Annotated in this window: 108 protein-coding genes (2 of these 108 running past the window's edge); 36 read left to right on the forward strand and 72 right to left on the reverse strand. The window is 67.5% G+C overall.

Going from position 1 to position 111,042, the window contains the following annotated elements; all coding sequences use genetic code 11:
- From G0D83_RS15250 to G0D83_RS15265, 4 genes are all read left to right on the forward strand, one after another.
- Nucleotides 1–659, forward strand: the 3' end of a protein-coding gene (locus G0D83_RS15250; RefSeq protein WP_164195482.1) for a nitrite/sulfite reductase. Its footprint begins 1,009 nt before the window's first position; the window shows 659 of its 1,668 coding nt (coding positions 1,010–1,668); the start codon falls outside the window, past its left edge; the stop codon is at nt 657–659.
- Nucleotides 660–663: 4 nt separating this feature from the next.
- On the forward strand, nt 664–1,455 hold the full coding sequence (locus tag G0D83_RS15255; protein WP_164195484.1) for a phosphoadenylyl-sulfate reductase: 792 nt from the start codon (nt 664–666) through the stop codon (nt 1,453–1,455).
- Entirely contained in the window at nt 1,452–1,829 is a 378-nt protein-coding gene (locus G0D83_RS15260; RefSeq protein ID WP_164195486.1) for a DUF934 domain-containing protein, read from the forward strand. Before G0D83_RS15255 ends, G0D83_RS15260 begins: the two co-directional genes overlap by 4 nt.
- A gap of 69 nt (nt 1,830–1,898) precedes the next feature.
- A complete protein-coding gene (locus G0D83_RS15265) occupies nt 1,899–2,762 on the forward strand; it encodes a ferredoxin--NADP reductase (protein ID WP_164195488.1) in 864 nt (287 codons plus the stop codon).
- A gap of 83 nt (nt 2,763–2,845) precedes the next feature.
- On the opposite strand, the gene G0D83_RS15270 is transcribed toward G0D83_RS15265, so the two are convergent.
- Both G0D83_RS15270 and G0D83_RS15275 read right to left on the reverse strand, forming a co-directional pair.
- Complete coding sequence (locus tag G0D83_RS15270) at nt 2,846–3,487, reverse strand: hypothetical protein (RefSeq protein WP_164195490.1); 642 nt, start codon at nt 3,485–3,487, stop codon at nt 2,846–2,848.
- Between the two features lie 132 nt (nt 3,488–3,619).
- Nucleotides 3,620–4,255, reverse strand: coding sequence for a hypothetical protein (locus G0D83_RS15275; protein WP_164195492.1), 636 nt, complete (start codon nt 4,253–4,255; stop codon nt 3,620–3,622).
- Between the two features lie 220 nt (nt 4,256–4,475).
- On the opposite strand from G0D83_RS15275, the gene infC reads away from it, so the two are divergent.
- Entirely contained in the window at nt 4,476–5,021 is a 546-nt protein-coding gene (infC, locus tag G0D83_RS15280) for a translation initiation factor IF-3 (protein WP_108967690.1), read from the forward strand.
- Nucleotides 5,022–5,160: 139 nt separating this feature from the next.
- Here infC and G0D83_RS15285 read toward each other — a convergent pair whose 3' ends face one another.
- From G0D83_RS15285 to G0D83_RS15300, 4 genes are all read right to left on the reverse strand, one after another.
- Nucleotides 5,161–6,153 (reverse strand): molybdopterin-binding protein, encoded by a 993-nt coding sequence (locus tag G0D83_RS15285; RefSeq protein WP_164195494.1) that lies wholly within the window; start codon nt 6,151–6,153, stop codon nt 5,161–5,163.
- Nucleotides 6,150–7,154, reverse strand: coding sequence for an XdhC family protein (locus G0D83_RS15290; protein WP_164195496.1), 1,005 nt, complete (start codon nt 7,152–7,154; stop codon nt 6,150–6,152). Before G0D83_RS15290 ends, G0D83_RS15285 begins: the two co-directional genes overlap by 4 nt.
- A 45-nt stretch (nt 7,155–7,199) precedes the next feature.
- Nucleotides 7,200–8,426, reverse strand: a complete 1,227-nt coding sequence (locus G0D83_RS15295) for a DegT/DnrJ/EryC1/StrS aminotransferase family protein (RefSeq protein ID WP_164195499.1) — start codon at nt 8,424–8,426, stop codon at nt 7,200–7,202.
- Between the two features lie 78 nt (nt 8,427–8,504).
- Nucleotides 8,505–9,167: an HAD-IA family hydrolase gene (locus tag G0D83_RS15300; RefSeq protein WP_164195501.1), complete on the reverse strand. Its 663-nt coding sequence runs from the start codon at nt 9,165–9,167 to the stop codon at nt 8,505–8,507.
- Nucleotides 9,168–9,287: 120 nt separating this feature from the next.
- On the opposite strand from G0D83_RS15300, the gene glmU reads away from it, so the two are divergent.
- Together glmU and glmS are read left to right on the forward strand one after the other, a co-directional pair.
- Nucleotides 9,288–10,646: a bifunctional UDP-N-acetylglucosamine diphosphorylase/glucosamine-1-phosphate N-acetyltransferase GlmU gene (glmU, locus tag G0D83_RS15305; protein WP_164195503.1), complete on the forward strand. Its 1,359-nt coding sequence runs from the start codon at nt 9,288–9,290 to the stop codon at nt 10,644–10,646.
- A gap of 4 nt (nt 10,647–10,650) precedes the next feature.
- Nucleotides 10,651–12,468 (forward strand): glutamine--fructose-6-phosphate transaminase (isomerizing), encoded by a 1,818-nt coding sequence (glmS, locus tag G0D83_RS15310; RefSeq protein ID WP_164195505.1) that lies wholly within the window; start codon nt 10,651–10,653, stop codon nt 12,466–12,468.
- 129 nt (nt 12,469–12,597) lie between these two features.
- Here glmS and G0D83_RS15315 read toward each other — a convergent pair whose 3' ends face one another.
- The 11 genes from G0D83_RS15315 to G0D83_RS15365 all read right to left on the reverse strand — a co-directional run bounded on the left by G0D83_RS15315 (nt 12,598) and on the right by G0D83_RS15365 (nt 21,290).
- On the reverse strand, nt 12,598–13,818 hold the full coding sequence (locus G0D83_RS15315; protein ID WP_164195507.1) for a cysteine desulfurase: 1,221 nt from the start codon (nt 13,816–13,818) through the stop codon (nt 12,598–12,600).
- Nucleotides 13,811–14,428, reverse strand: coding sequence for a YIP1 family protein (locus G0D83_RS15320; RefSeq protein ID WP_235940210.1), 618 nt, complete (start codon nt 14,426–14,428; stop codon nt 13,811–13,813). The genes G0D83_RS15315 and G0D83_RS15320 overlap by 8 nt, the downstream gene beginning before the upstream one ends.
- A complete protein-coding gene (locus G0D83_RS15325; RefSeq protein WP_164195510.1) occupies nt 14,389–14,898 on the reverse strand; it encodes a YIP1 family protein in 510 nt (169 codons plus the stop codon). The genes G0D83_RS15320 and G0D83_RS15325 overlap by 40 nt, the downstream gene beginning before the upstream one ends.
- Nucleotides 14,898–16,178, reverse strand: coding sequence for a SufD family Fe-S cluster assembly protein (locus G0D83_RS15330; RefSeq protein WP_164195512.1), 1,281 nt, complete (start codon nt 16,176–16,178; stop codon nt 14,898–14,900). Before G0D83_RS15330 ends, G0D83_RS15325 begins: the two co-directional genes overlap by 1 nt.
- On the reverse strand, nt 16,178–16,933 hold the full coding sequence (gene sufC / locus G0D83_RS15335; protein ID WP_108966186.1) for a Fe-S cluster assembly ATPase SufC: 756 nt from the start codon (nt 16,931–16,933) through the stop codon (nt 16,178–16,180). Before sufC ends, G0D83_RS15330 begins: the two co-directional genes overlap by 1 nt.
- A 24-nt stretch (nt 16,934–16,957) precedes the next feature.
- Entirely contained in the window at nt 16,958–17,554 is a 597-nt protein-coding gene (locus G0D83_RS15340) for a hypothetical protein (protein ID WP_164195514.1), read from the reverse strand.
- Nucleotides 17,551–17,868 (reverse strand): heavy metal-binding domain-containing protein, encoded by a 318-nt coding sequence (locus G0D83_RS15345; protein WP_108966190.1) that lies wholly within the window; start codon nt 17,866–17,868, stop codon nt 17,551–17,553. The genes G0D83_RS15340 and G0D83_RS15345 overlap by 4 nt, the downstream gene beginning before the upstream one ends.
- 10 nt (nt 17,869–17,878) lie before the next feature.
- Nucleotides 17,879–18,073, reverse strand: a complete 195-nt coding sequence (locus G0D83_RS15350; protein ID WP_164195516.1) for a hypothetical protein — start codon at nt 18,071–18,073, stop codon at nt 17,879–17,881.
- Between the two features lie 24 nt (nt 18,074–18,097).
- The gene (gene sufB, locus G0D83_RS15355; protein ID WP_164195518.1) at nt 18,098–19,618 is read right to left on the reverse strand and encodes a Fe-S cluster assembly protein SufB; all 1,521 of its coding nucleotides are present in this window, start codon (nt 19,616–19,618) and stop codon (nt 18,098–18,100) included.
- Nucleotides 19,619–19,688: 70 nt separating this feature from the next.
- On the reverse strand, nt 19,689–20,732 hold the full coding sequence (locus G0D83_RS15360) for a cysteine desulfurase family protein (RefSeq protein WP_164195520.1): 1,044 nt from the start codon (nt 20,730–20,732) through the stop codon (nt 19,689–19,691).
- A 45-nt stretch (nt 20,733–20,777) separates the two neighbouring features.
- Nucleotides 20,778–21,290 carry an Rrf2 family transcriptional regulator gene (locus G0D83_RS15365; protein WP_164195522.1) on the reverse strand — a complete coding sequence of 171 codons (513 nt, stop codon included), beginning with the start codon at nt 21,288–21,290 and terminating at the stop codon, nt 20,778–20,780.
- A gap of 168 nt (nt 21,291–21,458) precedes the next feature.
- Between G0D83_RS15365 and G0D83_RS15370 the strand changes: the two genes are divergently transcribed.
- The 3 genes from G0D83_RS15370 (at nt 21,459) to G0D83_RS15380 (ending at nt 23,059) form a co-directional block, all read left to right on the forward strand.
- Entirely contained in the window at nt 21,459–22,112 is a 654-nt protein-coding gene (locus G0D83_RS15370) for an alpha/beta hydrolase (RefSeq protein WP_108966200.1), read from the forward strand.
- A gap of 99 nt (nt 22,113–22,211) precedes the next feature.
- Nucleotides 22,212–22,463, forward strand: a complete 252-nt coding sequence (locus G0D83_RS15375) for a hypothetical protein (protein WP_108966202.1) — start codon at nt 22,212–22,214, stop codon at nt 22,461–22,463.
- Entirely contained in the window at nt 22,460–23,059 is a 600-nt protein-coding gene (locus G0D83_RS15380) for an HD family hydrolase (protein WP_164195525.1), read from the forward strand. The genes G0D83_RS15375 and G0D83_RS15380 overlap by 4 nt, the downstream gene beginning before the upstream one ends.
- 109 nt (nt 23,060–23,168) lie before the next feature.
- On the opposite strand, the gene lpdA is transcribed toward G0D83_RS15380, so the two are convergent.
- From lpdA to G0D83_RS15395, 3 genes are all read right to left on the reverse strand, one after another.
- The gene (lpdA, locus tag G0D83_RS15385; RefSeq protein ID WP_164195527.1) at nt 23,169–24,563 is read right to left on the reverse strand and encodes a dihydrolipoyl dehydrogenase; all 1,395 of its coding nucleotides are present in this window, start codon (nt 24,561–24,563) and stop codon (nt 23,169–23,171) included.
- A 234-nt stretch (nt 24,564–24,797) separates the two neighbouring features.
- A complete protein-coding gene (locus G0D83_RS15390) occupies nt 24,798–25,382 on the reverse strand; it encodes a DUF924 family protein (protein WP_164195529.1) in 585 nt (194 codons plus the stop codon).
- 130 nt (nt 25,383–25,512) lie between these two features.
- Nucleotides 25,513–26,814 (reverse strand): MFS transporter, encoded by a 1,302-nt coding sequence (locus G0D83_RS15395; RefSeq protein ID WP_108966210.1) that lies wholly within the window; start codon nt 26,812–26,814, stop codon nt 25,513–25,515.
- A 390-nt stretch (nt 26,815–27,204) separates the two neighbouring features.
- On the opposite strand from G0D83_RS15395, the gene G0D83_RS15400 reads away from it, so the two are divergent.
- Complete coding sequence (locus G0D83_RS15400; RefSeq protein ID WP_164195532.1) at nt 27,205–27,654, forward strand: TadE/TadG family type IV pilus assembly protein; 450 nt, start codon at nt 27,205–27,207, stop codon at nt 27,652–27,654.
- Nucleotides 27,654–28,961, forward strand: a complete 1,308-nt coding sequence (locus G0D83_RS15405; protein ID WP_164195534.1) for a pilus assembly protein TadG-related protein — start codon at nt 27,654–27,656, stop codon at nt 28,959–28,961. The genes G0D83_RS15400 and G0D83_RS15405 overlap by 1 nt, the downstream gene beginning before the upstream one ends.
- Before the next feature lie 9 nt (nt 28,962–28,970).
- Here the strand turns inward: G0D83_RS15405 and queA are convergent, their stop codons facing one another.
- Entirely contained in the window at nt 28,971–30,020 is a 1,050-nt protein-coding gene (gene queA / locus G0D83_RS15410; RefSeq protein ID WP_164195536.1) for a tRNA preQ1(34) S-adenosylmethionine ribosyltransferase-isomerase QueA, read from the reverse strand.
- Between the two features lie 20 nt (nt 30,021–30,040).
- Nucleotides 30,041–33,322: a DUF3971 domain-containing protein gene (locus tag G0D83_RS15415; protein WP_370457249.1), complete on the reverse strand. Its 3,282-nt coding sequence runs from the start codon at nt 33,320–33,322 to the stop codon at nt 30,041–30,043.
- A gap of 87 nt (nt 33,323–33,409) precedes the next feature.
- Between G0D83_RS15415 and G0D83_RS15420 the strand changes: the two genes are divergently transcribed.
- From G0D83_RS15420 to G0D83_RS15430, 3 genes are all read left to right on the forward strand, one after another.
- A complete protein-coding gene (locus G0D83_RS15420; protein WP_108966219.1) occupies nt 33,410–33,862 on the forward strand; it encodes a peroxiredoxin in 453 nt (150 codons plus the stop codon).
- 280 nt (nt 33,863–34,142) lie between these two features.
- Complete coding sequence (locus tag G0D83_RS15425; protein WP_108966221.1) at nt 34,143–35,456, forward strand: M23 family metallopeptidase; 1,314 nt, start codon at nt 34,143–34,145, stop codon at nt 35,454–35,456.
- A complete protein-coding gene (locus G0D83_RS15430) occupies nt 35,446–35,937 on the forward strand; it encodes a polymer-forming cytoskeletal protein (protein WP_095882696.1) in 492 nt (163 codons plus the stop codon). Before G0D83_RS15425 ends, G0D83_RS15430 begins: the two co-directional genes overlap by 11 nt.
- Nucleotides 35,938–36,035: 98 nt before the next feature.
- Here the strand turns inward: G0D83_RS15430 and G0D83_RS15435 are convergent, their stop codons facing one another.
- Entirely contained in the window at nt 36,036–36,620 is a 585-nt protein-coding gene (locus tag G0D83_RS15435; RefSeq protein ID WP_108966227.1) for an HNH endonuclease, read from the reverse strand.
- A gap of 190 nt (nt 36,621–36,810) precedes the next feature.
- On the opposite strand from G0D83_RS15435, the gene G0D83_RS15440 reads away from it, so the two are divergent.
- Entirely contained in the window at nt 36,811–37,242 is a 432-nt protein-coding gene (locus G0D83_RS15440; RefSeq protein WP_108966229.1) for a VOC family protein, read from the forward strand.
- A 112-nt stretch (nt 37,243–37,354) separates the two neighbouring features.
- Here the strand turns inward: G0D83_RS15440 and G0D83_RS15445 are convergent, their stop codons facing one another.
- Together G0D83_RS15445 and G0D83_RS15450 are read right to left on the reverse strand one after the other, a co-directional pair.
- On the reverse strand, nt 37,355–38,020 hold the full coding sequence (locus tag G0D83_RS15445; RefSeq protein ID WP_164195538.1) for an alpha/beta hydrolase: 666 nt from the start codon (nt 38,018–38,020) through the stop codon (nt 37,355–37,357).
- The gene (locus G0D83_RS15450; RefSeq protein WP_203595058.1) at nt 38,017–38,667 is read right to left on the reverse strand and encodes a DNA-3-methyladenine glycosylase; all 651 of its coding nucleotides are present in this window, start codon (nt 38,665–38,667) and stop codon (nt 38,017–38,019) included. Before G0D83_RS15450 ends, G0D83_RS15445 begins: the two co-directional genes overlap by 4 nt.
- Nucleotides 38,668–38,798: 131 nt before the next feature.
- On the opposite strand from G0D83_RS15450, the gene G0D83_RS15455 reads away from it, so the two are divergent.
- Nucleotides 38,799–40,013, forward strand: a complete 1,215-nt coding sequence (locus G0D83_RS15455) for an MFS transporter (RefSeq protein WP_164195540.1) — start codon at nt 38,799–38,801, stop codon at nt 40,011–40,013.
- Nucleotides 40,014–40,061: 48 nt separating this feature from the next.
- Here G0D83_RS15455 and G0D83_RS15460 read toward each other — a convergent pair whose 3' ends face one another.
- The 6 genes from G0D83_RS15460 to prfA all read right to left on the reverse strand — a co-directional run bounded on the left by G0D83_RS15460 (nt 40,062) and on the right by prfA (nt 47,097).
- Nucleotides 40,062–40,838: a squalene/phytoene synthase family protein gene (locus G0D83_RS15460; RefSeq protein WP_164195542.1), complete on the reverse strand. Its 777-nt coding sequence runs from the start codon at nt 40,836–40,838 to the stop codon at nt 40,062–40,064.
- Nucleotides 40,825–42,456 (reverse strand): citramalate synthase, encoded by a 1,632-nt coding sequence (gene cimA, locus G0D83_RS15465; RefSeq protein ID WP_164195544.1) that lies wholly within the window; start codon nt 42,454–42,456, stop codon nt 40,825–40,827. Before cimA ends, G0D83_RS15460 begins: the two co-directional genes overlap by 14 nt.
- Nucleotides 42,453–43,949 carry a cysteine--tRNA ligase gene (gene cysS / locus G0D83_RS15470; RefSeq protein WP_164195546.1) on the reverse strand — a complete coding sequence of 499 codons (1,497 nt, stop codon included), beginning with the start codon at nt 43,947–43,949 and terminating at the stop codon, nt 42,453–42,455. The genes cimA and cysS overlap by 4 nt, the downstream gene beginning before the upstream one ends.
- 303 nt (nt 43,950–44,252) lie before the next feature.
- Nucleotides 44,253–44,978 (reverse strand): DUF4167 domain-containing protein, encoded by a 726-nt coding sequence (locus G0D83_RS15475; protein WP_164195548.1) that lies wholly within the window; start codon nt 44,976–44,978, stop codon nt 44,253–44,255.
- A 227-nt stretch (nt 44,979–45,205) separates the two neighbouring features.
- Nucleotides 45,206–46,054, reverse strand: a complete 849-nt coding sequence (prmC, locus tag G0D83_RS15480; RefSeq protein WP_164195550.1) for a peptide chain release factor N(5)-glutamine methyltransferase — start codon at nt 46,052–46,054, stop codon at nt 45,206–45,208.
- Nucleotides 46,051–47,097, reverse strand: coding sequence for a peptide chain release factor 1 (gene prfA / locus G0D83_RS15485; RefSeq protein WP_164195552.1), 1,047 nt, complete (start codon nt 47,095–47,097; stop codon nt 46,051–46,053). The genes prmC and prfA overlap by 4 nt, the downstream gene beginning before the upstream one ends.
- Before the next feature lie 167 nt (nt 47,098–47,264).
- On the opposite strand from prfA, the gene G0D83_RS15490 reads away from it, so the two are divergent.
- Nucleotides 47,265–47,954: a glutathione S-transferase family protein gene (locus G0D83_RS15490; RefSeq protein ID WP_203595057.1), complete on the forward strand. Its 690-nt coding sequence runs from the start codon at nt 47,265–47,267 to the stop codon at nt 47,952–47,954.
- A gap of 49 nt (nt 47,955–48,003) precedes the next feature.
- On the opposite strand, the gene G0D83_RS15495 is transcribed toward G0D83_RS15490, so the two are convergent.
- From G0D83_RS15495 to G0D83_RS15510, 4 genes are all read right to left on the reverse strand, one after another.
- Nucleotides 48,004–48,411 (reverse strand): DUF1499 domain-containing protein, encoded by a 408-nt coding sequence (locus G0D83_RS15495; protein ID WP_164195555.1) that lies wholly within the window; start codon nt 48,409–48,411, stop codon nt 48,004–48,006.
- 137 nt (nt 48,412–48,548) lie between these two features.
- Nucleotides 48,549–49,508 carry an agmatinase gene (gene speB / locus G0D83_RS15500; protein WP_164195557.1) on the reverse strand — a complete coding sequence of 320 codons (960 nt, stop codon included), beginning with the start codon at nt 49,506–49,508 and terminating at the stop codon, nt 48,549–48,551.
- Between the two features lie 4 nt (nt 49,509–49,512).
- Nucleotides 49,513–50,679: a M20 aminoacylase family protein gene (locus G0D83_RS15505; protein ID WP_164195559.1), complete on the reverse strand. Its 1,167-nt coding sequence runs from the start codon at nt 50,677–50,679 to the stop codon at nt 49,513–49,515.
- Nucleotides 50,680–50,757: 78 nt separating this feature from the next.
- Nucleotides 50,758–51,918: a M20 aminoacylase family protein gene (locus G0D83_RS15510; RefSeq protein WP_164195561.1), complete on the reverse strand. Its 1,161-nt coding sequence runs from the start codon at nt 51,916–51,918 to the stop codon at nt 50,758–50,760.
- 63 nt (nt 51,919–51,981) lie between these two features.
- Here G0D83_RS15510 and mazG point away from each other — a divergent pair, with 63 nt between their 5' ends.
- Together mazG and G0D83_RS15520 are read left to right on the forward strand one after the other, a co-directional pair.
- Entirely contained in the window at nt 51,982–52,854 is an 873-nt protein-coding gene (gene mazG, locus G0D83_RS15515; protein ID WP_164195563.1) for a nucleoside triphosphate pyrophosphohydrolase, read from the forward strand.
- A 91-nt stretch (nt 52,855–52,945) separates the two neighbouring features.
- Complete coding sequence (locus G0D83_RS15520) at nt 52,946–53,947, forward strand: Fe(3+) ABC transporter substrate-binding protein (protein ID WP_203595056.1); 1,002 nt, start codon at nt 52,946–52,948, stop codon at nt 53,945–53,947.
- Between the two features lie 193 nt (nt 53,948–54,140).
- Here the strand turns inward: G0D83_RS15520 and G0D83_RS15525 are convergent, their stop codons facing one another.
- Entirely contained in the window at nt 54,141–55,286 is a 1,146-nt protein-coding gene (locus tag G0D83_RS15525; protein ID WP_164195566.1) for an alpha-D-ribose 1-methylphosphonate 5-triphosphate diphosphatase, read from the reverse strand.
- A 72-nt stretch (nt 55,287–55,358) separates the two neighbouring features.
- On the opposite strand from G0D83_RS15525, the gene G0D83_RS15530 reads away from it, so the two are divergent.
- Nucleotides 55,359–56,042: a DUF1045 domain-containing protein gene (locus G0D83_RS15530; protein ID WP_164195568.1), complete on the forward strand. Its 684-nt coding sequence runs from the start codon at nt 55,359–55,361 to the stop codon at nt 56,040–56,042.
- Here the strand turns inward: G0D83_RS15530 and phnN are convergent.
- The 8 genes from phnN to phnG form a co-directional block, all read right to left on the reverse strand.
- Nucleotides 56,024–56,578 carry a phosphonate metabolism protein/1,5-bisphosphokinase (PRPP-forming) PhnN gene (phnN, locus tag G0D83_RS15535; RefSeq protein ID WP_164195571.1) on the reverse strand — a complete coding sequence of 185 codons (555 nt, stop codon included), beginning with the start codon at nt 56,576–56,578 and terminating at the stop codon, nt 56,024–56,026. The genes G0D83_RS15530 and phnN overlap by 19 nt on opposite strands.
- Complete coding sequence (gene phnL / locus G0D83_RS15540; protein ID WP_164195573.1) at nt 56,575–57,258, reverse strand: phosphonate C-P lyase system protein PhnL; 684 nt, start codon at nt 57,256–57,258, stop codon at nt 56,575–56,577. The genes phnN and phnL overlap by 4 nt, the downstream gene beginning before the upstream one ends.
- A gap of 64 nt (nt 57,259–57,322) precedes the next feature.
- Complete coding sequence (gene phnK / locus G0D83_RS15545) at nt 57,323–58,093, reverse strand: phosphonate C-P lyase system protein PhnK (RefSeq protein ID WP_164195575.1); 771 nt, start codon at nt 58,091–58,093, stop codon at nt 57,323–57,325.
- The gene (locus tag G0D83_RS15550; RefSeq protein WP_164195577.1) at nt 58,090–58,959 is read right to left on the reverse strand and encodes an alpha-D-ribose 1-methylphosphonate 5-phosphate C-P-lyase PhnJ; all 870 of its coding nucleotides are present in this window, start codon (nt 58,957–58,959) and stop codon (nt 58,090–58,092) included. The genes phnK and G0D83_RS15550 overlap by 4 nt, the downstream gene beginning before the upstream one ends.
- Nucleotides 58,956–59,360 carry a hypothetical protein gene (locus tag G0D83_RS15555; RefSeq protein ID WP_108966265.1) on the reverse strand — a complete coding sequence of 135 codons (405 nt, stop codon included), beginning with the start codon at nt 59,358–59,360 and terminating at the stop codon, nt 58,956–58,958. The genes G0D83_RS15550 and G0D83_RS15555 overlap by 4 nt, the downstream gene beginning before the upstream one ends.
- A complete protein-coding gene (locus G0D83_RS15560; protein WP_164195579.1) occupies nt 59,357–60,448 on the reverse strand; it encodes a carbon-phosphorus lyase complex subunit PhnI in 1,092 nt (363 codons plus the stop codon). Before G0D83_RS15560 ends, G0D83_RS15555 begins: the two co-directional genes overlap by 4 nt.
- Nucleotides 60,448–61,029 (reverse strand): phosphonate C-P lyase system protein PhnH, encoded by a 582-nt coding sequence (phnH, locus tag G0D83_RS15565; RefSeq protein ID WP_370457250.1) that lies wholly within the window; start codon nt 61,027–61,029, stop codon nt 60,448–60,450. The genes G0D83_RS15560 and phnH overlap by 1 nt, the downstream gene beginning before the upstream one ends.
- On the reverse strand, nt 61,029–61,478 hold the full coding sequence (gene phnG, locus G0D83_RS15570; protein ID WP_108966269.1) for a phosphonate C-P lyase system protein PhnG: 450 nt from the start codon (nt 61,476–61,478) through the stop codon (nt 61,029–61,031). The genes phnH and phnG overlap by 1 nt, the downstream gene beginning before the upstream one ends.
- 114 nt (nt 61,479–61,592) lie before the next feature.
- Here phnG and phnF point away from each other — a divergent pair, with 114 nt between their 5' ends.
- The 4 genes from phnF (at nt 61,593) to G0D83_RS15590 (ending at nt 67,043) form a co-directional block, all read left to right on the forward strand.
- Complete coding sequence (gene phnF, locus G0D83_RS15575; RefSeq protein ID WP_164195581.1) at nt 61,593–62,321, forward strand: phosphonate metabolism transcriptional regulator PhnF; 729 nt, start codon at nt 61,593–61,595, stop codon at nt 62,319–62,321.
- Nucleotides 62,322–62,397: 76 nt separating this feature from the next.
- Nucleotides 62,398–63,579, forward strand: coding sequence for an alpha-D-ribose 1-methylphosphonate 5-triphosphate diphosphatase (locus G0D83_RS15580; RefSeq protein WP_164195584.1), 1,182 nt, complete (start codon nt 62,398–62,400; stop codon nt 63,577–63,579).
- A 104-nt stretch (nt 63,580–63,683) separates the two neighbouring features.
- Complete coding sequence (locus G0D83_RS15585; RefSeq protein WP_164195586.1) at nt 63,684–64,649, forward strand: substrate-binding domain-containing protein; 966 nt, start codon at nt 63,684–63,686, stop codon at nt 64,647–64,649.
- Nucleotides 64,650–64,769: 120 nt separating this feature from the next.
- Nucleotides 64,770–67,043: a methyl-accepting chemotaxis protein gene (locus tag G0D83_RS15590; RefSeq protein WP_164195588.1), complete on the forward strand. Its 2,274-nt coding sequence runs from the start codon at nt 64,770–64,772 to the stop codon at nt 67,041–67,043.
- A 48-nt stretch (nt 67,044–67,091) separates the two neighbouring features.
- Here the strand turns inward: G0D83_RS15590 and G0D83_RS15595 are convergent, their stop codons facing one another.
- The 5 genes from G0D83_RS15595 to phnC form a co-directional block, all read right to left on the reverse strand.
- On the reverse strand, nt 67,092–67,724 hold the full coding sequence (locus G0D83_RS15595) for a chloramphenicol acetyltransferase (protein ID WP_164195590.1): 633 nt from the start codon (nt 67,722–67,724) through the stop codon (nt 67,092–67,094).
- Nucleotides 67,725–69,035: a phosphonate ABC transporter, permease protein PhnE gene (gene phnE / locus G0D83_RS15600; protein ID WP_164195592.1), complete on the reverse strand. Its 1,311-nt coding sequence runs from the start codon at nt 69,033–69,035 to the stop codon at nt 67,725–67,727.
- 1 nt (nt 69,036) lies between these two features.
- Nucleotides 69,037–69,903: a phosphonate ABC transporter, permease protein PhnE gene (gene phnE, locus G0D83_RS15605; protein WP_164195595.1), complete on the reverse strand. Its 867-nt coding sequence runs from the start codon at nt 69,901–69,903 to the stop codon at nt 69,037–69,039.
- 99 nt (nt 69,904–70,002) lie between these two features.
- On the reverse strand, nt 70,003–70,902 hold the full coding sequence (phnD, locus tag G0D83_RS15610; protein WP_108966282.1) for a phosphonate ABC transporter substrate-binding protein: 900 nt from the start codon (nt 70,900–70,902) through the stop codon (nt 70,003–70,005).
- Between the two features lie 50 nt (nt 70,903–70,952).
- On the reverse strand, nt 70,953–71,771 hold the full coding sequence (phnC, locus tag G0D83_RS15615; RefSeq protein ID WP_164195597.1) for a phosphonate ABC transporter ATP-binding protein: 819 nt from the start codon (nt 71,769–71,771) through the stop codon (nt 70,953–70,955).
- Nucleotides 71,772–72,076: 305 nt separating this feature from the next.
- Here phnC and G0D83_RS15620 point away from each other — a divergent pair, with 305 nt between their 5' ends.
- Together G0D83_RS15620 and G0D83_RS15625 are read left to right on the forward strand one after the other, a co-directional pair.
- A complete protein-coding gene (locus G0D83_RS15620) occupies nt 72,077–73,468 on the forward strand; it encodes a hypothetical protein (protein ID WP_164195599.1) in 1,392 nt (463 codons plus the stop codon).
- 32 nt (nt 73,469–73,500) lie between these two features.
- Nucleotides 73,501–74,559 (forward strand): dipeptidase, encoded by a 1,059-nt coding sequence (locus G0D83_RS15625; protein WP_164195601.1) that lies wholly within the window; start codon nt 73,501–73,503, stop codon nt 74,557–74,559.
- A gap of 130 nt (nt 74,560–74,689) precedes the next feature.
- Here the strand turns inward: G0D83_RS15625 and fabD are convergent, their stop codons facing one another.
- Nucleotides 74,690–75,625 carry an ACP S-malonyltransferase gene (gene fabD / locus G0D83_RS15630; protein WP_164195603.1) on the reverse strand — a complete coding sequence of 312 codons (936 nt, stop codon included), beginning with the start codon at nt 75,623–75,625 and terminating at the stop codon, nt 74,690–74,692.
- 214 nt (nt 75,626–75,839) lie between these two features.
- Here fabD and G0D83_RS15635 point away from each other — a divergent pair, with 214 nt between their 5' ends.
- From G0D83_RS15635 to G0D83_RS15655, 5 genes are all read left to right on the forward strand, one after another.
- A complete protein-coding gene (locus G0D83_RS15635) occupies nt 75,840–77,063 on the forward strand; it encodes an ABC transporter substrate-binding protein (RefSeq protein WP_203595055.1) in 1,224 nt (407 codons plus the stop codon).
- Between the two features lie 162 nt (nt 77,064–77,225).
- Nucleotides 77,226–79,085 carry an ABC transporter permease gene (locus tag G0D83_RS15640; protein ID WP_164195606.1) on the forward strand — a complete coding sequence of 620 codons (1,860 nt, stop codon included), beginning with the start codon at nt 77,226–77,228 and terminating at the stop codon, nt 79,083–79,085.
- Nucleotides 79,082–79,852: an ABC transporter ATP-binding protein gene (locus G0D83_RS15645; RefSeq protein ID WP_108966294.1), complete on the forward strand. Its 771-nt coding sequence runs from the start codon at nt 79,082–79,084 to the stop codon at nt 79,850–79,852. The genes G0D83_RS15640 and G0D83_RS15645 overlap by 4 nt, the downstream gene beginning before the upstream one ends.
- Complete coding sequence (locus G0D83_RS15650; RefSeq protein WP_164195608.1) at nt 79,845–80,546, forward strand: ABC transporter ATP-binding protein; 702 nt, start codon at nt 79,845–79,847, stop codon at nt 80,544–80,546. The genes G0D83_RS15645 and G0D83_RS15650 overlap by 8 nt, the downstream gene beginning before the upstream one ends.
- A gap of 82 nt (nt 80,547–80,628) precedes the next feature.
- Complete coding sequence (locus G0D83_RS15655) at nt 80,629–81,078, forward strand: MarR family winged helix-turn-helix transcriptional regulator (RefSeq protein WP_164195611.1); 450 nt, start codon at nt 80,629–80,631, stop codon at nt 81,076–81,078.
- Between the two features lie 28 nt (nt 81,079–81,106).
- Here the strand turns inward: G0D83_RS15655 and G0D83_RS15660 are convergent, their stop codons facing one another.
- The 14 genes from G0D83_RS15660 to G0D83_RS15725 form a co-directional block, all read right to left on the reverse strand.
- Nucleotides 81,107–84,220, reverse strand: a complete 3,114-nt coding sequence (locus tag G0D83_RS15660) for a multidrug efflux RND transporter permease subunit (protein WP_164195614.1) — start codon at nt 84,218–84,220, stop codon at nt 81,107–81,109.
- A 4-nt stretch (nt 84,221–84,224) separates the two neighbouring features.
- Nucleotides 84,225–85,451 (reverse strand): efflux RND transporter periplasmic adaptor subunit, encoded by a 1,227-nt coding sequence (locus G0D83_RS15665; protein ID WP_164195616.1) that lies wholly within the window; start codon nt 85,449–85,451, stop codon nt 84,225–84,227.
- Between the two features lie 194 nt (nt 85,452–85,645).
- Nucleotides 85,646–86,878, reverse strand: coding sequence for an OpgC family protein (locus tag G0D83_RS15670; protein ID WP_164195618.1), 1,233 nt, complete (start codon nt 86,876–86,878; stop codon nt 85,646–85,648).
- A complete protein-coding gene (gene mdoH, locus G0D83_RS15675; protein WP_164195620.1) occupies nt 86,865–88,655 on the reverse strand; it encodes a glucans biosynthesis glucosyltransferase MdoH in 1,791 nt (596 codons plus the stop codon). Before mdoH ends, G0D83_RS15670 begins: the two co-directional genes overlap by 14 nt.
- A 10-nt stretch (nt 88,656–88,665) precedes the next feature.
- Entirely contained in the window at nt 88,666–88,848 is a 183-nt protein-coding gene (locus G0D83_RS15680; RefSeq protein WP_164195623.1) for a hypothetical protein, read from the reverse strand.
- On the reverse strand, nt 88,845–90,455 hold the full coding sequence (locus G0D83_RS15685) for a glucan biosynthesis protein (RefSeq protein ID WP_370457251.1): 1,611 nt from the start codon (nt 90,453–90,455) through the stop codon (nt 88,845–88,847). Before G0D83_RS15685 ends, G0D83_RS15680 begins: the two co-directional genes overlap by 4 nt.
- A 228-nt stretch (nt 90,456–90,683) precedes the next feature.
- On the reverse strand, nt 90,684–91,340 hold the full coding sequence (locus G0D83_RS15690; protein ID WP_235940208.1) for an aspartate/glutamate racemase family protein: 657 nt from the start codon (nt 91,338–91,340) through the stop codon (nt 90,684–90,686).
- Nucleotides 91,333–91,794: a RidA family protein gene (locus G0D83_RS15695; RefSeq protein ID WP_164195627.1), complete on the reverse strand. Its 462-nt coding sequence runs from the start codon at nt 91,792–91,794 to the stop codon at nt 91,333–91,335. Before G0D83_RS15695 ends, G0D83_RS15690 begins: the two co-directional genes overlap by 8 nt.
- Before the next feature lie 11 nt (nt 91,795–91,805).
- Nucleotides 91,806–92,990: an amidase gene (locus G0D83_RS15700; protein ID WP_164195630.1), complete on the reverse strand. Its 1,185-nt coding sequence runs from the start codon at nt 92,988–92,990 to the stop codon at nt 91,806–91,808.
- Between the two features lie 10 nt (nt 92,991–93,000).
- A complete protein-coding gene (locus G0D83_RS15705; protein WP_164195632.1) occupies nt 93,001–93,978 on the reverse strand; it encodes an ABC transporter ATP-binding protein in 978 nt (325 codons plus the stop codon).
- A gap of 94 nt (nt 93,979–94,072) precedes the next feature.
- Complete coding sequence (locus G0D83_RS15710; protein ID WP_164195634.1) at nt 94,073–95,146, reverse strand: ABC transporter ATP-binding protein; 1,074 nt, start codon at nt 95,144–95,146, stop codon at nt 94,073–94,075.
- Nucleotides 95,133–96,020, reverse strand: coding sequence for an ABC transporter permease (locus G0D83_RS15715; RefSeq protein ID WP_164195636.1), 888 nt, complete (start codon nt 96,018–96,020; stop codon nt 95,133–95,135). The genes G0D83_RS15710 and G0D83_RS15715 overlap by 14 nt, the downstream gene beginning before the upstream one ends.
- A 3-nt stretch (nt 96,021–96,023) precedes the next feature.
- Nucleotides 96,024–96,977, reverse strand: coding sequence for an ABC transporter permease (locus tag G0D83_RS15720; protein WP_164195638.1), 954 nt, complete (start codon nt 96,975–96,977; stop codon nt 96,024–96,026).
- A 70-nt stretch (nt 96,978–97,047) separates the two neighbouring features.
- Nucleotides 97,048–98,646, reverse strand: a complete 1,599-nt coding sequence (locus tag G0D83_RS15725) for an ABC transporter substrate-binding protein (protein ID WP_164195641.1) — start codon at nt 98,644–98,646, stop codon at nt 97,048–97,050.
- Nucleotides 98,647–99,027: 381 nt separating this feature from the next.
- On the opposite strand from G0D83_RS15725, the gene G0D83_RS15730 reads away from it, so the two are divergent.
- The 3 genes from G0D83_RS15730 to G0D83_RS15740 all read left to right on the forward strand — a co-directional run bounded on the left by G0D83_RS15730 (nt 99,028) and on the right by G0D83_RS15740 (nt 103,330).
- Nucleotides 99,028–100,038: a glycosyl hydrolase family 8 gene (locus tag G0D83_RS15730; protein ID WP_235958101.1), complete on the forward strand. Its 1,011-nt coding sequence runs from the start codon at nt 99,028–99,030 to the stop codon at nt 100,036–100,038.
- Nucleotides 100,039–100,179: 141 nt separating this feature from the next.
- On the forward strand, nt 100,180–101,349 hold the full coding sequence (locus G0D83_RS15735; protein WP_164195643.1) for an HlyD family efflux transporter periplasmic adaptor subunit: 1,170 nt from the start codon (nt 100,180–100,182) through the stop codon (nt 101,347–101,349).
- A gap of 1 nt (nt 101,350) precedes the next feature.
- On the forward strand, nt 101,351–103,330 hold the full coding sequence (locus G0D83_RS15740) for a glycosyltransferase (RefSeq protein WP_164195645.1): 1,980 nt from the start codon (nt 101,351–101,353) through the stop codon (nt 103,328–103,330).
- Between the two features lie 19 nt (nt 103,331–103,349).
- Here the strand turns inward: G0D83_RS15740 and G0D83_RS15745 are convergent, their stop codons facing one another.
- The 4 genes from G0D83_RS15745 to G0D83_RS15760 all read right to left on the reverse strand — a co-directional run bounded on the left by G0D83_RS15745 (nt 103,350) and on the right by G0D83_RS15760 (nt 106,714).
- On the reverse strand, nt 103,350–103,919 hold the full coding sequence (locus tag G0D83_RS15745; RefSeq protein WP_164195647.1) for a hypothetical protein: 570 nt from the start codon (nt 103,917–103,919) through the stop codon (nt 103,350–103,352).
- A gap of 200 nt (nt 103,920–104,119) precedes the next feature.
- Entirely contained in the window at nt 104,120–105,313 is a 1,194-nt protein-coding gene (gene pcaF / locus G0D83_RS15750; RefSeq protein ID WP_164195649.1) for a 3-oxoadipyl-CoA thiolase, read from the reverse strand.
- A gap of 1 nt (nt 105,314) precedes the next feature.
- A complete protein-coding gene (locus tag G0D83_RS15755) occupies nt 105,315–105,998 on the reverse strand; it encodes a 3-oxoacid CoA-transferase subunit B (protein ID WP_203595065.1) in 684 nt (227 codons plus the stop codon).
- Between the two features lie 8 nt (nt 105,999–106,006).
- Nucleotides 106,007–106,714 carry a 3-oxoacid CoA-transferase subunit A gene (locus G0D83_RS15760; RefSeq protein WP_164195653.1) on the reverse strand — a complete coding sequence of 236 codons (708 nt, stop codon included), beginning with the start codon at nt 106,712–106,714 and terminating at the stop codon, nt 106,007–106,009.
- A gap of 119 nt (nt 106,715–106,833) precedes the next feature.
- On the opposite strand from G0D83_RS15760, the gene G0D83_RS15765 reads away from it, so the two are divergent.
- Nucleotides 106,834–107,595, forward strand: a complete 762-nt coding sequence (locus G0D83_RS15765; RefSeq protein WP_164195656.1) for an IclR family transcriptional regulator C-terminal domain-containing protein — start codon at nt 106,834–106,836, stop codon at nt 107,593–107,595.
- Nucleotides 107,596–107,697: 102 nt separating this feature from the next.
- On the opposite strand, the gene G0D83_RS15770 is transcribed toward G0D83_RS15765, so the two are convergent.
- From G0D83_RS15770 to hflK, 4 genes are all read right to left on the reverse strand, one after another.
- The gene (locus G0D83_RS15770; RefSeq protein WP_108967717.1) at nt 107,698–109,101 is read right to left on the reverse strand and encodes a DegQ family serine endoprotease; all 1,404 of its coding nucleotides are present in this window, start codon (nt 109,099–109,101) and stop codon (nt 107,698–107,700) included.
- Between the two features lie 281 nt (nt 109,102–109,382).
- A complete protein-coding gene (locus G0D83_RS15775; RefSeq protein ID WP_164195658.1) occupies nt 109,383–109,583 on the reverse strand; it encodes a DUF2065 domain-containing protein in 201 nt (66 codons plus the stop codon).
- Nucleotides 109,580–110,623, reverse strand: a complete 1,044-nt coding sequence (hflC, locus tag G0D83_RS15780; RefSeq protein ID WP_164195660.1) for a protease modulator HflC — start codon at nt 110,621–110,623, stop codon at nt 109,580–109,582. Before hflC ends, G0D83_RS15775 begins: the two co-directional genes overlap by 4 nt.
- Nucleotide 110,624: 1 nt before the next feature.
- Nucleotides 110,625–111,042, reverse strand: partial view of an FtsH protease activity modulator HflK gene (gene hflK / locus G0D83_RS15785; protein WP_164195662.1) — the final stretch only. It continues 728 nt past the right edge of the window; the window shows 418 of its 1,146 coding nt (coding positions 729–1,146); the start codon falls outside the window, past its right edge; the stop codon is at nt 110,625–110,627.

Raw genomic sequence — 111,042 nt, forward strand, 5'->3', positions numbered from 1 at the left:
CGCTCAAGGCGCATGGCCAGACGCCGGGCGATGCCTCGGCCGAGCAGATGCGCGTGCTGGCGGATCTGGCCGAGCGCTTCGGCCACGACGAGCTGCGCATCAGCCACGAGCAGAACGTGATCCTGCCGCATGTGCATAAGTCGGACCTGCCGCAGCTGCACCAGATCCTCAAGGCGCATGGGCTCGCGACTGCCAACATCGGCAAGATCAGCGATATCATCGCCTGCCCCGGCATGGATTACTGCGCGCTGGCCACGGCCCGCTCGATCCCGATCGCCACGCAGATCGCCACCCGGTTCGACGAGCTCAAGACCGAGCACGAGATCGGCGACCTGAAGATCAAGATCTCGGGCTGCATCAACGCCTGCGGCCACCACCACGTGGGCCATATCGGCATCCTCGGGCTGGATCGCGGCGGCGTCGAGACCTATCAGATCACTCTCGGCGGCGATGCCACCGAGACCGCCGCGCTCGGCGAGCGCACCGGTCCGGGTTTCTCCTACGAAGAGATCGTGCCCGCCATCGAGCGGCTGGTGGACGCCTATCTCGAGCAGCGCGAGAGCCCCGAGGAGACCTTCCTGCAGGCCTATCGCCGGCTCGGCATGGCGCCCTTCAAGGAAGCGCTCTACGAGACCGAGAAGAACGCCGAGGCAGCCTGAGGCGATGACCCTCCAACTGCCTCCCAACACGCCCGAAACAGGCGCGAAGGCTCTGCTGCCCGATGAGCTGGCAGAGCTGCGCGCCCGGGTCGACGCGCTCAATGCGCGCTACCGGCACCACGGCGCGACCGCGGTTCTGGAGGGGGCCCTGCGCGATCCCGAGGCAGGGCGCATCGCCATGGTCTCGTCCTTCGGGGCGGAATCGGTGGCGCTGCTGCACCTCGTGGCGGTGGTGGATCGCACCACTCCGGTGCTGTTCATCGACACGCGGCTGCTCTTTGCCGAGACGCTGGAGTACCAGCTCGAGATCTCCGAACGGCTGCGGCTGTCGGACGTGCGGGTGATCCGCACAGACGAGGCGCTGCTGCAGTCCCGCGACCCCTACGGCGCGCTGCGCTTTTCGGACAAGGACGCCTGCTGCGCCCTGCGCAAGACCTTCCCGCTCGAGCAGGCGCTCGGCGGGTTCGACGGCTGGATCACCGGGCGCAAGCGCTACCAGTCGAAGACCCGCGCAGGGCTCGAGTTCTTCGAGCTCGAAGAGGAAACCGGGCGCATCAAGGTGAACCCTATGGCGCATTGGGCGCCCGAGGACATCGGCGCCTACATGGACGAGAACCGCCTGCCCCGGCACCCGCTGGTGGCGCAGGGCTACCCCTCGATCGGCTGCGCGCCCTGCACCAGCAAGGTCGCGCCCGGAGAGGACCCCCGCGCCGGACGCTGGCGCGGCGAAGACAAGGTTGAATGCGGCATCCATTTCATCAATGGCCAGGCCGTGAGAGAAGGACAGAGCCAATGACCGTCATCGTGACCGACGAGGGCTTCGGCCCCGACACCTGGGAAGCTCAGGACGCCCCCGTGCTGGACCTGCCCTCCGACACCGACCCCGCGGCGCTGGAAGTTCCGCACAACACCACGCATGTCCGCATTGCCTTCCCGAGCTTCGCCGATGGGCGCGGCTTCACGCTGGCACGCCTGCTGCGCCTGCGCGGCTTCACCGGCACGCTGCGCGCCGCCGGTCACGTGATCTCGGACCAATACGCCATGGCCCGCCGTTCGGGCTTCGACGAGGTCGAGATCTCGGACGAGCTGGCCGCCCGCCAGCCAGAGGACGAGTGGAAATTCCGCGCGGACTGGCAAAAGCACGACTACCAGTCGCGGGTGCGCGGCTAAGACGCCTTTCCCCTGACCTGCATCACAGATATAGCCAAGGGACCGGCTGATCGGCCGGCAAGAGATACAATGACAGAGTTGAAACCCGTGAACGAAGCCACCGCAGCGAAAGCCGACGCGCCGAAGAAGATGGTGCTTCCCGACGCCCAGAGTGTCACCTTCGTGAAGCACTGGACCGACCGGCTTTTCTCTTTCCGCGTCACCCGCCCTGCTAGCCTGCGCTTCCGTTCGGGCGAATTCGTGATGATCGGCCTGATGGGCGATCCCGATCCGAAGACCGGCAAGCAGAAGCCGCTGCTGCGCGCCTATTCCATCGCCTCGCCTTCCTGGGACGAGGAGCTGGAATTCTACTCGATCAAGGTGCAGGACGGCCCGCTCACCTCAAAACTGCAGCATATCCAAGTGGGCGACGAAGTCATCCTGCGCCCCAAGCCCGTCGGCACGCTGGTGCATGACGCGCTGCTGCCCGGCAAGCGCATCTGGTTCTTTGCCACCGGCACCGGCTTTGCGCCCTTCGCCTCGCTGCTGCGCGAGCCGCAGACCTACGAGGATTACGACGAGGTCATCATCACCCACACCTGCCGCGAGGCGGGCGAGCTGGAATACGGGGCCGCGCTGATCGAGAGCCTGAAGACCGACGAGTTGCTGAACGAGCTGATCGGCGAAGGCTTCTGGAAGAAGATCAAGTACTATCCGACGACCACCCGCGAAGAGAGCCCGAAGATGGGCCGCATCACCGACCTGATGCGCTCGGGCGAGGCCTTTGCCGATCTTGGCGTGGCGCCGCTGAACCCCGAGACCGACCGTGCGATGATCTGCGGCAACCTCGCCTTCAACCTCGAGCTGAAGCAGATGTTCGAGGACTATGGCCTCGAAGAGGGCGCCAACTCGGACCCCAAGCATTACGTGGTGGAGAAGGCTTTCCTCGACTGAGGCGCCCCACCCGGCAACAAGGAAAGCCCCGGCACAACCGGGGCTTTTTGCGTTGCGCGCGCCGCGTAAGACGCGCGTGGCGGTCAGCCGCGGCCCGTTTCCTTGAAGCTCTGCCGCTCAGCCGAAGGGTCGAGCGCGATCAGCAGCAGCGCGGCGGAGAGTGCCAGCAGGCACGCCGCCGTGTAGATCGACATCGCCTCGACGACGGGCAAGGCCCACGGCGAGCCGCGGTGGAAATCATGCACGAAGAGCACTGCCACGATGCCCGATAGCCCCGCCGTGCCCGAGAGCATCGGAACCTCGGCCCGGTTCAGCCGCGGGCTGCACAGCCCGGCAAGCCCGAGCGCCGCGACAAGGATGCCGGCAATCGTGCCCGGCGACATGCGGTCCGTAAACGCGCGGCTTTCGGCCAACACGTCGAAGCCGCCATTCCCGAGCGGGATGACGATGGAATTTGTCAGCGCCACAGCCGCCGCGATGCCCGCGCAGGCCAGCACCGCGCCGCGGGGCGCCGATCGCTGCAGGTGGATGAGGATCCCCGAGAACAGGAGAGCAAAGCTGATCGCCGTGCTCGGCACCATGGCCGCGCGGTACGGCGCACCGCGCACCAGCACCTCGACCCCGAACTGCCAGCCCGCCAGAACAGTCCCCACCACGCACAACGCGATGATCGAAAGGAGCATAGGAACGCCGCGGTGCGGCAGCTCGGTTCTCTGGAAAGCCATACTGGTCTGTCTCGGAGCGGAAGCGGTATTCGGAGGGTTACGGCATAATAAATCGCGTGGATCACGCCGCGCCAGAAGGAAATCCGGCACGGACTAGATATTTCGTGTCAGCCGGGCGACGGGTCCCGGCGGTCAGAGACCGAGCCGCTCGCGCGCCTCTTCAAGCACCGCCGCAAGCTGCTCCGGCGCGTCCTTCACCGTAGCCAGCGCGGATTTGGTCGCCTCCTTGGCAGCAAAGCCGAGGTCGGATTGCTCAATGTAAGCGACGGCCTTGTCGTAATCGAAGCCCTCGACGGTGAAGAGCTCGCGCAGCTGTGCGTCGGTCATCCGGGCCACCTCGGCCCCGGTGTCGGAGGCGCTGTTCATCGCATCCCCCGCCGCGGTGCCGGCCGTGTCCATCGTGCTCTCGGCCGAGGCCATGGCGTCCCTGGTGGTATCTGTCACCGCATCCGCCGCGCCCTGCACGGTGTCCGCAGCCTTGCCCGCCGCATCGGAAATCGCCGCCATCGCGTCATCGGCGGCCTCGCCCGCCTTGTCCATGGCCTCGCGCCCCGCAGCCGCCGCATCGTCGGCCGCCTGCTCGAGCGTCTCGTCGGCTCTTTCGGCCGCGGCCTCCGCCTCGGTGCCCGCGTTGTCCATGGGGTCATCTACGGCGCCGGTCACCGCCTGGTCGCTCTCGACGGGAATGCCATCGTCGCCGCTGCGCATGCCGAAAACCAGGATGCCGATCAGCACAATGGCCCCGACGATCAGAATCGCTTGTCTCATCTCAGATATCTCCAGTCTCGCATGAGTGTCGCGTCGGTGTGAGATAGGCATTCACATTGCCATGATCACCCGCTGGTCGGGGCATCGGCAGCGCATCGCGCACCCGATGAGCGGGTTGAGGCCCGACTTCCCCTCTGTTTCGGCCAATTGCCGCTTGAAACACCCGTCCCGCAGCACTATTTTGCGCGCCTACGAGACACGGCAACAAAGGACGAAAACCATAGCTCGCAGACCTCACAACGCGCCCCCGACGCGCGACACCGGCCCCCGCGTAAACGACCGCATCCGGGCTCCCGAAATCCGCCTGATCGGCGCCGAGGGTGAAAACCTGGGCGTGCAGACCCCTGCGCGCGCGCTGGAGATGGCCGAGGAAGCCGGTCTCGACCTGGTCGAGATCTCGCCCAACGCCAAGCCGCCCGTCTGCAAGATCATGGACTTCGGCAAGTTCAAGTACGAACAGCAGAAGCGTGAGAGCGATGCGCGCAAGAAGCAGAAGACCATCGAGGTCAAGGAAGTGAAATTCCGCCCCGGCACCGACACGCACGACTATGACGTCAAGATGCGCAACGTGCTGAAGTTCCTCGAAGGCGGTGACAAGGTGAAGATCACCCTGCGCTTCCGCGGCCGCGAGATGGCGCACCAGAACCTTGGCCGTGAACTGCTCGAGCGCGTGGCGGAAGACGTCAAGGAAGTGGGCAAGGTCGAGAACATGCCCAAGATGGAAGGCCGCCAGATGGTCATGATGATCGGTCCGGCTGCCAAGTAACGACCGATCCGTGATCCGGAAACGGGTCCGACGAGGGAAACCCGCCGCGCTGCCGCCGGCGGGTTTTGCTTTGTCTTGGGGTTTCGGTCGCGCTGTGCCGGGACGCTCTCTTTTGGATGACCCCGCGGGTGCGGTGCCCTCAGGCCTCGCGCGGGCGCGGACGGGAGGGCGGTTCTTTCAGCAGGCCTCCGACGCCCATGGCGGCGATGTCCCCGGGGGTCACGGTCTGACCGCAGATCAGCCGCTCGAGCACCCAATCCGCTCCGTTGATCGCTGGCGAGCGGGCGCAGCCGGGCAGGCCCACCACCGGGCGCGCGCCGAGGCGGCCGAAGAAGAGCAGGTTGCCGGGATCGACCGGCATGCCGAAATGGCTGACCTCCCCCCCCGCCGCGCGCAGCGCCTCGGGCGCGACGTCGTGCAGGTCGGAGGTCGCCGAGCCGGTCAGGATCAGAAGGATGTCACCCGGCGCTTCGCGAAGCGCCTGTGCCAGAGGATCGGTCCGGTGCGGCACAAGAACCCGCGGGCCGAGCGCGGTGCCGAAGCGCTCGAGCCGCGCGCGGGTGGCGCGGCGGCCCTTGTCGCCGGGATCGCCGCCCACCTCGGTCTCGATCAGCGTGGCGGACTTGGCCACCGGCCCGTGTAGGCGCAGCGCCCCGCCCCGGGCGGCGGCGCAGGCGGCCGCGAGCGCGGCCTCGGGCACGGCGTAGGAGATGATCTTCACCGTCGCCACCATCGCCCGCGGCGCGCAGCGCTGCCACGGGCGCAGGGTCGCGACCGTGATCATCGGGTGCACCGCGTTGACCGCATCGATCCGCGCGGCATCAACCTCGAGCACGCCGGGACCGAGCGCGTGCAGGTTGACCCGCCCCGTTGTTGCCGCACCGATGCGCAGCTGAGCGGCTTCTGGATCGGGCAGCAGCGCCTCGGCGAGCCGCCGCGCCGCCCTGTCCTCGGCCACGTCCCCGGGCTCGAGCCGCGCGACGATCACCTCGGAAAGCCCCGCCTCGCGCATCCTGCCGAGGTCCGCCGCTGTCAGCATGTGGCCCTTCTTCAGCTTCCCGCCAGTCAGCGCGACGGAATGCGCCAGTATCGCGCCCTCGGCCTCGGCCAGCGCCACGGGGCCGAATTTCATGCGCCCTTCCTCAGCACGCGGGTCATCTCGGCAAGGATCGACACGGCGATCTCGGCAGGGCCCGAGGCACCGATATCAAGCCCGATGGGCCCGTGGATGAGCGCGATCTCTGCCTCGGTGAACCCCGCCTCGGAAAGCCGCGTCACGCGCTTTGCATGGGTGCGGGTGGAGCCGAGCGCGCCGATATAGAAGACCTTCGAGCGCAGCGCCGCCTCGATGGCGGGATCGTCGAGCTTTGGGTCGTGGGTCAGCAGCACCAGAGCGGTGCGGGTATCGAGGCCCAGCTTCGTCACCGCCTCGTCGGGCCAGTCGTCGAGGATCGTCTCGCCGGGAAAGCGCGCCTCTGAGCCGAAGGCGCCGCGCGGGTCGATCAGCACCGGGTCGTAGCCGGCGATGCGCGCCATGGGCAGCAGCGCCTGCGCGATATGCACCGCGCCGACGACCAGCAGCCGCAGCGGCGGATTGTGGATGGCGACGAAGGTGCGGCTCTCTTCGACGAACCCCGAACGGTCCATGCGAAAGGCCGTCTCGTGCCCGGCGTAGGCGAGCGTGCGCTGCTGGCTGTCGAGGTCGACCACATAGGCCACGGGGGTGCGGGCGGCGCGGGCCTCGCAAAGCTCGGCGAGCAGCGCCTCGGGCAGCGCCGCGCCGACCGGCTCGACCAGCACGCGGATGGTGCCGCCGCAGGCGAGGCCGACGGCGAAGGCATCATCGTCCGAGACGCCGAATTCCAGCTCGCGGGACTTGCCCTCGTCGAGCGCCTCAAGCGCCTCGACGATCACCGCCCCCTCGACGCAGCCACCGGAGACCGACCCCTCGATCTCTCCGCTGCCGGAGATGGCGAGCTGCGCGCCGGTGCGGCGCGGCGCCGAACCCCAGGTCTGGATCACCGTGGCGAGCGCGGCCTTGCGGCCCTCGCGGTGCCAGGCGAGGGCGGTTTCGGGGATGGCGTCGAAGTCCTGGATGGACGTCGCCTTCGGGTCTGTCGTGTGCTTGGTCATCACAAACGCTCCTTCGCGTCCGGTCTGGGTCTTGATCCGCGCCGCTCAGCCGGCCTGCTGGTAGACCGCCGAGACCTCGGCGCGGATGATGCGGGCGATGAGCGCGCAATCCTCGAGGCTGAAGGTCAGCGGCAGGCGCATGTCGAGGATCCCCGTGAGAATACGATCGGTGGCGGGCATCGGTTCCGAAGGCGCATAACGCCAGCTGTCGTAGCGCGAGGTGAAGGCCACCGGTTCGGCGCCGCCGAACCACTTCAACTCGACCCCGCGCGCGGCGCAGCGGGAGAGCACCTCTTGGATCGCCTCGGGTGCCCAGTCGAGCAGCAGCGCCTGGATCGAGGAGCCGACGAAGCGCTCGGGCTCGGGCCGCTCGATCAGCGTAAGGCCCGGCGTGCCCCGCAGGCCCGCCTCAAGCACGCGGTAGCGGTCGTTCCAGCGCTCGATCTGCGCCGAGAGGTCGGCAAGTTGCGGCCGCAGCAGCGCGGCGCGCAGGTTGTCCATCCGGCCCGAGACGTTGGGGGTGAGGTATTTCACACGTTCGAAGGCCTCTGGCCCCGGTGCCGCAAGATGCCGCTCGTAGAGCATGTAGCTGCCCGACAGCATCACCGCACGGGCGGCCAGGTCCTCATCGTCGGTGACCAGGAAGCCGCCCTCGCCCGAGTTCATGTGCTTGTAGGTCTGTGTCGAGTAGCAGCCAATGGCGCCGTGCCGCCCCGAGGGCGTTCCGTTCCAGGAGGCCCCCATGGTGTGGGCGCAATCCTCGACGACCTGCACGCCCGCAGCGTCGCAGAGCGTCATCAGCCGGTCCATGTCGCAGATGTGCCCGCGCATGTGGCTGAGCATCAGCACCCGCGCCTGCGGCAGCTTGGCGGCGAGATCGTGGAGATCGATCACCAGCCCCTCGGTCACCCCGACGAAGACCGGCACCGCTCCGAGCGCGGCAATCGCCCCCGGCACCGGCGCCAGGGTAAAGGCATTGGTCAGAACCTTGTCGCCGGGCTGAACCCCGAGCGCGCGCAGGGCGCAGCCGAGCGCGTAGCCGCCCGAGGCCACCGCCACGCAGTAGCGCGCGCCGGTGAAAGCGGCGAATTCCTGTTCGAGCAGCGCGACGTCGGAGGTCTCTCCGGCGGCGGTGTTGTAACGGTGCAGCCGGCCATGGCGCATCACCGCCAGCGCGGCCTCGATCCCGGCTTCGGGGATGGGCTCCTGCTGGGTGAAGCTGCCGGTGAAACGTTCGGCAGTGAGGGTCTCGGTCTTCGGGTGCTCGGTCATGGGGCATTGATGCGCCCGCGCTGCCGCGCGGTCAATGCGCAAGGGCACACACCGATCTGCGCGCGCCTGCCGTGCGCCTCAGCCGATGAGCCGCGCCACCGCCCCGGCGAGCTCGTCGAAATGGCCGATCATCGCCTCGGGGTCCAGCGCCGAGACGGCATCGCCGTCGGGGCCGAAGCCGACAAGGATGCAGGGCACGCCCGCCGCCCTTGCCGTGTTGCGGTCGGTTGCCGTGTCGCCGACCAGCAGGCTCTGCGCCACCTGCCCGCCCGCACGTTCCACCGCCGCGACATAGGGCGCGGGGTCGGGCTTGCGCACCGGCAACGTGTCGGCCCCGATCAGCGCATCGAAATGCCCGCGGGCGCCCATGCGCTGCATCAGCGTCTCGGCCAGCCCTTCGGGCTTGTTGGTGCAGATGCTGACCTTGTAACCCGCCTCGCGCAGCCCCTGCACAGCGTCCAGCGCGCCGGGGTAGAAGCGGGTGTAGCGGTCGATGGCCTCGCCGTAGACCGTCAGCAGCTCGGGATACCAGCGGGCGATAAGCTCTTCGGAGAAGGTCCCGGCGCGGTCGAGCCCGGCGGTGAGCATGGCCCGCCCGCCCTTCACCGCGATGCCCGCGTCGAGCGCCGGGTCAAGCCGCACCTCGAGCCCCATGCCCTCGAAGCAGGCATTGGCGGCGGCGATCAGGTCGCCGCTGGTGTCGGCAAGCGTGCCATCGAGATCGAAGACCACCGTACGCATTCCGCTTGTCCCTTTCGCCGCGCCCTGTCACAGGCTGAAATCCAACGTGACCCGGGGCACCTTGCCCCCCTGCCCCAAGCGGATAAAACGGGCGCAGGCAGAAGACAAACAGGAAACCGCATGAGCCTCGCCCTGATCCTCCTTGCCGCAGGCAAGGGCACCCGCATGGAGTCCGATCTCCCCAAGGTCCTCCACCGCCTCGCCCAGGCCCCGCTGCTGTGGCACGCGCTGCGCGCCGGTCAGGCGCTCGAGCCCGCGCGGTCGGTGGTGGTGGCCGGGCACGGCGCCGAGGCGGTCGAGGCCTCGACCGCCGATTTCGCCCCCGAGGCGCAGGTGGTGATCCAGCAAGAGCAGCTCGGCACCGCCCATGCCGTGGCCCAGGCCCGCCCCGCGCTCGAGGGGTTCGAGGGCGACGCGCTGGTGCTCTACGGCGATACGCCCTTTATCACCGAGGCGACGCTGGAGGCGATGCGCGAGGCCCGCGCCAAGCATGACGTCGTGGTGTTGGGCTTCGAGGCCGCGGATCCGGGCCGCTACGGGCGGCTGGTGACCGAGGGCGACGCGCTGCAGCGCATCGTCGAGTTCAAGGACGCCTCCGAAACCGAGCGCGCCATCACCCTGTGCAACTCGGGCGTGGTCTGCGCGGACAGCAAGACCCTCTTCGACCTGATCGACGCCGTGGGCAACGACAATGCGTCGGGGGAATATTACCTCACCGACATCGTCGAGATCGCGCGGTCGCGCGGCCTTTCGGCTGGGGTCGTGCGCTGCGACGAAGCCGAGACTCTGGGCATCAATTCCCGCGCCGAGCTGCGCGCCGCCGAGGCCGCCTTCCAGGCCCGCAAGCGCGCAGAGCTGCTGGACGAGGGCGTGCTGATGAGCGCTCCCGAGACGGTGTTCTTTGCCTGGGACACCTACGTCGGCCGCGACGCAGAGATCGAGCCCAACGTGGTCTTCGGCCCCAGCGTGACGGTCGAGACCGGCGCGCGTATTCGTGCCTTCAGCCATCTCGAGGGGTGCCACGTCAGCCGCGGCGCCATCGTCGGCCCCTATGCCCGCCTGCGCCCCGGCGCCGAGCTGGCCGAAGAGGTGCACGTGGGCAACTTCGTCGAGGTGAAGAACGCCTATCTGGCGGAAGGCGTGAAGGCCAACCACCTCACCTATATCGGCGACGCCGACATCGGCGAGCGCACCAACATCGGTGCGGGCACGATCACCTGCAACTACGACGGTTTCTTCAAGCACCGCACCACCATTGGCAAGAATGCCTTCATCGGCTCGGACACCATGCTGGTCGCGCCGGTGACCGTCGGCGACGGCGCGATGACCGGCTCGGGGTCGGTGGTGACCGAGGACGTCCCCGCCGGCGCACTTGCGCTCGGTCGGACGAAACAGGTGACCAAGCCGGGGTTTGCCACCAGGCTGCGCGACATGCTGAAGGCCAAGAAGGCGGCGCAACAGACCGCCAAAGGAGACTAAGACCATGTGCGGAATCGTCGGCGTCCTGGGCAAGCACGAGGTTGCCCCCATGCTGGTCGAGGCGCTGAAACGCCTCGAGTACCGCGGTTATGACAGCGCGGGTATCGCCACGGTGAACGGCGGCCTGCTCGACCGCCGCCGCGCCGTCGGCAAGCTGGTGAACCTGCAGGACCTGCTGGTGCACGACCCGCTCGCGGGCAAGGCGGGCATCGGCCACACCCGGTGGGCCACCCATGGCGCCCCGACCGAGCGCAACGCGCACCCGCACCGCGCGGGCAAGGTCTCGGTCGTGCACAACGGCATCATCGAGAACTTCCGCGAACTGCGCGCCGAGTTGGCCGATCAGGGCCTCGCCCCCGAGACCGAGACCGACACCGAGACCGTCGCCATGCTGGTCTCGCACTACCTCGCCAGCGGCCTCGGCCCGGTCGAGGCGGCGTCCAAGGCGCTCGGACGGCTGGAGGGGGCCTTTGCCCTGGCCTTCCTCTTCGACGGCGAGGAAGACCTCATCGTCGCCGCCCGCAAGGGCTCGCCGCTGGCCATCGGCCACGGTGACGGCGAGATGTTCGTGGGCAGCGACGCCATCGCGCTCGCCCCGATGACCGATCGCATCACCTACCTCGAAGAGGGTGACTGGGCCGTGGTCACCCGCGCCGGGGCGAAGATCTTCGACGAGTCCGGCGCGCCGGTGCAGCGCGAGGAAAAACGCGTACGGCTCGACCAGACGCAGGTCGACAAGGCCGGCTACAAGCACTTCATGGCCAAGGAGATCGCCCAGCAGCCGACCGTGCTGGCCGAGGCGCTGGGGGCCTACCTGAACGGCGACGAGATCGTCCTGCCCTCCCCGGGCCTCGATTTCGCCGAGGTCGACCGGCTCGTCCTGGTCGCCTGCGGCACGGCCTATTACGCTTGCCTCACTGCCAAATACTGGTTCGAGAAGCTCGCCCGCATTCCGGTGGAGGTCGATATCGCCTCGGAGTTCCGCTACCGCGAGCCCCCCGTCACCAAGGGCACCGTCGCGCTCTTCGCCAGCCAGTCGGGCGAGACCGCCGACACGCTGGCCGCGCTGCGCTACTGCGCCGGACGGGCAGACCGGATCGTCTCGGTGGTCAACGTCGAGACCTCGACCATCGCCCGTGAAAGCGATCTGGCGCTGCCGATCCACGCCGGGGTCGAGGTCGGTGTCGCCTCGACCAAGGCCTTCACCTGCCAGCTCAACGTGCTCCTGCTGCTCGCCATCAAGGCGGCCGAGGCGCGCGGGCACATGGAAGCTGCCGAGAAGTCCGAGCTGCTGGCGCAGCTCCGCGCGCTGCCGGGCCTCTTCAACGCGGCGCTCGACCGCGACGGCGCCATCGCGGACGCCGCGCGGAAGATCTCCGAGGCCCGCGACGTGCTCTTCCTCGGCCGCGGCATGATGTATCCGCTGGCGCTCGAAGGCGCGCTGAAGCTGAAGGAAATCAGCTATATCCACGCCGAGGCCTATGCGAGCGGAGAGCTGAAGCACGGGCCGATCGCGCTGATCGACAAGTCGGTGCCAGTGATCGTCATGGCGCCGCGCGACGGGCTCTTCGACAAAACCGTCTCGAACATGCAGGAGGTCATGGCCCGCGGCGGCAAGGTCTGCCTGATCTCGGACGCGCGCGGCATCGAGGAGGCCGGGGACGGCATCTGGCAGAGCATCACCCTGCCCGAGGTGGACGAGCGCCTCGCGCCGCTCCTCTATGCCCTGCCCGCGCAGCTGCTGGCCTACCACGCCGCCATTGCCAAGGGCACCGATGTGGACCAGCCGCGCAACCTCGCGAAATCCGTGACGGTGGAATAACCCGCCCCGCCCGCTGCGCGGATCGCCACGGGACATTCAGACCAAAAAGAAAGCCCCGGACGTCTGCGCGACGTCCGGGGCTTTCTCTCTTTTCGAATTCGCAAATCCGGCGGCGGAGCCGGGTGCGGCTCAGGCGAAGAGCTCGTGGGCCAGTTCCAAGGCCTCGACCAGCGTGTCGACCTCTGCCTCGGTGTTGTAGAGGCCGAAGGAGGCGCGGCAGGTCGCGGTGACGCCGAGGTGATCCATCAGCGGGCCGGCGCAATGGTGCCCGGCGCGCACCGCGACGCCCTTCTTGTCGAGGATCGTCGAGATGTCATGCGCATGCGCCGCGCCATCGAGCGTAAAGGAGAAGATCGCCGCCTTGCCGGGCGTGGTGCCCTGCAGGTTGAGCCAGTTCAGCCCCTGCAGCTTCGATGCGGCGTAATTGGCGAGCTTCGCCTCGTGGGCGGCGATGTTTCCCATGCCGAGGCCCATCATGTACTCGAGCGCCGCGCCAAGGCCGATCTGCGGCACGATGCCGGGCGTGCCCGCCTCGAACTTCATCGGCGGCTCGGCATAGGTGATGCTGTCCTTGTGGACCTCGCGGATCATGTCGCCGCCGCCCATGAAGGGGCGCATCTCGGCCTGGCGCTCGCGGCGGATCCAGATCGCGCCGGAGCCCGAGGGGCCATAGAGCTTGTGGCCGGTGATGGCGTAGAAATCGCAGCCGAGCTCCTCGACGTTGACGGGCATGTGCACCGCCCCCTGCGAGCCGTCGACCAGCACCGGCACACCCTTCTCGCGCGCACCTGCCGAGATCGCCTTGATATCGACCACCGTGCCCAGCACGTTCGACACCTGCGTCACCGCGATCAGCTTGGTCTTCGGCGTGATCGCGTCCAGCACCGCCTGCGGATCGAGCGCGCCGGTGGCGTCGACGTCGACCCATTTGATCACCACGCCCTGCCGCTCGCGCAGGAAGTGCCAGGGCACGATATTGGCGTGATGCTCCATGACCGACAGGATGATCTCGTCCCCGGCCTCCATGCGGGGCATGGCCCAGCCGTAGGCGACGAGGTTGATGCCCATGGTCGAGCCGTTGGTGAAGACCACCTCTTCCTCGTCCCGCGCGCCGAGGAAGCGCGCGATGGTGCCGCGCACGCCCTCGTATTTCTCGGTGGCGAGGTTCGACAGGTAGTGAAGCCCGCGGTGGACGTTGGAATATTCCTCGGCATAGCCACGGGTCACCGCGTCGATCACCACCTGCGGCTTCTGCGCCGAGGCACCATTGTCGAGATAGACCAGCGGCTTGCCGTTCACATCGCGGGAGAGGATCGGAAAATCCTCGCGGATTTGTTGCACGTCATACATAGCTTGCCATCCCGTTCGGCATTCCCCCCATCAGGGAGGCGATCATCATCAGCGCCGCGAGCAGCGCCAAGGTCGCGAGTATCAGCACCAGCAGCGCCTTTAAAGGGCTGCCGAAACCATGCGCCTCGTCGAGGAAGGCGACCAGGATCCAGAGCCCCACACAGAGCGCCACAAGCACCAGCAGCACCGCCAGCCCGCCCGAGACCGCGCCGATCAGCGCCACCCCGAGCTGCGCCAGCGCCCGCAGCCCCTGCAGCCAGATCAGCAGCACGGCCACGTCCTCGAGCCGCGCAGTGCCGCCGAAGCTGCGCCCGGCCCATGTCAGCGTGACGATCGAGCCCGCCAGCATCACGGCCAGCAAGAGCCCCATCGGCACCGGCATCAGCCCGCCCACCGGGCCCAGCTCGCCGCCGAGCTGCATCAGCCCGACCAGCAGCGCATTCAGCGCCACCACCAGGCCGAAGCCGGTCAGCAGCGCCTCGCGCGACAGATGCAGGCCCAGCAGCATCCGCGCCACCTCGCGCGGGGCGGTGACGGTCTGCCAGGCCAGCGAAAGAAGACCCGCCACGGTCATGCGGCGGGCCGTTCGGCCATCCGGTCCCCGGGCCATACCGCGGCCCTGAGGCCGCCGATCCAGAACCAGAGGAAGACCGCGCACCACAGCAGCCCCACCAGCGAGAGCTGCAGACCCTCGCCGACGAACCCCGCCACCAGCCCGTTGAGCAGCGCCAGCGGGCTCGCCGCCAGCAGCGCCCAGAACAGTGCCAGCCGCGCACCGTAGCCGGTTCCCCGGCCGCGGAAGAGCTTGGCAACAAGATGGCTCAGCGCCGCCAGCACATAGAGCGCAAGCGGCAGGATCACCATGCAGGCCAGCAGCGACGCCCCCATGAGCGGGTTGAGCTCGGTACTTTCAAGATGCGCCTGCCGCGCGAGCGCGGGCATCCGGGCGACGAAGAACATCGCGCAGGCGGCCATGACGAGCATCAGCGCCCGGTCCTCTCGGGGGCCCTGCGACAGCAGGCGGCGCATCACCGCGCCCGGCCCCCGATAGGTGGCGACGATCTCGCGCGAGAGCGACATCAGTCGCGGCGACGGCCCAGCCAGGCCGCGACCAACTCATTGATCTCGGTCTGGATGTCCTCGTCCTCGACCTCCTGCACCGCTTCGGCGATGAAGGCGATGGTCAGCAGGTCCTCGGCGATGCCGCGCGGCACGCCACGGGCGCGCAGGTAGAACAGACCGTCCTCGTCGATTGCGCCCGAGGTCGAGCCGTGCGAACAGGCCACGTCGTCGGCGTAGATCTCGAGCTCCGGCTTGGCGAGGAACTGGCTGTCCTCGTCCAGAAGCAGCGACTGGCTGATCTGATAGCCGTCGGTCTTCTGTGCGCCGGGCTTGACCAGGATCTTGCCCTGGAAGACGCCGGTCGCGCCGTTGCGCAGCACCTTCTTGAAGATCTGGCGGCTTTCGCAGTTCACCGCGTCGTGGGTGATGAACACGGTGTCGTCATGGTGGAAATCGCCATCCCCCATGCAGGCGCCCGCGACATGCACCGCCGCGTCGTCACCGGTCAACTCGATCACCGCCTCGTTGCGGGTCAGCACGCCGTTCACCGTGAGGGTGAAGGTCTTGAAGGTGCTCTCGGTGCCGAGCCGGCCGAAGATATGCGTCGCGGCGCGGCGCTCGTGGTCGCGGCCTTGGACCCGGATGTGGTGGAAGCCAGCGCCATCGGCGACGTCAACTTCCATCACCGCGTTGAAGCGCGCGGCGGCGGGGCCGGATTCCAGCACCGTCACGTCGCCGCCCTCTTCGACCTTCACCACGTGATGCAGGATCGCATCGGAGCTGTCGCTCTCGTGGCGATAAAGCAGGTGCACGGGCTTTGCGACCTTGCCGGTCACGCGGATCAGCAGGCCATCGGTGGCAAACGCGGTGTTGAGCGCGGCAAGCGGGCGCTCGACGGGGGTCTGGCCGCTCAGTTCCAGCGTGCCATAGAGATCCTTGGCCCAGTGGATATCCGAAGCCTCGGCGAGACGCTCGATGCTCAGCCCTTCGAGCGCCAGATCATCGGAGTCCTCGGCGCTGAACACGCCGTCGACGAAGACCACCTTGAGCCGGTCGCGTTCGCTGAAGACCGGCGCCTCGTCGTCCGCGGCCATCACGGCGGCGGCGGGCGCCTCGACTGCGGTCAGCGTGTCGGGGCGGGTGAATTTCCAGTACTCGTCACGGCCGCCGGGCAGGCCCATGGCCTGCACGCGGGCCAGCGCCGCCTCGCGGGCCGGACGCGACCAGCCGCCTTCGGGCAGGCTGAGCGCGGCCAGACGCGCGTCGGTCGCGGTCTGCTTGACTTGGGGAAGTGCCATTACGCCTCCTCCTCGATGATGTCCGCATAGCCGTTCTGCTCGACCTCGAGCGCCAGCTCGGGGCCGCCGGTCTTGATGATGCGGCCGTTCGACATGATGTGCACGACATCCGGTTTGATGTGGTCGAGCAGGCGCTGGTAGTGGGTGATCACGAGGAAGGCGCGGCCTTCGTCGCGCAGCGCGTTGACGCCATCGGCGACCAGCTTCATGGCGTCGACGTCGAGGCCGGAGTCGGTCTCGTCGAGGATGCACATCTTCGGCTCGAGCATCGCCATCTGCAGGATCTCGTTGCGCTTCTTCTCACCGCCCGAGAAGCCGACGTTGACCGGGCGCTTGAGCATCTCGGCATCGATCTTCAGCGACTTGGCCTTCTCGCGGATGACCTTGAGGAACTCGGTCGAGGACATCTCTTCCTCGCCGCGGGCCTTGCGCTGCGAATTCACCGCGGTGCGCAGGAAGGTCATGTTGCCGACGCCGGGGATTTCCACCGGGTACTGGAACGCCAGGAAGAGGCCCGCCGCGGCGCGCTCTTCGGGCTCCATCTCAAGGATGTCCTCGCCTTCCAGCAGCGCCTCGCCGCCGGTGACCTCGTAGCCGTCCTTGCCCGACAAGACGTAGGACAGGGTCGACTTGCCCGAGCCGTTCGGGCCCATGATCGCATGCACCTTGCCCGCTTCGACGGTCAGGTCCACACCCTTGAGGATCTGCTTGTCCTCTTCTTCCAGCTTCACCTGAAGGTTCTTGATTTCCAGCATAGGTTTCCCTCCTTGGGGGTGCGGTCAGGGCCGCACGGTCAGTTTCATGATCCGCAGCAGATCCTTCACCGGGAAGGCCTGAGGGACGATCTCGAACCGGGCCATGCGGCCGGTCATTTGCGGTCGGCCGAGCCAGTGCTCGACCTTGTGATAGTGCGCCCGCGGTGCGTAGTCGTCGAAGAGCAGCACCAGCGGTTTCTCGGTCAGGAAAGCGGCGGCAAGCGCGCAGCCCTCGCGAAAGCGGCCATCCACCAGCACCACGTCCGGCTGGCGGAACTCGGGCAGCCCCCAGACCTTCAGCGGGTACTCTGGGAAGCTGCGCCACTCGATCTCGTCGACCGGGTGGCCCCATTCCTTGGTCGGCCCGATGTCGGACCAGATCACATCCACCTCGGTCCCCGCGGCGGGCGGGGTCTCGGCGAACCAGCGGCGCATCCCCTGCGCCCAATCCTTGTCCGACTCCACCGTGAAGACGGTCTTGCCGGGCATCTCTGCGGCCAGCACGGTCGAGCCGCCCGAGCCGTATTCGAGGATCACCTCTGCCCGTGCGTACTCGTCGCGCAGCAGTGCTGCCTCCGCCTCGGGCAGGGTCAGCTCGGGCCGAACCAGCGCTTCGGTCATGGCGTGATCACCACCGCCGTGCCCGACACCGAGACCATGAGCATCGAGTCGCCCACCACCTCGTAGTCGAGATCGACGCCGACCACGGCATTCGCCCCCAGCACCTTTGCACGCGCTTCGAGCTCGCGCATGGCCACGTCGCGGGCATCCTGCAGCTTGGCCTCATAGGCGCCCGAGCGCCCGCCGATGATATCGGTCACCCGCGCGAAGAGATCGCGCATCACATTGGCGCCCATGATGGCCTCGCCCACCACGATGCCCTTGTAGGCGGTGATGCGGTGGCCCTCGATGGTGTTTGTTGTGGTGACGATCATCGCGCGGTCCTCAACCCAGGAAATAGCGGTAGGCCATCATCACGAGCAGTGCGACCCCGGCGGCCGCGCTCGCGGTGAGCAGCACCGAGCCGCCAAGAAGCCCCTCGGTATTGCCCTTCCGCTTGCGCACGCCAAGGCCGATCAGCACGCCCACAAAGACGCCGATCGCCGCCCCGGCGGAGTCGAGTACCAGCTGTTGCAGCATCCGGCGTCTCCCCTGCGGCGGGCCTTAGCCCACCGAGCCTTCGAGCGAGATGGCGACGAGCTGCTGGGCTTCCATGGCGAACTCCATGGGCAGCGCCTGCAGCACTTCCTTGCAGAAGCCGTTGACCACCAGGGCCACCGCCTCTTCCTCGTCCATGCCGCGCTGGCGGCAGTAGAAGAGCTGGTCGTCGTCCACCTTCGAGGTGGTCGCCTCGTGCTCGACGCGCGAGGAGTTGTTCTTCACCTCGATGTAGGGAACCGTGTGGGCCCCGCACTTGTCGCCGATCAGCAGACTGTCGCATTGGGTGTAGTTGCGCGAGTTCTTCGCCTTCGGGTGCATCGACACCAGACCGCGATAGGTGTTCTGCGCCACGCCCGCCGAGATGCCCTTCGAAACGATCCGGCTCTTGGTGTTCTTGCCAAGGTGGATCATCTTGGTGCCGGTGTCGGCCTGCTGGTGGTTGTTGGCGATGGCGATCGAGTAGAACTCGCCCTGGCTCTCGTTGCCGCGCAGGATGCAGGACGGGTACTTCCAGGTCACGGCCGAGCCGGTCTCGACCTGCGTCCACATCACCTTGGCCCGATCGCCACGGCAGTCGGCCCGCTTGGTGACGAAGTTGTAGATGCCGCCCTTGCCGTTCTCATCGCCGGGGAACCAGTTCTGGACGGTCGAGTATTTCACCTCGGCGTCCTCTTCGACGATGATCTCGACCACGGCCGCGTGCAGCTGCGCGGTATCGCGCTTCGGCGCGGTGCAGCCCTCGAGGTAGGACACGTAAGAGCCCTTGTCGGCGATGATAAGCGTCCGCTCGAACTGGCCGGTGTTCTCGGCGTTGATGCGGAAGTAGGTCGACAGCTCCATCGGGCAGCGCACGCCCGGCGGCACGTAGACGAAGGAGCCATCCGAGAAGACCGCCGAGTTCAGCGTGGCGTAGAAGTTGTCCGACACCGGCACGACCGAGCCGAGGTACTTCTTGACCAGTTCCGGGTGCTTCTTGATGGCCTCGGAGATGGAGCAGAAGATCACGCCTGCCTTCTCGAGTTCCTTCTGGAAGGTGGTGCCCACGGAAACCGAGTCAAAGACCGCGTCCACGGCGACCTTGCGGCCCTCGGCGAGCGCGTCCTCGGCGCCCTCGACACCGGCGAGGATCATCTGCTCCTTGAGCGGGATGCCGAGCTTCTCGTAGGTCGCCAGCAGCTTGGGATCGACCTCGTCCAGAGACTGCGGCTTGGTCTCAAAGCTCTTGGGGCGGGCATAGTAGTACTGCTTCTGGAAGTCGATCTTGGGGTAGTCGACCATCGCCCAGGTGGGCTCTTCCTTGCTCAGCCACCGGCGGTAGGCCTCGAGGCGCCACTCGGTCATCCACTCGGGCTCTTCGTTCTTTTCCGAGATCAGACGCACGATGTCCTCGTTGAGGCCCATCGGCGCGTATTCCATCTCGATGTCGGTGTCCCAGCCGTACTTGTAGGTCGAGACAGCCTCGACCGCGTCCACGGTCTCCTGCTCGACACCTTCCTTCACGGTGATATTGTCAAAAGCTGCCATCAGCCTTTATCTCCTGTCGTCCCGGGGCAAGCGCCGCGCGCCGCCCTGCGTTTCCGGTGACGCGCGCGGCTCAGAGCACGGGCGCGTATTTCTTCCGATACTGACGTGCCCAGGCTTCAGCGAAGCGCAGCACGTCTTCTTCCCGTGTCGTCGGGCCCAGGCTCACGCGGATCGCGCAGCCGGCCACGTCGTCGTTAAAACCCATTGCCCGCAGCACGCGGGAGGCGCGGACCTTGCCGCTGGAACAGGCCGACCCCGCCGAAATCGCGAAACCGGCAAGGTCCATCTGCATCACCTGCGTCTCACCCTTCCAGCCCGGCAGGGCGAAGCAGGAGGTGTTCGGCAGGCGCGGCGCACCATTCCCGACAAAAATAGTCTCTGGCGCGGCAGCCGCAATAGCGTTCTCTAGAATAGTTCTAAGTTTTTCGATTCCTGTCCATACGTCATCGGCCAGATCGCGCGTGGCTGCCTCTGCGGCTGCGCCAAATCCCGCTATGCCGATCAGGTTCTCGGTCCCGGCGCGGCGACCCATCTCCTGCCCGCCGCCCTTCATCTGCGGAGGCAGCTCTGTGCCACGCTTCATCACCAGCGCGCCGATTCCCTTGGGCCCGCCGAGCTTGTGCGCCGAAACGATGACCATCTGCGCGCCGGTCCAGTTAAAGGCGAAGGGCAACTTGCCGAAGACCTGCGTCGCATCAATCACCGCGAGCCCCTGCGGCAGATCCTGTACCACACCGGTTTCGGAGTTCGCCGCCTGCAGCGCGGTGCTCGCGGGGTCGCGCACGGTCACCCGCCCCTGCCCGTCCACCGGCAGATCGCAGGTCAGCCAGGCGGCCATCGCATCATGCTCTATGTCTGCGCCCTGCAGCCCGCGCCCGGCGCAGGCCAGGGCCGCGGCCTCGGTGGCGCCCGAGACGAAGATCACGTCGGCGCCGTCGGCGCCAAGCGCCGAGGCGACCTGCGCCCGCGCCTTTTCCATCAGCCCCTTGGCCCCGCGCCCCTCGGCGTGGACCGACGAGGGGTTCCCCACGAGATCCATCGCCGCGATCATCGCGTCTTTCGCCTCGGAGCGCAGCGGCGCCGTGGCATTCCAGTCGAGATAGGCCCGCGTCACGCCGCCCCCTCTTTCATCTTGTCCAGATTTCACGCCGCCTCGGGATCATATCTCGTCCGAGAGAATGTCCTCGACCTCTTCCCGCTCCTCGTCAGAGACCGGCTCGTCGACGATGGCAAAGAGCGACGGCACCGCCGGACAGGGTGCCAGCGCATTGCCGACCACATCCGAGAGCCGCGCCTGATGCAGGTACACATAGACATGCGCCGAAAGCGACTGCCAGAGCCGGTTCGACAGAGACTGCGCCCGGCTGCCCGAGGCCCCACCCGACGCGCCCGCACCCTTGTGCATCGCGTCAACGGTCTCGTCGACCGCCGCCAGCACGTCGACCACGCGGATCTCGTCGGTCGTGCGCGCCAAGCGATAGCCGCCGCCGGGTCCGCGCACCGAGGCCACCAGCCCCGCGCGTCGCAGCTTGACGAAGAGTTGCTCTAGGTAGGGAAGGGAAATGTCCTGGCGCCGCGAGATGTCTCCCAGCGTCACCAGCTCTCCCTCCGGCTGGAGGGCGATGTCGACCAGCGCGACCATCGCGTAACGCCCCTTGGTGCTCAGCTTCACGCTTGCCTCCCGGGCACCTTCGCGCCCAACCGATTGACCTTGACCGGGCAATTGCATATCTGCAATCAAGCCCTCTCCCGTGCCAGCACGGGATTTAGAAACGTTCTAAAGTGCCGCAGAAATTTCGTCAACAATTTCGCGCACACCGATCAGGAGCACTTCCGCCCGATGCCCGAGGTCATATTTCCCGGACCCGAAGGCCGCCTCGAAGGCCGCTATCATCCGCAGAAAGACAACGACGCCCCCATTGCCATCGTCCTGCACCCGCATCCGCAGTTCGGCGGGACGATGAACAACAAGGTCGTCTATAACCTTCACTACGCGTTCTACAACATGGGATTCACCGTGCTGCGGTTCAACTTCCGTGGCGTGGGGCGCAGCCAGGGCGAATACGACCAGGGCATCGGCGAGCTTTCGGATGCAGCCTCGGCGCTCGACTACCTGCAGTCGATGAACAACAACTCCAAGCACTGCTGGGTCGCCGGGTTCTCCTTTGGCGCCTGGATCGGCATGCAGCTGCTGATGCGCCGCCCCGAGATCACCGGCTTCGTGTCGGTCTCGCCGCCGGCCAACATGTACGACTTCTCGTTCCTCGCGCCCTGCCCCTCCTCTGGGCTGATCATCAATGGCACCAATGACCGCGTGGCCCCGCCCGCGGACACGACGACGCTGGTGAACAAGCTCAAGGAGCAGAAGGGCATCACGATCACCCACGATCAGGTCGAGGGCGCCGGGCACTTCTTCGAAGAGCCGCACATGGAGACGATGATCGACAGCGTCACCGGTTACGTGAAGCGCCGACTGACCGAGACCAGCCGCTGAAACAGCCCAAAGGCCGGCCCCGCGCCGGCCTTTGCATGTCCGTCGCCCGCCCTGGCTGACCTCCGAAAACCCTAGACCGCACGACCGGGAGGAGTGCCCATGAACCTCACCCAGGAGCTGGCCGACAAGCTGGCCGAGGACACGTTCAAGGTGATGAAGCTCACCGGCGACGAACGCTTCTTCATGGAGGTGGCCAAAGTCATCGGTGCTTCCTCCACCACGCTCGAGGAAGCCTATCTCACCTCGATCCGCGTCCGCCTCGCCGAGCGCCGGGCGCGCGCCTTCCTCGTCGAGCGGCTGAATGCCGCCAAGGCCGGCGGCACCAACATTCCCGAGGAGCCGCAGGAATGACCCCCGACGGCCAGACCAACCGCCTCGATGCGCAGATGGCCTTCCTCATCGAGGCGGGCCGGCTTTCGGCGGTCACCCGCGCCACCAAGACATCGGACGGCGCCCGCTTCGAGAACTCTGCCGAGCACAGCTGGCACCTGGCGCTCTTCGCGCTGGTGCTGGGAGAGCATGCTCCCGAGGGCGTCACCATCGAGCGCGTCATCAAGATGCTGCTGCTGCATGATCTGGTGGAGATCGACGCCGGAGACAACCCGTTCTTCGGCGAGGTCGACGAGGCCGCCAAGGAGGCCGAGGAAGCCGCCGCCGCCGACCGGCTCTTCGGCCTGCTGCCCGCCGACCAGGGCGCCGCGCTGCGCGCGCTCTGGGACGAATTCGAGGCCAACGAGACGCCCGACGCGCGCTTCGCCAAGTCGGTGGACCGCTTCCAGCCGCCCAACATGAACCTCGTCACGGAGGGCGGTTCCTGGGTGGATTACAAGGTCACCTGGCCGGTCTTCGAGAAGAAGATGGCGCCGAAGATCCAAAGCGGCGCCCCGAAGCTCTGGGCCTGGCTGGCGCCGAAGGTCGAGGCTTTCCTCGCGCGGCTCTCGCACTGACACCCTGTGCGGCCGGGGGCTGAGCCCCCTCACCGGCCACAAGTGTCGACTCGCCATGAAAAAGGGCGCCGCAAGGGCGCCCTTTTGTGTTTTTGACCCAGCCACGCCCTCAGTAATGGATCACGCGGCCGTAGGCGTCGAGCACGCTCTCGTGCATCATTTCCGACAGCGTCGGGTGCGGGAAGACCGTGTTCATCAGATCCTCTTCGGTGGTCTCGAGCTGGCGGCCCACGACGTAGCCCTGGATCAGCTCGGTCACTTCCGCGCCGACCATATGCGCGCCCAGAAGCTCGCCGGTCTTTTTGTCGAAGATCGTCTTGACCAGGCCCTCGGGCTCGCCGAGCGCGATCGCCTTGCCATTGCCGATGAAGGGGAAGCGACCGACCTTGATCTTGTAGCCGGCTTCCTTGGCCTTGGCTTCCGTCAGGCCCACCGAGGCGACCTGCGGGTGGCAGTAGGTGCAACCGGCGATGGACGAGGGCTCGACCGCGTGCGGATGGCCACCGGCGATGAGCTCGGCCACCATCACGCCCTCGTGGCTGGCCTTATGCGCCAGCCAAGGCGCGCCGGCGATGTCGCCGATGGCGTAGACGCCCTCGATGCCGGTGCGGCAATGCTTGTCGACCACCACATGGGTGCGCTCGACCTTCACGCCAAGCGCCTCGAGACCCAGCCCCTCGGTGTTGCCGACGATGCCGACCGCCGAGATCACCGTGTCGAATTCTTCCTTGGTCACCTTGCCGTTCTGCTCGATATGCGCGGTGACCTTGCCCTTGGCGCGGTCGAGCTGCTTGACCATGGTCTTCTCGCGGATGGTCATGCCCTGCTTCTCGAACTGCTTCTTGGCGAATTTCGAGATCTCCTCGTCCTCCACCGGCAGGATACGGTCCATCACCTCGACCACTGTCGTGTCGGCGCCGAGCGTGTTGTAGAAGCTGGCGAACTCGATGCCGATGGCACCCGAGCCGATGACCAGCAGCTTCTTGGGCATGCGGCTCGGCACCAGCGCGTGCTTGTAGGTCCAGACGCTCTCGCCGTCGGCCTCGAGGCCGGGCAGCTCGCGGGCACGGGCGCCCGTGGCAATCACGATGTTCTTCGCCGTCAGCTCCTCGGTGCCCTTGTCGGTCTTGACGGTGACCTTGCCCTTTGCGGGGATGGTCGCCTCGCCCATGAAGGCAGTGACCTTGTTCTTCTTCAGCAGGTGGGTGACGCCCGAGTTGAGTTGCTTCGCCACGCCGCGCGAGCGCTTGACCACCGCGTCGAGATCGTAACCGATCTTTTCGGCGGTCAGGCCGTACTCCTTGGCGCGCTGCATGAAATGGTAGATCTCCGAGCTGCGCAGCAGCGCCTTGGTCGGAATGCAGCCCCAGTTGAGGCAGATGCCGCCCATGTGCTCGCGCTCCACCACGGCCACCTTCAGGCCGAGCTGCGCGCCGCGGATGGCGGCGACGTAGCCCCCGGGTCCGGCACCGATGACGATCATGTCGAAGCTTTGCGAAGCCATGGCTCTCTCCCGCCGAGTCAAATTAGTTTGATATTAAACCATCCCCCGCGGAGCTTCAACGCCACCCCGCAAGAGAACGCCTTCCGCCCGGTCAGCTAGGGCTCGGCCGGGTCGAGAGCAAGGTGGCGAGCCGGAAGCAAAAGCGCAACCCGCCGTCGACACCCCGCCAGCAGGCATGCGAAGGGCCCGCGCGATCAGATCGCGCGGGCCCTGCCGATTCTCGTTGCGGGGCGCTCAGGCAGCCTCGACCGTCTGCAGCTTGCGCAGCACCTCGCCGTAGCCGCCACCCTGCAGGTAGCCGCTTTCCGGCGTGGTCGTGGCGCGCGAGAGCGCCTCGTTGCGGGTCGGGAAGCGCCCGTACTCGCGGATCACCTCGCGGTGGGCACGGGCGTGCAGCAAGTTGGAGGCGCCGGTTTCGGGCAGGCGCTCCTTCATCAAGCGAATGCAGCGCTCCTGATCGCAAAGATTCTCGGAGTGCATCAGCGGCAGGTAGAAGAACTGCCGGGCGGGCTCGTCAATCTTCATGTCCCAGCCGCGCCAGATTGCCTGCTTCGCCGCCGCCAGTGCGATTGCATCCGCGGAAAAGGCCTTGGCGCTGCCGCGGAACATGTTGCGGGAGAACTGGTCCAGCAGGAGGATATAGGCCAGCGCGCCGCCGGGATAGGTGAGCCAGAGGCCGAACCGTCCCTCCATCGCGCCGTTCCAGGTCTCCTCGAACCGGGAGCGGATCTCGGCGTCCAGCGCCTCGTCCGCCTTGTACCATTGCTCTGGCTCTGTTTCGTCGAGCCAGAATGCCAGAATGTCTTCGGGGGCTTTCATGGTTCCATCCTTACGTGCCGCTCCGCTGTCACTAAAAGGTTACACGCGCCCTTGCCGCAAGGCGAAGTCACAAATTCTGTCAATTGCGACATTCCCTGGTTCCTTGATGCAACGCTCAGAAAATGGGCACTCAGCGGGAGGTCGGCGCGCCGCTGGCCTCGAGACGCGCGGCCTCCTCGGCTTCCGCCTCGGCTGCCTCCTGCGCCTCGATGGCCACTTCCTGCGCCAGTTCGACCGCGACGGGCGAGGACACCGGGCCCACGGCTGTAACGCTTGCGGCGTCATCCGACTCCGGCGCCGGGCGCCGGGTCATGCGCCAGCCGGCATAGGCGGTGAGCCCCAGCATCAGCGCCGCGATCAGCACGAAGAAGCCGCCCGGCCCCATGGTCTCCATCGCGTAGCCCGAGATCAGCGGGCCGGCGATGGCGCCGAGTCCGTTGATGAACAGCAGCCCCGCCGAGCCCGCCGCCATGCGGTCGGTGCCGAGGTAGTCGTTGGTGTGGGCGATGAGGATCGAATAAAGTGGGTTGGACGCGCCGCCGATCAGGAAGGCCGCGCCGAGCAGCACGGTGAAGTGACCCGACAGCGAAACCGCCGCCGCCGCGGCGAGCCCCCCGACCAGCGCCACGATCACCACAAGGACGCGTCGGTCCATCCGGTCCGACAGCCAGCCAAGCGGATACTGGGTGACCAGCGCACCCACGTAGAAGGCGGCGACGAAGGTCGAGATCTGCGCCAGCGTCAGACCCGCCTCGGAGCCGTAGACCGCCGCCATGCCGAACTGCGAGGCGAAGACCCCGCCAAGCAGGAACATGCCGACCATGCCGAGCGGCGAGACGGTGTAGAGCTCGCGCAGGCTCATCGGGCGGGTGGTGTCGAAGGCCGGAGTCGGCGAGATCGACAGCAGGATCGGGGCGAAGGCGATGGAGACCAGCACCGAAGGGATCACGAAGAGCAGGAAGCCCGAGGGGTCGGGCACCAGCAGAAGCATCTGCGCGGCGATGATGCCGACCATCTGCACGATCATGTAGGCCGACAGCGCCTGGCCGCGGTTCTCGTTCGACGAGGCGTTGTTGAGCCAGCTCTCGGCGGTCACGTAGACGCCGCAGTAGCAAAAGCCGATGATCATGCGCTCGATGGTCCAGACGATGGGATGCGGGAAGGCCGGGTAAAGGATCAGGACCGCCGAGATGAACGAGCCAAGCGCGGCGAAGACCCGCACGTGGCCGACCCGGCGGATCATCCCCGGGGTGACCCGCGACGCCAGCAGGAAGCCGGCGAAGTACCCCGCCATGACCACGGACATGGCAAAGGCCGAGAAGCCGGCGCCACCGCCGCGCACGCCAAGCAGCGAGCCCTGCAGGCCGTTGCCCACCATCAGCAGCATGACCCCGAGCAGCAGCGCCCAGGAGTGTTTCAGAACCTCAGTCATCGGTCAGACCCTTTGTCCCAATCTAGCGCCACGCCCTGGCGCCGATTCTGCCTTTCTCCCTGCCCTGCCTGTCACGCGGCCCATGCGCAAGAGGCTTCGCGAATTGCCCGTATTTTGGGCATGTAGCATCCGGTGGCGAGGTGGCGACCTGAGCGGAACGTGCCCTGAAAGGCGAACGGAAACGGACTGTTTCAATTCCCAGAGCGAAAATAAACTATTTGTTTTGCAACAATTTAACGCAACGCCATTCCCAAAACGCACTTCAAATACGCATTGGATGACTCAGCCCGCAAGAGTTGCCGCAATATCGGCAAGATTCCGTCGAAAATAGACGTGTGGCGGGTCGAGTTTCCCCGCCCGAGGAGGAACCAGTAAAAGGGGGCGCTCGCCATGACGACGCGCACGACGGGTATTGCCAGAACCGGTATGATTTTTCGATTTCCCTGGAAACACATTGGCGCAAGGAAGTTCGTCCGCGACGACGAGGGGTCGCTCACGGTCGAGGTCGCAATCTGGGCGCCCGCGATGATTTTCATGCTCGCGCTTGTTTTGGACTTTGCCTTCATGATGGTCCTGAACGCGAGCATGTGGAACGCCGCACGCGAAACCGCACGCGCCGTATCCCTGCACCGGGTGCTGCCCGATCGCGCCGACGATTACCTCAGGGACCGGCTGCTGTTTCGCAATGCGCCCTATCGGATCTCGGTCAAGACCGGCCCCGACGAGGTCGACGCGCGGGTTGCCCTTGCCGGCCCCGAGGCCTCGCTGACCCCTGTCATGGGACGCTACCTCGTCGGGGACCTCAACGCTTCGGTTTCCATGCTGCGGGAGCCGAACTGATGCCCGGCCGCCTCGCGAAGGCGCGCGCCGCCGGGCTCTGGAGAGAAGAGGATGGCGCGGGCACCGTCTACGCGCTGTTCCTGGTGGTTGTCGGCGTGCTCGCAGGCGGCGCGGCGGTGGATTCCGCAAATGCCTGGCGGGTGCGCGAGATCCTGCAGTCGACCGCGGAGGCCGCGGCGCTGAGCGCCGCCATCCGCGCCTCGGAGCCGATCGCGCTCGAAACGCCGCGCGGGGTTGCCGAACGGATCGCCGACGACGGGTTGCGCACGGCCAAGCTCGGGGACGCCTGGCATGACGGCAGCTTCGAGATTGGCCGGCGCGATCCCGAGAGCGGCGTTTTCATTGCCAACCAGACACCGACCGACGCGGTGCGCGTCACGCTCAACCGCGATCGGGTCCACGGCAATCCCGAGCCCCTGCATTTCGTCGGCCTTTTCGGCTATGACCCCTGGAATATCCGGGGACAGGCCGTCGCGCAGTTCCGCACCCGGGGGGCGCTTGATTGCCCGGACCCATTGCTCTCGCTGCAGGCGCGGGCCGATATCTCGGCACTCGATGTTTATATCGGCATCTGCCTCATGGCCAATGCGGGAGTGGGTTACGGCGAAGCACCGCTCTGGCGCACCGAGGAAACCGACAGGCTGATCGGCAAGCTGATTTCCCGGGGGATCGAATTGCCCGGTCTCGATCTCTTCGGTCTCGATCTCTTCGGCCTCGAGACGCTCAGCCGGCACGACCTCGAGGAGGTTGCGCGCACCGCGACGCAGAACATCAACATCCGAGATCTCGATAACGTCGAGGTGATCAGCGACGGCAGCGTCTACATCGACTGCGAGGCCGGCGAAGTGCTGCGGCTGGGGGATGGCTTCGTGGTGGAGAACGCGGCGATCTTCTCCGAATGCCCGATCCGTTTCGAGGGCGAGGTCTCGCTGCGCGCCAGCCTTGTGGTCACGAACCTGCTGTCGCTGGTGCGCGATCTCGACGAACTTCGGCTGCAGCCCGATAGGGTCCTCACCGGCTCGCCAGCCTGCGCACCCGGCGACGGGGTGAAGGTGCTGCTCTTTGCCGATCTCGATGCGGTGGCGGGCATTCCCGCATTGGTCTCGACGGACTCGCCGCTGGGCCAGTATCTCGACCAGACGGTGGAGGAGACCGGCGGGGTGCTGCGCGACACGCTCGGCTTCCTCGGCGGCGTGGTGAACCCGCTGGTGCGCGACATTTCCGAAATCACCACGGATCTGCAGCTGCTGCCCATCTGCCTCAACGCCACGACCCTGCTGAACGGCGATACGGTCACCCTGCGCTGAGGCCGGACCTCAGGGGATCAGCAGCGAGGCGTCGCCGTAGGAGAAAAACCGGTACCGCTCGGCCAGCGCGTGGGCATAGACCCGGTCCATCCGCGCCTTGCCCATGAAGGCGGCGACCAGCATCATCAGCGTCGACTTCGGCAGATGGAAGTTGGTCATCAGCGCGTCGGCGACGTGGAAGTCAAAGCCGGGGTAGATGAAGATATCCGTCACGCCGCGCCAGGGTGCGATCGCCCCCGTGGCGCGCGCCGCGGTCTCGATCAGCCGCAGCGCCGTGGTGCCGACGGGAATGACGCGCCCGCCCGCCGCCTTGGTCGCGGCGATCTCGGCGGCGGCGACGTTGGTAACCTCGCCCCATTCGCCGTGCATCTTGTGGGTGGTCACGTCATCGACCTTCACCGGCAGGAAGGTGCCCGCGCCCACGTGCAGCGTCACATGGGTGAACTCCACACCCCTCTCCTTCAGCGCCGCCAGCAGCGGCACGTCGAAGTGCAGCGATGCCGTCGGGGCGGCGACCGCGCCCGAGGCGCGCGCCCAGACGGTCTGGTAGTCTTCCTTGTCCTGCTCGTCCGCGGCGCGCTTGGCGGCGATATAGGGCGGCAACGGCATTGCCCCGGCCTCGGCGAGCGCGGCGTCGAAATCCTCGCCGCTCAGGTTGAAGCGGAACAGCCCCTGCCCTTCCTCGCGCGCCTCGAGCGTCGCCGAAAGTCGCTCTGACAGCACCACCGTCTCGCCCTCGCGCAGCTTCTTCAGCGGCTTGACCAGCGCCGCCCAGAGCCCGTCCGCCCGCGGCTCGAGCAGGGTGATCTCGATCCGGGCCTCGGTCTCGCCCTGCGCGCCCGAGCGGTGCCGCAGCCCCGAGAGCCGCGCCGGGATCACCTTGGTGTCGTTCAGAACCAGCCGGTCGCCAGGGCGCAACCAGTCGGTGAGGTCGCGCACGATGGCGTCGGTGATGCTCTCGCCCTCGGCCACCAGCAGCCGCGCCGAGGAGCGCGGATGCGCCGGGCGCGTGGCGATGAGGTCCTCGGGCAGAGGGAAGTCGAAATCGGAAAGCTGCATGGGTCTCGGGGTCTCTGGCGCTATTGACTCACCTGCGGGGGCGGGCGCCGGAAAATGTCACGGAACATGCCGGGAGTGAAGACCGAAAGCGGGTTCACGCTGACCGCCGGATCGGCCACCGGCCCGCGCAGGTTGAAGTTGAACCCGATCAATCCCTCCCCCTTGCGCGAGAAGAGCTGACCGATGCCGTTGATCACGTAGATCGGCGAGAGCACCCCCTGCATGTCCATCATCCCGGTGGCGAGGTTCGCATATCCGTCCATCGAGATGCCCATCGAGGGGCCCGTGGCGCTGGAACGGGTCAGGGTGATCTGCTGCGGCGTCATGCGGAACCGGGCCTCGACCTCGGAAAAGAAGATGCCCGGCCCGTTGAGCTGGTCAATGATGCCGACCACGCTGATCCCGTCGAGCAGCTGCACCACGGCGGGGTTCTTCTGCATCCGGGTGCCCTCGATCTTCAGCGCGCCATCGTATTCGCCGCTGCGGCCCTGCACCGGCACGAGGGTCAGATCGAAAGTGCCGTCCTCGATGTTCTGCATGACGCCCGCGCCCTTCAGCACGTCGCCGGCGTCTCGCGCGCGGATGCGGATCGCCGTGCCGCCGTTCTGCGGCACCACGTCGCCCTGGATCGGGGCGCGGCCGCCGACCGCGCCGGTGAAGCTGCCGTTGATGCCGCGCGCCGTGCTGAACTTGCCCTGGAAATTGTCGATGGCGATCTTGTCGGTGACCTGGAGACGGTTCACCGCGACCTCGACCGGGCCGCCGCCGCGGCCACTGCCCCCGGCCCCGCCAAGCGGCGCGCCGCGCATGTCGAGCGCAGTGCCGGTGATCCGCATCGCCGGAGCGGCGTTGCGCCCGCGCCCGGTGAGCACCGCAGCCCCGTCGAGCCAGCCGCCCGCGCGCAGCACCGGCAACGACAGGCGCCGCAGCGTGCCATCCGCGTTGATTGCCACTGTCCCCTGCGCCGTCAGACCCGGGGCCTTGAGGGCCAGCTTGTCGACCGAGACGGGCGTGCCCAACGTCGCCTCGAGCTCGAGCGATCCCGTGCCCGCCTGCGACAGCCGCCAGCCAAGTTGCGGCACTGACACGCCAAGCCCCGCCATGTCCGAGGTCAGCACCAGCCGCGGCGGCTGGCCATGCGCAAGGGTGATGTCGATCTTCCCGCGCCCCTGGCCCGAGAAGGTGCCCTTGGGCAAGCCGAGCCCCAGCGCCTGCGAGACCGCCTCGGAGAGCACCACCTCTCCTTCGACCTTGCCCGGCGTGCCCGGGGTGAAGGACTGTGTCCAGCTGCCGTCGAAGGGCGCGCCGGACAGATCCCCCTTGCCGCTGACACTCACCCCGGTGTCATCCACGGCAACATAGAGCTCGTCGGCGCTCAGCACCTTGCCGGGCACCAGCTCGGCGCTTTGCACCCCGGTGACGGTGCCGTCGGCGATCACCGTCATCTCCTCGCGCTTCACGCCGCGCTTGAGCGGGGTGACGATGCGCACGTTCGCCGCGACTTCGCCGGTGCCGAGCGCCACGGGTTTCTTGGCCTTGGTCATCACCTCGAGCGGTTTCTCATCAAGATAGGAAAGCGCGGCCTCAAGGCCTCCGGTGGCATGCACGTTAACCTCGCCCATCATCGGCCGTTCGGTCAGGTCGGGGATCACGAAACTCGATCCCCTGCCCTCCAGCACCCCGCCCTGTCGCGGACGCACCTCACCGCTGTCCAGGGCCACCGTCAGCCGGTCTCGCAGGAAAGTGAGCTGCCCCACCCCCTCGTAGAGCCGCGGCAGGGTGCGCGAATAGGTCAGCTCGACGCCGGTGAAATCGCTCTGCAGGTACGGAACGAGCCGACCGCCCGGCGCAAGACGCAGCGCCGCGGTCACATCGTGGAAGCTGCCCGCGTAGATGTTCTTTTCGACCCAGTCGCGCGCCTTTTCCCCGGCGGAAGGTGGCCAGTAGGCCAACAGCGTCTCGGGGGTCAGGCTGTCGAGTTCCGCGTCGAGTGCCATGCGCCAGCCGCCCTCTTCCGCCGACAGCGTGCCGCTGGCCCGCAGCGGCAGCGCCGGGTCGGTGACCCGCAGCCGACCGAGCTCGAAACGGAAGGGATTGAAGCTGAGCCGCCAGTCGGTCTCGGCCCCCGCGAGCTCCAGCTTATCCTCGAAGAACCCCTCGGGATCGGCCTCGAGCCGGGTGAAACGGAACTGCCCGACCATCGCATCGGGCATCCCCTGCGAGAGCCCCTCGAGCACCGCCCGCCCGTCCGAGACCATGGTGCCGATCGCGCTCTTCACCGAGATCTCGTCAAAGGCCAGCGTCGCCGTCGCAGGGTCGAAGGAGAAGTAGGTGCGTGCCTCCTCGAAGGGGATCGGCTGCGTGTCCGCCCGCGGCTGCAGCACGCCGGCGCCGATCTGCAGCGTGGCGGACATATCGCCAAGGTCGCTCGCCTCGGTCAGCGAGCCGCGCAGCGAACCCGAGATCGGCGCGCGCAACCCGTTGAGCCAGGCGAGCGCCGGTGCCTGGGCGGCGATGTCCTGCGCATCGAGGCTGTTCAGCGTCACGCCGAAGCTGGCGCTGCCGCTGCCGATGGGGCTTTCGGCGTTGAAGGCCAGCGTCGCCGGCACGTCCCCGCGCCCGAGCAGCGCCACATCGCCCGACAGCACCAGCGCCGCGCCGTCGCGGCGCACCCCGATCCGTCCGCCGTCGGCGGTCCAGGCGCGGTCCGCGCGGGCATCTTCGTAGCGCAGCGTGATCGCATCCGCTTCGACCGACCGCAGGCCAGAGAGCCGAGGGTCGTCGGCCAGCCTGTCGATCTGCGCCATGATCGTCGGCAGGTCCGGCGCGGCTGCCCCTGCGCCGAACAGCTCGTCGAAGCCCATGGTCAGCCGTCCCTCGGCGTCGCGGCGCGCGGTCAGCTGCACACCCGACACCCGCGCCACCCGCAGCTCGTACTCGCCGCGCAGCAGCTTGGTCGGCGCCAGCCCCGCCTCGATCAGTCCGAAGGTCGCCAGACTCGTGCCGTCGGTGCCCCGCAGCTCGACATCGGTGAGCGCGATGCGGGCCAGCCAGTCGGGCTGCAGGCGCATGCGCAGGTCACCGAAATCCACCTCGGTGCCGGGCAGCGCCTCGGCCAGACGCGTCTCGATCGCCCCGCGCAGCCACTCCGGCGCCGAGACCGAGCGACCCATCGCGTACCAAAGCCCGCCACCCAGAAGCAGCACCACGAGAACCGCCGCCCCCAGTCCGCAGCCGCACCCCCAGAGCACGACGCGGCGGCGTCTCGAGCGTGGTTTCTTGCGGTGGGGGCCGTCTGTCACTGGCAGCGCGCTCTCATCTGGCTATTGTCCTATTCCGGGTTCTAGCCCAAGAACCCGGCAAAGCGAACCGCCCAAAGGAGATGCACGATGACCGACTTGGCCCCTGATTTCACCCTCCCCGTGAGCGGCGGCGGAGAGATCACCCTGTCCGCGCTGCGCCCCGCGAAGGTGGTGCTCTTTTTCTACCCGCGCGACGACACCTCGGGCTGCACCGTCGAAAACCAGGACTTCACCCGCCTGCTGCCCGACTTCGAGGCGCTTGGCGTGAAGGTCTTCGGTATCTCCGCAGACTCGCTGGAAAGCCATGAGAAGTTCATGCGCAAGAAGGCCCTGACCGTGCCGCTGCTGTCCGACGAGACGGCGCAGACCTGCGCCGCCTTCGGCGTGTGGAAGGAAAAGAAGATGTACGGCAAGACCTTCATGGGGATCGAGCGCAGCACCTTCCTGATCGACGGCGAGGGCCGCATCGCGCGCGAATGGCGCAAGGTGAAGGTGCCTGGTCACGCCGACGAGGTCCTGGACGCCGCCAAGGAGCTCTGAAGGGCGCGGTCGCCCGCTCCCGCGCAGAGGGGCTGCCTTGCGGTGGCCCTCTTGCCGCAAGGTCATCCCGTGCACAAAAAATCGGCACAAATCCGGGCAAAACCTATCCTAAAGAAGTACCTGAGATCGGCGAGTTTTCGCCGCGTGCGCGCCCATCCGCCTTCCACGACGAATCGCAAGCCCAAAATTGTTGCGATTTCGGGGGCGTCTGTTAGTCCCTTTGCAGGTTTGGGGATTAGGGGACCCGGGCCCGAATTGGGACGGAACGAGGGACAGACACGTGCGCACGCGGCTCGCGATAAAATGGCACGCGCTTCTTGAGCGCTATTTTCCGGAACGTCGGCTCTTTCTCAGATCGGACACCGACACGCGGTTCATCCGCCTCCGATCAGGCACACAGGCCATCGCGACGCTCGGCATCGCCGTCACCGTGGGCTGGACGATCGTCGCCACCTCGATCCTGCTGATGGACAGCATCAGCGCCGGCAACTTCCGCGAGCAATCCCGCCGCGACCAGACGACCTATCAGCAGCGTCTCAACGAACTTTCCCGCGAGCGCGACATCCGCGCCGCCGAGGCCAAGGCCGCCCAGGACCGGTTCAACACCGCCCTCGCACAGGTCTCCGAAATGCAGTCCCAGCTTCTCGACAGCGAGACCCGCCGCCGCGAGCTCGAGACCGGCATCGACGTCATCCAGTCCACCCTCGGCACCACGATGAAGCAGCGCGAAGAGGCCAGCGCCCGCCTTGCCGCGCTCGAAGAGCAGCTCAGCAACGGCGGCACTGCGCTGGCTGCCGCCAGCAGCGAAGGCGACGGCACGCTCGACCTGCTGACCGACATGCTCGCCCGCACCGCCGCGGAGCGCGACCAGGTGGTCTCCGACGCGCAGGACGCGCTGGTTCGCGCCGACGAGATCGCCACGGAGCTGCGCCTGCGCGAAGAGCAGAACGACATCATCTTCCGCCAGCTCGAGGACGCGATGACCATTTCGGTCGAGCCGCTGGACAAGATGTTCAAGGCCGCCGGGATGAACCCCGACAGCCTGATCAAGCAGGTCCGCAAGGGCTATTCCGGCCGCGGCGGCCCGCTCACACCGCTGACCTTCAGCACCCGCGGCCAGGCGCCCTCGCTCGACGCCGAACGCGCCAACCGCATCCTCGGCGAGATGGACAAGCTGAACCTCTACCGCATCGCCGCCGAGAAGGCGCCCTTTTCGGTGCCTCTGAAAGACCCGTTCCGCTTCACCTCGGGCTTTGGCCGCCGGTGGGGCCGGCTGCACGCGGGCACCGATTTCGCCGCGCCGCACGGTACACCGATCTACGCCACCGCCGACGGCGTGGTCACCCACGCGGGCTGGATGTCGGGCTACGGCCGTCTGGTGAAGGTACAGCACGAATTCGGCATCGAGACGCGCTATGCCCACATGTCCAAAATCAACGTGAAGGTCGGCCAAAGGGTCTCGCGCGGACAGCAGGTTGGTGCTATGGGAAATACAGGACGGTCGACCGGCACGCACCTGCACTACGAGGTCCGCGTTGGTGGGGAGCCCGTCAATCCCATGATCTACATCAAGGCTGCTAACGATGTTTTCTAAGAGCAAGATCAATGAACCCGGGCCCAAGGCCGAGGATACCGCGGCGAAACCCGCTGTTTCCGATGCGCCCCGGTCGACCGAGTTCAAACCGACCGCACCGAAAGCCAAGCCGCCGGCCTCGGTCCTGTCGAGCGATCTGCACATCACGGGCAACATCAAGACCACCGGCGACATCCAGGTCGAAGGCACCATCGAGGGCGACATCCGCGCTCACCTGCTGACCGTCGGCGAGAGCGCCACGATCAAGGGCGAGATCGTCGCCGATGACGTGGTGATCAACGGCCGCATCGTCGGCCGCGTGCGCGGCCTCAAGGTGCGCCTGACCGCCACCGCCCGCGTCGAGGGCGACATCATCCACAAGACCATCGCCATCGAGTCCGGCGCCCATTTCGAGGGCTCGGTGCAGCGCGCCGACGATCCGCTCTCGACCGGCAAGGGCAAGGTTGCAGCGCCCCCCGCGGCAGAACCAACCGCCGGCTGAGCCTTTCGGCTGATCTCAGAACAGCGAACGCCGGGCGCACGCCCGGCGTTTTCGTTTTCCACAGTCTTCTTCCGCAGCCCCCTTCCGCGGTCCCAGCCTCAGGCGTCCAGCTCGGCGTCCCAGTAAAGGAAGTCCAGCCAGCTGTCGTGCAGGTGGTTGGGCGGGAACTTGCGGCCGACGTTGAGCAGCTCCCCTGCCGTGGGCTGACGCGGCGCGCGGTAGAGCGACATGCCGGCGCGGCGCAGGCTCTTCGAGCCCTTGCGCAGGTTGCACGGCGAGCAGGCTGCCACCACGTTCTCCCAGCTGGTGATCCCCCCCGAGGCGCGCGGCACCACGTGGTCGAAGGTCAGGTCGCCCTTGCTGCCGCAGTACTGGCAGCGGAACTCGTCCCTCAGAAAAAGATTAAAGCGCGTGAAGGCCACGCGCTTTCTCGGTTTTACGTAATCTTTGAGGACCACGACGCTGGGTATCTTCAGCACCATCGAGGGGCTTCGGACCACTTCGTCGTATTCGGCGATGATGTCCACCCTGTCGAGGAAGGCCGCCTTCACCGCTTCCTGCCAAGGCCAGAGCGACAACGGGTAGTAAGAGAGCGGGCGATAGTCCGCGTTCAGCACCAGCGCCGGATGTTGGCGGAGCGCCGAGGGCTCTCGTACGAAATGGGTCCTGAAGTCGCCGTCCATGAGTGAGTCGTCCCTCGCTCTGTCTGCTCGTTAGGGCACCAGAGCGGGACCACCCGCCCCAGCTGCAAGACTACTATATATCGCGGAAAAGCTCTGGCAAGCCTCGCTATATGCCCTGATGCCCCTGTGGATAGGTCATGCTCATGACATGAGCATGACACCACGGCGCGCCATCGGCTAGTGTTCTCGGATGAGTGATATCCCCCTGACCGACGTCGCCGCGCCCGGCTTCCTGCTTGAAGCTGCGCTTTATTGTCCCGATCTCGATGCCGCCGAGGCCTTTTACCAAGGAGTGATCGGCCTGGAGAAGATCTCCCGTGTCGACAGCCGCCACGTGTTCTTTCGGGTCGGCACCGGTGTGCTGCTGATCTTCAATCCCGAAGAGACCGAGAAACCGGCGCGCAACCCCGCCCTGCCCGTGCCCAGCCATGGCGCGCGCGGCCCGGGGCACGTCTGCCTTGCCATGCCGGGCGAGGCGATGGAGCGCTGGCGCAAGCGGCTGCAGGCGGCGGGGGTGGTGATCGAGGCCGATTTCATCTGGCCGAACGGCGCGCGCTCGATCTACGTCCGCGATCCCGCGGGGAATTCGGTGGAGCTGGCCGAGCCGAAGCTCTGGGCGTAGCGGAGCCTGATGCAAGCCGGCGCGCCATGCCGCGCGCCGACCTCCCATCGCTCGCGCGCCCGCAGGTCCGCTGCGCGCGCCCGCTACACGCACCGATCGCGCAAGGCGCGACCTAGAACCCGCATTTGTCCCGCAGGAAGGCCAGCGCCACGCCCAGACCCTCGGGGTCGATGCCGTGGCCGGTGCCCTTCATGACGTGGGCATAGACCTCTTTCCAGCCTGCGCCCTGCAGCGCCTCGGCGGCGGCGGGCAGCGACTCGGGCGGCACCACCTCGTCCTGATCGCCATGCAGCAGCAGCACCGGCGGGCGGCTCACCACCTCGTCAGCCAACGACTCGGGCGAGATCAGCCGACCCGAAAAGGCCACCACGCCCGCAACCTCGTCCTCGCGCCGCGGCGCCACGTGCAGAGACATCATCGAACCCTGCGAGAAGCCGACAAGCGCGACCTGCTCCGGCAGCAGGTCCTCGTCGACCATCAGCGCATCGAGAAAGGCGTTCAGATCGTCGACCGCCCGCGCCATGCCCTGCATGGATTCCTCTTCCGAGGAGCCGTCGATCCAGGGGATCGGAAACCACTGGAAGCCCATGGGCGAGCCGGCGCAGTCCTCGGGCGCGTCGGGGGCCACGAACATCGTGTCGGGCAGGTGCTCGGCCAGCGGGTCAGCGAGGCCCAGCAGGTCGGCGCCATTGGCACCATAGCCATGCAGGAAGACGACGCAGGAATGGGTCTCGCCCGATGCGGGGCCCTTGCGGCCGGCCTGGAGAACGCGGGTCATGCAATACCTTCTCTTTGCTTGCGCACATGGTAGTAGGCCCAGAGCGCGCGCGCCGCAACCGCCCGCCAGGGCGACCAGGCCTCGGCCATCTGCCTGAGCGCCTTTTCCTTGGGACGTTCGTCGAGGTCGAAGAGCAGCCGCGCCGCCTCCTGCAGCGCCAGATCGCCCGGCGCAAAGACATCCGCATGGCCGAGCGAGAACATGGCGTAGATCTCGGCGGTCCAGACGCCGATCCCCTTCACCGCCGTCAGCCGTTCGACCACCACCGGTGTCGGCGCCTCGCGCAGCGCGTCGAAGTCGATGCCCTCGGCCGCCAGCGCCTGCGCGTAGGTCGCCTTCTGCCGCGACAGGCCAAGCGCGCGCAGCCCCTCGAGATCGGTCTTCAGGATCGCTTCGGGCCGGGTCATCCCCGCGGCCTCGAGCCGCGCCCAGATCGCCCGCGCCGAGGCAACGCTGACCTGCTGGCTGACGATGGCCGACAGAAGCTGGCCAAAGCCGTCCTCACGCCGCCGCAGCGGCAAGGGGCCGGTCAACTCGAACGCATGGGCAAAGCGCGGCTCGGCCGCCGCCAGCCAGTCGCAGCCCTCGGTCACGCAGGCATCCGAATGAATGATCCGCCCGACCGCCACCGTCTCACCTTTTGCCATCTGCGCCTCGCCTTTCGTGTTCCCCTGTCCTAGCGCAGACGCGGCGCGCTGGCCACCGTGGCGGGGGAGCGACGCCAAGCCGCGTCTACGGGCCCTTGTGCTCGCCCGCGCCCCGCCCTACCGATAACCTTATGCAGGCATCTTCCGCTTCCCGCGCCCGGCGCAACGTCACCGTTCTGGTTCTCGCACAGGCCTTCCTGGGTGCGCAGATGCCGATGATCTTCACCATCGGCGGGCTCGCCGGGCAGTCGCTGGCGCCGAACCCCTGCTTCGCCACCCTGCCGATCTCGCTGATCGTGCTGGGCTCGATGCTCTCGGCGACGCCGGTCTCGGCCTTCATGCAGCGCTACGGTCGCCGCGCCGGGTTCTTCCTCGGCACCATGGGCGGCACGCTGGGCGGCATCGTCGGGGCGACCGGGCTCTACCTGCAATCCTTCCCGATCTTCCTCCTCGGCAGCCTGCTGACCGGGCTCTACATGTCGGCGCAGGGCTTCTACCGCTTTGCCGCCGCCGACACCGCCAGCCCCGAGTTCCGTGCCAAGGCGATCTCCTACGTGATGGCGGGAGGACTGCTCTCGGCACTCATCGGCCCGCAACTGGTGAAGCTGACCGCGAACGCCTACGTGATCCCCTTCTTCGGCACCTATGCCACGGTGATCGCGATCAACCTGCTGGGCGCGCTGCTCTTTCTCTTCCTCGACATCCCGAGGCCCCCTGCCCCTGCCGAGGGCAGCCCTTACGGCCGCACCCGCTGGCAGCTCCTGAAAACGCCGCGCATCGCGGTGGCGGTGATCTGCGGCATGGTCAGCTACGCGCTGATGAACCTCGTGATGACCTCCACCCCGCTGGCGGTGGTTGGCTGCGGCTATGACACCTCGGATGCCGCCAATGTCGTCAGCGCCCACGTGCTGGCGATGTTCGCGCCGTCCTTCTTCACCGGACAGATCATCAACCGTTTCGGCGTGGAAAAGGTGATGGGGCTTGGCCTGTTTATCCTCGCCGGCGCTGGCGCGGTGGCAATGGCCGGGGTCGAGCTGGAGAATTTCTTCCTCGCTCTGGTGCTGCTGGGCATCGGCTGGAACTTCGGCTTCATCGGCGCGACCACGATGCTCGCCGGAGCGCATACCGCCGAGGAACGGGGCCGCATGCAAGGGCTGAACGATCTGCTGGTGTTCGGCGGCGTGACCTTTGCCTCGCTCGCCTCGGGCGGGCTGATGAACTGCTCGGGTGGCACGCCGCAGGAGGGCTGGAGCGCCGTGGTCATGGCAATGGCGCCCTTCCTCGTGCTGGCGGGCGGCGCGCTGATCTGGCTGGTGCTGCGGCCGGTGGAACAGCCCGCCGAGTAAGGCAGGTTCCACCGAAGCAGGTGCCCCCTCTGCCGGGAACGCGCGGCCCTAGACCCGCCCGGTGAAGCCCGCCTTCACCAGTCGCGCGCGCCTCGAGAACTCCGACAGCTCGAGCGCCCCTTCGGCGACCCGCTGCGGCTCTTTCGCCGCCAGCGCCAGCAGCGGTCCCGCCTGCCATCCGGCAAGCAGTGCCGGGCGCGATGCCTTCGGAACCCCGGCAAAACCCTTGCGCGCCCGTTTCAGGCGCGCGAGCCCGCCGCGCGCCAGCGCCGCCACGCCCTCGGGTCGCCCATCGAGCAGCGGCACCCGGCCCTTGCTTTCGAGCTCCGGCACGGCGCGCAGGAAGGCGGCCAGGCCGAAGGCATAGCCCGCGTCCAGCGCGACCTGCTCATCAATACCGCCAAGCGCCCGCCCTGCCGCGAGCAGCAGCAGCCCCGAGGTCTCCTCGAGGTAGCGCGTCAGGTGATCTTCGTCCTCGAAGGGATCGCGGTAAATGTCCCAGCGCCGCGCGCCGACCAGCGGATCGAGACGGGCTGCCGTCTCGCGGTCAAGGACCTGCGCCAGCGGCGTCACCACCTCGTGCCGCCGCACCGCGCCGCCCTTCGCGATCTCTTCCAGGGCATCGCGCCACCATTGAAGGCGCATCTCGGCGATCATCGTCTCCTGCGTCACCCAGGGCGCGCGGGCGACCTCGAGGTTGAAGGCATAGAGCGGGAAGAGCACGCGCCGCGCCTCGGGAGGCGCGGCCATGGCGGCGGTAAAACGGTCGGGATCTCCGCGTTCGATCAGCCCGGCACAGGCGATCAGATCGTCACTGAGCTGCACGCGCCACCCCACAGTCGCGGATCAGCTTCCAGCGCACGGCATCCAGAAGCGCCTCGAAGGAGGCATCCACTATGTTGGCGCTGACGCCAACGGTCTGCCAGCGCCGGCCCGATCCGTCTTCGCTGTCGATGATCACCCGGGTCACGGCCTCGGTGCCGCCTTGCGTGATGCGCACCTTGAAGTCCACCAGCCGCATGTCATCGATCACCGACTGGTAAGGGCCGAGATCCTTGGCCAGCGCCTTCGACAGCGCGTTGACCGGGCCGCGGTCGTGCCCGTCGGTGTCGAGGCTGTCCGACACGGAGAGCTTCTTCTCGCCGCCCACTTTCACCACCACCACGGCCTCGGAGAGCGAGACCATCTGGTCATACTTGTTCTTGCGCCGTTCGATGGTCACCCGGTAGCGCTTGACCTCGAAGAACTCGGGCAGGCACCCCAGCTCGTCCCGCGCCAGAAGCTCGAAGCTCGCCTGCGCGGTGTCGTAGGTATAGCCCTCGGCCTCCTTGGCCTTGATCCGCTCGAGGATGCGCCCCAGCGCAGCATCGCCTTTCTCGACCTCCAGCCCCGCCTCGGCGAGGCGGCGGCGCAGGTTCGACTGGCCGGCCTGGTTCGACATCGGGATGACCCGGCGGTTTCCCACCACGCCCGGCTCGATGTGCTCATAGGTGCTGGGGTCCTTGAGGATCGCGCTCGCATGCAGCCCCGCCTTGTGGGCAAAGGCCGAGCTGCCCACATAGGCCGCCTGCCGCATCGGCACGCGGTTGAGGATCTCGTCGAGCATGCGGCTCACCTGGGTGATGCCCTCGACAGCCTCGAGGCTCACCCCGGTCTCGTAGGCGCTCGCATAGGGCTCCTTCAGCAGCAGCGTCGGAATGAGCGTGGTCAGGTTGGCATTGCCGCAGCGCTCGCCGAGGCCGTTCAAGGTGCCTTGAAGCTGCCGCACGCCCGCGTCGATTGCCGCCAGCGTGCAGGCCACGGCGTTCTCGGTGTCGTTGTGGGTGTGGATGCCGAGCTTGCCTCCGGGCACGCCCGCCGCGATGACCTCGCGCACGATACGGCCCAACTCCTCGGGCAGCGTGCCGCCGTTGGTGTCGCACAGCACCACCCAGCGCGCGCCGCTGTCCAGCGCGGCCTTCACGCAGTCCAGCGCATAGCCGGGGTTGGACTTGTAGCCATCGAAGAAGTGCTCGGCGTCGAAGAGCGTCTCGCGCTGCTGCGACACGCAATGGGCGATCGAGGACGAGATCGCCTCGAGGTTCTCCTCCAGCGTGATGCCGAGCGCGGTGGTGACGTGGAACTCATGGGTCTTGCCGACGAGGCAGACCGAGGGCGTACCGGCGTTCAGCACCGCTGCCAGCACGTCGTCATTGGCCGCCGAGCGCCCGGCCCGCTTGGTCATGCCAAAGGCGGTCACCGTGGCGCGGGTCTGGCCGACCTCGTCGAAAAAGGCGCTGTCGGTGGGGTTGGCCCCCGGCCAGCCGCCCTCGATGTAGTCCACCCCCAGCGCGTCCAGCGCCGCGACGATGCGGTGCTTTTCGGCGGTGGAAAATTGCACGCCCTGTGTCTGCTGCCCGTCGCGCAGCGTGGTGTCGTAGATGTAAAGACGCTCCTTGCTCACAGCAGCCCCTCCAGCTTGGCGGCATCGAATCCCGCGCCCGGCAGAAGCTCGACGCCTGCCTTCGACATGCGCACCTCGACCCCCGCGTCGATCAGCGCGGTCTTGAGCCGGTCGACCTCCGAGAAATCCTTGGTCTCCATGGCCGCGGCGCGGACACCGGCGAGGTGATCGGCAAGGCCGGAAAGGTCCGGAGTAGCTGCCAAACTCAGACGTGCCTCCAAGAGATCGAGCATACCGAGAAGCTCAAGTCCGGTGAGGTAGGATATTGCCATATCACGCACACCGACGTCTTTGGTCTCGCCATGCACGTCGATCTTTCCGGACTCCAATGAAATTAACGTTTTGGCCTGCTTCTGCAGTGCGGCAAGTGCACCACTTGTGTTCAGGTCATCTTCGAGCGACGTACGCACCCATTCGAGGACATCTTCGATTTTCCCAGTCGGTGCGACGTTAACATCTAGCGAGATCTGAAGCGCCTGTGCCAATACCGCGATGTTCTTCTCTGCGTCCTCGCGCTTCTTCGCGGTCCAGTCCATCGGCTTGCGGTAATGGGTCGAGAGCATGACGAAGCGGATCACCTCCCCCGGCACCGCAGGCTGCCCATCATGCCCGTCCAGCAGGTCGCGCACGGTGAAGAAGTTGCCCAAGGACTTGGACATCTTCTTGCCCTCGACCTGCAGCATCTCGTTGTGCAGCCAGACCTTGGCGAAGTCGCCATGCGGATGCGCACAGCAGCTCTGGGCGATCTCGTTCTCGTGGTGCGGGAACATCAGGTCGTTGCCGCCGCCATGGATGTCGAAACTCTCGCCCAGCAGATCATAGGCCATGGCTGAGCACTCGATGTGCCAGCCCGGACGGCCCCGGCCCCAGGGCGAATCCCAGCCCGGCAGGTCATCGGCCGAGGGTTTCCACAGCACGAAATCCATCGGGTTGCGCTTGTAGGGGGCCACCTCGACCCGCGCCCCGGCGATCATGTCATCGACCGAACGGCCCGACAGCGCGCCGTAATTCTTGTAGCTCTCGACCGCGAAGAGCACGTGGCCCTCGGCCTCGTAGGCGTGGCCGTCCCGGATCAGCCCCTCGATCATCGCGATCATCTGGGGGATGAACTGCGTCGCGCGCGGCATGTGGTCGGGCTCGGCGACCCCGACCGCGCCCATGTCCTGCAGGTACCAGCCGATGGTTTCCTCGGTGCGCTCGGCGATCAGTTCCTCGAGGCTGCGCGGGTCGCCCGCCGCCTTGCGCGCCTGCGCGGTGGCGTTGATCTTGTCGTCGACGTCGGTGAAGTTGCGCACGTAGGTCACGTGATCGGGCCCGTAGACATGCCGCAGCAGCCGCGCCAGCACGTCGAAGACGATGGCCGGGCGGGCGTTGCCGAGGTGCGCGCGGTCGTAGACCGTGGGCCCGCAGACATACATCCGGACATTGCTAGGATCGATCGGCGTGAAGACCTCCTTGCGGCGAGTCTTCGTGTTGGTCAGCGAGATGGTCATGGCGCGCTCCTTCGCGGCGGTCGCGGCGGGAGTAGCAACTTCATCTCTCGATTGGAATAGAAGACCGGCCCGCCGAAGAAATCAGCAGGTAATGCAGCAAATCAGGGTGGTGATGCGCAGGGTCATGCAAGGCTTCTAACGCGTCTCTTCGCGTGCGTCCAGCGGCGCGGCGAGCCTGCCCCCGGCGAGCTGCTGCCCGAGGAGAAATGTCCCCGCAGGCCCTGCCGGTGCCATGCGCAAGCAAAAGGCCCCGTCCTCGCGGCGGGGCCTTTGCGAGTTTTGAGCAAGGTCATCTGCCCCGCGTCATTCGGCCGCGTCGGGCGCCGAGCCACCATCGCTGGAGGGTTGCTCGGGTTTCTTGCGCGGCTTGCGCGGACGCTTGGGCTTCTCGGCGGGCTGCGCCTCGGCGCCGGGCTCCGCGGCGGCGGCAGCCGGGGCCTCACCGCCCTCGGTTTTCTTGCTGCGGCGGGCGCGCGGCTTGGGCTTGCTCTCGGCGCGGCTTTCCGGCGTCTCGACCAGACCGCTGTCTTCCTCGTCGTCGCTGCCGGCGCCCATCAGGTCGGGCTGATCACCCAGGCCCGGCACGCTGGCCTTTTCGGGCTCGGGCTGACGGGGCTGCGGCTGTTGCTCGAAGCCGACGTCAGGCTGGTGGCTGCCGCCCTGATGCCCGCCCTCGCCGCGCGTGTCGCCGCGAGTCTGGTCGCGATCCGAGCGGTCACGGTCGCGCTGCGCCTGGCGCTCGCGGTTTTCACGCTCCTGCTGTTCGCGGCGCTGGTCTGCCTCTTTCTGCGCCTCCGAGAGCAGGCGCATGTAGTGCTCGGCGTGCTGCTGGAAGTTTTCGGTGGCGACGCGGTCATTGCTGAGCGCCGCATCGCGGGCAAGCTGGTTATACTTGTCGATGATCTGCTGCGGCGTACCGCGCACCTTGCCCTCCGGGCCCGAACTGTCGAACACGCGGTTGACGACGTTCCCAAGAGTATTGCGGTTGCGGTTGTTCTTCGACCGCGAGCGGGATTTCGAGGATCGCATCTTGTCTGCTATCAGCCTTGTGTCTGACCGTCCCTGTGATCGCGGCGCTGCACCTTTTGGGCGCGGTCTTGACCGTGATCACTCCAATGTCGGGTTAACGTCGAGCGGGACCGCTGTGAGGCATCCACCGCTCCGACCCCTCCTGCTAATCATTTGTGGCCACGCGTGACAAGAGAAAAATCGTCCGAAATCTGTCGATTTCCCCGAGACCGGGTCGAATCCTAGGCTCAAAGCGCTTCCAGACGTCCGCTCACCACCCTGTCACGGCCGTCGAGATCGGCGATCACCGCCACCTCACGCAGCCCCGCCGCGGAGAAGAGCGCCGCCACATCCGCCCCTTGGGCCGGGCCGATCTCGACCAGCAGCCGCCCGCCGGGAAGCAGGTGCCGCGCTGCCCCGGCAGCGATGGCGCGATAGGCGGCAAGCCCGTCGCCCTCGTCGGTCAGCGCCAGGCGCGGCTCGTATTCGCGCACCTCCGGAGAGAGAGCGGCCATCTCCGACAGCGCGATATAGGGCGGGTTCGAGACGATCAGGTCAAAGCGCTCGGGCGCCTGCCCCAGCGCCCCCCACCAGTCGCCCTGCGCCAGCGCCGCGCGCGGCTCGAGCTGCAGCGCGTTGCGGTTCCAGAAGGCCACCTCGAGCGCCTTCTCGCTGAGATCGGTGCCGATTCCATTGGCGCCCTCGCGTTCGGCAAGCAGGGTCAGCAGGATGCAGCCCGACCCGGTGCCCAGATCGAGCACCCGGGTGAAGGCGTCCGAGAGCGCCGCCTCGATCAGGATTTCCGTCTCGGGGCGCGGGTCGAGCACCTCTGGCGTGACAAGGAACTCGCGGCCGTAGAACTGCCGCCGCCCGATGAGATGCGAGACCGGCACGCGTTGCGCGCGGCGGTCGATCAGCGCGTCGAAGATCACCGCATGCTCGGGCGAGATCGGCTCGGGCAGGAAGAGCGTCAGCCGCCCCGGCGGCACCTTCAGCACATGCGCCATCAAGCGACGCGCGTCGCGGCCCGGATCGGCCACGCCCGCCTCGACGAGACGTGCCGTGGCCCGGGCGAGCAGTGCAGAGCCGGTGGTCATGCGAGTTCCGCCAGAAGCGCCGCCTGCGCGTCGGCGGTCAGCGCGTCGATGATCTCGTCGAGATCGCCGCCGAGGATGGCGTCGAGCCGGTAGAGTGTCAGCCCGATGCGGTGATCGGTCAGCCGCCCCTGCGGGAAATTGTAGGTGCGGATGCGCTCCGAGCGGTCGCCCGAGCCCACCTGCGCCTTGCGGTCCGAGGCGCGGCTGTCGGCCGCCTTTTGCCGCTCCATGTCGTAGAGCCGGGCGCGCAGCACGTTCATCGCGATCTCGCGGTTGCGGTGCTGCGACTTTTCCGAAGAGGTCACCACCAGCCCGGTCGGAATGTGGGTGATGCGCACGGCGGAATCGGTGGTGTTGACGTGCTGGCCACCCGCGCCCGAGCTGCGCATCGTGTCGATGCGGATGTCATTCGCGTTGATCTCGATGTCCACGGCCTCGGCCTCGGGCAGCACCGCCACCGTGGCCGCCGAGGTGTGGATGCGCCCGCCGCTCTCGGTCTCGGGCACGCGCTGCACCCGGTGCACGCCGCTTTCGAACTTCAGCCGGGCAAAGACGTTCTCGCCCTCGATGCGCACCACGAGCTCCTTGATGCCCCCAAGCTCGGAGAGCTGCTCCTCGATCACCTCCCAGCGCCAGCCGCGGGTTTCCACGTAGCGCTGGTACATGCGGGCAAGGTCCCCGGCGAAAAGCGCCGCCTCGTCGCCACCGGTGCCGGGGCGGATCTCGAGGATCGCCGGGCGGGCGTCGGCGGCATCGCGCGGCAGCAGTGCCAGCTGCAAGGCGTGCTCTGCCTCGGGCAGCCGCGCGCGCAGCTGCGGCAACTCTTCCTCGGCGAGCGCCTTCATCTCGGGATCGGCAAGCATCTCCTCGGCCTCGGCGAGGTCCGCCTGCAGGGATTCCCACTCGGCGATCTGGTCGACCACCGGCTTGAGCTCTGAATACTCCCGTCCCAGCGCGGCGATGTCGCCACGGCCCTCGGCCATGCAGGCCTGGACATATTCGAAACGGTCACGGATCTGGTGAAGGCGGTCTGCGGGGATCATGCCGACCTCCTTTCCCGATTGCCGCGCGGCGGTCAAGAGCGGGCAGCCGCCGATGCCTGCCCCTTCCGGCGAGACGGTTTGACGGAAGGGCCATATGTTGATATCAACGTAAAAGTTGATATCAACCCTTTTCCTCGCCTCTCAGGCACGCCGAAAGGTCCGCTTCCATGACCGAGACATTGATAGACACCCCGCTCACCGTCACCGCCTTCGACTGGGTTCCGCCTTTCGCCCAGGGGCTCGTGCGCGACCTGCGCGTCCGCTGGGCGCTGAAGGAGGCCGCGCTGCCCTACGAGGTGGAGCTGCTCGCCATGGGCACGCAGGGCGAGCCCGCGCATCTGTCGCGCCAGCCCTTCGGCCAGGTGCCGGTGCTGACCGCCGGTACGACCCCCATGTTCGAGAGCGGAGCCATCCTCTGGCGTATCGCCGAGGCTGGCGGCACCGCACTGCTGCCCGCGGACACGCCCGGCCGCGACCGCACGCTGAGCTGGGTCTTTGCAGCGCTGAACACGATCGAGCCGCCGATCACCATGTACCAGCAGATGACCCGGCTCGCGGTGGACAAGGCCGCCGCCGACACCATGGAGCGCGAGATCCGCAAGGCCATCGAGCGTCGGCTGGGCCAGCTTCAGGCGACGATGGAGGGGCGGCCCTGGTTGGCCTGCGACCAGTTCACCGTGGCCGACCTGGTGATGGCGACGGTGCTGCGCGGGCTGCGGGATACGCAGATCGTCGCGCAATTCCCGAAACTGGACGAGTTTCTCTCGCGCTGCACCGCCCGCCCCGCCTTTGCCGAGTCGCTGGCGGAACAACTGGGGGCCTTCGAGGAGAACGCCCCGCGATACGCGGCGGAGTGATCCGAACCTCGGAAGAGTTGTGCAAGGCCCACAAAAGACCTTGCACCCTTCAGTTCTGCCGCGTCTCCAGTTCCGACAGCCAGGCGTCGACGCGGGCCTTGTTCACCCCCATGTCCGACTGGCCGAACCGTTGGCGGGCGTAGAGCCCCAGTTGCCCCTCGCCCTGCTGCACGGTGGTGTAATCGGGAAAGCCCATCCATTTCGAGCGCGAGATGTAGGTTACCCGCCCCTCGCCGGGGCTGCCCGCCAGCACCTCGGTGCGCGGGCTCTCGAGGATGATCCGGTGCAGCGCCTCAAAGGTCTCCTCTCCGCCCGGGATGCGCCGGCGCACGCCGCTGGCTAGATCCTGGTCGGCGCTCACCTGAGGGTCGACGTTCCAGACGGCGGGGTCCGAAGGCGCCAGCCGTATCCAGGCAAGCCCGGCGACCACCAGCAGAAGCAAAACCCAGAATATCATCCGCACCACGCGATCCTTTCGTCTCTCTCCACCCGCGGCGCCCGGCGCGGCGGGTGGCTCCTGATTTCACGATTCCCGCGCCTTTTCAAAGCGCATCACGCCTGGCTCGCGGGATCGTGCTCGTGCTGGCGCCGCGATCAGCGCCGGGTCCAGCCCCAGAGGCACAGCAGCTCCGTTGCCACATGCGCGCCCGCGATGGCGGTCGCGCCGGTGGTGTCGAACGGCGGCGAGACCTCGACGACATCGCCCCCTACCAGATTGATGCCCGCCAGCTCGCGCAGGCAGACCGCGGCCTGATGGCTCGACAACCCTCCCCAGACCGGCGTGCCCGTCCCCGGCGCGAAGGCCGGATCGAGCGCGTCGATGTCGAAGCTCAGGTAAACCGGGTGGCCGCGCACGATCTCGCGCGCCTTGGCCGCCGCGGCCTCGGGGCCGATCCGGTGCAGCTCGCGCGCGTCGATGATGTTGAAGCCGAGCGTGTCGGGATTGTCGGTCCGGATGCCGATCTGGACCGAGCGCGCCGGATCCACCAGCCCCAGCTTCACCGCCTTGTACATGAAGGTGCCGTGGTCGATCCGGTTGAAATCATCATCGGCCCAGGTGTCGGTATGGGCGTCGAACTGGATCACCGACATCGGCCCGTACTTGGCGGCATAGGCCTTGAGAATCGGCAGGGTGATCGAATGGTCGCCGCCCAGCGTCACCGTCGCCGTCTCGGTGGCGAGGATACCTGCGATATGCGCCTCGAGCGTGTCCGGGAAGGCAGGTACATTGGCGTAGTCGAAGGCCAGGTCGCCATAGTCGGCGATGGCGAATTCCGACAGCACATCGTAGCCCCAGCCATACGGCGCGTCGCAGGGCTGCAGCAGCGAGGCCTCGCGGATAGCCCGCGGGCCGAAGCGCGTGCCGGTGCGGTTGGTCACCGCCTGGTCGAAGGGCACGCCGGTCACCGCGATATCGGCGCCCGACAGGTCCTTGGTGTAGCGCCGGCGCAGGAACGAGACCGCGCCGCCGAAGACGTTTTCGAAACTCGGACCCTTCAGCTCCTGCCGGGTGAAGGCGTGGTCGATCTGGGATTTCGCGTCTTCAAGGGCCATGGAGTCACTCCTGCAGGGGCAGCGCGGTCTCGATCAGACGCGCGAAGAAGCTGGCGCCGATCGGCGCGATCTCGTCGTTGAAGTCGTATTTCGGATGGTGGCAGCCGAAGGTGTCCCCTTGCCCGAGAAAGAGATAGGCGCCGGGGCGCGCCTCGAGCATGTAGGAGAAATCCTCGGCAGGCATGATCGGGTCGCAATCATCGGTCACCCTGTCCTCGCCCACCACCTCGCGCGCCACCTGCGCGGCAAAAGCCGCCTGCTCGGGGTGGTTGATTGTCACCGGGTAGCCGCGGTCATAGGTCAGCTTGGCGGTGCAGCCGTAGACCTGCGCCTGCGCCTCGACGATCTCGCGGATCCGCCGCTCGGCGAGGTCGCGGGTCTCGGCCGAGAAGCAGCGCACGGTGCCGGTCAGATAGGCGGTCTCGGGGATGATGTTGAAGGTCGTCCCGGCGTGGAACTCGGTCACCGAGACCACGAGGCGGTCGAGCGCATTGACGTTGCGGCTGACAATCGTCTGCATGGCCTGCACGATGGCCGCCCCCGCCGGGATCGGGTCGATGCACTCCTGCGGCGAGGCGCCGTGACCGCCCTTGCCGGTGATGTCGATGCGGAACTCGTCGGCCGAGGCCTGCAGAGGGCCGGCGGTGGTCAGGAAATGCCCCTGCGCGTCGCCCGGCGCATTGTGCATGCCATAGACCTCGGAGACGTCGAACCGGTCCATGATGCCCGCCTCGATCATCGCCTTGGCCCCGGCCCCGCCTTCTTCGGCGGGCTGGAAGATGAGCGCGACGCGGCCGGCGAAATTGCGTGTCTCGGCAAGGTACTTGGCGGCGGCGAGCAGCATGGTCGTGTGACCGTCATGGCCGCAGGTATGCGCAACCCCCGGCACCTTCGAGGCGTGCTCGGTGCCCGACATATCCTCCATCGGCAGCGCGTCCATGTCGGCCCGCAGCGCAATGGTGCGCCCCGCGCCGCGACCCTCGATGAGCGCCACGACGCCGGATTGGGCAATGCCGGAGTGAATCTCGGTGATGCCAAAGCTCCGCAGCTTGTCGACGACGAATTTCGCCGTCTCGTGACAGTCGTACTGCAACTCGGGGTGCTGGTGCAGATGGCGGCGCCACGCCTTCAGCGTTTCGGCATCGGCGGCGATGGAATTGATAACGGGCATTCGGGGTCTTCCCTCGGGTCTTGCCCCCCGCCCAGACGGCCGGGGGCGTTGCTTGCCCGCAATGAAGACCGAAAAGCCTTACGTTCGCAAGGGTTGCCGGGTCTCGATCAGCTTCACGAAATAGGAGGCGCCGAGCGGCGCGGCCTCGTCGTTGAAATCGAACTTCGGATGGTGCACCGACGGCCCGATGCCCTGACCGAGGTAGAGGAAGGACCCCGGCCGCGCCTCGAGCATATAGGAGAAATCCTCGGCCCCCATCGAGGGCGCGATCTCGTCCAGCACCTCGGACACAACGCCCGAGGCGACCCCCACCGCGAAGTCAGTCTGCGCGGCGTGGTTGACGGTCGGCGGGTAGTTCGGCTGGAAATCGAGGTCGGCACTGACGCCATAGGCCATGGCCTGACCCTCGACGATCTCGCGCAGGCGGCGTTCGGCCATGGCACGGATGCCGGGATCGAAGCTGCGGATGGTCCCGGCCAGACGCATGGTCTCGGGGATGACGTTGGTGGCCGAGCCGCCCTGCACCGTGGTCAGCGAGACCACCAGCGATTTCAGCGGGTCGGCGTTGCGCGACGGCACCGACAGCAGCGCCTGCCCGATGGCCAGCGCGCAGGGCACCGGGTCGATGCAGAGGTCGGGGTGCGCCGCGTGGCCGCCCTTGCCCGTCAGCACCAATTCGAAATCGTCGACCGCCGCCATGATCGGCCCGCGGGTGGTCGCCATGGTGCCCAGAGGCAGCGAGGGGTCGGTGTGGATGGCGTAGACCTCGGAGATCCCGAAGCGGTCCATGATGCCCTCTTCGACCATGATCCGCCCGCCACCGATGGTCTCCTCGGCGGGCTGGAAGATCAGCGCCACCTTGCCCGCGAAGTTGCGGGTCTCCGACAGGTACTTCGCCGCGCCGAGCAGCATGGTGGTATGCCCATCATGGCCGCAGGCGTGCATCTTGCCGGGCACACGGCTGGCATGCTCGGCGCCGGTTTCCTCGTCCATCGGCAGCGCGTCCATGTCGGCGCGCAGGCCGGTCACCGGCCCCTCGCCCTGCCCCTCGATGATCGCAACGACGCCGGATTGGGCAATGCCCTCGTGAATCTCGGTGATCCCGAACTCCCGCAGCCGCGCCACGACGAAGGCCGCCGTCTCGTGGCAGTCGAGGCTCAGCTCGGGGTTCTGGTGCAGATGGCGGCGCCAAGTGCGCATCTCGTCGGCGTAATCCGCGATCCGGTTCACGATGGGCATGGGTGGACTCCTGAAGGTCTTTGAAGCAGGAAAAGGTCAAATACCGATTTGCCGGAGATGTCCATGACCCTCGATCCGCGTGACGATCTGATCCACGATCCCAAGGGCGGCATGCCCCGTCTGCTCGAGATCATGCGCCGCCTGCGCCACCCCGAGACCGGCTGTCCCTGGGATCTGGAGCAGGATTTCTCCACCATCGCCCCCTACACGATCGAGGAAGCCTACGAGGTCGCCGACGCCATCGAGCGCGAGGCCTGGGACGAGCTGAAGGGCGAGCTTGGCGATCTGCTGTTCCAGTCGGTCTTCCACGCGCAGATGGCCGAGGAGCGCGGGCTGTTCAGCTTCGACGAGGTGGCCGACACCATGTCCGACAAGATGGTCGCCCGCCACCCGCATGTCTTCGGTGACGAGAGCAACGAGAAGTCCCCCGACCAGCAGGTGGCCGACTGGGAGAAGATCAAGGCCGCCGAACGCGCTGCCAAGGCGGAAAAGGGCGTGCTGGATGGCGTGGCGCTTGGGCTGCCGGCGCTGCTGCGCGCGGTGAAACTGCAGAACCGCGCCGCCCGTGTCGGCTTCGACTGGCCCTCGACCGACGAGGTGATCGACAAGCTGATCGAGGAGACACAGGAGCTGCGCGAGGCCACCGATCCCGACCACGCAGAGGAGGAGTTCGGCGACCTGCTCTTCGTCATGGCCAACCTCGCCCGGCACATGAAGATCGACCCCGAGCAGGCGCTGCGCCGCGCCAATGCCAAGTTCACCCGCCGCTTCAACTCCATCGAGGCCGCGCTCGAGGCCCGCGGCAAGCGCCCCGAGGACAGCGACCTGGCCGAGATGGACGCGCTCTGGGACGCGGCGAAGGTGGCGGAAAAGGCGCAGAAAGCCGCTCGCGCCACGTCACGCCCCGACGGGCCGCAGGCCGACACAAATACCTGATCTTTCCGATAGGGCATTGATCTGATAATTTCACTCGGGTAAGTGGCTGACAGTGATGAACCAACACCACGAGCATGACCGGAGGACTTTGATGCTGCGTCTCGGAACCGCCCTCGCCCTGATTGCCACCGCGGCCCCCGCGCTGGCCGAAGAGGTCAACCTCTACTCCTACCGTCAGCCCGAGCTTCTCCAGCCGCTGACCGACGCCTTCACCGAAGCCACCGGCATCGACGTGAACGTGGCCTATATCGACAAGGGCCTCGAGGAACGCCTCGTCGCCGAGGGCGACCGTTCGCCCGCCGACCTGATCTTCACCGTCGACATCTCGCGTCTCGCCGCCGCCGTGCAGGCGGGCGTGACCCAGCCGGTCGAAAGCGCCGTGCTCGAGGAAAACGTGCCGGCACAATACCGCGACCCCGACGGGCAGTGGTTCGGCCTGACGACGCGCGCCCGCATCGTCTACGCGTCGAAGGACCGCGTGGACCCGTCCGAGGTCACCACCTACGAGGATCTCGCCGATCCGAAGTGGAAGGGCCGCATCTGCACCCGCTCGGGCACCCATGACTACAACGTCGCGCTGGTGGCGGCGATGATCCACCACCACGGCGAAGAATACGCCAAGGAGTGGCTGCAGGGGCTGAAGGACAACCTTGCCCGCCGCCCGCAGGGCAACGACCGCGCGCAGGTCAAGGCGATCTGGGCCGGGGAATGCGACATCAGCCTCGGCAACACCTATTACATGGGCCAGATGCTGAACGATCCCGAGCAGGTGGAATGGGCCAATTCGGTCAACGTGCTCTTCCCCGAGTTCGAGAACGGCGGCACCCATGTGAACATCTCCGGCGTGGCGATGACCAAATCGGCACCGAACCGCGAGAACGCGCTGAAGATGATGGAATACCTGACCTCGCCCGAGGCGCAGGAAATCTATGCCCACGCCAATTACGAATACCCGATCGCGCCCGGTACCGAGGCTGACGAACTGGTCAAGGGCTGGGGCAGCTTCACCGCCGACGACACCAACCTCATGACCCTCGCCGAGCAGCGCGGCGCGGCGCTGCGGCTTGTCGAAGAGGTCGATTACGACGGCTGAGCCAATTCTCTGCCGAAGACGCGAAAGGGCCCCCTCGGGGCCCTTTTTCCTTGCAGCGGTCGGGGGATGCAGTTGCCGAGGAGGCGCTGCCACCTCGCCGCGGTGCGGCTCACCCCATACGTATTTTGCAAGAGAAGAACGACCGGACGCGCGCCTGCCCTTCTTCTCTTTTCAAATCCGCATATCCGGCGTCTCAGGCCACCCGGCGCCCGTGGCTCCAGACGCCGCGCAGGCAGGGCTGCCCCTCGATCCGGCGCAGCCGCACCACATCGGCCAGAAGCCCCGGCGCAAGCCGCCCCCGGTCGTCCAGCCCCGCGGCGGCGGCGGGCGCCGCGCTCACCGTGGCAATGCCGCGCGGCAGGTCGTCCCAGAGGTCCGCCAGCAGGAAGGCCGCCCCCATCAACGCCGCCGGCACGTAATCCGACGAGACGATGTCCAGCAGGTCCAGCCGCGCCAGTTCCTCTGCCGCGACATTGCCCGAGTGCGAGCCGCCGCGGATTAGGTTCGGCGCGCCCATCATCACCGCGATTCCCGCCGCCTTGCAGGCCCGTGCCGCCTCGACCGTGGTCGGGAATTCCGCCAGCCGCACGCCATGGTCACGGCTGGTCCCGACATGCCCTGCGGTCGTGTCGTCGTGGCTTGCCAGCACCGCGCCGAGCCGCCGCGCCGCCGCCACCGCCCCGGCCTCATGCGCCGCGCCGAGTTCGCTGCGCAACCGGGTCAGGTGGCCGACATGGGCGTCAAAGTCATCGGCGCTCAGCCCGTGCTTGCCGCACATGTAATCGCGGTATTTCTCGATGTCGCGGAACTGGCGCTGGCCCGGTGTGTGGTCCATCAGCGACAGGATGCCCACCCGGTCCTCGGCACCGAACTCGGCCAGTTCCTCGAGCAGCGTCTCCGAACAGGTCTCGGCCCTCAGGTGCAGGAAGTGGCTGATCTTGAGCATGTCGCGGCCGCGCGCCGCGAGCAGCTCGCCCGCCAGAGCCCGCGCGTATTTGCCGTATTTCGACTTTCGGTCGGTCACCACCGAGCCCACGCGCATGGCGTCGAAGACCGTGGTGATGCCGCAGGCGGCAAGCTCGGCATCATGCGCGAGGATCGCCGCCATATGCGGCCAGGTCACCTTGGGGCGCGGCTGCATGTGGCGCTCGAGGTTGTCGGTGTGCAGCTCGATCAGCCCGGGGATCAGCAGATCGCCGTCGCAGTCCTCGGCCTCCGCAGCCGTGGTGGTCGTTCCGGGATTGATCGCCTCGATCCGTCCCTCGTTCATCACCAGCGTGCCGGCGATCACCTCGTCTTCGAGCACGATCCGCGCATTGCTCAGGATGGTCCGTGCCATGGTCTACCTCTTTCTCTCGGCGCTCTTTGCGCCGTCATGCAACTGTGACATGACGCTGTCATGACGCGCGCCATGCATGATTTTTCCCGTTACGCCATCTACTACGCCCCGCAGCCGGGGCCGCTGGCAGAGTTCGCCGCCGCCTGGCTGGGCTGGGACCCCGCCCGCGGCGCCCTTGTTCCGCACCCGGCGCTGCCCGGGCTGCCGCGCCCCGTCGCCGAGATCACCGAGGCGCCGCGCAAATACGGCTTCCACGGCACGCTGAAGCCGCCGATGCGGCTGACCGGGAGTGCCGAGGCGCTGCACGCCGACCTTGGCGCGCTGGCCGCCCGGCTGGCGCCGGTCACCCTGCCCGGGCTGGCGCTCACGCGCATCGGCAGTTTCCTCGCGCTGACCCCCCTTGGCGATGCGATGCCGCTGGCGCGCCTCGCCGCCGAGGTGGTCGAGGCGTTGGACCCGCACCGCGCGCCGCCTTCCGACGCCGAGCTGGAGCGCCGCCGCCGCAGCCGCCTGAGCCCGGCGCAGGAAGCGAACCTGGCGCGCTGGGGCTATCCTTATGTGATGGAAGAGTTCAAATTCCACCTCACGCTCACTGGCAAGCTGGCCTTCGGCGAGGCCGAGCAGGTGGCCGAGACGCTGCAGCCGGTGCTCGCCCCGCTGCTGCCGCAGCCGTTCGACATTCGCGACCTGTGCCTCTTCGGCGAGGCGGAGGACGGGCGCTTCCACCTGCTGCACCGCTACGCCCTCACCGGCTGAAGCAGGGCGACCAGCCGGGCCGCAGCGATCTCCAGCGGCCCGGAATTGTCGATCTCGTGCACCTTGAGCCCCTGGTTGATCTGCGGCGGCAGCGGCAGCGCCGCGCGAGAGAGCCGCGCCGCGATCTCCGCCGCGCTTTCGCGCCCCCGCGCCGCCAGCCGCTCTGTCAGCACCTCCGGGCGGGCGGTCACGTGCAGCACCTCGAGCTCGGGCAGCACCTGCGCCGCCTGCTCGAGCGCGCCGCGCGAGCCGTTGAACACCACCGGGCGGCCCTCCGCGCGCAGTGCCAGTTCGGACCAGCGGATGGCGTAGCGCAGCCCGTGCGCGCCCCAGTGCAGGGCGAAGTCGCCCTCTCTCAGCATCCCTTCGAACCTCTCCTCCGAGACCGCGAGGCAGGGCTCGCCCCCGGCTTCGGCCGCGCGGGTCACCACGCGCTGAACCACGTGCAGGCCCGGCACCCGCGCCGCCGCCTCGGCGAGGAGGCTGTCCTTGCCCACACCGGACGGGCCGACGAGGGCGAAGACCCGCCCCCTCATGCCGCCCGCGCCGGGGTAAATCCGCTGACGTCGATCTCCCGGTCGCAGACCTTCTTCCGCGCTTCGGCGTCATGGAAGATGCCGATGATCGCCGCACCGCGCGCCTTGGCCTCCGTGATCAGCTCCAGCACCACGGCGCGGTTGGTGGCGTCAAGCGAGGCCGTCGGCTCGTCGAGCAGCAGCGCCGGAAAGCCATGGGCGAAACCGCGCGCGATGTTGACCCGCTGCTGCTCGCCGCCGGAAAATGTGGTGGGCGAGAGGCTCCAGAGCCGCTCGGGGATGTTGAGCCGCGCCAGCAGCTCGCGCGCCCGCGCCTCGCCCGCCGCCGCGCTGCCGCCCGCGGCAAGTACCGGTTCGGCCACCACCTCGAGCGTCGGCACCCGGGGCACCACGCGCAGGAACTGGCTGACGTAGCCCAGCACCTCGCGGCGCAGCGTCAGGATCTCGCGCGGTTCGGCTTTCGCCACATCCACATCGCCGACCATGATGCTCCCGGCCCCGGCAAGGTAATTGCCGTAGATCATCCGCATCAGCGTGGACTTGCCCGCGCCGGAATTGCCCACCAGCGCCACGCATTCCCCGGGCGCCACCGAGAGCGACGCGCCCTCCATCACCGGGATCACCGCGCTGCCCTGGTTGTGCAGCACGAAGCTCTTCGACACGTCCGAGATCCGGATCATCGCTTCTGTCCCTCTTCTCTTTCCAAATTCGCAGACCCCGCCCGCACCACGGGCACCGACCGGATCATACCTGCAGCACGCTCGACACCAGCAGCTGGGTGTAGCCATGCTGCGGGTCGTCGAGCACCTGATCGGTGAGGCCGGTCTCGACCACCCGCCCGCCCTTCATCACCATCAGCCGGTCTGCAAGCAGACGCACCACCGCCAGGTCGTGCGTGACGATCACCGCCGAGAGCCCCATCTCGCGCACCAGACCGCGCAAGAGGTCCAAGAGCCGCGCCTGCACCGAGACGTCGAGGCCCCCGGTGGGCTCGTCCATGAACACCAGCCGCGGGCCGGTGACGAGGTTGCGGGCGATCTGCAGGCGCTGCTGCATGCCACCCGAGAAGGCGCGCGGACGGTCGTCGACACGGTCCTCGGAGATCTCGACCCGGCCCAGCCAGTCGATGGCCTGTTCGCGGATGCCTTCGTAGTTGCGCGCGCCCACGGCCATCAGCCGCTCGCCGACGTTGCCGCCCGCCGAGACGCCCATGCGCAGCCCGTCGCGGGCGTTCTGATGCACGAAGGCCCAGTCGGTGCGCGCCAGCATCCGCCGCTCGGGCTCTGACATGGTGAGCACGTCGCGCGGGCCGCCCGCGCGGGTGTCGAAGACCACCTTGCCCGCATCCGGGGCGAGCTGGCCCGAGAGGCACGACAGCAGTGTCGACTTGCCAGAGCCGCTCTCGCCGACGATGCCCATGACCTCGCCCGGCCAGAGATCGAAACTCACGTCGCCGCAGCCGAGCCGCGCGCCGTAGTGCTTGGTGACGCCCTGAACGGAAAGCAGCGGGGTCATGCGTGTTCCTCCTGCGGGGAGAGCGCACCACGGTGCCCTTGGGCCAGCCGCGAGGCGCAGAAATCGGTGTCGGAGCAGACGAACATCCGCCCGCCGGCATCATCGGTGATCACCTCGTCGAGGTAGCTGGTGCCGCAGCCGCAAAGATCGCAGGCGTGATCGGCCTTGCTGGGCTCGAAGGGATGGTCCTCGAAATCGAGGCTGACCACCTTGGTATGTGGCGGCAGCGCGTAGATGCGCTGCTCGCGTCCCGCGCCGAAGAGCTGGATCGCCCCGCTTTCGAGCTTGGGGTTGTCGAACTTGGGGATCGGCGAGGGGTCCATGACGTAGCGGCCCTCGACCTTCACCGGGTAGGCGTAGGCCGTCGAGATGGCGCCATTGTGGGCGATGTCCTCGTAGAGCTTGACGTGCATCAGCCCGTATTCCTCGAGCGCGTGCATCTTGCGGGTCTCGGTCTCGCGCGGCTCGAGGAAGCGCAGCGGCTCGGGGATCGGCACCTGATAGACGAGGATCTGCCCTTCCCCGAGCGGCTGCTCGGGGATGCGGTGGCGGGTCTGGATCACCGTCGCCTCGGCGGTGTGCTCGGTGGTCTCCACCTCGGCGGTGCGCTCGAAGAACTTGCGGATCGAGACGGCGTTGGTGGTGTCGTCGGCGCCCTGGTCGATGACCTTGAGCCGGTCCTCGGGGGTGAGGCAGGCGGCAGTCACCTGCACGCCCCCCGTTCCCCAACCATAGGGCATCGGCATCTCGCGGCTGGCAAAGGGCACCTGATAGCCCGGCACCGCCAGCGCCTTGAGCAGCGCGCGGCGGATCATCCGCTTGGTCTGCTCGTCGAGATAGGCGAAGTTGTAGGCCTGATCGGTCATGACTCTGGCTCCTCGCCGAAGAGATAGATTTCACCCCAGACGATCTCGTCGCCCAGTTCGGGGTCGCTGAAGGCTTCCAGAAGCCCCTCGTCGACTGCGCCGTCCTCGTCGAGCGGCAGGTCCGAGGGGACCGAAATCAGCCGCACGTCCTCGATGCTGCTCGCCACGCCGCCGCATTCCGCGACATGCTCGGAGAGCTGCACCTCGACCTCGGCCGGGGAATTGGCCGAAAGGCAAATCCACAGCACCGCCAGCGCCGCGTCCTCGTCCACCTCTCCCTCGTCATCTCCGAAAAAGGGACAGGGCGTGCCCGGCATGCGGACCACCTCGACCAAGGCGCAGTACCAATCTTGACCCTTCGGCAGTTCGGGCAGTTTCGCCCCGTGATAACCCTTGCTCATTCCGCAGCCTCCTTGATTTTTGCTGTGCCCAGAGCCTCTGCCCGCATCTTGCGGACCAGTTCCAGCTCGGACTGAAAATCGACGTAGTGCGGCAGTTTGATATGTTCGAGGAAACCTGTCCCCTGAATATTGTCGGAATGGGCCAGAACGAACTCCTCGTCCTGCGCCGGGGCGCCGATGTTCTCCTCGCCCAGCTCCTCCCAGCGCAGCGCCCGGTCCACGAGCGCCATGGAAATCGCCTTGCGCTCGGTCTGGCCGAAGACCAGCCCGTAGCCGCGGGTGAACTGCGCCGGTTCGGTCTTGGAGCCGGCGAACTGGTTGACGGTCTCGCATTCGGTGAGCGTCAGCTCGCCGATGCAGACCGGAAAGCCCAGCTCCGGCACCTCCATCTCGACCGCGACCGCGCCGATGCGCAGCTCGCCGACGAAGGGGTGGTTGCGGCCGTAGCCACGCTGGGTGGAATAGGCCATGCCCAACACGAAGCCCTCGTCGCCGCGGGTCAGCGCCTGCAGCCGCAGCGGACGGCTCGCCGGGTATTCCATCGGCTCGCGCGTCATGTCGGGCGGCGGGGCATCGCTGCGCGGCTCGTCCTGGATCAGCCCATCCTTGTTCAGGAACTCGGTCACCCGCGGCGTCGGCTCGCGGCGCGGCTCGGCGGCGCGGGCGCGTGGCGCCTCGCCCTCGGCTTCAAGTGCGAAGTCGAGCAGTCGGTGCGTGTAATCGAAGGTCGGCCCCAGCACCTGCCCGCCGGGCACGTCCTTGAAGGTCGCGCTGATGCGGCGGTCGCAGAGCATCGCGGTGGTGTCCACCGGTGCGGAATGGCCGAGCCGCGGCAGGGTCGTGCGGTAGGCGCGGATCAGGAAGATCGCTTCGATGAGATCGCCGCGCGCCTGCTTGATCGCCAGCGCCGCGAGGTCGGGATCGTAGAGCGAGCCCTCGGCCATCACCCGGTTCACCGCCAGCGCCATCTGTTCGCGGATCTGGGGCACGGTCAGCTCGGGCACATCGGGATCGCCGCGCCGCTCCTCGGCCAGCCAGTCATGCGCCGCGTCGATCGCGCGCTCGCCGCCTTTCACAGCCACATACATCAGAGCGTCTCCACTTTGGTTGTCCGCGGCAACGCCGCCAGCTTGTCGTCCGCGGTGAAGTAGCAATCCCAGCCGAGCGGGAAGCGCAGCGCATTGCGCCTGAAGGCCCCGGTCTCGGGAAGAGTCAGCGCCGCCTCGGTCTCGATGCCCGGGCCGGTGAGTTTCATGCCCGCGCTCTCCAGCCTGTCCACCTCGACGATCAGCGTCACCGAGCGGTCGGGGTATTCGGCAGTGCCGATGCGGTAGCGGTCCAGCGGCTTCAGCGTCTCCCAGCTGCCGAGGGCGAACATCGCCTCTTCGGCGGGCACGACCGGCGCGCCGATGTGGAAGGCGATCCAGCGCTTCAGCGCGGCGCCGTCGCAGCCGGGCGCGAGGTGGATCGGCGTCTCGCGGTCGCAAAGGGTCAGCAGGAGCACCGCTGCCGCCGTGGAGATCCCCGGCGCCTCGGCGCCCGCGACCGTCTCGATCCGGCCCGGCCGTGCCATCGCCTCGAGCGCCGCGCGGAAGGCCCGCGCCGCCTGCACGGGGGCGTCGGCAAAACCGCCCGTGAGCACATCGCCTGTCAGAATGTCGGACTGCATCATTCCCCCCGCACCATGGTGAAGAAATCCACCTTCGTCGCCGCGGCCTTCGCCGCCCGCGCCGCGCGCCGCGCCGCTTCCTCGGCGGCCAGAGGCGCCAGCACCCGGGCCTGCATTTCTTCGGCCCGCGGGCCCTGCATCAGCGCATCGACCAGCGCCGCGCGCTCGGCATGGCTGCGGCCCCGCCCCTGCACATGGGCATGGCCCACCTCGCCGCTTTCCAGCCTCAGCGCGCACCGGGTCACCGTCATCTCGCCGAGGTTGAAGGGCGCGCCGGTGCCGCCCATGCGGCCGCGCACCATGACGCCGCCAGTCTCGGGCACCCGCAGCCAGTCGAAGCCGGGCAGCTCCGCGCCCTCGAGCAGCGCGTTAAGCCGCTCGGCCGGGGCACGCGCCAGCAGGCCCATCCAGCCCTGCCGCGCGGCGATTTCCTGTTCAGGAGTTTCCATCTGGACACCTTGCCGATTTGTCTAGATAACTATACAACTAGACACGTGATACGCCGCTCGACCCGAGTCGGGCAAGGGCTCATCGCGTGAAATTTCGGTGACAGAGGTCCGACCATGCCCCGCTCTCCCGTCTGGCACGCCATTGCCACCACCCTCGAAAGCGAGATCTCGCGCCGCCATTATCGCCCCGGCGACAAGCTCCCGACCGAGGCCGAGCTGGCCACGCGCTTCGGGGTGAACCGGCACACGGTGCGTCATGCGCTGAAAGACCTCGGCGACCGCGGCCTCACCCATTCCCGGCGCGGCGCCGGGGTCTTCGTGCGGATGGCGCCGATGGACTACCCGATTGGCGGGCGCACGCGCTTCAGCCAGAACGTCCGCGCCTCGGGCCGGCTGCCCGACCGCAGGCTGCTGCGGATGGAAACCCGCCCCGCCGACAGCACCGAGGCCGAAGCGCTGCAGCTTGATCCCGGCGAGCCGCTTCTGGTGCTCGAGGGCGTCTCTCTGGCCGGTGGCGTCCCGATGGCACATTTCGTCTCGCTCTTCCCCATCGGCCGCCTGCCCGGCCTCGACGAGACCCTGCGCGAGGTGAACTCGGTCACCGAAGCGCTGCGCCGCCATGGCATCACCGATTACACCCGCGCGCAGACGCGGCTCACCGCCGAACCCGCCTCGGCCATGCAGGCGCTGCACCTCAACCTGCGCGAGGGCGAGCCGCTGCTCCGCTCGACCTCGATCAACCTCGGCCCCGACGGCGCGCCGGTGGAGCAAGGGCACACCTGGTTCGCGGGCGACCGCGTGGCGCTCACGATCAGCCATGAGGATACAGGCGCCGCAAGGTGAGCCGCCGTCACGCCCATGACACAGACGCCGGGTAGAACCGCCTGAAACCCCAGAGCAGCCATGGCGGGTGACAGACATGACGGCCCTACTCCCTCCCCTGCGTCTCACCGGCGCAACCCTCCTGCGCGACGGCGAGATGCAGAAGCGCTCTCTGGTGATCGAGGGCGGCGTGATCAGCAAGGGACCGCTCCCCGAGGTGGACCTTTCGGGGAACCTCATTCTGCCGGGCATCATCGACCTGCACGGCGACGCCTTCGAGCGCCATATCGCGCCGCGCCCCTCGGCCCTCTTCCCGATCCTCGCCGGCCTGCGCTGGACCGATCGCGAGGCCGCCGCCCATGGCGTCACCACCGCCTGGCTGGCACAGTGCTGGAGTTGGGAGGGCGGCATGCGCGGCCCGGAGTTCGCCGAAGAGGTGATGGCCGCCCTCACCGCCTACCGCCCGCAGGCCCACACCGACCTGCGCCTGCAGATCCGCTGCGAGACCCATATGCCCGACACGCGCGCGCGCATGCTCGCCGCAATCCTCGCGCATGGGGTCGATTACGTGGTGTTCAACGATCACCTGCCCGAGGCGCTCGAGGTCGCCGACCGCGATCCGCACCGGCTCGCGCTCTGGGCCGAGCGTGCCGGCGAGACGCCCCAGACCTTCGTCGCCCGGCTGCGGGAGGCCCGCGCCCGCTCGCGCGATGTGCCCCGGCACCTCTGCGCGCTGGCCGAGAGCTTCGACGCCCATGACATCCGCTACGGCAGCCACGACGATCCGGACGGCGACACCCGCGAATACTACCGTCTGATCGGCGCCCGCATCGCGGAGTTCCCGACCACCGTCAGTGCTGCCAAGCTCGCCCGCGCCTTCAACGATCCGGTGCTGATGGGGGCGCCCAACGTGGTGCGCGGCCGCAGCCAGGCAGGCAATGTCTCGGCCCAGCACCTGATCGCCGACGGGCTCTGCGACGCGCTGGTCTCGGATTACCACTACCCCTGTCTGGCCGAGGCCGCCTGGACGCTGGTTGACAAGGGGATGAAGACGCTGCCCGAGGCCTGGGCGATGATCTCGACCACCCCGGCCGAGATCATGGGACTGGTCGACCGTGGCAGCCTCGAGCACGGCAAGCGCGCCGACTTCGTGGTGGTGAACGCAGAGAGCCGTGCCATCGAGGCGACGGTCTGCGGCGGCCGGCTGACCTATCTCGCCGGCGAGGCGGGCGCCCGGCTGGTCTCGGCGATGCAGCGCCGGCGCATGGCCGCCGAGTAACGCCGGCCGGCGGCTTCAGGCCGTCGTCGCCTTAAGCGGTTGTTCAACTCTCCTGTCGTAAGACCCCGGCACCCCCGACCACGCCGGAGACAGGAGTCCGTGCCATGCCCCGCCCCGCTCTCCTTCGCAGGCTGCGCCATCTGCTGCTGCTGACGCTGCTGCTCGCCACGGCGCAGGCGCAGGCGCAGGCACGGGCCGAGGGACGGATCAGCATCATCGTCAACAACCCCGAGAACCCCTATTGGGCCGCAGAGGGGGACGTGGCGAAGGCCACGGCGACCGAACTCGGCTACAAGGCCGTCGTCACCGCGCATGAGGGCAATCCGCTGATCGAGGGCGCCCGGGTGGACGCCGCCATCGCCGCCGGGGTCGATGCGATCATCCTCGACCCCGCCGACGCCACCGACTCCGCCGAGACAGTCAGGCGGGCAAAGTCGGCGGGCATTCCCGTCTTCATCGTCAACGCGGGCCTGGCCATGCCAGGCCTCGCGGTGGCGCAGCTCCTGTCGAACAACGCGCAGGGGGCGGAACTCGGCGCGCGCCGCTGGCTCCAGGCGATGGGCGAAACAGGCAGTTACGTGGAGCTGCTCGGTGCCGCCGCCGATCCCAATGCCGCCATCCGGTCCAAGGGCTTTGCCAATATCCTCGGCGCGGCGGAGGGGCTGCACCGCGTCGCTGCGACACCCGCCGATTGGAACCGCACGCGCGCCTACGAGGAAACCCGGAAACTCCTGGCCAGCCATCCGCAGATCACCGGGGTGATCGCCGGCAATGACGAAATGGCGCTTGGTGCCGTCGCCGCCCTGAAGGAGGCGGGGCGGCTCGCTTCGGTCACGGTGGGCGGCTTCGACGGCTCGCCCGACGCGGTGACCGCGGTGGCCGCGGGCGAGCTGGTCTACACGGTGCTGCAACCCGTCGCCCTCTTCGCCGAGGAGGCGGTGCGCCAGGCGGACCACTACATCCGCACCGGCAAACCCCGCGAAAAGCGCGAGGTCCAGTTTTTCGACTGCCTGCTGATCGACGCCGGCACGGCCGGCAACATGACGTCAGCTTTCGTGCTGGGCGACTGACTGTCCCGCGTGACAATGCCAGAGCCGCGCCGGTTAGGCGCTTGTTCAGCCTTTCATGGTTGAAAGATCCCACCGGCGGGCGCGCCGCCCGAACCCCGCCAGCAGCAACAGGAACACGCCATGTCCCGCCTGCGCAGCCTCTCTGTCGCTCTCAAACTGCCCCTCCTGATGATCGCGATCGCGATCGGCTGCCTCGGCGTCGCGGGGGCAATTGCCTACAAGGTCTCGCTCGCGCAGCTGATGCAGGAGGTGAGTTTCCGCCTCGCCGCCGTCCGCGACACCCGCGCCGCGCTGCTCGAAGATTGGTTCGACGACAAGCTCGGCGCGCTCGGCGACATCGCGACGCAAGCCCACACCATCGAGGCAGCGAGCAGCTTTCTCAGCACCTACAACAGCCTTGGTCCCGGGGCGAACGACCACCTGCGGCGCAATTACGTCGATGAAAACCCCAACCCGCCCGAGGCCCGCGATGCCCTGGAAGAGGCGCCGGACACCACCGCCTATTCGCTTTTCCACAAGAAATTCCATGCTGCCTTCCGCAACGATGTCGAGACCCTGGACCTGCGCGACCTGCTCATCGTCTCGGCCGCGGGCGATGTGATCTACTCGGTGCGCAAGCAGGGGAATTTCGCCACGAGTCTTGGCGAGGACGGCGGCGCGCTCGGCACTGCGGTCCGCGCCGCGCTGGCCGAGGGTGCGGCGTTCGGCTTCGCCGATTTCACCGCGGAGCCGGCGCTCGGCGGCGCGGTGGCGGGCTTTGTGGCGCTGCCGCTGGACAATGAATGGGGGGATCTGGTCGCGGCGCTGGTCTTCGAACTCGATGAGGCGGAGATCGGAAAGATCCTCGCCATGCCCTCGGCGCTCACCGCCACCACGCGTATCGCGCTGATCGGGCCGGATCACACCCGGCGCAGCACCGGCAGCCTCTCCGGCGGGACCGGCGCACTCGGCAGCGCCGCGCCGGACAATCCGGCGATCAGCGCCGCGTTCTCCGGCGAGAGCGGCGTCACCGAGCTTGCGCTGCCGGGTGGCGAGAGCTTTCTCGCGGCCTTCCAGCCGGTCCGCCTCGGCCCGCCCGAGGCGACCGGCGGCACAAGCTGGGCGCTGCTCGCCGCGGAACCTTCCGAGGTGATCGCGGCAGGACCGCGTGCCCTGCTCGGCAAGCTGGTGCGTGCCGCGGTGCCGGCGCTCATCGTCGCCCTGCTGGTTGCGGTGCTCGCGGCGCGCAACATCGCCCGCCCGCTGGGGCGGATCACCGCCGCCGTGGGCGAGGTCGCGGCGGGTCAGTACGACACCGAGATCCCGGCGCGCAAACGCGGCGACGAGATTGGCCGCATCGCCCGCGCCCTCGACGCCCTGCGCCGCGACCTACGGCAGAGCCGGGATGACCTGCAATCCGGCGCCAGCACCCGCGCCGCGATGCAAAGCGCACAGGCGTCCGTGGTGGCGGCGCTGCAGACAGCCCTTTCCCGACTTGCCGAGGGCGATCTCGGCAGCACCATCAGGCAGGATTTCCCCGAGGACTACGCGCGCCTGCGCACCGATTTCAACCGCGCGACAGACCGGTTGCAGCAGGCGATGATCGATGTGTCGCAAAGCGCCGAGGCGATCAACCACGACGTCGATCACATCACCCAGGCATCCGAAGAGCTGGGCCAGCGCACCGAACGCCAGGCCGCCACGGTCGAAGAAACCGCCGCCGCGCTCGACCAGCTCACTGCCTCGGTCTCGGAGTCGGCGAAGAACGCCGCCGAGGTGGACGGCCTCGTCGGAAAGGCGCGCGAGGACGCGCAGGCCAGCGGCGAAGTCGTCCGCGAGACCATTGAGGCGATCGGCGTCATCGAAGCCGCGTTCCAGCAAATCTCAGGCAATATCAGAGTGATCGACGACATCGCCTTTCAAACCAACCTGCTGGCTCTCAATGCCGGGGTCGAGGCGGCGCGGGCCGGAGACGCGGGCCGGGGATTCGCGGTCGTCGCCTCCGAGGTGCGGCTGCTCGCGCAGCGCTGCTCCGAGGCGGCCAGCGAGATCAACACGCAGATCACCGCCTCGTCCGACCACGTGCAGAACGGCGTGCGGCTGGTCGGACGCACCGGCGGCGCCTTGAAGGAAATCATCGACTCGATCCGCACCATCGCCGACCGCGTGACCACCATCGCCGAGTCGGCGCGCGAGCAGTCCACCGGCCTGTCGGAACTCAACAGCGCGGTGAGCGAGCTCGACATGACAACCCAGAAGAACGCGGCGATGTTCGAGCAGACCTCCGCCGCCAGCTCGGACCTGCGCGAGGCCGCGCAGGCGCTTCGGCAGAACGTCGGCCGCTTCAAACTCGGCAGCCGCGCCGAAGACTGGTCCGCGGAAACGGCCGGGACCCGACACGCCGCCTCTGCCTGAGGCCTGGCAACCCGGCGCGAGCGTGAAGCGTCGTCGACCCCGGCCGGATCAGGCGGGGTCGACCGGTTCCGTCTCGTATTTCTCGAGAAATGCCTCTGCAGGCAAGGCCCGGAAATCCGCCAGGCGCGCGCGCAGAACCCCGTGCGGCCAGTCCCACCAGGCCAGCGCCACCATGCGCTCTGCCACCTCCGGCGCGAACCGTGGGCGCAGCGGCTGCGCGGGCACCCCGGCGACGATGGTATAGGGCGCCACGTCCCGGGTCACCACCGCCGAGGAAGCGACCACCGCGCCATGGCCGATGGTCACCTCCGGGCGCACCACGGCGCCATGCCCGATCCAGGTGTCATGGCCGATGCAGGCGCGGCGGGCGTGACGCGCGGCGAAGAAGTCTTCGTCTCGGCTGGTGTCGTCCCAATAGTCTTCGGACCGATAGAGGAAATGGTGCAACGAGGCATTGCCCATCGGGTGGTCGGTCGGCCCGATGCGGGTGAAGCTGGCGATATTGGCGAACTTGCCGACCGTGACATTCGCCAGATCGGCGTAGCGGTCGCAGTAGGAATAGTCGCCCATCTCCACCCGGTTCAGCCGCGAGCCACGACCGATCTCGACATAGGCGCCAAGTTCCGAGCCGGTGATCTCGCAGTCGGGGTGGATGAAGGGATCAGGTCCAAGACGCGGCATTCAAAGCCCCTTGATGAGTTTGCGGCGCAGCCAGCCAGAGGCGCTGTCCATCGCCATAACCATGAGGATCACCAGGATGATGTAATAGGTCACCTCTTCCCAGTCCTTCTGGGTGATCATCGCCTGGGTCAGCAGCAGACCGATGCCGCCGCCGGTGATCGCGCCGATGATGGTCGCCGAGCGGGTGTTGGATTCCAGGAAGTAGAGCACCTGGCTGACCAGCACCGGCACCACCTGCGGGATCACCCCGAAGCGGTAGCGCTGGATCGGCTTGGCCCCGGTCGAGGCGACGCCCTCGATCTGCTTGCCGTCGACATTCTCGAGCGCCTCGGAAAACAGCTTGCCGAAGGAGCCGGTGTCGGTGAGCAGGATCGCCAGCGCCCCGGTCATCGGCCCCGGCCCGAAGGCGCGGCTCAGCACGATGGTCCAGATCAGCCCGTCCACGCCGCGCAGGAAGTCGAAGACCCGGCGGGCGGCGAAGCGCAGCGCCATGAGCGGCGCGAAGTTCTTCGCCGACAGGAAGGCCAGCGGCAAGGCCACCAGCGCCGCGCCCATGGTGCCGAGGAAGGCCATGAGGAGCGTCTCGAAAAGCGCCCAGGCGACGTCGCTGTGGCGCCACATGGCGTTGCCCCAGAAGTCCTGCCAGGCGCCGGCGAGGTTGCCGCGCGCGGGGTCGATCTGCGTGCCGAAGAGGATCTCGCCCAGGCCATGCCCGTGATAGGGGCTGTCGAGGGTGAAGAAGAACAGCTCCCAGCCCGGGAAGTAGCGGAAGAGCTCGGTCTTGGACCGGGTCAGCGAGACCCGCGCGCCGTCGGTGGTGACCTGCAGCCGCGAGGTCGATGCCGAGATCCACTCCGGCAGGCCGTCTTCGGGCAGGTTGCTGACGATATTGCGGCCTTCGAGACGCGCCTCGATCAGACCAAAGCCCGGCACGTCCCAGCGGAAGCCGTTGCCGGGCAGCAGGATCACCTCCTGCCCGCCTTCCAGCGCAACGCGGATGGCGCCTCCGTCCTGCGGGATGACCCAGTCGGGCGTCGTGCCTTCGGGGTATTCACCCTTGCGTTCGCCCTCGATGGCGACGGCGACGGCGCCGCTGCGGTTGTCGCGGGTGACATGGGTTTTGTAGCTCCAGGTGTCGGCGAGCAGCGTGCGCGCATTGTCCCAGCGCGCCCGCTCGGCCAGCCCGGGCAAGTCGAAGGCGAAGAAGATATAGGCCAGATAGGCCAGGATCACGGCGGGCAGGCCGAAGGCGAGGAGCCTCTTGCGGCGGAAGAGCCGGTCGGCAGAAGCGTAGAGCGCGGCGTCAGCCATCTCAGTGGCCTCCCTTGCTGGACGAGATCATGGCACCCCGCACATGGCTCGAAAGCTGGTCGAAGACGACGATGGTCAGGAAGAGCAGCAGGAAGATCGCCGCCGCCTCGTCGAAGCGGCCCTTGCCCCAGGCCATGGCGTTGCGCAGCTCGTAGCCGATGCCCCCCGCCCCGACGAAGCCAAGGATGGCCGAAGCGCGGATGTTGATCTCGAAGCGCAGCAGCGCGTAGCTGAAGTAGTTGGGCGAGACCTGCGGCACCACGCCCAGCCACATGCGCTGAAGCCAGGTGCCCCCGACCGAGGAAAGGCCCTCGACCGGCTTGAGATCGGCGTTTTCATTGACCTCGGAGAAGAGCTTGCCGAGCGCCCCGGCGGTGTGCAGCGCGATGGCGAGCATGGCGGGCACCGGCCCGCCGCCCAGCACGAAGATCAGCACCAGCGCCACGACGATCTCGGGCACGGCGCGCAGGATGTCCATGAACCGGCGAAACACAGGGATCAGACGCGGCCAGCGCGCCAGCCCCCGGGTCGAAAGCAGCGACAGCACGATGGCCCCGGCCGTCCCCAGCAGCGTCGAGACCGCGGCGATGTTGATCGTCTCGACCAGCGCCGGGAAGTAGCGCACGAGGTGGCCGGGCAGCCGGTCGAGCTTGGGCAGGGTGTCGGCGATCACGTCGGCGGGAAAGTCGAAGATCTGCGGCAGGCCGCTCCAGAACCCGCCCGCGTTGCGCGCGTCGGCCAGCATGAAGCCGGAGATCATGAGCAGGGCAAAGAGCGCGAGCGTCAGCCCGCCATAAAGGCGCCTTTGCGCCATCAGGGCCATGTAGTGGCCGCGCGTGTCGTGCGGGGCGTCTGGGGTCTGGGTCATCAACGGGTCCTGCAGCGGCGAACGGGCGGCGCATGCCGCCCGCGCGACCGGTAAACGAAAAGGACCCCGCACGGCGGCGGGGTCCCTCGGCTCTTGTGATCAGTTGATCTTCGAACGGCGTGCCGCGACGATCGACTCGTATTCGGCGTGGGTCACCGGGATGAAGTCCTTGGCATCGCCCGCCGCAACGCCGTAGGCGCAGTCGGGGTCTTCTTCCCAGAGGTTGGCGGTCAGCTCGGTGACGGTATCCTTCACGTCCTGCGGCAGCGCCTTGCGGATCACGAAGGGGCCTTCGGGGATGATGTTCGACTGCCAGATCTGCACCAGGTCGTTCATGTCGACGAGGCCGGCGTCCACGGCCTTGCGCAGCGCGCCCGAGTTGTAGCCGTCTTCCCAGTTGCCCTGGCCGTCGGCCCAGGTCACGCCTGCCTCGACGTCGCCATTGTTGACCGCGACGATGGTCTGCTCGTGGCCGCCGGTGAAGACGACGTCGCCGAAGTAGGTGCCCGGGGTCATGTCATAGCCGGCCGCGGCGATCTCGATCGACGGGATCAGGTAGCCCGAAGTCGAGTTCGGATCGCCGAAGCCGAACTTCTTGCCCTTGAGGTCCTCGAGCGAGGTCACACCGCTGTCGGCGCGGGCGAAGCCGATCGAATAGTAGCCGATTGAGCCGTCGAGGTTCTGTTTGACCAGCACCGGCTCGACCGCCTCGGGGTCGGCAATGTAGGTGCCGGCATAGGAGGAGGCGCCCATCCAGGCCGCGTCGATGGTGCCGCCGAGCAGGCCCTGCATCACGCCATTGTAGTCGGCCGGGGTGAAGACCTTCACCTCGACGCCGAGCGCTTCGGCGATCTTTTCGGCGAAGCACTGGTTCGAGGTCATGCGGTCCTGGGCGTTCTCGCCGCCGAGGATGCCGAGGCGGAATTCGGTGATCTCCTGTGCCTGGGCGGCGCCCACGAGCACGGTGCTGGCCAGAGCCGCTGCGATCAGTTTCTTCATCTTCTGTCCCTCATGTCAGGTATTGGGCCCGTCCCGATGGGCCCGGGTGATCAGACCGCGACTTCCGCAGCCCGGATTTCCGCCGCGACCACGGGGTCGCGGATCTCGGTAGAGGTGGCGTTCTCCGAAAAATCGGCGCCCGCCCCGTAGATGTCGCGCGCCACGCCGGTGGTCAGCTGCGCCGGGGTGCCGTCAAAGACGATCCGCCCGTCGCGCATGCCGATGACCCGGTCGCAGTAGCGCCGCGCCGTATCCAGCGTGTGCAGGTTGGCGATGACCATGCGCCCGTCCTCGTCGTGGATGCGGCGCAGGTCCTGCATCACCAGCTGGGCGTTCATCGGATCGAGCGAGGCGATGGGCTCGTCGGCCAGCACCACCTTGGGATCCTGCATCAGCGCCCGGGCGATGGCGACGCGCTGCTGCTGACCGCCCGAGAGCGCCTCGGCGCGCTTGGCCGCATGGGCCGCGATGCCGAGCCGCTCGAGGATGTCGATGGCGCGGTGCACGTCCTCGCGCGGGTAGAGGTTGAACATCGTCGCCAGCGTGTTGCGGCGCGCGAGCGTGCCGTGCAGCACGTTCGACACCACGTCCATGCGCGGCACGAGGTTGAACTGCTGGAAGATCATCGCGCAGTCGGACTGCCAGAGCCGCTTCTCGCTGCCCTTGAGCTGCAGCACGTCGCGGCCCTCGAAGACCAGCTTGCCCTCGGTGGCGTCGGTGAGGCGGTTCATCATCCGCAAAAAAGTCGACTTGCCGGCGCCGGAGCGTCCGATGATGCCGATCATCATCGGACGGTCGACCGTAAAGCTCGCCCTGTCCACGGCGGTGTTCGCGCCGAAGCGCTTCGTCAGGTTCTCGACGGTGAGCATGATTTCCCCTGTCTGTCCGGAACGGTGTCTCGCCCCGAACCGTATCGAGGCTGTGACGGCGGGGATTCGATTGCGTATCATTTGGATGAAGCTTTCGTGACAGGCCGGCAGTACGGCCGGAACGATGACCGCGCGCCGCTGCCGCGCCTGAAAACCACGCAGGTGGCCACGGCTGCGATACCCCCGGGCCGGTCTCGCGCCGGAGCGCCGACCCGGGGGCATTGCCCTCTCCCGGCAAGGATGGTCTATGTCCGGACAAAAGCCCGCACGAGACTGGAATCCGCACCGTGCCCACGCGCCTGCCCGTGTCCCCCACGCCCCTCGCCCGCCTGACCGGACTGCTGCTGGGGCTGATCACCTGCCTCGTCGTCGTTCAGGAATGGCATCTCACCGGCCCGGTCGATTTGCTGGTCGTGCCCGCGGTGACGCTGCTGGTGGGGCTGCTGACACTGCAGGTCGCGCCGGGGCGCCGGCTCTTCGTCGCCCTGGCGGTGCTGCTGGGCCTCGCGCTGATATGGCGGGTGCCGGACTGGCAGGCGGTGCTGCTCAAGGCCTTTCACTCGGCCGCCTTCATCGCGGCCTTCTTTGCCGCGCTCGCCACGCTGCGCAGCGCCGCGCAGCAGGCCCCCTCGATCCGCGCCGCCGGCAACTTCCTGGCGCTGCAGCCGCCCGGGCGGCGGTACCTCGCGCTGACCCTCGGCGGACAGGCCTTCGCGTTGCTGCTGAACTACGGCGCCATCGCGCTGCTCGGCAGCCTCGCTACCGCCGCCGCCCAGGACGAGCCCGACGCCGAGATCCGCAGCCACCGCACCCGCCGCATGCTGCTGGCGATCCAGCGCGGGTTCGTCGCCTCGCTGCCTTGGTCGCCCATGTCCTTTTCCGTCGCCATCACCACCGCGCTGATCCCCGGCACCAGCTGGGGCTCGGTGGTGCTGCCCGCGCTTGGCACCTCTGCGCTGATCACCCTGACCGGCTGGGCACTCGACACGATCTTCAAGCCAAAGCTCTCGCAACCGGCCGCGCCGCGCGCCGCGCCCAAGGGCAGCTGGGCGCTGATGAGCCCGCTTCTGGTGCTGCTCGGCCTGTTGGGGGTCTCGGTGCTGGTCCTGCAGTCGCTCACCGGCCTGCGGATCATCGCCATCGTCCTGCTTGTCGTGCCGACCATGGCCACCTGCTGGGTCCTTTTGCAGAAGCGCGGCGGCGGCGCCCCGCTGCAGAGCCGCGCCGCCGAGTTCGTCTTCCGCGAGCTGCCGTCCTACCGCGGTGAGGTCACCCTGCTGATGATGGCCGGCTTCATCGGCACCGTCGGCGCACCGCTTCTGGCCCCGCTGGTCAAGGCCTCGGGTTTCCACCCCGAGGACCTGCCCCCCGCGCTGGTGCTGGTCAGCTTCGTCTGGATCATCCCGCTGCTCGGTCAGCTTGGCATGAACCCCATCCTCGCGGTCACCCTGATCGCACCGCTGGTGCCGCATGCGGACCAGCTCGGGGTGTCGCCCGAGGTCATCGTCGTCGCGATCACCGCCGGCTGGGCGCTCGGCGGCATCAGCTCGCCCTTCACCGCCACCACCCTGCTGATCGGCAGCTTCGGCAACGTCAGCGCCCGCCACGTCGGCCTGCGCTGGAACGGCGGCTACATGCTGTGCCTGCTTGTCCTGCTCTCGGCTTGGGTTCTCGTCCTCGGCTACCTCCTCAACTGAGCTTCGCCAACTGTACCATTGAAAGTCCTCTCATGACGCATGCGACCACCCCGCCCATCTTCGACGGCCACAACGATCTCCTGCTGCGCCTGCTGGGCGGCGCGGTCACCGCGAGCGGCGTCGCCAACGGCCTTGGCAGTGGCCACATCGACCTGCCCCGGGCGCAGCAGGGCGGCTTCGGCGGCGGCTTTTTCGCGATCTTCGTGCCGAGCCCGGCCAAGCCAGGCGACGACCTCGACGCGATGAGCCGCCCGCAGTATGATCTGCCGTTGCCCGAGATGATCCCCCAGCCCGAGGCGCTCGAGACCACATGGCGCGGGGTCGAGGCCTTTGAAGCACTGGCCGCCGCCGGGGCCATCACCCCCTGCACCACCGTCGCCGAAATCGAGGCCGCGCTCGGCGGGCCGAAGATGGCGGGGGTGCTGCACCTCGAGGGCGCCGAGGCGATCGGCCCCGATCTCGAGGAGCTGCACGCGCTTTACGCCCGCGGACTGCGCTCGCTGGGCCCGGTCTGGTCGCGCCCGACGATCTTCGGCAACGGCGTGCCCTTCCGCTACCCCTCCACACCCGACACCGGCGACGGGCTCACCGAGGCCGGCAAACGGCTGGTCAAGGAATGCAACGCGCTCAAGGTGATGATCGACCTGTCGCACCTCAACGAAAAGGGCATGGACGACGTGGCCGCGCTTTCGGATGCGCCGCTGGTCGCCACCCATTCGAACGCCCACGCGGTGACCACCCACGCCCGCAACCTCACCGACCGGCAACTGGCGATGATCGCCGAGAGCGACGGTATGGTCGGCATCAACTTCGCCACCGCCTTCCTGCGCGAGGACGGGCGGATGGGAAGCGACTGCGGCCTCGACGTGGTGCTGCGCCATCTGGACCACCTGATCGGCAAGCTCGGCGAGGACCGGGTCGGCTTCGGTTCGGACTTCGACGGCGCGACCGTGCCCGAGGGCATCGCCGATGTCGCCGGCCTGCCGAACCTGCGCGCCGCGCTCACCGCGCATGGCGTCGACGCCGCGCTGATGGAGAAGCTCTGCCACGGCAACTGGCTGCGCGTGCTGCGCAAGACCTGGGGCGCCTGAGCCGCCGCGCGGCTCACCCGTCTTCCGCGTCAAGCCGCCCCCCGGCCCTCCGGGACATTGGCCGCTAGCAAAAAGGCAGGGAAGCGCGTGCTCCCCTGCCTTTTTCAGCATGGACCCGTGGTGCGGGCGGTCAGACGGCTTCGAGAGCCGCGGTCACATCGTCCGGCGCGCCGACGTTGCGCAGGACGGCGCTGCGCTCGATGCGCTTGACCATGCCCGACAGCGCCTTGCCCGCGCCGATCTCCCAAAACTCGGTCACGCCCTGTGCGACCATGTATTCCACCGACTCGCGCCAGCGCACCGAGCCGGTCACCTGCTCGACCAGCAGCGCGCGGATGCGGGCCGGGTCGGTGACGGCCTCGGCGATCACGTTGGCGACCAGCGGCACGCTCGGCGCGGTGATCTCGACCTGCTCCAGCGCCTCGGCCATGACTTCGGCGGCGGGGGCCATCAGGGCGCAGTGGAAGGGGGCGCTCACCGGCAGCAGCAGCGCGCGCTTGGCGCCTTTCGCCTTGGCGATATCGAGCGCACGCTCGACCGCGCCCTTGCTGCCCGAGATCACCACCTGCGACGGATCGTTGTCATTGGCCGCGGCGCAAACTTCGCCCTGCGCGGCTTCTTCCGCGACAGCACGGGCGGTTGCCAGATCGAGGCCGAGCAGCGCCGCCATGGCGCCCTCGCCGACCGGGACGGCGGCCTGCATGGCCTTGCCCCGGGTGCGCAGCAGCTTGGCCGCGTCGCCGACGCTCAGCGCGCCGGCGGCGGTCAGCGCCGAGTATTCCCCCAGCGAGTGGCCGGCAACGAAGCGCGCCGCGCCGATCTCGATGCCCTCGGCCTCGAGCGCCCGCATGGCGGCGAGCGAGGTCGCCATCAGCGCCGGCTGTGCGTTCTCGGTCAGGGTGAGCGTCTCGATCTCGCCCTCCCAGATCAGCGACGAGAGGTTCTCTCCCAGTGCCGAATCCACCTCGTCGAACACGGCTTTTGCCGACGGGTAGGTCTCGGCAAGCGCCTTGCCCATCCCGATGGTCTGCGCCCCCTGACCGGGGAAAATGAAAGCTCGCGTCATGATCGTCTCTCCTAAGGCTCTGTCCGCGCTTTGGCGCGCAGTCCTACTCCCAAGCGCAGGTTCGCGCAACGCCCGGCGCTTCCGCCGGATCTTTCAGGCCCAAATACCCATAGCGCGCCCGCCAAGGTGACAGCACCTTTGTCAGGCGCCGCATTCGCGCGTATGAGGGGCCCGCGGGGGGTCCACACCCCGCCAACGAGGAGACGCGACCGAGATGACCCTGCTTCGACGCACCGTTCTGGCGCTTGCCGCAGCCACTGCCCTGACCCCGACCACCCTGCTTGCCCAAGCGGCGGACACGGCGCCGATCAAGATCGGCGAGATCAACCACTTCAAGCGCCTCGCGGCCTTTGCCGAGCCCTACCGCAAGGGTATCGAGCTGGCGGTGTCCGAGATCAACGCGGGCGGCGGTGTGCTCGGCCGGCCGCTGAAGTTCATCTTCCGCGACGACCAGGGCGATCCTGCCGAAGCGGTGCGCATCGCCGAGGAACTGATGACCCGCGATGGCGCGGTGATGCTCACCGGCACGATCCTCAGCAACGTCGGGCTGGCAATCAGCTCCTTCGCCGCCGAGAAGCATTACGTCTACCTCGCCTCGGAACCGCTGGCGGACACGCTGGTCTGGGGGTCGGGCAATCCCTACACCTTCCGCCTGCGCACCTCGACCTGGGTGCAGGCGGCGATGCTGGCCGAGCAGGCGGCGAGCACCGACGCCATCCGCTATGCCACCATCGCGCCGAACTACGCCTATGGCACCGAGGCGGTGGAGGCCTTCAAGGCCAACCTCAAGCGGCTCAAGCCCGACGTGGAGTTCGTCGCCGAGCAATGGCCGCCGCTCTTCAACATCGACGCCGGCGCCGAGGCACAGGCGCTGGAACGCGCCAAGCCCGATGCGATCTACAACGTTACCTTCGGCACCGACCTTGCAAAGCTCGTGCGCGAGGGCACCGACCGCGGGCTCTTTGACGGGCGCGACGTCTACGGCCTGCTGACCGGCGAGCCGGAGTATTTCGAGCCGCTCGGCGACGAGGCGCCCGAGGGCTGGTTCGTCACCGGCTACCCCTGGTACGACTTTGCCGAGGATACCCCCGGCGGTGCCTTCGTCGCCGCCTACGAGGAGAAGTTCGGCGAGACCCCGAAGAACGGCAGCAACGTCGGCTATCTCACCGCACTCTCGGTCGCCGCCGCCATCGAACGCGCCGGCAGCACCGAGACCGAGGCAATCCGCGCCGCCTTCGAGGATCTGGAAATCCCCGATACCCCCATCGGCCCCCTGCACTACCGCGCGCTCGACAATCAGTCGACGCTGGGCGCCTTCGTCGGCACCACGGCGCTCAACGATGCGGGCGAAGGCGTGATGGTGGATTGGTCTTACAAGGAGCCAGCGCCTTACATGCCCTCAGACGACGAGATCCGCGCCATGCGCCCCGCCGAGTAAGCGCGGGCTGAAACATGGGCGGAGAGGCCCTTGCGCCTCTCCGCCTTCCCGCCGTCCTCCGGCGGACCGATCTTGCGCCACCGCCAGCCGGCGACGGCTCTGCCTTGGCCGCGTTACTGTGCCGCCCATATCCCACCTTCCGAAAGCCGAGCCTTCCGCCCCATGGCCTTCTACCTCGCCCTGTTCCTGACCGGTCTTGCCAATGCCGCGGCGCTCTTTCTCGTTGCCTCGGGGCTGTCGCTGATCTTTGGCGTCACGCGCATCGTCAACTTCGCGCATGGCTCCTTCTACATGCTGGGGGCCTTCATCGGGGTCACGCTGATGCAGCTGCTTCCCGGTGCGGTGGGCTTTTGGGGGGCGATCCTGCTGACCGGGCTTGCCGTAGGAGGCATCGGTGCGCTGATCGAAATCGTCGTGCTGAGGCGCATCTACCGCGCCCCCGAACTCTTTCAGCTGGTCGCCACCTTCGGGGTGATCCTGATCATCCAGGATTTGGCGCTGATGATCTGGGGGGCCGAGGACCGGCTCGGCCCGCGCGCGCCCGGCCTGCGCGGCGTCTGGCGCCTCTTCGGCGAACCGGTGCCCAAGTATGACATCGTGTTGATCGCGATCACCCCGGTCATCCTGCTGGCGCTTTGGTACCTGATCACCCGTACACGGCTCGGCATCCTCGTGCGCGCGGCAACGCAGGACCGCGAGATGGTCGGCGCGCTCGGGGTCAACCAGGCGTGGCTCTTCACCGGCGTCTTTGCCCTTGGCTCCGCGCTGGCCGGATGGGGCGGTGCTCTGCAGCTGCCGAAAGGCGGCGCAGACTTGCTGATGGATTTCAACATCATCGGCGCGGTTTTCGTGGTGGTCGTGATCGGCGGCATGGGGAGCTTGCCCGGCGCCTTCATCGCGTCGGTGCTGATCTCGGTGCTCAATGCCTTTGGCGTGGCCTTCCTGCCGCAGTCGACGCTGGTGCTGATGTTCGTGGTCATGGCGGCCGTTCTGATCGTCCGGCCCTACGGCCTTCTGGGCCGCGAGGAGGTGGCGGGCGAGCACGGGCAGGTCGGCGCGCCCGAGACCCCGATCCGCCCCTATGGCCCGGCCGGCATCGCGCTCACCGCCGCGCTCTTGATCCTGCTCGCGGCCCTGCCCGGCGTGGCCGAGCCATTCGTGCTGACCCTGGTGATCGACATCGCGGTCTTCGCCCTTTTCGCCGCCTCGTTGCATTTCATCCTCGGCACCGGCGGCATGGTGAGCTTCGGCCACGCCGCCTTCTTCGGCGGCGGCGCCTACGCGGCGGCGCTGCTGGTCTTCCATACCGAGACGCCGATGGAGCTGGCTTTCCTCTTCGCGCCGCTCGCGGCCGGTCTTCTGGCGCTGGGGATCGGGTGGTTCTGCATCCGTCTCTCGGGGGTCTATTTCGCCATGCTGACGCTGGCCTTCTCGCAGCTCGTCTGGTCGCTGGCCTTCCAGTGGCGCAGCCTGACGCGTGGCGACGACGGGCTGATCAACATCTGGCCGGCAGACTGGCTGAACGGCCCGCTGCCCTATTACTACTTCACGCTGGCGTTCGGGGTCGGCGGCATCCTCACCCTGCGGCACATCATCCATTCGCCCTTCGGCTATGCGCTGCGTGCCGGGCGCGACAGCCCGCGACAGGCCGAGGCCATGGGCATCAACGTGCGGCGCGTGCAGCTCGTCGCCTTCGCGATGGCCGGGATGATGGCGGGGCTGGCGGGCGGGCTCTTCGTCTTTTCCAAGGGCTCGGTCTTTCCCACCGAGCTGGAGATCGCCAAAAGCTTCGATGCGCTGATCGTGGTCTTCCTCGGCGGGGTAAAGTCCTTGGCCGGCGGCGTGGTCGGGGCCAGCTTCCTGACCTCGGTCGAGCATTGGCTCACCCGGCTGGAGTACTGGCGTCTGCTGCTGGGGCTGGTCATCATCGGCGTGGTCATCCTGATGCCCGAGGGCATCGTCGGGACCCTGCGGCGGCTGGCGCTGCGCTTCCGGTCCTCGGACGAGGAGGCGGCACGATGACCGAGATCCTGCGCGCCGACAACCTGCGCAAGAGCTACGACGGCTTCCTCGCCGTGGACGGGGTCAGCTTCTCGGTCCGCGAGGGCGAACTGAAGGCCCTCATCGGCCCCAACGGCGCCGGCAAGTCCACCTGCTTCAACATGCTCACCGGGCAGCTCAAACCTACGACGGGCGAGGTCTATCTGCGCGGCACCAAGATCACCGGCAAGCCGCCGCGGGACATCTGGCGGATGGGCGTCGGGCGCACCTTCCAGATCACCGGCACCTATCGCTCGATGAGCGTGGTCGAGAACGTCCAGATGGCCCTGATCAGTCACCACCGGCGGCTCTTCTCCTTCGGGCCACGGGCGTGGAAACTCTACCGCGAGGACGCGCTGGAGGTCCTGCGCACCGTCTCGCTGGCAGATCAGGCCGACCGCCCCTGCTCGGTGCTGGCCTATGGCGATCTCAAGCGGCTCGAGCTGGCCATCGCGCTCTGCCACCGCCCACGTCTCTTGCTGATGGACGAGCCGACGGCGGGCATGGCCCCTTCGGCGCGGATCGACCTCATGCAGCTGGTGGCGGACATCGTGCGCGAACAGGGGCTGTCGGTGCTCTTTACCGAGCATGACATGGACGTGGTCTTTGCCCATGCGCATCACATCATGGTGCTGAACCGGGGCAAGCTGATCGCCGATGGCACCGCCGAGCAGGTGCGCAGCGATCCAAGCGTGCAGGAGGTCTACCTGGGTGGCGGGACGCTCTTCAAGGAGGCCGGCGATGCTTGAGGTTTCCGAGATCCACAGCTTCTACGGCAAGGCGCATATCCTGGACGGGCTGAGCTTTTCCGTGGCGCGCGGCGAGGTGGTGGCGCTGCTCGGGCGCAACGGCGCGGGCAAGTCCACAACGATGAAATCGGTGATGCAACTGCTGCCGCCGCGCGCGGGCTCGGTGACTTTTGAAGGGCGCGAGCTGGTCGGCCTGCCCGCCTACCGCGTCGCCAAGGCGGGGATCGGCTATGTGCCCGAGGACCGGCGGGTGTTTTCGGATCTCACGGTGCTCGAGAACCTCGAGGTCGGCCGCCAGCCCAAGCGCGATGGGGCGCCGCATTGGACCGTCGAGCAGCTCTTCGAGCTCTTTCCCAACCTCGCGGAGCGGCGGCACAACCGCGGCAAACACATGTCGGGCGGCGAACAGCAGATGCTCACCATCGCCCGCACGCTGATGGGCAACCCGGCGCTGCTGCTGCTCGACGAGCCCTCCGAGGGCATCGCCCCGGTGATCGTCGAGCAGATGGCGCGCAGCATCCTCAGGCTCAAGGCCGAGGGGCTGACGGTGCTCATCTCGGAACAGAACCTGCATTTCGCCCGCGCCGTCGCCGACCGGGCGATCATCCTCGAGAGCGGTCGGAAAAAGTTCGACGGCAGCTTCGGAACGCTCGAAAAGCAGCCGGAAATCCGGGACGCCTACCTGTCGGTCTAGAATTGACGCCAAGTAGCGCCACATCGGCGTTGCGATGCGGCGCCGGGCGCCCTACCTCTTTCAAGGAGGAAGGAGCGCACCAATGGCCGACACGCCCAAAGCCCGCACCAGCGACGAGCATGGCTACCAGCTGCACGAGCAGGTGGGCTTCCTGCTGCGCAAGGCCTACCAGCGCAATTGCACGATCTTCTCGGACAAGATCGACGGCGCCCTGACACCGATGCAGTTCTCCATCCTGCACCGGCTGGCCGAGGACGGACCAATGTCGCAGAACATGCTGGGTCGCTCGGTGGCCATGGACGGGGCGACGACGAAAGGCGTGGTCGACCGGCTTGGCGCGCGCGGCCTGTTGCGCACCGAGCGCGACCCCACGGACCGGCGCCGGCATCTCGTCTCGCTCACCCCCGAGGGCGTGGCGCTGGTGGACAGCGCGACAGATGCCGCCATCGAGGTCAGCGCCGACGTGCTCGACCCGCTGAACAAGCGCGAGCGCCAGACCCTGATCCGCCTGCTTGGCAAGATCGCCACGTGACAGGGACGTGCGGCCGCGCCCGGCAGCGTCAGGCCGTGGCCTTGCCGCTCTTCACCCGGCGCACCAGGCGCATGACGAGCACGTAAAAGCCCGGAACGAGGAAGATGCCGATGGCGGTCGAGGCGATCATCCCGCCGATCACCCCGATGCCGATGGCGTTCTGCGCCCCCGCCCCCGCCCCGCTGGCCGTGGCCAGCGGCACCACCCCGAGGATGAAGGTCAGCGCGGTCATGAGGATCGGCCGCAGGCGCAGCTGCGCCGCCTCCTTGGCGGCCTGCGCGATGCTCCGCCCCTGCCGCCTCAGGTCCTCGGCGAACTCGACGATCAGGATCGCGTTGCGCGCGGAAAGGCCGATCGTCGTCAGGATGCCGACCTTGAAGTAGACGTCGTTCGACTGGCCGAACCAATAGGCCGCCAGCAGCGCCCCGAACAGGCCGACCGGCACCGACAGCATCACCGAGAAGGGGATCGCCCAGCTTTCGTAAAGCGCCGCCAGCGCAAGGAACACCACGAGCCCCGAGATCGCGTAGAGCAGTGGTGCCTGCGCGCCCGACTGCTGCTCCTGGTATGACAGCCCCGTCCAGGCCAGCCCGTAGCCGCCGTCCATGCCGTTGACCAGCTCCTGCATGACGGTCATCGCCACGCCCGAGCTGACATCGGCGCTCGGCGAGCCCGAGACCTCGATCGCCTGCGTCGCCGAGTAGCGCTGAAGGCGCGGCGCGACGGGCTCCCATTCGGTTTTCATGAAGGCCGAGAAGGGCACCATCTCGCCCTCCGCGTTCCTGGCGTACCACTCTAGGATGTTCTCGGGTTGCATGCGGTGCTCGGCATCGGCCTGCACGATGACGGGGCGAAGCTCCGAGCCGAGGACGAAGTCGTTCACCTCGCTGCCCGAGAAGATCACCGAGAGCATCGCATTGATCTCCGACAGCGTGAGCCCGAAGCTCTCGGCCTTCTCGCGGTCGATGGAGATGCGCAGCGCGCTCTCGTCCTCGGTGCCCGAGACCCGGACGTTGGCGATTTCGGGCCGCGCGGCGGCGAGCGCTTCGAGCCGGTCGGCGGCATCCTGCAGCGCCTCGACACCGTTGCCCGCCTGATCGACGAGGTAGAACGAGAAGCCGCCGGTGTTGCCGAGGCCGCGGATTGCAGGCGGCTGCATCACCATGATCTGTCCGGCGCGGCTCGAAGCAAAGGCCGCGGTGGCCCGCGCCGCCACGGCGTTGGCCGAGAGCTCGGGCTTGTCCTGCCGCAGCGCGAAGTCGCGCAGTTTCACGAAGACCATGGCGCGGTTCTGGCCCGAGCCGCCAAAGCCGAAACCGAGCGAGGCAAAGGTACTTTCGACCGCCTCGCCCTCTTGGTTCAGCAGGTAATCCTCGACCTGCTCCAGCGTGGCCTTCGTCTGCTGCGTCGTCGCGCCTTCGGTGAGGTTGATGATCGTCATCAACACGCCCTGGTCCTCGGCAGGAATGAAGGAGGAGGTCAGCCGCTCGTTGACCACCCACGCCCCGCCAAGCGCCGCCGCCAGCACCAGCAGAACCAGCGCGGGCATCTTCAGCGACCAATCGACGACGCGTCCGTAGCCCTCGGTGACCTTGCCGAGCCCGGCGTTGAACCAGCGCGCCGGGGGGAATTTCGCCGGACCGTGCGCGGGTTTCAGCAACCGCGCCGACATGGGCGGCGAAAGGATGATCGCCATGATCAGCGAGATCGCCATGGCCGCGACCATGGTGATCGAGAACTGCCGGTAGATAACCCCGGTGGATCCGCCGAAGAAGGCCATCGGCAGGAAGACCGCCGCCAGCACCACGTTGATCCCGACGAGCGCCGAGGTGATCTGGCTCATCGAGCGTTTCGTCGCCTCGAAGGCCGAGAGCTTCTCTTCCTCCATCAGGCGCTCGACGTTCTCGACGACCACGATGGCGTCATCGACCAGCAGGCCGATGGCCAGCACCATGGCGAACATGGTCAGCGTGTTGATCGAATAGCCCGCGACCATCAGCACCCCGAAAGTCCCGAGCAGCACCACCGGCACGGCGATGAGCGGCACCAGCGTGGCGCGCCAGCTCTGCAGGAAGATCAGCAGAACCGCGAGCACCAGCACGATCGCCTCGAAGAGCGTGTGATAAACCTGCTCGATGGACAGCTCGACGAAGGGCGAGGTGTCATAGGCGGTGCGGAACTCCACCCCCTCGGGCAGCGCGGCGCTCAGCCTGTCGAGCTGCGCGCGCACGGCGGCGGCGGTATCCACGGCGTTGGCGCCAGTTTCAAGGTTCACCCCGAAGCCCGAGGCGTTCAGCCCGTTGAAGCGCGAGTCCCCGCCGTAGCTCTCCTGCCCGATCTCGACCCGCGCGACATCGCCGAGCCGCACCACCCCACCCTCTTCCGAAGAGCGCAGCAGGATGGACTCGAATTCGTCCACGGTGGTCAACTGGCTCTGGGCGGTGATGGTCGCGGTGAACTGCTGGCCCTTGGTGGTGGGCTGCTCCCCGAGCGCGCCGACCGAGACGGTGGAGTTCTGCGCCGAGACCGCGCTCATCACGTCCGAAGGGGTGAGCTGGTAGCGCGCCAGCGACAGCGGATCGAGCCAGATGCGCATGGCATAGCCCGAGCCGAAGCTCTGCACGCCGCCGACGCCCTCGGTGCGCTTGATCGGCCCTTCGACCGTGGTGGACATGATGTCGCCCAGCTCGACCGTGCTGTAGGTGCCGGTGGTGTCGACCAGCGCGCCGACCATGAGGATCGACGAGGAGGACCGCGAGACGCTCACCCCCTGGCTCTGCACCGCGCTCGGCAGGCGGCCCTCGACCTGGCTGATCTTGGACTGCACCTCGTTCTGGGCGTCCACCGGATCGACACTCTCGTCGAAGGTGATCTCGATCGAGGCCCGGCCCTTGGACGAGCTGGAGGTCATGTAGAGCATGCCTTCGAGGCCGGTCATCGCGTCCTCGATCTCGCGAGTCACCGAGTTCTGCACCGCCTCGGCGGTGGCGCCGCTGTAGCTGGCCGAGACCCGCACCGTGGTGGGGGCGATGTCAGGATACTGACTGACCGGCAGGGTGACCACGGCCAAGGCCCCCGCCAGCATGGTGAGGATCGCCAGCACCCAGGCAAAGACCGGGCGCGCAATAAAGAAATTTCCCATGCCGTCAGCCCTTTGCCCGCGTATCCGCAGCGGGCTCGGGCGCGGCACCGAAGCTGTCGGGCGCCCCGTCGGCACGGGTGACCACGCCGGTTTCGGAAATCACCACATCGATGGGGCTGACCGCAGCGCCGCGCTGCAGGTTGCGCAGCCCATCGACGATGAGCTGCTCGCCGATCTCGACGCCCTCGGTGACGACCCAGGCGTTGTTGTAGCTGCCCTGCGCCGCCAGGGTCCGCTTCTCGGCCTTGCCATCGGCGGCGACGAAGGCGGTCAGCGTGCCGTCCGAGGCGCGCGAGGTGGCGCCTTGCGGCACGAGGATCGAAGGGGTGGTGCCGAAGGTCAGCTTCACCCGCAGGAACTGCCCCGGAAGGATGCCGCGCCTCGGGTTGTCGAAGCGCAGCCGGATGACCGAGGTGCCGGTCGTGGTCGAAACACTCACCGGGGGCGACACGAAGGTGCCCTGCCCCTCGAACATCGAACCATTCTCAAGTTCCAGTTCGGCCTCGATCCGCGCGCCGCGGTTCAGCGAGCCCTGGGCCAGCCGCTCGCGGGTCTGCTGCACCCGGGTGATGGATTCCTGCACGTCGACATAAATCGGGTCGATCCGCGTGACCGTGGTCAACGCGCCCTCCTGGTTGGCGGTCACCAGATCGCCAACCGAGACCTCGGGCAGCACGGCAATGCCATCGATGGGGCTGGTGATCTCGGTGCGCTCGAGGTCGAGCTTGGCGAGCTCCAGCGCTGCCTGCGCCGCGCTCAGCGTCGCCTTGGCCTGCATCACGTCGACCTCGGCGGCGTCCACGTCGGCGGCGGTCACCCCGGTGCCGACCAGCTTCTGATAGCGTGACAGCGTCGTCCCCGCGCTGCGCAGCGCCGCCTCGGCGCCCGCCACATCCGCTTCGGCGGCATCGACGTCGGCCTGGTAGGTGTCGCCGTCGATGCGGAAGAGCACCTCGCCCTTGGTCACGTCGCTGCCCGGCTCATAGAGAATTTCGGAAATCACCCCCGAAACGCGCGGCCGGATTGCCACCTCCTCGAAGGCGGTGGAGCGCCCCGGCAGGGTCACCGAATAGGGCACGTCGCTGGCCTCGAGCGTGATCACTCCGACCTCGCGCGCCGCGCGCGCGGCCGGAGGGGCGTCCTGGGCATGCAGCAGATCGGCCTGTGGGAGGGTCAGCGCAAAGGCTGCGACAAGGACGCGGATGGTCCGGGGGGTGCGGCTCGACGCCATCTTCTTCTCCTTCGGTCGGACGCGCAGGCGATCGCCGCCCGCGCGAGCCCTTGATACGCAGCAACTGTGACTTTCCGTCTCGACGTTCGGAGAACATCGTCTGACCTTTTCGTGACCGCGAGCCGGAAGGCTCAATCCAAGGAAAAAGGGGCGTGCCGCAGCCCGCCCCTTCTCCTGGTCATGAGTGCCGGTTCTCAGCTCACCCGGCGTTGATCGGGCTTTGCGACGAGCCCGCCCGGCGACTGTATCTCTCGCCGCACCGGTTTGCGCGACTGGGCCATCCAGGCGATAACAAGCATGATCACGACGCCCAGCGGCGGCAGACCCCAGCCCATCCAGGCCGACAGCGGGTTGCCCGCCATGATCACCTGAAACGCCAACGCGACGATGGTGCCGGTGCAGAAGACCAGCAGCCCCTGCTGGCCCAGCAGCCGCAGCGGTGCAGCCGCCTTGCTCGCGCAGAAGCGTGTCACGGCGGGCAGGCACGAGAGCACATAGGCCAGCGCCAGGATATTCAGAAGCCGCGGCAGGGCGACGAAGGTCTTGTCGTGGGTGGTCAGGTGGAACGGGATCCCCGCCTGGTAGAGCCGCGCCATCTGATGATTGATCACCGCGCCGAACTCGGGGATGAACTTCCAGGCCACCACCAGACCGCAGAAACCCAAGCTCGCCCAGAAGAGCGGACGGGAAACCGGCACAAAGCGCTCGCCCCGGCGCATGGCAAGGCCAGTCAGCATGCCGATGGCGAAGAGCAGCTCCCAGCTGATCGGGTTGAAGAACCAGCCGCCGGGGTTGGGGAAGTTGGGCAGGTTAAGGCGCCAGAGACCCGCGGCCATCCAGATCGCCAGCGCGGTCCAGAGCAGCGCTTTGGGCTTCCAGAGCCCCAGCAGCAGCATCGCCGGCGCGAAGAAGAGCAGCACTGAATAGGCCGGCAAGATGTTCACGTAGCCAAGCTGGTGGGTCAGAGCGGCAATGCCGAAAAGCGACTCCTCGGGGTTGGAGAACACCTGCCGCAGGTTGATCGTCTCGAGCAGCTCGGGAAGGTTGTAGATCCCCGCCCCCGCCGAGAAGATGGCGATCGCCCAGATCGTCATGAAGATATGGGCCAGATAGAGCGTCCAACTCCGCTTCCAGACGGGCAGCACGCCGTTCATCAGCCCGTGCTCGGCGCGCGCCTCGGGCGTTAGCCGCCCGGAATAGGCCAGGGCCGCGGCAAGGCCGGACATGATGAAGAACGCCTCGGCGGCATCCGAATGGGTGAAGTTGCGGATCGTCAGGTACTCGTAAGGGTTCCCCGGCACATGATCGATGAAGATCATGATCAGCGCCAGCCCGCGGAAGGCGTCGATGCGCGCATCGCGCGGACGGCGCGCGGGCGGTGTCTTCGTGCCAGGAAAGGAGACGAGCTTGTGTTCAGGCTGCTGCATGCTGTGCGCCCCTTCCGAGTCCGGGTTGCGGCAGGGGGGCCTGCGGCGTCCCGCTCCAGCGGGCGTGAATTTCGCGGAAGCTGCGCACCACCGGCGCGGGGGCCAGCTCATCGGGAGTGATGAAAAGGCTGTGCGTCAACGGGCGCGACGTCCAGGAGATCAGAACCGGTGCGAAGAGCATCGGCAGGCAGACCGGCAGCAGCCAGGGCACCAGATCGGGCGACAGCCAGGCCGTAACCGCCAGAGCCACGGCGCCGGTCGCGGTGATCCAAAGGCCCGCGCGGATGCCCTGCACCAGGGTCAACTGTCCCTCGCCGCGCTGGCTGGAGGGCCAGCCGCCGTCACGGCCGGAAAGCACCTGCAGCACGGCTTTGGTCTGGTACATCAGCATCAAGGGCGCGATGAGCGACGTCAGCGCGACCTCGGTGATCACCGACCAGAAGGCCCGCATCCCGCCTCCGAACCCGCCGACCCGGCGGGTCAGGACGCTTTCGATGAGGATCGCGAACTTGGGCATGATGAGCAGGCCGAAAATCCCGATCATCAGGGCGATCATCTCCTTGGTCCGATCGCTCGGGAAGACCGGAAACAGCAGATGCGGCTCGGGGAAGTAGTCGGGCGGCGGCGCGGTCACCGCGGCGATCACCGAGGCCACGAGGAAGCCGAACCAGAGCAGCGACACGAGATACGAGAAGATGCCCAGCACGAAGACGAAGCGACTCCAGGGCGCGAGGCCCGGCGCCGTCAGCAGCCGGATGTGCTGCAGGTTGCCCTGACACCAACGGCGGTCGCGCTTGGCAAAGGACAGCAGATTCTCGGGGCCTTCCTCGAAGGAGCCGTCGATACCGCCATCCACCTCGACCTTCCAGCCCGCGCGGGCGAGCAGCGCCGCCTCGACGTAGTCATGGCTGAGGATATGCCCGCCGAAGGGCGGCTTGCCCTGCAACTCTGGCAGACCGCAGCTCTCGGCGAAAGCTTGCACCCGCACGATGGCGTTGTGACCCCAGAACGGGCCGGTCGCCCCCTGCATGCGGGCCAGCCCGCGGGTGAAGACCGGGCCATGGAAAGCAGCGGCGAACTGCATGGCGCGGCCGAAGAAGCTGCGCCCGCCAACGATGCGCGGAAGGGTCTGCAGCAGGCCGATCTGCGTGTCGGCCTGCATCCGTGCGATCATCTGACGGATGGCGGCACCCTCCATCAGGCTGTCCGCGTCGAGGATCACAGCCAGCTCGTAGGCGCCGCCGGAGCGGCGGAAGAAATCCTCGATGTTGCCCGCCTTGCGACCGCGATTGTCCTCGCGGCGGCGGTAGAAGATGCGCCCATGCCCACCGGTCTCTTCAAGCAGACGCACGAAAGTCCGGCGCTCTTCCTCAGCCGCGGTGTCGTCGCGGGTGTCCGACAGAATGGCAACGTCCGCCGTCACCCCTGCCGCGTTGATCGAGGCGTCCATTGCGGCGATGCGCGCGAAGGTGGCCACTGGGTCCTCGTTGCAGATCGGCACGAGCACCACGGTGCGCGGCTGCGGCATCTGCATCTCGCGCGTCCCGCGCCGGCTCAGCGGCGCAAGCCCGGTGAGCGCCAGCGCAGCCCCCCAAGCCAGCCAGGCGGTGGTGACCAGGATCAGCCCGGCGCGCACGAAGTCGAAGGGTTCGACCCCGTCCTGCAGGGCAACCTCAAGCAATAGACCTGTCGCTACCCCCGCCGCGACGAGCGCGAAGGCCGCAGAGAAAAGACGGGTGGCCACAGTCATGCGGCTGGGCGAGGGCAAGACCGGCATGCGCAGGTCCTCAGGCTCTCTGGCCGGGCATCAATATGCGCGCAATCATCTCTCCCAGCGACACGCGCTCGGCGCGCGCTGCCTCGATTTCCTGCCGCGGCATGTCCATCGGCGCCTCGGGCGGAGCCCAATGCGGCATTTCGATGGCGCGAGCCTCGGCGACGTGCAGTTCCTTCATCGGTTCAGCATTCATTCCTTCACCCATTGATAAGTCCAGGTTTCGGTAAGCATACGACCATACCCTTTGAGCCCCGCCTTGAGTTCGGCGACCGCGCCGTCCGGCGCGTCGACTTCCAGAACAAGGCGCCAAGTCTCGGTCCCCGAGATTCGGCTCACTACCGCTTCGGCAATCTCAGCGTTGGCGGCACTTACTTGTGGTTCAACTTCGGCGCCAGCGGGAAGTTCCCCCAAAGTGCCGCCTTCGAAATCGATGACGAATTTCCGCCGATCGGTGTCCTGCTCGACCCCAGATATGCCGCCCCTGCCAACCCGCGTGCGCACCACGCGGGCCCGGTCGACGGCCCCGTCGCCCACCGGGGTCATGCCCCAATGCAGGCGATAGGAAAATTCCAGCGCATCCCCGGCCTTGGTCTCGGCCTTGGGGATCCAGAAAGCGACGATATTGTCGTTAGCCTCCAAATCCGAAGGGATCTCAACCAGCCGCACCGAGCCCTCGCCCCAGTCGCCAATCGGCTCCACCAGCAGCGTCGGACGCTTCTCGTAATGGGCCTGGGCGTCGAGGTAATGCTCGAACGCGCGGGTCCGCTGCACCAGCCCGAAGCGCACCGGGCTGAGCGCGCCGAAGTAAGAACTTGCCAGCCGCGGCGGGTTGTTGAGCGGGCGGAAGAAGGTCTCGCCGCCCTGGGTGGTCAGCATCAGCGCTTCGCTGTCGTGCACCGCGGGGCGGAAATCGTCGAAGTCACCCATGTCCGGCCCGCCGAAAAGGAACATCGAGGTGAGCGGCGCAATGCCGAGCTGCTGGATGTCGTTGCGCAGGAAGAGCCGCGCGGTCACGTCGATCTGCGTGTCCTCGCCGGGGCGGATCACGAAGCGGTAGGCGCCGGTGATCGAGGCACTGCCAAGCGCCGCGTAGACCGTCATGTGCTCGGCGCCCGGGCCGGGCCGTTCGAGCCAGAACTCGTTGAATCGCGGGAATTCTTCGGCCCCGGAAAGCCCGGTGTTCACCGCCAGCCCGCGGGCGCTGAGCCCGTAGGTGTTGTCGCGCCCCAAGGCGCGGAAATAGCTCGCGCCAAGGAAGGCCACCAGCTCGTCGAAGGTGTCGGCGCGGTTCAGCGGGTTGTGCAGCCGGAAGCCGGCGACGCCCGGCATCTCGGCATTTTCGGGGATCGGTGTCTCGACCGAGGAATAGTCGAAATCCGCGGTCGAGAAATGCATCAGCCGCGACTCGCCGTTGACCACCTCATGCAGGCGCACGGGCTGCTTGAACAGCCAGCCGAGGTGGAAGGCATGCAGCCGGAACGTGTCGTCCGGCAGATCCGCCCAACGGGCCTTGTCGGGGTCGAACCGGATGCGCTGGTAGCCGTCGTAGTCGAGCTCGGCAAGAAAGCCCTCGACTTGCTCGGGTTCCAGCGGGGGCGCTTTCGCGGCCTCGGCCATCTGCGCCGAGAGGATGTCGAAGGAAAAGGGGGTTGTCTCGCTCTGGGTCTGCTCGTCGGGGGCCGCGTTGGTGCCTTCTTCGGTCGTCTCCTGCGCGGCAAGGGACGTCGCGCTCAGAAGCGCGGGAACGGCGGCGGAGCCGGCAAGCTGGGCCAGGAACTGGCGTCGGTTTTGACGCGCCACGAACGCGCGTCCGGACACAACAGGACTAGAGATCGGATACTTCCGCAAATGTCTGCTCCAAGGGGTGGTACTGGGCGGGAATCTGATAGCGAGTACGGGAAAGACAACACCCCGTAATCTAAGGGGTTCCCTACAAAAGCGGGCTTTTGCTGCGCGGCGGCAAGACTCTGCCGAATCTCCGCTCATGCTGCGCTTTCGAAGGCAATCCACTGGCGGATTGCCGCAGATTCAGGCGGTTGGCAAGCGGAGTCTCGCTCGCAATTCAACTGCTGCGCGTAAAATAGGCGAAACAAGAATGCAGGGTGCGTGATCGGCGAGTCGATCGGCCGCCTCGCCCAACGGTCCGCCTCCGATGATCACCGCCTCGGCGCCGTCGCCATGCGCGCGTATCGCGGCATAAAGCAATGCATTGTCTAGCTTTTTGGGATCTTCAGACAGCGCGATCGGGTCCCCCTCGGCAAGGTAGGTCCCAAGATAACGCCCGTCGGGAGCGGCACTGTTCATCAATCGATCAATGCTTGTTTCCAGTGCAGGCGTATGGGTGACCACGGCAAAAGCGCGGCCTCCTTTCGCCGCCGCACGGGCCGCGGCGGCGCCAATGCCGATTACGGGAACCCGCAACCTCGCGGCCAGCGCCGCCTGCCCCGGATCGCCAAAGGCCGAGACGATGACCCCGGCGCACTCCGGTGCAATCTCTGCCGCCGCGACATAGGCGGCGGCCTCGGCCAGCGCCTCGGGATCGGTGATCAGCGGCGGCCCCCCTGGCGCGGTCCAGCCGCGCACCCCCGGAAGCACCCGCCCCGCGATGGCGCACATGGCGCGGGTGGTGTCGGCGTTGCTGTTGGGATTGATCAGCAGGATCGAAGGGACGCCCGTGTCACTCAAGCTCGACCGTCGCCTCGATCTCGACCAGCGCGTTCGCGGGCAACGACGTGACGTTGACGGCGGTGCGGGCGTGTCGCCCTGCCTCGCCCCAGAGATCGATGAAGAGCTGCGAGGCGCCATTGACGATCAACGGACCGTCGCCATAGCCCGGCGGCGCGGCGACAAAGCCACCCAGCCGCACCACGCTCCGAACCCGGTCGAGCGAGCCCGCGACCGCCTTGATCGAGTAGAGCAGGTTCAGCGCACACATCCGCGCCGCCGCCTGCCCCAATTTCACGTCGAAGCCTTGTGGCACCGGGCCGAAGTACTTCGGCACACCCTCCCACTCGCAGATCTGCCCCGAAAGGAACAGAAGGTTGCCGCTGATCTTGCCGGGAAGGAACAGCGCGCGCGAGGGAGCCGAGGGCGGCAGCGCCAGGCCCATCCCGGCCAGTTTGCGTTCGATTTCTGCCATGGAACTCTCCGTCAGGCCGGGACCGCAAAACCGGCGGCGATGCGGCAGGCCAGCGCGATCAGCGACAGGTCCGAGCCGCGCGGCCCGATGAGCGACAGGCCGTAGGGTGCCCCGCCCAGCCTGCCCGCCGGGAAGACCACCTGCGGCAGACCCGACAGGCCCGCGACGCAAAGCAGCCGCGCGCAGTCGTGCCGGAAGCCGTCGAACAGCTCCAGCGGCGGGTCGAGCCGGAACGGCGCGTCATGCACCGCCGGGGCGAGGATCACGCCCGACAGACCCAGCAGCGCTTCGACATGCACAGTGAAGGCGCGCCGCGCCGCCTGCCCGCCCGCGATCTCGGCCTCGGTCAGCGCCTCGGCGGCGTCGGCGCGCTGGTCGATCCCGCGCGCCAGGGGCATGGCGCTCTGGCGGATGAATGGCAGCACCCAGTCGCGCGCATCGGCGCCGAGGGTGCGCAGGAAAGCGGTGTAGGCGGCGTCGACCCCGTCAGGATAAACGCGAACCTCGCGGGCCGGAAGCTCTCCGAACCTCGCCTCCCAAAGGGCCAGCGCCTCTGGCCCGAGCTGCGCCAGCATGTCGATCGGACGCAGGAACTCCGGCACCTCGGGCAGCGGCGCGGAGCTGCCGTCCAGCAGCACAGACATCGCCCGCAGCAGCGTCTCTCCGTCACGCGCGAAAATCCCGCAGGTGTCGTAGCTTGCGGCCAGCGGCTGCGCGAGATCGAGCGGGATGCGCCCATGGGTCGGGCGGATCCCCCAGATGCCGCAGAAACTGGCCGGCGCACGGACCGAGCCGCCGGTGTCCGAACCGATGGCGATGTCGGCGAGCCCCCCGGCCACCGCGACGGCCGAGCCCGAGGACGAACCGCCGGGGATGCGGTCCGGCGCGGCGGGGTTCACCGGCGTGCCGAAGTGCATGTTCATCCCGTACATCGACCAGGCCAGCTCGTCGGTGTGGGTCTTGCCGACGAAGCGCGCGCCCGCATCGAGTAATCTCTGCGCCGCCGGCGCGGTGGCGGCACGCACCGGGCTCTCCGCCAGCCGCAGCGGACAGCCCGATCCGGTGCGGTAGCCCGCCACGTCGAAGATGTCCTTCACCGCGAGCGTGAGGTCCGCCAGCGGCCCGTCCTCGGCGCTCTCCACCTGAACCGGCTCGTAGGGCATGAAGCAGCGGTAGGGGTCGTGCTCGATCAGCATGGCTTTCCCGTCATTCGGCCGCCACGGCGGGCGCGGCCTTCACGCAGGCCACGCGTCGGCGCGGCGCGGGGGCGAAGACCGGCGGCAGCGCGGCGCGGCACTCGGCGGTGGCATGGGCGCAGCGCGGCGCAAAGGAGCAGCTGTCCGGCTTGGTCTCGAGCGACGGCGGCGCGCCGGGGATGGCGTTGAGCCGCGCGCCGCGCGCGACGTCGTGCAGGTTCGCCGCCAGAAGCCCCTGCGTGTAGGGGTGCTGCGCCGACTTGATGATCTCGGAGGTCGTCCCCTCCTCGACGATCTGTCCGGCGTACATCACGGCCACGCGCTCGGAGATCTCCACCGCCACGCCGATGTCATGGGTGACAAAGATCACCCCCATGCCGAACTCCTTCTGCAATTCGCGCAGCAGCAGCAGGATCTGGATCTGCACCGTGGCATCGAGCGCCGTCGTCGGCTCGTCGGCCAGCAGCAGCCGCGGCCGGCACGCCAGTGCGAGGGCGATCATCACCCGCTGGCGCATCCCCCCCGACAGCTCATGCGGATAGTTGTGCAGCCGCCGGTTGGCCGAGGGAATGCGCACCCGGTCGAGCATGTCGAGCGCGGTCGACATGGCGTCGGCCTTGCTGACCCCCTTGTGGCGCATTACGGACTCGGCGATCTGGTGGCCGACGGTATAGACCGGATCGAGCGCCAGCGCCGGCTCCTGAAACACCATCGAGACCTCGCCGCCCCGGTATTTCTGCAGCTTCCTGCCGGACAGGCTCAGCACATCGGTGCCGTTGACCTCGATCTTGCCTTCGATCTCGGTGCGCTTCGGCGGCAGGAGCCCCAGAAGCGCCTTCAGCGTCACCGATTTGCCCGAGCCGGACTCGCCCAAGAGCGCCAGCGTCTCGCCCTGCTCCATGCCAAGCGAGACGTCGTTGAGCGCATGCACCGTGCGCTTGCCCTTGAAGCGCAGCGTGAGGTTCTGGATGTCGAGCAGCTTGGTCATTTGCCCTCCTCCGACTGGGTCTGGGGGGTGGAGGCGGGTTGCGGCGCGGTCCAGAAGACCTCGCGCGCTTTCGTCGTGCGGCATCCTGAAAGGATCATTGCGGCACCCCCTGCCCGGCTTTCGGGTGGCCGGAGGTGGCGTCATGCAGATGGCAAGCCGTCAGGTGATCGGCCTTGCCCGCGAGCCCCATCAGCTTTGGCACCTTGCTCTTGCACACCTCGCTGACGAACCGGCAGCGGGTGTGGAAACGGCAGCCCTTGGGCGGGTCGATCGGGTTCGGCGGATCCCCGGCCAGCGGCGGCTCCTGCGTGCGGTTGTCGGGATCCATCGACGGCATCGCCGAGAACAGCGAGCGGGTGTAGGGATGCGCCTGGCTCTCCCAGATGCTGTCCACCGGCGCGACCTCGACCACCTCGCCGAGATACATCACGAGGATGCGGTCAGAGATGTAGCGCACCACGTTCAGGTCGTGGCTGATGAAGATGTAGGTCAGGCCGAACTCGCGGCGCAGGTCCGACAGCAGGTTCAGCACCTGCGCCTCGACCGACTTGTCGAGCGCAGACACGGCCTCGTCCAGCACCACCAGCCGCGGCGACATGGCAAGCGCGCGGGCGATGTTCACCCGCTGGCGCTGGCCGCCCGACAGCTCGTGCGGGTAGCGGTGGGCGAAACGGTCGGGATCGAGCCCGACGCGTGCCATCAGGCTGCGCGCCCGTCCGTTGGGATCGTCGAGCCCCTGCACCTTGGCGCCGAAGGCCACGCTGTCCTCGATGGTGAGCCGCGGGTTGAGCGAGGCATAGCTGTCCTGAAAAACCATCTGCACATCCTTGCGCAGGTCCTTCAGCGACAGCCGCTCGCCCAGCCCCTGCCCGTCGAAGATGATCTCGCCCTTGTCCTTCTCGATGAGGCCGATGAGCAGCCGCGCGGTGGTCGACTTGCCGCAACCGGACTCGCCGACGATGCCGAGCGTCTCGCCCTTCTTCACCTCGAAGGACACGCCGTCCACCGCCTGCACCATGGCCTGTGTACGGCCAAGGATGCCGCCTCGGACGGGAAAGTGCTTTTGCAGGCCCTTGACGATGACCAGAGGCTGCGCCGGCCCGCCCTTGTCGCGGCTCGCGGGCGCAGCGGTCCTGGGTTTGATAGCAGACAGGTCAGTCGCGGACATTCATCGCACTCCTCAGGCCGTCGCTCAGCAGGTTAAGACAGAGCGATGTGACAAAAATCATCACCCCCGGCAGCGCCGAGAGCCACGGGTTGATGTAGATGGCCGAGCGCAGCGTGTTCAGCATCAGCCCCCATTCGGGCTCGGGCGGGCGCACGCCGATGCCGAGGAACGACAGGCCCGCGGCAAGGATCATGCACACGCTCGTCAGCGAGGTGGCATAGACGAAGATCGGCGACAGCACGTTGCCGATCACATGCACGCGGATCACCGTCAGCGCGTTCGCCCCGGTGGCCCGCGCGGCGTCGATGTAGTCGAGCGCGCGCACCCCCGAGGTCACCGCCTCGGCGACGCGTGTGATCGGCGGGATGAAGACGATGGTCAGCGACACGAGGGAGTTGACGATCCCCGCCCCCAGCGCCCCAGAGATGGCGATCGCCAACAGCACCGAGGGGAAGGCGAAGAACACGTCCACGATGCGCATGATGATGGTGTTGGTCATGCCGCCGACATAGCCCGCGACGATCCCCAGCGCGGAGCCGATGAAGAAGGCCAGCACCACCGGCATCAGCCCGATGAAGAGCGTCAGCCGCCCGCCGTAGATCAGCCGCGCCAGCATGTCGCGGCCCTGTTCGTCGGTGCCCAGAAGGTGCCCTTCGGTGCCGAGTGGTTTCAGGCGGGCGATCATCGAGCCCTTGTAGGGGTCGGCAAGACCAAGCCAGGGCGCGAAGATCGCCGAGAGGATCAGCGCCAGCACCACCGCGAGGCAGATCATCGAGACCGGGTCGCGCACCACGCGTGCACCCACCCCGGCCCAGTAGCCCTGCGGTTTCTCGGCCCTGACGTCCTGCATGGTGTCGGTTTCGGCAAGAGCCATGGGTCAGCTCCTCTTGATGCGCGGATCGATCGCGGCCTGCGCCACGTCGACGATGAGGTTCATCGCCACAAAGAACAGGGCGAGGATGAGGATCGTGCCCTGCAGCAGCGGCAGGTCACGCTGGAAGATGGCGTTCGACAGAAGGAACCCCGAGCCCGGCCAGTTGAACACCGTCTCAATGAGGATCGAGCCGCCCAGCAGGTAGCCCAGCTGCAGCCCCATGACCGACAGCGCCGTGGCGGCGGCGTTGCGCGCCACGTGGCGCAGCACGTCGCCGCGGCTCATGCCCTTGGCATAAAGCGCCTGCACGAAGTCCTGCGTCAGGATGTCTCCGGCGAGCGCGCGCACGGTGCGGGCGACGATGCCGATGGGCACCACGGCCAGCGTCACGGCGGGCAGGATCAGGTGGCGCATGTGCAGCCAGTCCCAAGCCCAGCTCTGCGAGCCGCCCGGCCCGGCGCCCATCGAGGGCAGCCAGCCGAGGTTCACGGAAAAGATGATGACCAGCACGATGCCGAGCCAGTAGTTCGGCACCGACACGCCGGTGATCGACAGCGCGGTGACCGCGCGATCCAGCAGCGTGTCGCGGAAATAGCCCGCGAGAAAGCCGAGGAAAATGCCGATCGGGAAGGCGATGACCGCGGCCGAGACGGCCAGCAGCAGCGAGTTCTGCACCGCACCGAAGACCTCCTGCGCGACCGGGCGACCGGTGGCGATGGACTTGCCCATGTCGCCCTGCACGAGGTTGCCGATCCAGATCGCGTATTGGATGGGAAGCGGCTTATCGAGCCCATAGGCCGCGCGCATGGCGGCCTGTTCCTCGGCGGTGGCGTCGACGGGCATGATGGCTGTGAGCGGATCGCCGGGGGCGATCTGCACCAGAAGGAAACAGATGACCGACACCCCGAAGGCCACGGGCAGCACGAGGATGAGGCGGCGGAGAAAGTAGCTGAGCACGGGTGGTGGTCCCTGGCTGGAAGTGATCCCCGCCGCAACGCGCGCGGCGGGGGATGGGCCTGGCGGGGCCTTACTCTTCGATCGTGATCGACGAGAAGTTCTGGTACCAGTTCTGGGCCTGCACGAAGCCCTTCACCTTCGGCGCCATGGCGCGCGGGGCGACGTCATGGGTGACCATCAGGAAGAGCGCGTCATCGACGTATTTCTCATGCGTCTTGCGCAGCACCTCGTCCTGGGCTTCGGGGTCGAAGGTGGTCTTGATCTGCGAGAAAAGCTCCTGCATCTCGGGGTCGCTGTAGTGGCCCCAGTTGGTGCCGTTGGGCGCGATCAGGTTCTCGTCGAGGTGACGGATCAGGCCGGTGAACGGGTCCTGGATGAAGTAGGTGAAGTTGATCGACATGGCGCCGTCCACCGCAGGATCGGCCGCGCCGGCACGCCACAGGTTGATCATCTGGTTCCACTCGACGACCATGAACTCGACGTCGATCCAGATCTCGGCAAGGCTCTGCTGGACATATTCGTTCATCGGCAGCGGCAGCATCTGGCCCGAACCCGAGGGCGAGATCAGCGCCTTGACCTTCAGGTGGTTGTCGGGACCGTAGCCCGCCTCTTCCATCAGCGCCTTGGCGGCCTCGAGGTCATATTTCACCTCGAAGCTCGGATTGCCGAACCACTGCGAACTCGGCGGCAGGAAGCCCTTGGCCGGAACCATGAGCCCACCCAGCAGCGGCATCATGCCCTCGCGGTCGATGGCGAGGTTGGCGGCCTTGCGCACACGGATGTCGTTCCAGGGCGAGCCTTCGAGGCGCGACAGGTGCCAGGTCCAGTTGTGCGGATAGGCGTTCGAGGAAATGACGAAACCGTTGCCTTCCATCGCCGGGATGGTGTCGGGCGCCGGGGCCTCGATCCAGTCGACCTGCCCCGAGAGCAGCGCGGCAGAGCGGGCGTTGGGCTCGGGCAGCGGGATCAGCACCATCTTGTCGAGCTTGGGGATGCGAGTCTCGTCCCAGTAATCGGCAAAGGGCACCATCTCGGCGCGCTCGCGCGGGACGAAGGTTTCCAGCTTCCAGGGACCGGTGCCCGAGGGGCTGCCCGCAACCTTCTCCCAGTCCTTGTCCATGGCTTCCCAGTTGGCCTTGGACGACATCAGGATCCAGGTCATCTGGTAAGGCAGCGTGGCGTCGGGCTCCTTGGTGGTGATCACCAGCGTTTGGTCGTCCACCGCTTCGTAGGAGGCCACGGCGGGGATGCGCGACTTGCCCTGTGCCGCCTGGCGCGGGTCATACTGCTCGGAGCTCTCGTCGAGGATCTTGTCGAGGTTCCACACCACGTCGGCGGCGGTGAAGGGCGCACCGTCGTGGAAGGTCACCCCCTCGCGCAGCTTGAAGGTCCACTTGGTCTTGTCCTCGGCGTCCACCGACCACTCGGTGGCGAGGCCAGGGATCAGCACCGACGGCTTGTCGGCGCTGGTGAGATCCCATTCGATCAGCGAGTCATAGACGGTGTAGCCCATGAAGCGCATGCCCTCGCCGCCCTGGTCGGTCTGACCGGTGGTGAGGGGGATGTCGGCCGCGGTCATGCCGACGCGCAGCGTGCCCTGCGCCAGTGCGGCACCGGCCATGGTGGCAGCGACGGCGAGCGCCGCGATACCTGCTTTCAGACGAAGCATTGGAACCTCCGAGATTTCCCTGTTGCACGGCCCGGCTTTTCTGTGCTGCCGGTCCCCGGATCATTTGACGCGACCACCCGGGCTTTTTGCAGGGGCCGTGGCGGTTCAGGGCAAAGCGACCGCCAACAATTGCAAAAGTCGCCCACAAAAAATGCAAACAAACCCCGCGCGCTCAGGAAAAGGGCGGCGCGAAATCGTATTTGTACGAATAAACTCGCCTCTGCCGGTCGAAGGAACCCGTTGCGGATTAGCCTCACGCCATGGTGGAACGTCACAGGTTCTGCTCGCGTAAACTTTGGGAATGGGGCAGAAGACGGCTAATTATCAGTCATATGCTTCCCGGAAGCCGAAAGACGATAGCGAGTGATCAACAGACGCCAAATGATGTCCGGAGCCGCAGCCCTGCTTGCGACCGGGCTCCCGGCCGAGGCCGCCCCCCTGGATCCGGGGCAATGCTGGCGCTTCTGGCGCGCGCGGTTCGTTCAGCCCGACGGGCGCGTGGTGGATGATCTGCAGAACGCCACGAGCCACTCCGAGGGTCAGGGATACGGGCTTCTGCTGGCACAGGCCCATGGCGACGAGCGCACCTTCCGCAATATCGAGGAATGGACCGACCACAACTTGGCCATTCGCCAGGACAACCTCATGGCGTGGCAGTGGATTCCGCGCCGGCGCGACAATATCGACGACTGGCACAATGCCACCGATGGCGACCTGTTCCGGGCCTGGGCGCTGCTGCGCGCCGCGCGGGACAGCGGTTGGTGGGAATACCGCGACAAGGCCATCGCGATTGCCCGCGACATCTCGGCACTCTGCCTTGCGCCCGATCCGCGCGCACCCGGGGAGTTGCTGCTCAAGCCCGGCGCCGAATCCCGCGCCACCCCCGAAAGGGTGCTCTTCAACCCTTCCTACATCATGTCCCGCGCCCTGCGCGAGCTGGGCTACGCCGCCGACGACGACCGGCTGATCCGCGCCGCCGATCACGGCGAGACGGTGCTCGCCGAACTCTCGCGCGAGTCGGTGATGCCCGACTGGATCGACGTGACGCCGGGCGGCTTCGACGCCCCGCAGGAGCACGAGCTGCGCTCAAGCTATGACGCGCTGCGCATTCCACTCTATCTCAGCTGGTCCGGGCGCAATGGCAATCCGGCGGTGAGCCATGTGCTCGACCGGCTGGAAAGCGCGGGCGCGCCGGGCAAGCTCGCGGTGAGCGTGGATGCCGCCGGAGGCCTCCGGGACCTTTCCGACCATGCGGGCTACCTTGCGATCCTCGCCCTCGGCCGCTGCGGTCCGCTGCCCGAGATCACAACCCAGGATACGGCGCAATCCTACTATCCTGCCACCCTGCAGCTTCTTGCCCACCTCGCCAACAGGGAACAGCGTCACTGCTGACCGCCCTGTTCGGGCCACAATCTGACGCTAGGACACCGTCGGCGCGCGCCGACGGTCAATAAGCCGTGCAACTGCTTGCACCTCGGAACGGGCTGCGGTGTTATGCCCTTGAAGCAGGCACCAAAAAAACGCGAGCAGGACATGAAGTACACCCGCCTCATCATCGGCGTCGCCGCCATTCTTGTCACGCTCTGGGTCATCATCGGTGAACAGATGACCGCTGCCAGCGCCAACGCCGTGGTCAACGCGCCGGTCGCGACACTGCGCAGCCCGATCGCCGGAACCCTCGAACTGCAGGCCCATGCACTTGGCGCGCGCCTTTCGCAAAACGAGCTGCTCGCAACGGTGACCGACACGCGCGCCGACACGACGCGCCTCGCCGACCTGCAACTCGAGCTCGAAACGCTGGACGCCGGGATCAACCGCATTCAGGCACAGATCGCGGCGCTCAGCAGGGAGCGCGACACGCTGCTGCAGCGCAGCGAGACTTTCACAAAGGCGCGCCTCGCCGAGCTTGAGGCCGAGCTTGCCGAAGCGCGGATCCGGCGAGACCTCCTGCAGCGCGGCGACGCCTACGCAAGCACCGCCCCCGGTGGCGAGGCAACCTTCGATGAAAGCGGTCGCGCCGGCACGCCGCACGCCTCAGCCCTTGCGCTCTCGCATGCCCGCGAGCGGGTCGAGACCCTGCAGATCGCGCGCGACGCCCTGCAGCAGGGGGTCTTCCTTGGCGACGGCTACAACGACGCCCCCTTCTCCGAACAGCGCCGGATCCAGCTCGACGCGCAAATCGCCGAGCTCGGGCTCGCCCGCAGCGAGGCGAGCGCAAAAACGGCGGCGCTCGAACGCCGCATCACCCGCGCCCGCCAGACGCAGGGCCTCGAGTCGCGCAGCGAACTGCGCGCGCCCGCCGCCGATATGCTCTATTGGGAGACCCTCCAGGCCGATGCCGTCACCGTGCAGCGCGGCGATCCGCTGATCCGCGTCGTGGACTGCGGGCAGAGCATCATCACCCTGTCGGTGACCGAGCGCGTCTTCAACACGCTGCGCGTCGGTCAGGACGCCAGCTTCCGCTTCACCGGCCAGTCCCACGTCTATCCCGCCACCGTGGGGCGGCTCGCGGGAAGCGGCGCGCGCAGCATCTATGCCAATCTCGCCGTCGCACCGAGCGAGAAGCACCTCGAGCGCTTCGACGTCACCCTGCTGGCACCCGACCTGAACGCCGACCCTGAGCTCGGCTGCGCCATCGGACGCACCGGGCGCGCCTTCTTCGACGGCCGTCCGCTCGACCTCTTCCGCCACTGGTTCAACTGACGTGGCGCCCTTCCCGCACCTTGGCGAGCTCGGCTCGAGCAGTGCCTACCTTCTGCTGGTGGCGGGGGTCGGGCTCGTGCTGCCCTTCGTCGTCAACCCGGACCGGACCCGCGACCGCGCGCTGCTCTTCGGAGTCGCCGGCATCTTCGCGATCCGCTACGCCTGGTGGCGCGGCACCGAGACGCTGGCGCCTCCGGGGCTGACCATCGACGCGGTGATGAGCTACGCGCTCTACGCGCTCGAGATGCTCACCCTCGTCGGCTCCCTCAGTGCCTTTCTCATCCTCGCCCGCGTCAAGCAACGCGGCGCCGAGGCGACGGAGCACCTCGGCTGGTGGGGCGAGACCGAGCCCAAGGTGGCGGTGATGATCGCCACCTACAACGAGGATCGCGATATTCTCGAGCGCACGATCATCGGCGCCAAGTCGCTGCGACACAGCAACACGGAAGTCATCATCCTCGATGACAACCGGCGGGACTGGCTGCGCGACTACTGCATCGAGCAAAAGGTGCGCTACATGCGCCGGCCCGACAACAAGGGCTCGAAGGCCGGCAACATCAACCACGCGCTTGATCGGCTCGCCGAGGATCCCGAGCCGCCGCAGTTCATTGCCGTGCTCGACGCGGATTTCGTGCCGCACCGGGGCTTCCTGTCGCGCTCCCTGGCGCTGTTCCACGATCCGACCGTGGGGCTGGTGCAGACCCCCCAGCATTTCTTCAACGCGGATCCGATCCAGCACAACCTCGGGCTCAGCGCCTCCTATCCCGATGAGCAGCGCTTTTTCTTCGACCACATGCAGGCCTCGCGCGATGCCTGGGACATCGCCATTTGCTGCGGCACCTCGTCGGTCTGCCGCTGGGAGGCGGTGCGCAGCATCGGTGGCTTCCCGACCGAGAGCATCACCGAGGACTTCATGCTCACCATCGCGCTGCAGAACGAAGGCTGGCGCTCGATTTATCTCAACGAGCCGCTGACCGAGGGGCTCGCGCCGGAAGGACTCAAGGAGTACGTCACCCAACGCGCCCGCTGGTGCCTGGGTCTGATGCAGATCGCCCGCTCCTCCGTGGGCCCGTTCAGCAAGGCCAACCTGCGCCTGCGCGACCGCTGGAGCGTGATCGACTCGGTGTTCTTCTGGGCCACCAGCTTTCCGTTCCGCATCGCCGCGGTCGTCTTCCCGCTGCTCTACTGGTTCTTCGGGATCACCGTCGTGGACGCGCGGCTCGCCGACGTGCTGGTCTACTTCGGCCCCTATTACGTCTGGGTCACCATGGTGATGAACCTGCTGTCGCGCGGGCTGATGATCCCCATCATGCACGACGTCAGCCAGCTCATCGGCGCAATCCCGATCACCCGCGCCGCCTACGCCGGGCTGTTCCGCCCCACGGGGCACAAGTTCTCGGTGACGGCCAAGGGCGGCGACCGCTCGCGCGTGGTGGTGCAGTGGCGGTTGATGATGCCCTTCGCGATCGCGCTGGGGCTCAGCATCGTCGGGCTGTGCCTCGGCATCTTCAGCGACAGATTCGCGATGAACGATGCCGGCGACGGCAAATGGGTCATCCTGTTCTGGACGCTCTACAACATGGTCGTTCTGGCGGTCACCTGCTTCACCTGCGTCGAGCTTCCGCGCTCGGAAACCCATATGGCCGACAAGCCCGAGCGGGTCACCTTCAGCGCAGGCGGCGAGACGCAGGAGTTCTGGCTGTCCTCGCTGACGCTCGACACCGCCCGGCTGCGCGGCAAGCCCTACCCGCCTCAGACGCGGGGCGTGCTGCACCTGCCCGACGTCGGCGACCTCGAGGCCTATGTGATTGCGCCCACCACCGACGGCGCGCGGCTGCAACTCGTGCCGACCGAGGAGCAGCGAGAGGCGCTCTTCGTGCGCTTCTACGCCGAGGGCGACGCGCCGGGGGTGGTCAGCACCCGCGTCTCGGCGGTGCTCTCCGACATCGCACGCCGCATCAGCTTCGGCCTGCCCGGCTGAGCACGGCTGGCGGGGAACCTCAGAAGGTGTTCACCGAGAAGCCGATGAAGAACTCCTCGGACTCGAAGCGGTAGCCGGCGCGGAAGCTCACCGGTCCGTCATAATGCTTGGTCAACGCCAGAGTCGTGTCGCTGTAGCTGTCGCTGCCGCCGGTCGAAAGTTCTGTGCCAAAACCCGTTTCTCCCCAACCGCTCGAGGCCAGCAGGAACCAGCTGTTGTCGATGCTGTTGACCTCGGCGAGATAGTAGAACGACCCCCAGTCGGTGGCCATCCAGCGATCGAGCGAGGCGCGTACCCCCAGCTCGTAGCTGTCTTCCTCGCCATCCTTGAAGACAGCGCCCAGGGCCGGGCCGACCTTGAAGTTGGCGCCGAAGGGCGTGTCGAAGCCGTAGAGCACGCTGCCGACCACCGAATAGCCGCCGTCCCAATGGCTCACGATGCCGCCGTAGTTGAGCCGATCCCGGGTCACTGCCAGCACCGCACCGGCGGTGGTATTGGCCTGTTCGATCTGCACGAAGGTGCCATCGGCAAGCGCGGCAAGCGGGCTGAGGGCAAGCGCTGCCGCGCCGAGGGAGGCGGTGATCTTCATGGCTGGGTCCGTTTTCCTGAAACTGCTCCCCGGATCTGTGCCCGGCTTGACGCGAGATTTGCAAGGCAAGCCCGGCGATGCAAGAGGCGGGGGCGGACAGCCCCGGCGCGTGACGCACCTGCGAGGGGCGCCGCACCATTGCAGAGGGGCGGAGGTATCCCCCGCCCCTCGCTATCTCTCTCAAACCCGGGCCGCTCCGCTCACGCGCCTTCGAGCGCGATCGCAATGCCCTGGCCGACGCCGATGCACATGGTCGCAAGCGCCTTCTGGCCTGCCTTCAGCTCCAGCGCGGCAGTGCCGGTGATGCGCGCGCCCGACATGCCGAGCGGATGGCCAAGCGCGATGGCGCCGCCGTTGGGGTTCACCCGCGCGTCGTCATCGGCAATGCCCAGATCGCGCAGCGTGGCGAGCCCCTGCGAGGCAAAGGCCTCGTTCAGCTCGATCACGTCGAAGGCGTCCTGCGTCAGCCCAAGCCGCGCCATCAGCTTCTTCGAGGCCGGCGCAGGACCGAAGCCCATGATGCGCGGCTCGACACCCGCCGTGGCCCCGCCAAGGATGCGCGCGATCGGTGTCAGCCCGTGCGCCTTCACCGCCGCTTCTGAAGCGACGATGAGCGCCGCGGCGCCGTCGTTCACGCCCGAGGCGTTGCCCGCAGTCACCGACCCGCCCTCGCGGAACGGCGTCGGCAGCTTGGCCAGCTTCTCGAGCGAGGTCTGGCGCGGGTGCTCGTCGGTATCGACGACCAGCGGATCGCCCTTGCGCTGCGGGATGGTCACCGGGGTGATCTCCTGCGCAAGACGGCCATTGGCCTGCGCGGCAGCCGCCTTCTCCTGCGAGCGCATTGCGAAGGCGTCCTGATCCTCGCGCGAGATGCCGAACTCTTCGGCGACGTTCTCGCCGGTCTCGGGCATGCTATCCACGCCGTATTGCGCCTTCAGCGTCTTGTTGACGAAGCGCCAGCCGATGGTCGTATCGTAGATCTCGGCATTGCGCGAAAAGGCCGAAGTGGCCTTCGGCATGACGAAGGGCGCGCGGCTCATGCTCTCGACACCGCCCGCGATCGCCAGCTCGATCTCGCCCGCCTTGATGGCGCGCGCCGCCGCGATGATCGCGTCCATGCCCGAGCCGCACAGGCGGTTGAGCGTGGTGCCCGGCACGGAGACCGGCAGACCCGCCAGCAGCGCCGACATGCGCGCGACGTTGCGGTTGTCTTCGCCCGCCTGGTTGGCGCAGCCAAAGTAGACCTCGTCCACCGCCGACCAGTCGATGTCGTGCTTGGCCATCAGCGCCTTCAGCGGGATGGCCCCCAGATCGTCGGCGCGCACCGACGAGAGCGCGCCGCCGAAGCGGCCGATGGGCGTGCGGATGTAGGAACAGATATAGGCGTCGGTCATCTCAGAGCTCCGGGCAGATCAGGTCGGCGACCTCGCCCTCGACATGCAGCGGGGCACCGGTGAGGGCCTGCAGCTCGTCAAAGGAAATGGCGGGGATCTTCTCGCGCAGGACGAACTTGCCGCCCTCCACGTCGACCACGGCCAGCGAGGTGTAGATGCGGGTGACGCAGCCCACGCCGGTCAGCGGCAGGGTGCAGCTGGCGACCAGCTTCGGCGCGCCCTTCTTGGTCACGTGGTCGGTCAGCACCGCCACGCGCTTGGCGCTCTGCACCAGATCCATCGCGCCGCCGACGGCCGGCACGCCGCCCCGGCCCGTGGACCAGTTGGCAAGATCGCCGGTCTGCGCGATCTCGTAGGCGCCGAGGATGGCCACATCGAGGTGGCCGCCGCGCACCATGGCAAAGCTGTCGGCATGGTGGAAGAAGGCCGTGCCGGGCTTGATGGTGATCGCCTTCTTGCCGGCGTTGATGCAGTCCCAGTCCTCCTCGCCCGGCTTCGGCGCCTCGCCGAAGTCGAGCACGCCGTTCTCGGTGTGGAAGATCGCCTGCTTGCCCTCGGGCTGGAACTTGGCGACCATTTCCGGGAAGCCGATGCCGAGGTTGACGTAGGCGCCATCCTCGATGTCCTGCGCCGCGCGCCAGGCGATCTGGGCGTTGCTGAGCTTGATGCTGTCGATGTCGGTCATGGTCTCGCTCATGGGTAGACGGCCTCCGCCCGGTTCAGCTCTTCTTCCTGTGCGGGCTTTGCCACCTCGACCACCGAGCCGACGAAGATGCCCGGGGTGATGACGTGCTCGGGATCGATCCCGCCCAGCTCGACCACTTTGCTCGCCTGCACGATGGTGTGCGTCGCGGCCATGGCCATCACCGGGTTGAAGTTGCGCGCCGCCATCCGGTAGGTCAGGTTGCCGTGCGGATCGGCCAGCTCGGCCTTGATCAGCGCGTAATCGGCCTTGAGCCAGCGCTCGCGGACATAGTGCTTGCCCTCGAACTCCTCGGTGGGTTTGCCCTCGGCCAGCTCGGTGCCGTAGCTCGTCGCGGTGTAGAAGGCGGGGATGCCCGCGCCGCCCGCCCGGATGCGTTCGGCGAGCGTGCCCTGCGGCACCAACTCAAGCTCGATCTCCCCGGCAAGGTAGGCCTCGGTAAAGACCCGCGGGTCGGCAGACCGCGGGAAGGAGCAGATCAACTTCTTCACCCGCTTCTGTTCGATCAGCGCCGCAAGCCCGACATGGCCGTTGCCGGCGTTGTTGTTGACGACGGTCAGGTCCTTGGCGCCGTGGTCGATCAGTGCGTGGATCAGCTCGATCGGCGCGCCGGAGCCGCCGAAGCCGCCGATCATCACGGTCGCGCCGTCGGGAATGGCCGAGACGGCCTCCGCGGCGCTGGCGATGGTCTTGTCCATGAAATCCTCCTGTGGGCGCGGATCGCCCTCGACGCCTGAAATATGACTTGGGCCTCACAGGAGCCACGCATTTCGTGCGCATCTTGACATTTGTTCACATCCCGCGAGAAATCGTGCGCATGTTGAACAAACCGACCGATTTCATCGCCTCTTTGGCAAAGGGGCTGCAGGTGATCGAAAGCTTCCGCGCCGAAACCCCGCGGCTGTCGATCGCGCAGGTGGCCGAGAAGACCGGGCTCGATCGCGCCACCGCGCGGCGCTGCCTGCTGACCCTGCACCGGCTGGGCTATGCCGATTACGACGGCAAGTTCTTCCAGCTCACGCCGCGCATCTTGCGGCTCGGCATGGGCGCGCTGGCCGCCCTGCCCCTGCCGCAACTGGTGCAGCCCTGGCTCGACCAGCTGTCGGAGCAGATCGGCCAGTCGAGCAGCGTGTCGATCCTCGACGAGACCGAGATCGTCTACCTCGCCCGCGCCGCGCAGCGCCGGGTGATGAGCATCGGGCTGATGCCCGGCTCGCGGCTGCCCGCCCATTGCACGTCGATGGGGCGGGTGCTGCTCGCTGCCCTGCCCGAGGCCGAGATGCTGGCGCTGCTCGAACGCTCGGACCTCACCCCCCGCACGCCGGGCGCGCTGACCGATCCGGCAGAGATCGCCGCGCGCATCGCGCAGGTTCGGGACCAGGGCTTCGCGATCATCGACCAGGAGGTCGAGATGGGGCTGCGCTCCATCGCCGTGCCGCTCTACAACGTTCACGGGCAGGTGGTGGCGGCGCTGAACACCGGGCTGCCCGCCACGCAGGCCGAACCCGAGGAACTGGCGCGCGACTATCTTCCGGCGCTTCTGAAGGTGCAGGCGGGGCTGCGGCGGGTGCTGCACTGACCCAGCGCCGGGCCATCGCCCCGGCAACGCGACCTGCCCGCACGAAAAAGGGGCAAGGTTTCCCCTGCCCCCATTTCATGAGTGGTCCTGTGGAACCGAGGTTCAGTTGTCCTCGAAGGTCAGCGCCACGAAGCGCGGGTCGCCGCCACGGCGCACCAGCAGCAGGATCGACTTGCGGCCGGCATCCTTGGCTTCGGTGATCTTGGTCTCGAGGTCCTCGATGCTCAGCACCTCGGCCTGACCGGCCTCGGTGATCACGTCGCCCGACCGCAGGCCCTTCTCGTAGGCTTTCGACGCGGGATCGACATCGGTCACCGCAAGACCCTTGGCGCTGTCCGCGAGGCCCAGTTCGCCGCGCAGCTCGCTGGTGAGCGGCGAAAGCGTCAGGCCCATGAGGTCCTTCGTTGCCGGGGACTCGGGGGTGGCTTGCTCTTGCGAGGCGGGGACCGCTTCGGCGGTGTCCTCGCGCAGGCCGAGGGTGACCAGCAGCGTCTCGGTGTTGCCGTTGCGGTTGACCACCACGCGAACCGACTTGCCGACCTCGGTATTGCCGACGATGCGCACGAGCTGGCGGGTGTCGGTGACCGGCTTGCCGTCGAAGGAAACGATCACGTCACCCGACTTCATCCCGGCGTCCATCGCAGGGCCCTCGGGCACGTCCGAGACCATGGCACCCTCGGCGTTGGCAAGGCCAAGCGCCTCGGCCATGTCCGGGGTCACGTCCTGGATGCGCACGCCCAGCCAGCCGCGACGGGTCTCGCCGAACTGCTTGAGCTGGTCGACCACCTTGGTCACCACGTTGGACGCCATCGAGAAGCCGATGCCGATCGAGCCGCCGTTGGGCGAGAGGATCGCGGTGTTCACCCCGATCACGTCGCCGTTCATGTTGAACAGCGGGCCGCCCGAGTTGCCCCGGTTGATGGCGGCGTCGGTCTGGATGTAGTCGTCATAGCTGCCCGAAAGCGCACGGTTGCGGGCCGAGACGATGCCGGCCGAGACCGAGAAGCCCTGCCCCAGCGGGTTGCCCATGGCCATGACCCAGTCGCCGACCTTGGCGTCGTCCGAATTGCCGAACTTCACGAAGGGCAGCGGCTCGTCTGCCTCGACCTTCAGCAGGGCGATGTCGGTGTTGGGGTCGGTGCCGACCAGCGTCGCGTCCAGCTCCTTGCCGGAGAAGAACTCGATGGTGATCTCGTCAGCGCCCTCGATGACGTGGTTGTTGGTGACGATGTAGCCGTCCTCCGAGACCACGAAGCCCGAGCCGAGCGCCGACGAGCGGCGCGGGCGGTCGCCATCGGGGCCGCCGTTCGGGTTCTGGAACTCGCGGAAGAAATCCTCGAAAGGCGAGCCTTCGGGCACGATGCCCTGCGGGCCGGTGCGTCCGGCGACCATGGTCGAGGTGGTGATGTTCACCACCGCCGGGCTGACCCGCTCGGCGAGCGGTGCAAAGCTGGACGGGGCACTCTGCGCCTCGGCCATGAGCGTTTGCGAGACGATCATGAACATCGAGACGGTGGCCAGCCAGAACAGGCGCACCGGGCTCGATCCCTCCGTCACTGCAAGGTTTTGTGGTTTCACAGGGAACTCCTTCTGTTCGGCGGCTGCTGCACGGCCCCCGCGCGGCAACTCTGCCTCCTCATGAACAAGCGTAACATAGGAGCTTTTTCCGACCACCAAAGAAAAGGTTTCAAGCTTTCAAGCCCATGTGACATGGGAGTGAAAAACCATCCGTGCAGAAATGCAATCCGGCGCGAACCCTGCGTAGCCCACAGCTCAATGCGTGGGCGTCACCCGCCGAAACGCCGCGCGATCCAAAGCAGGAGCACGCCTGTAATAATTGTCACCAGCCCGAGCGTCCGGCGTGTCTCCAGCGGCATCTGCCGCAGAGCCTCGAGCATGCGCTCGACAAGCGAAGGGGCCAGTGCGTACACCAGCCCCTCGATCACGAGGACCAGAGCGATCCCCGTCAGTATGTCCGTCACCGTCACTCGGTCGCGGTTCCGCTGGCACCCGTGGCGCCCGAACCCGTAGTGCTCGGTCCCGTGGTGCCCGGACCCGTGGCGCCCGGACCCTCGGCGTTGGTCTCTGCATTGCCCGAACCGGTGGGGCTGGCATCCGCGCCGTCCGCGGGCGCGGCGGACGCCGCCGGCAGGTCGATCTCACCTTGCGACTTGAAGTACTCGAAGAACTCACCCTTCGGGGTCATGACCATCGAGGAATTGCCCGAACCGAGCGATGTCTCATAGGCCTGCAGCGACCGGTAGAAGGCAAAGAACTCCGGGTCCGCGCCATAGGCCTCGGCAAAGATGCCGTTGCGCTCGGCGTCGGCCTCACCGCGGATGATGTCGCCGTCCCGGTTGGCTTCCGACTGGGTTTCCACCACGGTCCGGTCGGCCAGCGCGCGCACGCGCTGCGCGGCCTCGTTGCCACGGGCGATCTCGTCGGCGGCTTCGCGTTCGCGCTCGGCGCGCATCCGGGCGAAGGTCGCATCGAGGTTCTGCGACGGCAGGTTGGTCTGCTTGAGACGCACGTCCACCACGTCGAGACCCAGCGACAGCGCCTGCTGGCGTGCCTGGTCGCGGATGCGGTTGGTAAGCCCGCGGCGATCCGTCGAGAGGATCACGTCCGAGGTCACCTGATCGGCACCCAGGACTTCGCGGATCTGGGCGTTGAGGATGCCGGAAAGACGGTCCTCGGCGGTGCGCAGACCGCCCACGCCGACGGCCTGCCGGAAGCGGACCACGTCGGAGATGCGGTAGCGCGCGAAGGCATCCACCACGAGGCGGCGGTCATCCGACGGCGTGACTTCGATGGTCTCGGTGTCGAGCGACAGGATGCGGTCGTCGTATTTCACCACTTCCTGGATCAGCGGGATCTTGAACGCCAGTCCCGGCTCTTCCTTGACCGATTTGATCTGGCCGAACTGCATCACCAGCGCCTTCTCGCGCTCGTCCACGACGAAGATCGACGACAGGGCGATCACCGCAAGGACGACGATGACGGGCAGCACATAGGTCGACTTGCGCATGTCAGTTGCCTCCCTCGGTGGTGGTTCGCGAGCTGTTGAGCTGGTTCAGCGGCAGGTAAGGCACGACGCCGCCCTCGCCGGTCAGACCCTCGTCGAGGATGGTCTTGTCGACGCCTCGCAGCACCTTCTCCATCGTCTCGATATAGAGACGGCGGCGGGTAACCTCGGGCGCCTTGGCGTATTCCTCGCGCACGGCCGAGAAGCGGCTGGCTTCACCCAGCGCCTCGTTGACCACGCGGGCGCGGTAGCCTTCGGCCTGCTCGCGGATCTGCGCGGCTTCACCGCGGGCCTCGGCGACGACGCGGTTGGCATAGGCGTCTGCCTGGCGCTCGAGCCGGTCACGTTCCTGCTCCGCGGCTTGCACTTCGCGGAAGGCGTCGATCACCTCGCGCGGCGGGTCGGCCTGGTCGAGGTTGATC

The organism is Salipiger sp. PrR003 (genome assembly GCF_010500785.1).
Lineage (GTDB): Bacteria > Pseudomonadota > Alphaproteobacteria > Rhodobacterales > Rhodobacteraceae > Salipiger > Salipiger pacificus_A.

What these genes read in the sequence shown, in the direction of transcription:
- G0D83_RS15255 (WP_164195484.1), top strand. Translation starts at nt 664, where the DNA reads ATGACCCTCCAACTGCCTCCCAACACGCCCGAAACAGGCGCGAAGGCT.
- G0D83_RS15560 (WP_164195579.1), bottom strand. Translation starts at nt 60,448, where the DNA reads ATGTATGTGGCTGTGAAAGGCGGCGAGCGCGCGATCGACGCGGCGCAT.
- G0D83_RS15350 (WP_164195516.1), bottom strand. Translation starts at nt 18,073, where the DNA reads ATGCTGCAACAGCTGGTACTCGACTCCGCCGGGGCGGCGATCGGCGTC.
- G0D83_RS15770 (WP_108967717.1), bottom strand. Translation starts at nt 109,101, where the DNA reads ATGTTCATGATCGTCTCGCAAACGCTCATGGCCGAGGCGCAGAGTGCC.
- G0D83_RS15475 (WP_164195548.1), bottom strand. Translation starts at nt 44,978, where the DNA reads ATGCGATCCTCGAAATCCCGCTCGCGGTCGAAGAACAACCGCAACCGC.
- phnL (WP_164195573.1), bottom strand. Translation starts at nt 57,258, where the DNA reads ATGATCCGGATCTCGGACGTGTCGAAGAGCTTCGTGCTGCACAACCAG.
- G0D83_RS15520 (WP_203595056.1), top strand. Translation starts at nt 52,946, where the DNA reads ATGCTGCGTCTCGGAACCGCCCTCGCCCTGATTGCCACCGCGGCCCCC.
- G0D83_RS15530 (WP_164195568.1), top strand. Translation starts at nt 55,359, where the DNA reads ATGCATGATTTTTCCCGTTACGCCATCTACTACGCCCCGCAGCCGGGG.
- G0D83_RS15420 (WP_108966219.1), top strand. Translation starts at nt 33,410, where the DNA reads ATGACCGACTTGGCCCCTGATTTCACCCTCCCCGTGAGCGGCGGCGGA.
- G0D83_RS15580 (WP_164195584.1), top strand. Translation starts at nt 62,398, where the DNA reads ATGACGGCCCTACTCCCTCCCCTGCGTCTCACCGGCGCAACCCTCCTG.
- prmC (WP_164195550.1), bottom strand. Translation starts at nt 46,054, where the DNA reads ATGACCACCGGCTCTGCACTGCTCGCCCGGGCCACGGCACGTCTCGTC.
- G0D83_RS15755 (WP_203595065.1), bottom strand. Translation starts at nt 105,998, where the DNA reads ATGACCGACATCGACAGCATCAAGCTCAGCAACGCCCAGATCGCCTGG.
- G0D83_RS15345 (WP_108966190.1), bottom strand. Translation starts at nt 17,868, where the DNA reads ATGATCGTCACCACAACAAACACCATCGAGGGCCACCGCATCACCGCC.
- phnC (WP_164195597.1), bottom strand. Translation starts at nt 71,771, where the DNA reads ATGCTCACCGTCGAGAACCTGACGAAGCGCTTCGGCGCGAACACCGCC.
- G0D83_RS15270 (WP_164195490.1), bottom strand. Translation starts at nt 3,487, where the DNA reads ATGGCTTTCCAGAGAACCGAGCTGCCGCACCGCGGCGTTCCTATGCTC.
- G0D83_RS15315 (WP_164195507.1), bottom strand. Translation starts at nt 13,818, where the DNA reads ATGTATGACGTGCAACAAATCCGCGAGGATTTTCCGATCCTCTCCCGC.
- G0D83_RS15590 (WP_164195588.1), top strand. Translation starts at nt 64,770, where the DNA reads ATGTCCCGCCTGCGCAGCCTCTCTGTCGCTCTCAAACTGCCCCTCCTG.
- phnF (WP_164195581.1), top strand. Translation starts at nt 61,593, where the DNA reads ATGCCCCGCTCTCCCGTCTGGCACGCCATTGCCACCACCCTCGAAAGC.
- G0D83_RS15655 (WP_164195611.1), top strand. Translation starts at nt 80,629, where the DNA reads ATGGCCGACACGCCCAAAGCCCGCACCAGCGACGAGCATGGCTACCAG.
- G0D83_RS15555 (WP_108966265.1), bottom strand. Translation starts at nt 59,360, where the DNA reads ATGAGCAAGGGTTATCACGGGGCGAAACTGCCCGAACTGCCGAAGGGT.
- G0D83_RS15730 (WP_235958101.1), top strand. Translation starts at nt 99,028, where the DNA reads ATGATGTCCGGAGCCGCAGCCCTGCTTGCGACCGGGCTCCCGGCCGAG.
- queA (WP_164195536.1), bottom strand. Translation starts at nt 30,020, where the DNA reads ATGCAGCTTTCCGATTTCGACTTCCCTCTGCCCGAGGACCTCATCGCC.
- G0D83_RS15325 (WP_164195510.1), bottom strand. Translation starts at nt 14,898, where the DNA reads ATGTCGCTCTCGCGCGAGATCGTCGCCACCTATCGGGGGCCGGGCGCG.
- G0D83_RS15760 (WP_164195653.1), bottom strand. Translation starts at nt 106,714, where the DNA reads ATGGACAAGACCATCGCCAGCGCCGCGGAGGCCGTCTCGGCCATTCCC.
- G0D83_RS15510 (WP_164195561.1), bottom strand. Translation starts at nt 51,918, where the DNA reads ATGCCCATCGTGAACCGGATCGCGGATTACGCCGACGAGATGCGCACT.
- G0D83_RS15390 (WP_164195529.1), bottom strand. Translation starts at nt 25,382, where the DNA reads ATGAAAGCCCCCGAAGACATTCTGGCATTCTGGCTCGACGAAACAGAG.
- G0D83_RS15445 (WP_164195538.1), bottom strand. Translation starts at nt 38,020, where the DNA reads ATGACCCGCGTTCTCCAGGCCGGCCGCAAGGGCCCCGCATCGGGCGAG.
- G0D83_RS15380 (WP_164195525.1), top strand. Translation starts at nt 22,460, where the DNA reads ATGACCCCCGACGGCCAGACCAACCGCCTCGATGCGCAGATGGCCTTC.
- mazG (WP_164195563.1), top strand. Translation starts at nt 51,982, where the DNA reads ATGACCCTCGATCCGCGTGACGATCTGATCCACGATCCCAAGGGCGGC.
- G0D83_RS15665 (WP_164195616.1), bottom strand. Translation starts at nt 85,451, where the DNA reads ATGGCGTCGAGCCGCACCCCCCGGACCATCCGCGTCCTTGTCGCAGCC.
- G0D83_RS15320 (WP_235940210.1), bottom strand. Translation starts at nt 14,428, where the DNA reads ATGGCCCGGGGACCGGATGGCCGAACGGCCCGCCGCATGACCGTGGCG.
- G0D83_RS15640 (WP_164195606.1), top strand. Translation starts at nt 77,226, where the DNA reads ATGGCCTTCTACCTCGCCCTGTTCCTGACCGGTCTTGCCAATGCCGCG.
- G0D83_RS15710 (WP_164195634.1), bottom strand. Translation starts at nt 95,146, where the DNA reads ATGTCCGCGACTGACCTGTCTGCTATCAAACCCAGGACCGCTGCGCCC.
- G0D83_RS15290 (WP_164195496.1), bottom strand. Translation starts at nt 7,154, where the DNA reads ATGACCAAGCACACGACAGACCCGAAGGCGACGTCCATCCAGGACTTC.
- phnK (WP_164195575.1), bottom strand. Translation starts at nt 58,093, where the DNA reads ATGACCCCGCTGCTTTCCGTTCAGGGCGTCACCAAGCACTACGGCGCG.
- G0D83_RS15375 (WP_108966202.1), top strand. Translation starts at nt 22,212, where the DNA reads ATGAACCTCACCCAGGAGCTGGCCGACAAGCTGGCCGAGGACACGTTC.
- phnH (WP_370457250.1), bottom strand. Translation starts at nt 61,029, where the DNA reads ATGCAGTCCGACATTCTGACAGGCGATGTGCTCACGGGCGGTTTTGCC.
- phnN (WP_164195571.1), bottom strand. Translation starts at nt 56,578, where the DNA reads ATGAGGGGGCGGGTCTTCGCCCTCGTCGGCCCGTCCGGTGTGGGCAAG.
- G0D83_RS15265 (WP_164195488.1), top strand. Translation starts at nt 1,899, where the DNA reads ATGACAGAGTTGAAACCCGTGAACGAAGCCACCGCAGCGAAAGCCGAC.
- G0D83_RS15275 (WP_164195492.1), bottom strand. Translation starts at nt 4,255, where the DNA reads ATGAGACAAGCGATTCTGATCGTCGGGGCCATTGTGCTGATCGGCATC.
- G0D83_RS15635 (WP_203595055.1), top strand. Translation starts at nt 75,840, where the DNA reads ATGACCCTGCTTCGACGCACCGTTCTGGCGCTTGCCGCAGCCACTGCC.
- G0D83_RS15695 (WP_164195627.1), bottom strand. Translation starts at nt 91,794, where the DNA reads ATGGCAGAAATCGAACGCAAACTGGCCGGGATGGGCCTGGCGCTGCCG.
- prfA (WP_164195552.1), bottom strand. Translation starts at nt 47,097, where the DNA reads ATGATCCCCGCAGACCGCCTTCACCAGATCCGTGACCGTTTCGAATAT.
- G0D83_RS15745 (WP_164195647.1), bottom strand. Translation starts at nt 103,919, where the DNA reads ATGAAGATCACCGCCTCCCTCGGCGCGGCAGCGCTTGCCCTCAGCCCG.
- G0D83_RS15435 (WP_108966227.1), bottom strand. Translation starts at nt 36,620, where the DNA reads ATGGACGGCGACTTCAGGACCCATTTCGTACGAGAGCCCTCGGCGCTC.
- G0D83_RS15725 (WP_164195641.1), bottom strand. Translation starts at nt 98,646, where the DNA reads ATGCTTCGTCTGAAAGCAGGTATCGCGGCGCTCGCCGTCGCTGCCACC.
- cysS (WP_164195546.1), bottom strand. Translation starts at nt 43,949, where the DNA reads ATGACCATCTCGCTGACCAACACGAAGACTCGCCGCAAGGAGGTCTTC.
- G0D83_RS15525 (WP_164195566.1), bottom strand. Translation starts at nt 55,286, where the DNA reads ATGGCACGGACCATCCTGAGCAATGCGCGGATCGTGCTCGAAGACGAG.
- G0D83_RS15700 (WP_164195630.1), bottom strand. Translation starts at nt 92,990, where the DNA reads ATGCTGATCGAGCACGACCCCTACCGCTGCTTCATGCCCTACGAGCCG.
- G0D83_RS15440 (WP_108966229.1), top strand. Translation starts at nt 36,811, where the DNA reads ATGAGTGATATCCCCCTGACCGACGTCGCCGCGCCCGGCTTCCTGCTT.
- G0D83_RS15455 (WP_164195540.1), top strand. Translation starts at nt 38,799, where the DNA reads ATGCAGGCATCTTCCGCTTCCCGCGCCCGGCGCAACGTCACCGTTCTG.
- phnE (WP_164195595.1), bottom strand. Translation starts at nt 69,903, where the DNA reads ATGACCCAGACCCCAGACGCCCCGCACGACACGCGCGGCCACTACATG.
- mdoH (WP_164195620.1), bottom strand. Translation starts at nt 88,655, where the DNA reads ATGCCGGTCTTGCCCTCGCCCAGCCGCATGACTGTGGCCACCCGTCTT.
- G0D83_RS15330 (WP_164195512.1), bottom strand. Translation starts at nt 16,178, where the DNA reads ATGGCACTTCCCCAAGTCAAGCAGACCGCGACCGACGCGCGTCTGGCC.
- G0D83_RS15550 (WP_164195577.1), bottom strand. Translation starts at nt 58,959, where the DNA reads ATGACCGATCAGGCCTACAACTTCGCCTATCTCGACGAGCAGACCAAG.
- G0D83_RS15660 (WP_164195614.1), bottom strand. Translation starts at nt 84,220, where the DNA reads ATGGGAAATTTCTTTATTGCGCGCCCGGTCTTTGCCTGGGTGCTGGCG.
- sufB (WP_164195518.1), bottom strand. Translation starts at nt 19,618, where the DNA reads ATGGCAGCTTTTGACAATATCACCGTGAAGGAAGGTGTCGAGCAGGAG.
- G0D83_RS15395 (WP_108966210.1), bottom strand. Translation starts at nt 26,814, where the DNA reads ATGACTGAGGTTCTGAAACACTCCTGGGCGCTGCTGCTCGGGGTCATG.
- G0D83_RS15295 (WP_164195499.1), bottom strand. Translation starts at nt 8,426, where the DNA reads ATGACCGAGCACCCGAAGACCGAGACCCTCACTGCCGAACGTTTCACC.
- G0D83_RS15340 (WP_164195514.1), bottom strand. Translation starts at nt 17,554, where the DNA reads ATGACCGAAGCGCTGGTTCGGCCCGAGCTGACCCTGCCCGAGGCGGAG.
- lpdA (WP_164195527.1), bottom strand. Translation starts at nt 24,563, where the DNA reads ATGGCTTCGCAAAGCTTCGACATGATCGTCATCGGTGCCGGACCCGGG.
- G0D83_RS15400 (WP_164195532.1), top strand. Translation starts at nt 27,205, where the DNA reads ATGACGACGCGCACGACGGGTATTGCCAGAACCGGTATGATTTTTCGA.
- G0D83_RS15705 (WP_164195632.1), bottom strand. Translation starts at nt 93,978, where the DNA reads ATGACCAAGCTGCTCGACATCCAGAACCTCACGCTGCGCTTCAAGGGC.
- G0D83_RS15715 (WP_164195636.1), bottom strand. Translation starts at nt 96,020, where the DNA reads ATGGCTCTTGCCGAAACCGACACCATGCAGGACGTCAGGGCCGAGAAA.
- G0D83_RS15430 (WP_095882696.1), top strand. Translation starts at nt 35,446, where the DNA reads ATGTTTTCTAAGAGCAAGATCAATGAACCCGGGCCCAAGGCCGAGGAT.
- G0D83_RS15670 (WP_164195618.1), bottom strand. Translation starts at nt 86,878, where the DNA reads ATGCAGCAGCCTGAACACAAGCTCGTCTCCTTTCCTGGCACGAAGACA.
- G0D83_RS15495 (WP_164195555.1), bottom strand. Translation starts at nt 48,411, where the DNA reads ATGATATTCTGGGTTTTGCTTCTGCTGGTGGTCGCCGGGCTTGCCTGG.
- G0D83_RS15650 (WP_164195608.1), top strand. Translation starts at nt 79,845, where the DNA reads ATGCTTGAGGTTTCCGAGATCCACAGCTTCTACGGCAAGGCGCATATC.
- speB (WP_164195557.1), bottom strand. Translation starts at nt 49,508, where the DNA reads ATGGCCCTTGAAGACGCGAAATCCCAGATCGACCACGCCTTCACCCGG.
- G0D83_RS15505 (WP_164195559.1), bottom strand. Translation starts at nt 50,679, where the DNA reads ATGCCCGTTATCAATTCCATCGCCGCCGATGCCGAAACGCTGAAGGCG.
- G0D83_RS15490 (WP_203595057.1), top strand. Translation starts at nt 47,265, where the DNA reads ATGACCGAGACATTGATAGACACCCCGCTCACCGTCACCGCCTTCGAC.
- pcaF (WP_164195649.1), bottom strand. Translation starts at nt 105,313, where the DNA reads ATGACCGACGCCTATATCTGTTCCTACATCCGCACGCCCATCGGCCGC.
- glmU (WP_164195503.1), top strand. Translation starts at nt 9,288, where the DNA reads ATGAGCCTCGCCCTGATCCTCCTTGCCGCAGGCAAGGGCACCCGCATG.
- glmS (WP_164195505.1), top strand. Translation starts at nt 10,651, where the DNA reads ATGTGCGGAATCGTCGGCGTCCTGGGCAAGCACGAGGTTGCCCCCATG.
- fabD (WP_164195603.1), bottom strand. Translation starts at nt 75,625, where the DNA reads ATGACGCGAGCTTTCATTTTCCCCGGTCAGGGGGCGCAGACCATCGGG.
- phnE (WP_164195592.1), bottom strand. Translation starts at nt 69,035, where the DNA reads ATGGCTGACGCCGCGCTCTACGCTTCTGCCGACCGGCTCTTCCGCCGC.
- sufC (WP_108966186.1), bottom strand. Translation starts at nt 16,933, where the DNA reads ATGCTGGAAATCAAGAACCTTCAGGTGAAGCTGGAAGAAGAGGACAAG.
- G0D83_RS15765 (WP_164195656.1), top strand. Translation starts at nt 106,834, where the DNA reads ATGTTGAACAAACCGACCGATTTCATCGCCTCTTTGGCAAAGGGGCTG.
- G0D83_RS15585 (WP_164195586.1), top strand. Translation starts at nt 63,684, where the DNA reads ATGCCCCGCCCCGCTCTCCTTCGCAGGCTGCGCCATCTGCTGCTGCTG.
- G0D83_RS15595 (WP_164195590.1), bottom strand. Translation starts at nt 67,724, where the DNA reads ATGCCGCGTCTTGGACCTGATCCCTTCATCCACCCCGACTGCGAGATC.
- G0D83_RS15370 (WP_108966200.1), top strand. Translation starts at nt 21,459, where the DNA reads ATGCCCGAGGTCATATTTCCCGGACCCGAAGGCCGCCTCGAAGGCCGC.
- G0D83_RS15625 (WP_164195601.1), top strand. Translation starts at nt 73,501, where the DNA reads ATGACGCATGCGACCACCCCGCCCATCTTCGACGGCCACAACGATCTC.
- phnD (WP_108966282.1), bottom strand. Translation starts at nt 70,902, where the DNA reads ATGAAGAAACTGATCGCAGCGGCTCTGGCCAGCACCGTGCTCGTGGGC.
- G0D83_RS15450 (WP_203595058.1), bottom strand. Translation starts at nt 38,667, where the DNA reads ATGGCAAAAGGTGAGACGGTGGCGGTCGGGCGGATCATTCATTCGGAT.
- phnG (WP_108966269.1), bottom strand. Translation starts at nt 61,478, where the DNA reads ATGGAAACTCCTGAACAGGAAATCGCCGCGCGGCAGGGCTGGATGGGC.
- G0D83_RS15260 (WP_164195486.1), top strand. Translation starts at nt 1,452, where the DNA reads ATGACCGTCATCGTGACCGACGAGGGCTTCGGCCCCGACACCTGGGAA.
- G0D83_RS15300 (WP_164195501.1), bottom strand. Translation starts at nt 9,167, where the DNA reads ATGCGTACGGTGGTCTTCGATCTCGATGGCACGCTTGCCGACACCAGC.
- G0D83_RS15680 (WP_164195623.1), bottom strand. Translation starts at nt 88,848, where the DNA reads ATGAATGCTGAACCGATGAAGGAACTGCACGTCGCCGAGGCTCGCGCC.
- G0D83_RS15285 (WP_164195494.1), bottom strand. Translation starts at nt 6,153, where the DNA reads ATGAAATTCGGCCCCGTGGCGCTGGCCGAGGCCGAGGGCGCGATACTG.
- G0D83_RS15405 (WP_164195534.1), top strand. Translation starts at nt 27,654, where the DNA reads ATGCCCGGCCGCCTCGCGAAGGCGCGCGCCGCCGGGCTCTGGAGAGAA.
- G0D83_RS15735 (WP_164195643.1), top strand. Translation starts at nt 100,180, where the DNA reads ATGAAGTACACCCGCCTCATCATCGGCGTCGCCGCCATTCTTGTCACG.
- hflC (WP_164195660.1), bottom strand. Translation starts at nt 110,623, where the DNA reads ATGCGCAAGTCGACCTATGTGCTGCCCGTCATCGTCGTCCTTGCGGTG.
- G0D83_RS15645 (WP_108966294.1), top strand. Translation starts at nt 79,082, where the DNA reads ATGACCGAGATCCTGCGCGCCGACAACCTGCGCAAGAGCTACGACGGC.